A 112,863-nucleotide genomic window follows, 5' to 3' on the forward strand; every position below is an offset into this window, starting at 1 on the left:
ATTGCCGAAGATCTTGTTGCCACGCACCAGCGGGGTCGACTTGCCCTTGACCGACACACCGTAGAAGCCGTTGCGGAAGATCTCGTTGTTCTCGATCACACCGCGGCCACCGTCATGGACGTAGATCGCCGACTGCTGGCCATCGCGCAGGATGTTGTCATTGACCGTCGGGTTGGCATTGGTCTTGATCTCGATCCCGGCATAGGCGTTGCCGTAGATCTCGTTGTTGAAGATCCGGGCAATTGTGCCGTCGGAGGCCATGATGCCGCCCTGCTGACCGTCACGGATGGTGTTGCCCGTGATCAGCGGATCGTCCGCAGCCTTCACCTCGATCCCCGACAGCGAGTTGTTGAAGATCGTGTTGCCTTCGAACCGGCCCTTGCCACCTTCGTTGATGAAGATGCCCGAACCGCCGCCATCGCGGAAGGTGTTGCCCTTGACGACCGGGTCGGCGCCTTCTTTCAGTTCCAGGCCTGCCAGCGAGTTGCCGAAGATCGTGTTGCCCTCGATCGTCGCCTTGCCGGCCTCGAACATGAAGATACCGCCCTGTGCACCGTCGTGGATGGTGTTGCGACGCACCGTGGCATCCTTGTTGTCACGGATCGCCAGAACCGCCAGGCCCTTCGAGGTCATGTCGTTGTCCTCGATGATGACCGACCCCGCCGCGACGTGGAAGTTGAAGAACTTGCCGCCGTCCTGGTGGATCGAGAGACGTGCCACACGGCCCGACTCTGCGGTCCAGCGGATCGCGTTGTCATCGGCCACCCGCAGGATGATGTCCTGGACCGGACCGACCCCGACGATTTCCAGCGGCTTCGACACATCGATGCCCTGGGTGTAGACGCCGGGATAGACCTCGATGCGGGCGTTCGGCTCTGCCGCGCGGACAGCATCCGCCAGGCTGGAGTAGTCACCGCCACCCGAGGCCTTGACCGTCACCACGTTGGTGCTGACCGGATCCGGGTCACGGGTGACCTGGCCGGGGCCCTCGATGTTGCCGATGCGGATGACCTTTCCGGCATCGGGTTCGATGCGGAACGTGCCGGCGGTGTTGCCCGACAGGTCGTTGCGCTCGTAGGTGCCGCCGCCGCCTTCACGGATGCGGATCGCCTCGTAGATGTTGCCGAAGATCTTGTTGTCGCGGACCGTCGGGTTCGAGTCGCCCTTGACCGACACACCGTAGAAGCCGTTGCGGAAGATCTCGTTGTTCTCGATCACACCGCGGCCACCGTCGTGGACGTAGATCCCCGACTGCTGACCATCACGCACCTTGTTGTTGTAGACCTGCGGGTTCGCATCGGTCTTGATCTCGATCCCGGCATAGGCGTTGCCGTAGATCTCGTTGCCGGTGATGCGCGCCACGGCGCCGTCGGAGGCCATGATGCCGCCCTGCTGACCGTCACGGATGGTGTTGCCCGAGATCATCGGGTTGTCGGCGGCCTTCACCTCGATCCCCGACAGCGAGTTGTTGAAGATCGTGTTGCCTTCGAACCGGCCCTTGCCACCTTCGTTGATGAAGATGCCCGAACCGCCGCCATCGCGGAAGGTGTTGCCCTTGACGACCGGATCGGCGCCCTCCTTCAGCTCCAGGCCTGCCAGCGAGTTGCCGAAGATCGTGTTGCCTTCGAGCGTCGCCTTGCCGGCCTCGAACATGAAGATACCGCCCTGCGCACCGTCGCGGATGGTGTTGTTGCGGACAGTGGCACCATTGTTGGCACGGATCGCCAGAACCGCCAGGCCCTTCGAGGTCATGTCGTTGTTCTCGATGATGACAGACCCCGCCGCGACGTGGAAGTTGAAGAACTTGCCGCCGTCCTGGTGGATCGAGAGGTTCGAGACCAGGCCGGATTCCGCGGTCCAGCGGATCGCGTTGTCGTCGGCGACCTTCAGGACGATGTCACGCTTGTTGCCGACACCGACGATTTCCAGCGACTTCGAGACGTCGATGCCACGGGTGTAGGTGCCCGGGTAGACCTCGATGCGCGTGCCCGGCTCTGCCGCGGCAACCGCTGCGGACAGGTCGGAATAATCGCCACCCGAGGGACGGACCGTCAGGACCGGCCCACCGTGCTCGACGGGCTTCTTGGTGGTGTCGACCGTCCGGTCGGGGATGGAACACTCACGCTCGATGATGCGCTGCGCCATCGGGGCAAAGGTGTGATCGCCACATTCGGAGGCGTAGACCTCGTAGCCGGCACAGCCCAGGATCTTGGCCTCGGCCCACATGGCAGAACAGGCCTGCGCATGGTCGCGGCCCGGATCGATCCGCACGGTCTTGTCCGGATCGGGGTCGACGACAGTGCCACCGCCCGCAGTCGCCTTGAGCACGCGGCTCTGCGGCAGGATGCGGGTCATGGGGATCGCCATGTTGAAGCCGGTGCGGCTGTCGCCCGCGTGGTGCAGGCCGATCACGGCATGGTCGCTGAGACGGATGACAGGCGAGCCGGAGTTGCCGCCCAGCGTGTCACAGCTGTGCATAAGCTTGCCCTCGGCGGAGATCGCCGGGATCGCGGCGGCACAGCCTTCGCGGCTGATGTGCTGGGCCTGGCCCTGCGGGTGGCCGATGATCCAGAGGAATTCGCTGTCCTGCGGGTCGGCCTCGGCCAGTTTCAGCTTGCCGTACTTGGTCGACGGGTTTCCGAAGACGCGCAGCACCGTGTAGTCCAACTCGCGGTTGGTCTCGATGATCTGCGGGCTGACGGTATAGCGGTCCACCCCTTCCGAGCTTCCCGGCTTGATGAAACCGGCGACGAACTGCGCTGCCTGCACGCCGCTGTCACGGCCGGTGGGATCACCGTCCATGCCCGGAATGCAGTGGTGGTTGGTCAGGATGTGCTGATCGTCGACGATGAAGGCGGTGCAGAAGCCCGTCTTGCCGTTCTTGAACAACATGTCCAGGCGGCCGATCGGGCGGCCCAGCTTGATGATCGGGCTGTTCTCGCCGTACTTGATGATCGGCTCGTTCTGGTAGTCGCCGAAGGCCTGCTCGAAGACAAGCCCGTCTCCGCCCGCCGACTGACGCGGCTGGATGACGATCTTGCCAAAGTCTGCGGGATCGAATTCGGCGGGAGCCTGCTGCGCAACGGCTGGGCCGAATGCGGCCGCCGCCCCTGCACAAAGTGCGAGTGCTGACATGAGTTGACGCATGATAATGTCCCCGTTGGAAAGAATACTGTTTGAAACTACTTTGATCGCGACCCTGCCGCCAAGTAAAGAATTCCTTGCCTGACGTGGCGCCAGCGCCCTCTATCAGGGGGATTCGGGCAACGATCACTGTGTTTCAAAAGACGAAACAGCGGCGCATCGCGCCGCTGCAATCGTCCCGGTCACGCCTGCGTGATCACCCGCGCCCGGACGCCTTCTGAAGCCGCTCCAGCGCGCCGCGCGTGGTCGGGCCAAAGGCTCCGTCCACCTGCCCTGCCCCCAGGTAGCCGCGCCGCACCAGCTCTCGCTGGATCTCTCGCGTGGTGGCATTGGGCAGCTTGTGCAGCTGGGTGATCGGATGGGCATAGCCGTCGGCGATGGACTCGACCAGATAGCGCGCCGCCTGGACGTGGTCCGCACGCACCGCACGGCCAAGGCTGTAGTAAACCCCCAGCGAGAACTTGCCCTGCGGGAGGCCCGCCGCCGCGGTCTCGCGGTAGATGGCAAGCGCCCGGTCAAAGTCCTTCCGGACACCCAGCCCGCTGTTATAGGCCACCCCCAGCGAATAGCGCGCGGGCATGAAGCCGGACATGCGCGGGTTCTGCAGGATCGGAAGCGCCTCGCCATAGCGCTTCTTGGTGATCATCGCCCGGGCATAGCCGTAGTGCACCGCAGGATCGTCGCTGACCTTGCGCGCCGCGCTGCAGGCCAGTTCCGCCGCATCGGCGTCGAAATCCTCGCGCGACACGCCGGTGATCCCCTCGACCGCGAACACGGGCATGGAAACCTCCAGGCAGCGGACGACGATCGGCGGGCGGGCGGCGGCCTCTTCGGCCTCCAGCCGCAGTGCCGCGACACGGACCTCGGTCACGGCGAACTGTTCGCGGGCGTCCGCGAGATGCGCCTCGACCACCGAAAGCCAGTCGTCAGCCAGCCCTGCCGTGCTTTCGATACGCGCCAGCGCCTGGCGGACCTCAGTCTCGGTGCCGGCCTTGCGGATGGTCTCCAGCCCGCTGCCGATGGCGCGGCCAAATCGCTCCATGCCCTCGACGCGGGATTTCACCCGCAGCGTGTCACCGGCCAGCCCGCGCCCGAGGCTTTCCCAGGCATCGGCCGCCTCGGCATCGCCGGGACCGCCGGACCGGCGGGCGGTGGCGGCCTGCGTCTTGGCCCGGTTCACGAGGGCCTCGTAGACAGCCAGCAGTTCCTTGGCCTCTTCATGATCCACGGTCATCGCCCGGCGGGCATCGTTGGCCTTGATCAGCGCCTGGTCGATCGTGCGGCGCAGCGCGGCAGAGCGTTGATCCTGCACCGCGTCCTTCAGCATGGCCACGGCGCGCAACTCTCCATCCTTGAACAGGGTTTCAGCCTCGCTCTTGCGAGATGAGACAAAGGCCAGCCGCTCGCGGCTGGACTCTGCCAGGGTGGCGGTTCGTTTCAGGACGGACTCTATCTCGGCCTCGGTCGTGGCGCCGCGCAGCACGTCAAGTTCCCGGTCGATCGAGCTGAGCAGCGTCGGCATCACGCGGGCGCGTTCCTGCGCCTCGGTCAGCGGGGTGCGCAGGCGCTGCGTGATCCGGTCCCAAAGCGCCGACACCTCGGCGCTGCCCGGATCGAAGGAGGACTCGGCGTCACCGGCACGGGCGCGGGCCCGGTTCACCGTGCCTTCAAGGCTCAGCACCGCGCGTTCGGCGGCGCTGACCTCGCGCGATATCTCGGCCCGCTGCAATTCGGCGGTGCGCAGGGCCTCGTCGATGCGGGCCTTCAGGGCATCGGCCTTGTCTGTATCGACCGGGTCGGGGTCTGTTTCCTCGGCCAACTTGCAGGTCCGGTCTGCCAGCCCCTGCGCCAGCGGCGCAAGCGGGTGCTCCCCACACTGGGCCAGGAAGGTCTGGTAGCCGAGGCATCCATGCTGTTCCGCCGCTGTCCAGAGAACCTCGCAGGCACCCTGCCCCTTGGGCGGCTCCGGCGGACGGGCCGGAGCGGCGGCCTTGAGGATCGCACTTTCCTTGAGAATGCGGGTCATCGGAATGGCAAAGTTGAACCCGGTGCGGTTGTCGCCCGCGTGGTGCAGCGCCACCACCTGCCGGTCGGAAATCCGGAACACGGGAGAGCCCGAGTTGCCCCCCAGCGTGTCGCAGGTATGGACCACCTTGCCCTCGGTCGAGACCGGCGGATCGCCCGCGGCACAGCCCTCGCGGCTGATGTGCTGGGCCTGCCCCTGCGGGTGGCCGATGATCCATAGGAATTCCGACGGATCGGGATCGGCATCGGCCAGTTCGACGGTACCATAGCGCGCCGAGGGATCCCCGAAGACACGCAGGACCGAGTAATCCAGCGCGGCGCTGGTCTCAAGCGGCTCCAGCCCCACCTGGAATTTCTCGGCCGTGTCGGGCTTGGCGGCATCGACATAGCCCGCGACGAACTGCGCCGCTTGCACGCCCGTGCCGTCAATGCCCGGGATACAGTGATTGTTGGTCACAAGGTGCTGCGTGTCGACGATGAAGGCGGTGCAATAGCCGGTCTTGCCGTTCTTGTAGAGCACGTCGAGACGCCCCACAGGACGGCCTAGGCGGCGCGCGATGCTTTTCTCGCCGTAAGAGATGACAGGCTCGTTCTGGTAGTCGCCAAAGGCCTGTTCCAACACGAACCCCGTGCCCGCCGACTGGCGTTTTGCCACGACGATCTTGCCGAAATCCGCGGGATCGAATTCCACCGGCTGCGCGGCGAGCGGCGCGGCGAGCATGGCGGTCAGAAAGACACTCAGGACGGAATGGCGCATTTTGTGGCCTCGTCGGAAAAAGGGTGCGCAAAGGTTACGCTCCGTCACCCCCTGTCGCCAAGTCCGGAATCTCTGGCCTCAATCCGGGCGCGAAATGACCCGTCTCAGGGTCTTGTTGATCGTTCTGCTGCGTTCGCCCTTGCTCGTGCCTGTCTGGACCTGCCCGCCTCTTGAACTGATGACCCAGCCCAGACCCGGATCAAACCAATCGGTATAGCTTGCCTGCAGGTTGTCGGTTTCAAAAGTGTATTCGATTCCCCAGACCAACCGCCGCCCGGAGTTCGACGTGGCATAGATTTCGCAGCACCGCTGCACGACGGACATGCGATAGATAGCCTCTGGTTCAGGATCGGTGTCCCAGTCCCAGTTTTCGGTCCATGTCATGCGCTTGCCGTTGCGCATCGGGTAGAACGGACCGCCCGTCTCTTCCGTAGTTTCAACTTTCGAGGCGGCGCGGTCATTCAGGATGTCCGCCGCGGTTGCGCCCTTTCCCGGTTCCAAACCACTCGCGGAATAGTCGGCTGCGACGAACTTGAACCCATCGCGTTGCACAAAACCCTGGCATTTGCTGTTGCCCTCCTCGCACCACAAATAGGCCACATGCCCATCTGGTGCGGGCAGAAAGTGATAGGCGACATCCAGGGCGCTGGAGTCATCCAACTCGTCCTCGGTGAAAAACGTGGTGCGCTCGCGCATCACAAACTGCAACCCGGCCAGCGGGCCGGGATCGGGCTCGATCAGCGTGGCGGACAAGGCTTTCATCGCCGCTTCCCGCTGTTCTTTTGCTTCCGTCGCCAGCGGCGACAGCCGATCTCTCTCAGTCTTGTAAAGCTGGAGTTTCGCCAGCAAGTCCGCCGCCGCCTCGCGCGCGGCGGCCTCTGTGCCTTCGCGAATGACGGCAAGGTCGCCCCGCACCCGCGCCAGGATCCTCTTGTCCTCCAGGTCACGCGCCCCGTAGATCTCCTCGACCTTGGCATGGATCTCCAGGATCTTCGCCACATGGGGCGCGACGGCCGCGCGTGCGGGCGCAGCAAGGGGGTTTTCGTCCATCGCCTCGGCGAACATCTCGGTCAGGATTTTCGCGTTGATCGCATCGGCCCGGGCCCAGCCGGTATCGTCAAGCACGTCTTCGATCTCGCGTCCCGTCTTTCTGGCCCAGTCTTCCAACTCATCCCGAGACAGCGCGTCGAGGTCGACGATTTCCACCGCCGGGTCCACCGGCGCCGGCGCATCCGGGTCGGCAGGCGGTGCATCGTCGCGCGCAGTTTCTTCAATCGGCGGTTTGGCCGCCGCAGGGGCGCCGGGCGCCTTCTCTTCCGGTACGGCGGCAAGACGGCGCGCGTCCTCTGCCGCCTCCAGCTCGCAGACCCGATCCGCGTGACGCGACACCATTGCCGCCAGCGGATGGGCCTCGCAGGTTTCAAGAAAGGTCTCGTAGCCCGCGCATCCATAGTCCGGTGCGGCCTCCAGCATCGCTTCGCAACGGGCATCCACCTGCGGCGCCTTTGGAACGGGCGCCACCGGCACCGCCGCCTTCAGCACCGCGCTTTCGGCAAGGATACGCGCCATCGGGATGGCAAAATTGTAGCCCGTCCGATTGTCGCCCGCATGATGCAGCGCCACGACCTTGCGGTCGGTGATCCGAAAGACCGGCGAGCCGGAGTTGCCGCCCAGCGTGTCACAACTGTGCACCAGCTTGCCTTCTGGCGACACGGCCGGATCGTCGGCGGCACAGCCCTCGCGGCTGATATGCTGCGCCTGCCCCTGCGGATGGCCGATGATCCAGAGCAGCTCCGCGTCCTCGGGCGCCTCGACGGCCAGGTCGACCTTGCCAAAGCGGGCCGAGGGATCGCCAAAGACGCGCAGAACGGAATAGTCCAGCGGCACGCTGGTCTCGACCGGCCTGGTCGAGACCTGGAATTTTTCCGCCCCGCGCGCCTGTGCCCCGTCCACGAAACCGGCGACGAACTGCGCCGCCTCGACCCCAACGCCCCCGACGCCGGGGATGCAGTGGTTGTTGGTCAGGATATGTTGCGCATCCACGATGAAGGCGGTGCAGACACCGGTCTTGCCGTTGTCATACAGGACATCCAGCCGCCCCACGGGCCGGCCCAGGCGACGCGGCAGGCTGTTTTCGCCATAGGTCAGGATCGGCTCGTTCTGGTAGTCGCCAAAGGCCTGTTCAAAGGTCAGGCCGCCGCCACCGGCGGATTGCCTCGGCGCCAGGATGACCTTGCCGAAATCGGCAGGGTCGAATTCGACGGGCTGGGCCGCGAGGGGCGCGGCACAAAGTAGGGAAACAACAAGGGCACAGCGTCGGATCACGGGGACCTCGCTTAGATTGAGGTTTCCCCTAGGCTAGGCCGACACGGGTCAAAGACCAAGGGTGGGTTTTCCACCACCCCGTTGCATACCTAGGGCAGGCAGTCGTCGCCCGGCCCCGGCTGGCAGGTCCTTAGCTGATCCCGGGCGATCCGGGCAATCCGCGGGCTGGCCTCGATGATCCGCGCGATGGGCACCGCCACGGCGTCTCCCTCGGGCCCGTTCCCCGAACGGTGCAAGGCAGAAACCGCGATCGGGCCCGAAATATCGAAGAGCGGCGCGCCCGAGGTTCCCGGCAGGGTGTCGCAGCGATGGCCCAGCAGGCCGTCCTGGTTCATGGCTGGGTCGGTCGCCGCACATCCAAGGCGCGCGATCCGCAGCGGTCCTGCCACCGGATGGCCGATCATCCACATCGGCTGCGCGCCCAGAACCGGGCGCAACGCGAACCGGACAGCGCCAAAACGCAGCGACGGCGCGCCAAAAACGTGCAAGAGTGCGTAACCCGTCTCTCGGTCGATCTCGATCGGACGGTGATCGACAGTGTAGACCTGCGCCACGGAGGGCATCTCACCGTCATCAAAGCCCATCACCAGCGTCATGGCCACGATGCCTCCCTCGACGGGCAGGCAGAGGTCGGAGGTCAGCACAAACGCCTCGTCCACGATGACGGCGGTGCAGTGACGGACCTTGTTGCCATTGCTGGCGTAAAGGACATCCAGCCGCCCGACGGACCGGGCGGCCATGCGCATCGGGCTTGTGTCGGCAAAGGCCGACAGCGGCTCGTTCATGTCCCGCGTCCCCGCGGCACCGACCCTGACCGACCGCACCGGAACCGGCTGGACAATGCGGCCAAAGGCCAGGGGATCGCCTTCGAACGGCTGCGCCTGCGCCGCAGGCACCGGCAGACCAAGCATCAGGACCGCCAGGGCGAAAACAACTGCAACCGTTCTGAACATCATTGATCCGTACACATTGGCCAGGCAGATGTGCTGCGAGAAACACCATCCGTCAAGGACGACGTCACGCGCCCGGACAGCTCCAGCCCTCATAGCGCCAGCGCCACCCGGCCAGCGCCTTGTCCAGCGCGTCGGTATGGACATCGAAATCCTCGCCCGCCACGGTACGGTCCTCGGCAAAGGCAAAACCACCGCCCTCGGCTTCGGTGAGTTTGAATCCCTTGATGGCCAGGAAATCCTGAACCACCGTGGCGTTGATGTCGCCCGCCGGGCTGGGCGTGGCGCGATGCACCACGCGCCGCACCCCGGTTCCGTCATCGCCCCGCGCCGCAAGCTCTGCCCTCAATGCGTCGTTGCGCGCCTGGTTGGGAGCCTTTCGCTTGCGGAACAGGCCGAACATCAGTTGATGAGCTTGGGCTTTGCCATATGTGTCGCGGATTTCGGCATCACGCCCAGGCGGCGCGCCACCTCGGTATAGGCATCCGCGAGGTTGCCCAGGTCATGCCGGAACACGTCCTTGTCCAGCTTCTGGCCGGACTCGATGTCCCACAACCGGCAGCTGTCGGGCGAGATCTCGTCCGCCACGATCAGGCGCTGGTAATCGCCGTCATAGACCCGGCCGACCTCGATCTTGAAGTCCACCAGCCGGATGCCGACGCCATACATCAGGCCCGACAGGTAATCGTTCACGCGCAGCGCCAGCGCCACGATATCGTCCATGTCCTGCTGGCTGGCCCAGCCGAAGGCGGCGATATGTTCCTCTGTCACAAGCGGATCACCCAGCTTGTCGTCCTTGTAGCAGTATTCGACGATCGGACGCGGCAGGGCTGTGCCCTCCTCGATCCCGAGGCGCTTGGACATCGACCCGGCGGCATAGTTGCGCACGATGATTTCCAGCGGCACGATCTCGCAGGCGCGGACCAGTTGTTCGCGCATGTTCAGCCGCTTGATGAAATGGGTCGGGACACCGATGCCGTTCAGCCCGGTCATGAAGAACTCGGACAGGCGGTTGTTCAGCACCCCCTTGCCTTCGATCACGTCCTTCTTCTCGGCGTTGAAAGCGGTGGCGTCATCCTTGAAATATTGCACGATGGTGCCCGGTTCGGGGCCTTCATACAGGATCTTCGCCTTGCCTTCGTAGATTTTCTTGCGCCGTGCCATCGGGGCCCTTTCCAAACGGATAGACCGCGCAAGGAGAATCCGGGCGCGGTGGCGTTTTCCTTATTACAGAGCCCGTCATGCTGCAAGTCGGGCGCGGGCTGCGGCGCTTCTGCCCCTTGCACCGCGCGCCCCGGAGCGGCATATCCAAGGGAAAGTCACGTTGCCGAGGGAGCCGCGCTCATGACCACCTTCGACGATCGCGAAAACGCGTTCGAGAACAAGTATGCCCACGACGAGGAAATGAAGTTCAAGGCCGAGGCCCGCGCCAACAAGCTTCTGGGGCTCTGGGCGGCCGAACTGCTGGGCAAGACCGGCTCTGACGCCGATGCCTATGCCGTCGAGGTCATCAAGGCCGATTTCGAGGAAGCCGGCCACGAGGACGTGGTGCGCAAGGTCGCGGGCGACCTGGGCGACAAGGCCACCGCGGACGAGATCCGCTCCAAGCGCGCGGCGCTGCTGGTCATGGCCAAGGACCAGATCATGAAAGAGGCCTGAGGGTTTCTTGCAGGGACATTGCCGGGCCAGCCGCCACGCGGCTGGCCTTTTTTGTGGGCAAGCGTCGCCGCGCCCCACTCGTTCCAACCGTCCCGTTTTTAGCCGTCCCGGCCCGGTTCTTTCGGGTCGCTGGAGAACAGGGCAATCTTGTTGCCCTGAGGGTCGCGCAGGTAGCCCACATAGAAGTTCGGCCCATATGACGCCCGAAAGCCGGGCTGGCCTTCGTCGGTCCCGCCCGCGTCAAGCGCGGCGGCATGGAGGTCCCGCACCTGTTTTTGACTGCCCGCCTCGAAGGCGATCATGGATCCGTTTCCGGCCGTTGCCGGCCCCCCATCGAAGGTCGGCTTGACGTAGAAATCAGGCAGGGCGACAGGCTGGCCCGCCTGCACGGGCAGGCAATAGCTCAACCCTTCCGGCCCCTCGGCCAGGTCATAGCCCAGGGCGGGCAGGAAGGCGGAATAAAACCGTTTGGAACGCGCGATATTATCCGTCCCCACCGTGACATAGGCAATCATTACTGGCTCTTCTTTCCGGACATTTGGTCAGTCGCCGTCGCTGTCCGCCTTGTTGTAGGCCAGGGTCGGGGGCGGGACAATATACCCCGTTCCGTCCGCACCACCCCGCCGGTCTGGACATTTCCGCGCCGCTCTGCACAGATGCGCGGCAGATACGGAACGGGACCCCCCTCAATGCACGACACCTTGCGCGGCTGCCTCTGGATGACAGGGGCCATCGCCTCTTTCACCGTCATGGCCATCGCCGGGCGCGCGGTCAGCCTCGATCTCGATACCTTCGAGATCATGCTGTACCGGTCGCTCATCGGCATCGCGATCGTGCTGTCCGTGGCAGGTATGGCGGGCACCCTGTCCCACATCACGACCCGCAACATGCGCACCCACCTGCTGCGCAACCTCTTCCACTTTTCCGGCCAGAACCTCTGGTTCTTCTCGATCACCGCGATCCCCTTGGCGCAGGTCTTCGCGCTTGAATTCACCTCGCCCTTCTGGGTCATGCTGCTGAGCGCGCTGATCCTGGGCGAAAGGCTGACGCCGAACCGCGTGGGCGCTGCGATCCTCGGCTTCATCGGCATCCTGATCGTCACCCGCCCCTCGCCCGAGACAGCCGATATCGGCCAGCTCACCGCCGCGCTGGCGGCCATCGGCTTTGCCGGCTCTGCGGTCTTTACCCGGCTGCTGACCCGAACCGAGCGGATCACCTGCATCCTCTTCTGGCTGACCGTCATGCAGGCGGCTTTCGGTCTCGTCTGCGCGGGCATCGACGGCGACATCGCCCTGCCCGCCGCCGACAGCCTGCCCTGGGTGGTGCTGATCGCCTTTGCCGGGCTAGTTGCGCATTTCTGCCTGACCACGGCGCTCTCGCTGGCGCCTGCGACGGTGGTCATGCCCATCGACTTTGCCCGCCTGCCGGTGATCGCGCTGGTCGGGATGCTGGTCTACGCCGAGGCGCTGGACCCGCTGGTCCTGCTGGGCGCGCTGGTCATCTTCGGCGCCAACTACGCGAACATCTGGTTCGAAACGCGCAAGACCCGGTAAACAGGGCCTTTTCCGGGACCAACGCCGCCCCGCGCAAGGTGTTACAATTTCGTGACGTTGCGTTGCGGACACGGTTGCTGACGTTTCGTCACAGATTGACCGTTTCGTTAACCCCTCAATAGCTTATCCACAGGAGACTTCCCACACTCAGGGATAGAGGGACAAAATGATAAATCGACTTATAGGGGTGGGCGCGCTGGCGCTGGCACCGCTGGCGGCGCAAGCCGGCGGCATCGACCGTTCGGGCCAATCGATCGGGGTGATCTTCGAAAAAGGCACTTATGCCGAGTTCAGCTTTGGCTCGGTTTCGCCGAACGTGTCCGGCATGCAGGTCGTCACCTTTCCCCCGGCACTGGGCGGCTCGACGGCGGGCAGCAAGTCCGGCGACATGACGAACAGCTACCTGCAGTTCGGCGCCGCGCTGAAACACGACTACAACGACAAGTTCTCGGTCGCCCTGATCCTTGAACAGCCCTTCGGCGCCGACGTGGAATACGACACCGGCACCGGCTACTTCGCCTCTAGCGCCACCGCCAAGCTGCAGTCCGAAGGCCTGACCGCCGTCGCGCGGTACAAGTTCAACGAGAACTTCAGCGTGCATGGCGGCGTCCGCTACCAGCGCCTCACCGCCGAGGCCTTCATTCCCTACATCACGCTGCCCGTCGGACCGCTGGCCGGCACCCCCTATAGCGCGGATACCCAGCGCGACGCGGGGTGGGGCTACCTGCTGGGGGCCGCCTATGAACGGCCCGACATCGCGCTGCGCGTCGCGCTGACCTACAACTCGGGGATCCAGCACGATCTGCCGACGGTCGAAAGCTCGGCCATCGGCCTCGCCAACAGCTCGACCACCGGGATCAAGACGCCGCAATCGGTGAACCTGGAATTCCAGACCGGCATCGCCCCGGACACGCTGCTCTTCGGCTCTGTCCGCTGGGTCGACTGGAGCGAGTTCGAAATCCGCCCCACCGATTACGACGCCCTGACCGGCGCGCTGGCCGGCGGCCCGGGGGTTGCGCTTGTCTCCTACCAGGATGACACGATCACCTACAACCTCGGCGTCGGCCGCCGCTTCAACGAGAACTGGGCCGGTTCCGTCTCGGTCGGCTACGAGCCGGCAAACAGCAATTTCGCCTCGAACCTCGGACCGACCAACGGCAACTGGAGCGTCGGACTCGGCGCCGCCTATACCCAGGGCAAGTACGAGATTTCCGGCGGCGTGCGGTATGTCCGCATCGGCGAAGCGGAAACCGAGGTCGGCCCCTTCTCGCCCGCGACCTCCTTTGACGACAACCACGCCATCGGCGTGGGCATGAAGATCGCGGTCAACTTCTGATCCTGCACCTGACCGGACGGATTGACCCGGGGCTGTCAGCGGCCCCGGGTTTTTCGTCTGGCGCGGTCCAATGCGCAGGTTCCGGATCGCGCAGTGAGCCTCTCGGGATTACTCCGGAACCATGACACAGACCTCCCTTTCCCCCCGCGCCTGGGCTGAGCTGATCCTGCTGGGCCTGATCTGGGGCGGTTCCTTTCTTGCCATCCGCACCGCGCTGGACGAGATCGGACCGCTGACCTCCGTCCTCTTTCGCACCGGTATCGCGGCGCTTGTGCTCTGGCCGGTGATCCTCTGGCGCGGGATCGCCCTGCCACGTGGCTGGCGCACATGGCGCGGCCTGCTGGTCATGGGGGTGCTCAACAACGTGATCCCCTTCACCCTGATGGCCTGGGGCCAGTTGCACATCCCCTCGGGCCTGACCTCGATCCTCAATGCGACGACGGCGATCTTCGGGGTGCTGGTGGCCGCGGCGGTCTTTGCCGACGAGCGGCTGACCACGCGCAAGGCGCTGGGTGTCACCCTGGGGTTCGCGGGCGTGGTGACGGCGATCGGCCCGGCGGCGCTGCTGAGCCTCGACCTGACCTCGACCGCGCAGCTTGCGGTGATTGCCGGAACGTTCTCCTATGCCTGTGCGGGGGCCTGGGCGCGCGTCCACCTGCGCGGGCTGGCGCCCCTGGCCGCCGCCGCCGGAATGCTGACCTCCTCGACGCTGGTCATGGCGCCGCTGACCCTGATGACCGAGGGGTTGCCCAGCCTCGCGCTGTCCTCTGCCACCTGGATCGGCATTCTCTACTACGCGCTGATCGCCACCGCGCTGGCCTACCTGCTGTATTACCGCGTGCTTGCGATGGCGGGTGCGGGCAACCTGATGCTGGTCACGCTGCTGATCCCGCCCACGGCCATCGCACTTGGCGCCCTCGTCCGCGCCGAGGACCTGCACCCGGGCGCCTACGCGGGGCTGGCGCTGCTTGCTCTTGGCCTGTGCGTTCTGGATGGGCGGTTGTTCCGGACGGCGGTCAGGGTTTGACGCGGGCGCACGGCCCGCGTAATCCGGTCCAAACCGACTTAACGGGATGCGATCCGCGATGCTCTACCCCACTGCCCAGGCCTGGCGCGATGCGCCCCGCAAACGCGTTGTGCTTTATGCCATGTCGGGCCTCGGCAAGACCCATGTGTCGAACCTTCTGCGCGAGGAAGGCGGCTGGTTCCACTATTCCATCGATTACCGCATCGGCACCCGCTACATGGGTGAATACATCGCCGACAACGCCAAGCGCCACGCCATGCAGGTGCCCTTCCTGCGCAAGCTGCTGCTGACGGATTCGATCTACATCGGCTCCAACATCTCCTTCGACAACCTCACGCCCGTCTCGACCTACCTCGGCAAGCCCGGCAACCCGGAACTTGGCGGGTTGACGATGGACACCTACCGCCTGCGCCAGTCGCAATTCGAACGCGCCGAACGCCAGGCCCTGCTGGACACCGAGTATTTCATATGGCGGGCCGAGGATCTCTATGGCTACCCGCATTTCATCTGCGACACCGGCGGCAGCATCTGCGAATGGGTCGATCCTGCCGACCCCGAGGACGAGATCCTGACCGCGCTCAGCCAGCAGGCCCTGATGGTCTGGATCAAGGGCAGCGAGGCCCATACCGAAGAACTGATCCGCCGCTTCGACCGGGCGCCCAAGCCGATGGCCTACCAGCCCGCCTTCCTCGAAGATGCCTGGGCGCGCTACCTGGACGAATTCGGCCTGACCGAACAGCAGGTCGACCCCGACACCTTCATCCGCTGGACCTATGCCCAGGCGCTGGCCCACCGCCAGCCGCTCTACGAGGCGATGGCAGAAAAATGGGGCGTGACGGTCGAGGCCACGGACATGGCGCAGGTCCGCGACCAGGCCGATTTCATCGAGCTGATCGCCGCCGCCCTGCCGCAGGGCTGACGCCCGGTCCCCGAACGGTCGCCTGCACAAGAAATGGACGTCACCGGTATTATCTTTGCCCGATCCGCCCCGGGCTGTTGCTAGGCCTGGCCCCGACACATAGTGTCGGGCGCATATGCGAACATCGTGGTTCACATTCGGAAAGACCGGCGGGCAGACCGGGGCGCGGCCCCATCGTCGCGCCGGCGCCCGCAGGGGCGGACCCGAGATCCGGGCAGGGACGCATGCGGCCGGCACAGGGCCGCCCTGACGCGACCCTTCCCCCCCGCCTCATCCCCGATTTTCACCGCTGCCCCGGCTCCGCCCCGGCCAATTGGCCCGGAACCGTGCGGGTGGCCCGTTTCTCCTGCTTGCCCCATGACAGCCGATCCCCTATCTAGGCCTCCGCGCCGTGAAAGGACCCGACCGATGCCCATCAAGCTGCCCTCCGACCTGCCCGCCTTCGACGTGCTCACGCGTGAGGGTGTCATGGTCATGACCGAGGAACAGGCAGCCCGGCAGGACATCCGCCCGCTGCGCATCGGTCTGCTCAACCTGATGCCCAAGAAGATCCAGACGGAAAACCAGTTTGCCCGCCTGATCGGGGCCACGCCGCTGCAGATCGAGTTCAGCCTGATCCGCATGTCCGAGCACCAGACCAAGAACACCGCCGCCGAGCACATGGAGACCTTCTATCGCCCCTTCACCGAGGTGGCCGCCTCCGGCGAGAAGTTCGACGGGCTGATCATCACCGGCGCGCCGATCGAACACCTGCCCTTCGACGAGGTCACCTACTGGGACGAACTGCGCCAGGTCTTCGACTGGACCCAGACCCATGTGCATTCCACCTTCGGCGTCTGCTGGGGCGGGATGGCGATGATCAATCATTTCCACGGCGTGAAGAAACACATGCTCGAGGCCAAGGCCTTCGGCGCGGTGCGGCACCGCAACCTGGAACCGGCCTCGCCCTACTTGCGCGGGTTCTCCGACGACATGGTGATCCCGGTGTCGCGCTGGACGGAAATTCACCGTGACGAGGTGACGGCCGCCGGCCTGCCGATCCTGATCGACTCCGAGGAAACCGGTCCCTGCCTGGTCGAGGATCCGTGCCACCGGGCGCTCTATATCTTCAACCATCTCGAATACGACAGCGGCACTCTCAAGGAAGAATACGACCGCGATGTCGCGGCGGGGAACCCGATCAACGTGCCGGCCAACTACTACCCGGACGATGATCCGTCGAAACCGCCGCAGAACCGCTGGCGCAGCCATGCGCATCTTCTTTACGGAAACTGGATCAACCAGATCTACCAGTCGACGCCTTTCGACCTATCCTTGATCGGAAAGGCCCCTGTCCAAGCCTGACAGGGGTCCGGTCCGTCACGGAGTAAAAGGTGTTACGTATCCTGGGTGCCGTTCTTCTTCTTTCCCTGCTGGGCGGCTGCGCCGTCACGCAGATGCGTGCCGACCGCATGGAGCGCGAGGCAGAGACACGCTGGCCCCCCGTGGGCCGGTTCGTCGAGGTCGATGGCCTGCGGGTCCACTATGTCCAGAAAGGCCGCGGCCCGGACGTGGTGCTGCTGCATGGCGCCAGCGGCAACCTGCGCGATTTCACCTTTCAACTGGTCGACCGGCTGGCGCGCGACTATCGCGTGACCGCCTTCGACCGTCCCGGGCTGGGCTACACCACGCGCGAGGCGCGCTTTCAGGGCGCCTTCAATGCGCGCGCGGAAACCCCGCAGGACCAGGCTGCCGCGCTGGCGGCGGCGGCGGCTAAGCTGGGGATCAGGCGGCCCGTGGTGGTCGGCCATTCCTTTGGCGGGGCGGTGGCGATGGCCTGGGGGCTGGACCAGGATGCCGCCGCAGTCGTCAGCCTGGGCGGCGCGATCATGCCCTGGCCCGGATCGCTCGACAGCCAATACCAGGTGCTGGGCAACCCGCTGGGTGGCGCCGTCGTGCCGCAATTCGTGACCGCCTACTACTCCGAAGACCGCGCCCGGCAGGCGGTGGCGGGCATCTTTGCGCCCCAGGGTGTGCCAGAGGGCTACCTCGACCACATCGGCCCCGGCCTCAGCCTGCGGCGAGAGACGATCCGCGCCAATGGCCGCCAGGTCGCCGCCCTGCGCCCCGCCCTTGTCGAGATGTCCAGACGTTATCCGCAGATGACGATTCCCGTCGAGCTGGTGCATGGCACCGCCGACACCACCGTGGGCTATGAAATCCACAGCGTCGCCGCCGACAAGCTCTTGCCCGATGCCCGCGTCACCCCCTTGGAAGGTGTCGGCCACATGCCCCAGCACGCCCGCCCCGGCGCCGTGATCGAGGCCGTGCGCCGCGCCGCAGGCCGCGCCGGTCTGCGATAAGGGCTTGACGGCACGACCCATTCCGCGTGTCACTCAACTTGCGGGACGGGCAGAATGGCGATTGGATTACGCGAGAAACTGACGGGTTACGGCCTGTTTCTGGGTGCATTGTCCGCGATCCTGACGGCGGCAAAACTGTATGCCGTGGCCGCAGGGCTGGTTCTCTGGCTTTCGGCAACGCTGATTGCCGCTTTCTGGATCGAAGACGCGCGCCGCCGCCCGCAGTTAAAGCGCCTGTTTGCGCCCCGCCGCATCGGCGCGCTCTACCGAAGAATGACGATCCGCGTCGCCCGATGGCCGCGCGACTGGCAGCTTTATAGCAAAGCACTTTTGATCGCAGTGATCTATCCGATCGGGATTCCGCTTTTCCTTTGGGTCTATCGCGGCAAAGCGGCGTTCTTGGGAGGAGTCGAGGTGCTTCCACGACCCGAGACGGTCTGGCAACAATTAGTTGTCGGTGGATATCTGGGGCTATCAATTTTGGCATTGTTGATTTGCTCATCAGCCGTAAAAAAAGGTACTTTTGGCAGTTCTTGTTATGGCTGATTATTGCAGGCGCGCTCTTAGTTTTGGTTACAACTTCGTTCCCGATTGCCGGCACTGTCGCACTCACCGTCTTAGGCGGAATAACACTCTCTGTATTTCTGCTAGCCGTCATAACAGCTGACGAGTACGATTACAGACCCTCCTCCCCGCATTTCAGAAAATTAATTGTTGGCGACGGAATCGCAATGTCAGGTGCAATCGTGCTAACGGCCTCTGTCGCAACGGCGGCCGGAATCTCGAGCTCAGTCGGAACGGCCATAGCGCTCGGGATTGTAGTCGCCGCAGTTATATTTTCAATCCGTATCGGAGAATTCATCGAAAGGACAACTAGAATTGGCACTGGCAACGCGATCCATATCGCCCACACTTCGTCGATGTTTTTTATCTTGCTTGGCATCGTAGCGTTAAATTCTTGGGCTAAAACTGAAGATTGGAAACGTGTTGCATACTTGTTTCTCGGTCTGTTGCCATTGGTGAACGCCGTCTTCGACTACGTCTCCTATTCAGTCACACTTTCACTGCTGCGGGCTGGCGTACGAAAGCCGCGTATCGCCCTTCTGACCGGCTTTTGCGACCTCGCGGTCGCCACCCTCCTCTTTCTTGCGCTTGGCGCCACGCTGGTGGTGATGATTGCCAGCATCAATCAATGGGCCGACGTACCGCTCTATCCCCTGGTTCCGCTCTTCCACGGCATCCGGCTTGCCCCTGACGATTACCTTTGGCTCTACCTGATGATGTTCTCCACCATCCTGCCCACTGTCCTGCACGCGGCGGTTGCCACGTTCAGCCTCGGGTCATGGCTGACCATCCCTGCGCGCCGTGCCCTTTACGGAATGATCGACGACCCCGACGCCCTGCCCGCCGCCGCGGCCCCACTGCTGATCGGCCTCTACTGGACCGCCTGCCTTCTGGTCCCACTTATCCTCTGTTACGGTCTTTACTTGCTGGGCCAAACCTATGTCGACGCAGCGCTTGATGCCTACCTACGCGTTCTCGAAAGCATCGCCTGCCACATCGGACCCCCGTCCTGCCCTGCCTGAGCGAAACCTGTTTGACCTGGGACACGCAGCGAAACAGCACATTGGAAAGAGTTCCGAAGTCGCTGTCCGAACGGTTTGCGTTAATCCTCTTAACATCCCATAGTGCCGGTCACTTAGACGCGCGAGGCCCTCCATGACGCTCCCCTTCGACGGCGCCATTTCCAGCTACTTCGAGCATGACGCCCCCAAGCCCGTGCGCGAGGCGATCAGCCGCGCCGACAAGGACGACATCCTCGACACCGGCTATCCCTATTCCGAGGAGATGAAGCGCAAGGCCTACGACAAGGAGATGGAGCGCCTGCAGATCGAGCTGGTCAAGATGCAGGCCTGGGCCAAGGAAACCGGTGCCCGTCTTGCACTGGTCTTCGAAGGGCGCGATGCCGCCGGCAAGGGCGGCACGATCAAACGCTTCCGGATGAACCTCAACCCGCGCGGCGCCCGTGTCGTGGCGCTTGGCACGCCGTCCGACCGCGAACAGACCCAGTGGTATTTCCAGCGCTACATCGACCATCTTCCGGCGGCGGGCGAAATCGTCTTCTTCGACCGGTCCTGGTACAACCGGGGCGTGGTCGAACATGTCTTCGGCTTCTGCAACAACGCACAGCGCGAGCACTTCTTCACCCAGGTCCCCGCCTTCGAAAAGATGCTGGTGGACGAGGGCATCCATGTTTTCAAGTTCTGGCTGAACGTGGGCCGCGCCGAACAGCTGCGCCGCTTCATGAAACGCGAGAACGACCCCCTGAAACAGTGGAAGCTCAGCCGCATCGACGTCGAGGGGCTGGCCCGCTGGGACGCCTATTCCGCCGCCATCCAGGAAACCCTGACCCGCAGCCACACCGCCACCGCGCCCTGGACGGTGGTGCGCTCGGACGACAAGAAACGCGCCCGGCTGGCCGCGATCCGGCATGTGCTGACCCACCTGGACTATGCGCGCAAGGACGTGAAAGCCCTCGGCGCGACGGATTCCAGGATTCTCGGCGGGCCGGAGATCTGGGAGGCCTGACGGGCCGGACATGGTCAAGAAACGCGGATACCATCACGGCAACCTGCGCCAGGCGCTGGTCGAGGCCGCGCTGAAGCTGATCGAGGAGAAAGGCCCCTCGGGCTTCACGCTCTCGGAGGCGGCGAAACAGGCGGGTGTCACCCCGGCGGCGGTCTACCGGCATTTTTCCGGGCGCGAGGACCTGATCGCCGAGGCCGCGCGCCAGGGCTACGAGATCTTCGCCGATGTCATGCAATACGCCTATGACAAGGGGCAACCATCGGCGCTGGCCGCCTTCGAGGCAACGGGCCGCGCCTACCTGGCCTTCGCCCGCAAGTACCCCGGCCATTACATCGCGATGTTCGAATCCGGGGTGTCGGTCAACCACTCGCCGGAACTGGCGATGGCCTCGGCCCGGGCCCGCGCGGTGCTGGAAACCGCGGCCGAGAAACTGTCACAGCATATCCCGCCCGAAAAACGTCCGCCTCCGGCGATGTTTTCGGCCCATATCTGGGCGCTCAGCCACGGGGTGGTCGAGCTCTACGCCCGCAACTCGCCCGGCAGCCAGGCCCCTTTCCCGCCCGAGGACCTGCTGGAATCGGGCATTGGCGTCTACCTGCGCGGGCTGGGGTTATTGCCGCCGGACAGCTAGGGAATGGACAATTGTCTCTTCGAGACGGCTCAAAAGCGCCGCATTGTCGAACCTCTCCACTGCGGCCTGCCGGGCCGCCGCCGACATCGCCGCGCGGTTTTCCGGGGATTGCGACAGGGCCTGTGCCATAGCCGCGGCAAAACCCTCTTCATCGTGCTCGGGCACCAGATAGCCGGTGACACCCGGCGTCACGGCCTCGGGGATTCCCGCATGGTCGGTCGAGACCACAATACATCCGGCGGCCATGGCTTCCTGGATCGAGGTCGGCAGCCCCTCGGTGTTACCATCCCGTGCCGTCACCGAATGCTGCACATAGATTTCGGCATTTTCCAGATGCGCCCGCACCTGCTCATGCGGCATGGCGCCCGGCAGGGACACCTTGTCCTCCAGATTGAGATCCACCACCAAGTCTCTGGCTGTATTCAGCAAATCCCCATCGCCGATCATGGTCAACCGGGCCTCGGGCACTTCCACCGCCGCCTTGGCAAAAGCGCGGATCGTCAACAGGGGATGTTTCTTTTCCACAAAGCGCCCGATCCCAATCAGACTGCGCGGCCGCTTTTGCCCCGGCACAAAGCGGCGCACATCGACCCCCGAGGGGATCACATGCGCGTTGTCGTGGTGCACCCCGACCGAGGCCAGGTTATCCAGCAGGAACTGGCTCACGGCAAAGATCCCGTCCAGACGCGGCATCATCAATCGATAGGCCCGCTGGCCCTTTGCCGTCTGGATCGTGACCGAGGCATCCTTGCCCCGGAAGTAACAGAACACCGGAATGCCAAGTTCATTGGCAATCGGCGCGATCATAACGCCCTGCGTGCCGAATTCCGAAAGGATGACATCCGGCCTCTCGGCCCGCAAAAAATCCAACAGGGCGCGCCGCGTCCCTGCCACCGGAACCCGCCCGGTACCATAGCGCGCGCCGTTCCAGGCCACCAAAAATGGGCGCAGAACCGCATCCAGCGCCGACCGCCGCGTCCCAGCAATATCGAAGATGCCTTCGGTCCGGGGCCCCAGGTTGTTGGTCTTGGCGGCCACAACGCAGGTCTGCCCGCCGAATAACAGGTCAATGTGGCGGTTGACGAAGGTCTCGGAGGACTTGAAGTACTCTCCAACGACGATACAGGCTTTCATAGTCGGTTTCTCCGATGGATCTTTGAAACCACGCCCACCCCCGCGAAACGAGACATCACGAGCATTCTCGTACAAGGTCCCGCACCTGCGCCGCGATGCGTTCCGGGCGGGTCTGGTCCCGCATGCAGCGCATGCGGTCGCGGGCCTCACGCCATTCAGGTCCGCCAAAGCCGTCACGCGCACGGGCAAAGGCGGCTTCAACGCCGCCAGGGCCCTCGCTGTAATAGGGATAATCGGCGCCGAGGAAATGCTCTGCATCGGTGGTCGACCGCTGGGTCAGAATATTGGCACCCAGGGCCGCCGCGGTAAAGCCTTTGACAAACGGCTTGATCGAGCTGGAATGCCCCCCGCGGTCGGCCCGGTGATTGAAATGCAGGTTGAACCGCGAGACCCTGTCCAGCGCGGCATCGAACTCTGCCGTGGTCTTGACGCTTTCGACCGCAATTTCCGGCTGCAGTTGCGGCGGGATGGCCGAATTCACCGGATCGCCCAGATAGAGCGCGGCAAAACTGTCTTGCTGGGCAGGCGCCCGCCCTTCCAGCCGCAGATCGGTATTGTGCAGGATCAGCCGCGCCTGGCCGGTAAACTCCGGATCTTGGTTCAGTTGCCGGGACAACAGATCGTGCTGGTGCACCGAACAGCAGATATGCACATCGGCGCCGATCCGGTTGAGGCTCTCCATCGGCTCATCGACATGGTCATACCACAGCGAACGGGCACGCCTGCGCAGCAGCGCGGCCAAAGGCGGCGTCAGCCGTCGCAGAGCCGCCTTGCTGACAAAATAGATTGCGTCGCGCGGCCGGGTCGCCGCCCAAAGATGCCGGTGCCCTTTGTATTTGCGTCGGGGCAATGGCATCAGCCTGGCTTCGATCTCGTCGCCGCAAAATCTGTTGACAATCTCGGAAAGCTGAAACGCCCGCATCACGGTGCTGCCAACGGTGGCGGTGGGTTCCCAATAGACAAAATACAGTCTGGTGGGTTTCTTCATGTCATTGCCCTGCGGCCAAGAAAAAACACGGGCGAGTCGGCTCGCCCGTGTCCTGAGCAGACAGATATGTCTGTCGCGTCAGCGCTTCGAGAACTGGAACGAACGACGCGCCTTGCGCTTACCGAACTTCTTACGCTCGACGACACGGCTGTCGCGGGTCAGGAAGCCGGCCGCCTTGAGCGGGCCGCGCAGCGAGGGGTCGTAAAGCTGCAGCGCCTTCGAGACACCGTGCTTGACCGCGCCGGCCTGGCCGGTCAGGCCGCCGCCCTTGACGGTGGCATAGACGTCGAATTCGCCTTCGACACCGGCCACCTGGAACGGCTGGCGCAGGATCAGCTGCAGCACCGGACGGGCAAAGTACTTGTCCATTTCCTTGCCGTTGACGGTGACCTTGCCGGAGCCCGGCTTGATCCAGACGCGGGCAACCGCGTCCTTCCGCTTGCCGGTGGCATAGGAGCGGCCCAGTTCATCACGGACCGGCTCACGCGGGGCTTCCTCGGCGACGACGACGTCCTCGACGCCGGCTGCTGCGCCCAGCTCTTCCAGAGAGTTGATCTGATCAGCCATTATTTCGTCACCCGGGTGTTCTTGGAGTTCTTCGATTTCACGTCCAGAACCTCGGGGTTCTGGGCTTCGTGCGGATGCTCGGCGCCGGCGTAGATGCGCAGGTTGGTCAGCACCTTGCGCGACAGGCGGTTGCCCGGCAGCATGCGCTTGACGGCCTGGAAGACGACGCGCTCGGGGTGGGCGCCTTCAAGGATCTGCGCCTTGGTGCGCGACTTGATCCCGCCGGGGTGCCCGGTGTGCCAGTAGAAGTTCTCTTCGCGCTTCTTGCCGGTCAGCTGCACCTTGTCCGCGTTCACGATGATGACATTGTCACCACAGTCCATGTGCGGGGTGAAAGAAGGCTTGTGCTTGCCGCGCAGCCGCATGGCGACGATCGAGGCGAGACGGCCCAGAACGAGGCCTTCGGCGTCGATCACGATCCATTTCTTGTCGATGTCTGCCGGAGTTGCAGAGTAGGTTTTCATATGTATCGGTCCGTTTCGAGTGAGAAAGCCGAGGCAAAGCCCCGGCCCTGAATTCGATTGCGCCGTTATACGCAGGCGATTTTCCCAGTCAAGCGCACCGATGCAAAAATAAACAAGTAAAATCAATCCATTACAATTACGGTATCAAAATACCCCAAATTTCGACGCTACTCCAGCCCTGCACAAGGTCAGGGAAAACCGCCTTGCGATGCACCGGACCGCCATGCAGTCTGCGCCCGAACAACGACATGACCCCCGATGCAACCACTCTCCTTCCTCGGTCCACTCCTCTCCGGCCTCGCCCTGCTTGCGGTCTCGACCGCCGTCGGCGCCGGGGCCATGCGCAAGCTGGTCCACGTCTACGAGGCCAAGCACGAGCTGAAACAGGGATCGGCCGGCTTCCTGCGCACCATCGCGGGATGGTCCTGGATCGCGATCTGGGCAATGGCCACCTGGTTTTTCGCCACGATCATCGGTGACTGGGGCGCCTCGGGCGATCTCGACGGGGCCATCGCGCGGTCCTGGCTGCGTCTTGAAATCCTGCTGCATATCGCCAGCGCACTCTCGGACGCCGATTCATGAACATGATCGACACCGACCAGTCAGAACTGCGCTGCCCGAACTGCGGCGGCCAGTGTCTCTACGATCCCGCCGCGCAGGCGCTGGCCTGCACCAGTTGCGGCGACACCCGGACGCTGGAAACGCCCTGGGACGGGGCCGCCAGCGCCGAGACGGACTATCACGCGGACACGCCCGAAACCCTGCCGCCGGACCTGCCCGACAGCCGTGCGCATCGCTGCGAAACCTGCGGCGGCGAGGTGGTGTTCACCGGGGCCGCCCTGTCGGACCGCTGCCCCTATTGCGACGGCGCCGTGGTGCTGTCCTCGGCCGACACGGGCTATCGCACCACCGCGCTGATCCCCTTTCGGGTTCCGGAAAAGGATGCGCAGAAACATGCGCTGGACTGGGTGCGCGGGCGGCTCGCGGCCCCAAAAGGCCTGGCCGCAACCGTGGAAAAGGGCCGTGTCGCAGGGCTTTACGCCCGGTTCTGGACCTTCGACAGCACCGAGGCGGTCGACTACTGGGCCAGCTACACCACCGGCAGCGGCAAGAACCGCCGCACCCGGCGCACCAGCGGCAGCATGACGGTGGATTTCGACGATCTCCTGATGCCCGCCAGCCCGCATGTGACGCCGCTGATCCGTGACGGCATCCTGCATCATTTCGACCCGCGCCGCCTGCGCCCCTACCGCGCCGGATACCTCGCCGGGTTCGCCGCAGAACGCCACCACCAGAGCGTGGCCGAGGGTCTGTCCGCCAACGAGGCGGACAAGCGGCTGCTGATCCGCAACCGGATCAAGGGCCATATCAACAAGAGCCGGGTGTCCAATATCGGCTTCAACGCCGACACCTCGGGCATCCGCTATCGCCGCATCCTGCTGCCGGTCTGGATCCTGCACTACCGCTGGAACGACACGCCGATGAAGGTGGTCGTCTCCGGTCTCGACGGGCGCACCTTCGGCGAACGCCCCTTCTGCCGCTGGAAACTGACGGGATACGCCGCCCTGGCCAGCCTGACGGTGATCGCCTTCGGCCTGCTCTGGGGGATCGGCGCCGCGCCCTGACCGCTTTGCCCGGACCGCATGGCGGTTTTTCTCGCGCTTGCAGCAATTTTCTCTTGAACGACTCGGGGCAGGCTCTTAGGTGGGCCTCACTTTCGGACCCGATCCCAACCCGGACGCCCAGCCCTCGTGCTGGGCTCATGTGTCTTCGGGGGGCGCTAAGGGACCGACTGGAACGCACTGCTGGCTTGAAGGAGGCATGTCATGAAGGACATCAACCTCTTCCAACTGGGGTACGGTCTGGAGACAGGCGCCCAAGAGGAAGACACCACCCGGGGTCTGGCCCCCGCTAATCAATCCGTGTTGCCGCGCGACGTCTTTGACGAAACCCGCGACGATCACTTCATCCGCCGCGACGGCAGCGTCTTCGCGGGCACCCATCTCATCATCGAGGTGGTCGACGGCGAGGGCCTGGACGACGAGGCGCGCATCCAGCAGGCCTTTCGCGACTGCGTCGAGACCTGCGGCGCGACACTGCTGCACATCCACACGCACAAGTTTTCGCCCCAGGGCGTGAGCGGCGTGGCGGTGCTGGCCGAAAGCCATATCTCGGTCCACACCTGGCCGGAAATCGGCTACGGCGCCTTCGACGTCTTCATGTGCGGCGATGCCGAACCGTGGAAGGCCGTCGACGTTCTGGGCCGCGCCTTCTCGACCGCCGACGTGCGCGTCAAGGAGCTCAAGCGCGGCGAAGGCGTGGTGGCCGAGGCCGGTATCGCGGCCTGACGCGACCTGACCGCATGGCAAAGGGCGGCCCCGGCCGCCCTTTTTTCATGTCCCCCGTTGAGATGACACGCGGCGCGGCTATCCTGCCGCCCGCATGCCGCAAGGAGACCGACCCGATGACCGACAAGACCTGGATGCGCGAAGCGCTGCACGGCCACTACGCCCAGAGCTTTACCGTCGACGAGCTGCTGTACGACAGCGAAACCGACCACCAGCGCCTGCGCGTCTTTCAGAACGGCACCTTTGGCCGGATGCTGACGCTGGACGACGTGGTGCAGACGACCGAGGGCGACAATTTCATCTACCACGAGATGCTGACCCACGTCCCGATCCTGGCCCATGGCGCGGCGAAACGGGTCTGCATCGTCGGCGGCGGCGATGGCGGCATGGCGCGCGAGGTGCTGAAACACGCCGGCGTCGAACAGGTCACGATGGTCGAGATCGACGCAGGTGTGGTCGAATTCTCCAAGCAATACCTGCCGATGCTGTCCCAGGGCGCCTTCGAGGATGAAAGGCTGGACCTGGTGATCGCGGACGGGGCCGAGTTCATGAAGGTCACCCAGGGCGGCTATGACGTGATCATCGTCGACAGCACCGACCCCATCGGTCCCGGAGAAGTCCTTTTCACCGATACCTTCTACGGCCATGCGAAACGCGCACTGGCCCCGGGCGGAGTTCTTGTCACGCAGAATGGCGTACCCTTTCTGCAGGGCGAGGAACTCACCAACACCATGCGCGCCTTCCAGGCACTCTTTGCGGATGCCACCTGTTACATGGCGACGGTGCCCACCTACGCGGGCGGACCGATGGCCTTTGGCTGGGGCACCGATGGCGCGGCGCGCAGCGTGACGGTCAAGGACCTGACAGAGCGTTTCGCCAGCGCCGGCATCGCCTGCGACTACTACACGCCCGAAGTGCACAAGGCCGCCTTTGCCCTGCCCGGCTATGTGCTGAAGCTGATGCCCTGAGGGGAAACGATTTTTGAGAAAAATCGTTGGGGGGCGCTGCCCCCCGCGCCCTGCGGGCGACTCCCCCCGAGGTATTTGGAAAACCAAAGAAGCCGAAAGCGCCCCGTCACCGCGCTGGTGGAATCGAATAGGTCAGCGAGGCATGGGCCAGCGGCTTGGCCTCGCCCTCGCTGTAAAGCAGCACATCCGTCACCGACAGCGTGCGGCCCAGCTTCAGCACCCGCGCCTCTGCCAGAAGGTCGACCCCGGCGGCGGGTTTGCGCATGAAATCGATCGAGCAATGCGTGGTGACCGTCAGCGCCTGTTTGCCGATTCGCGCCAGCGTCGCCACATAGGCCGCCACATCCGCCAGGCTGAACATCGCCGGGCCCGACACCGTGCCGCCGGGCCGCAGGTGCCGCTCATCGTTGTAAAGCCGCATGACCAGCAGATCCTCGTCCAGCCTGTCGATCCCGAACATGCCATCCACCTGGGGAAAAACCTCTTCCAGGTACTCACTCACCTCTGCGGCATTCAGTTTCAGCGTCACCGTCTTTCCTCCCGATCTGGCGGCAGCTAATCTGGCCCAAACGAGGAGGACAAGATGCAAATCCTGGAACGTCGCGACACGGATGGCATCGCCCATCTGCACATGAACGCGCCCGAGCGGCTGAACGCGCTCTCGGACGAGATGCTGGCCGCGCTGCAGGACCAGATCGACGCCCTGGCCGAAGACCGCGAAACGCGCGTGGTCGTGATCTCAGGCGCGGGCAAGGCATTCTGCGCCGGGCATGACCTGAAGCAGATGCAGGCCGGCCGCCAGGCCGAGGACGGCGGCCGCGCCTATTTCGCCGATCTGTTCACCCGCTGCGCCAGCGTGATGAGCGGGCTGACCCGCCTGCCCCAGCCGGTGATTGCCCAGGCACATGGCATCGCCACCGCCGCCGGTTGCCAGCTGGTCGCCTCCTGCGACATGGCCGTTGCGGCCGAGGGCACGCGCTTTGGCGTGAACGGGGTGAACATCGGTCTTTTCTGTTCGACGCCGATGGTGGCGCTGACGCGCAACATCCACCGCAAGAAGGCCTTCGAGATGCTGACCACCGGTCGCTTCCTCTCGGCCGAAGAGGCCGAGGCCGCGGGCCTGGTCAACAAGGTCGTGCCCCATGACCAGCTCGAGGACGCGACGCGCGCCCTGGCCGAAACCGTGGCCGCCAAGCTGACGGCGGCAGTGAAGATCGGCAAGGGCACCTTCTACGAACAGATCACGATGGACCTGGACGCGGCCTATGCCCACGCCGGGCAGGTCATGGTCGAGAACATGCTGTGGCGCGATACCAACGAGGGGATCTCTGCCTTTTTGGAGAAACGCCCGCCCGACTGGCAAAAGGGTTAAGGCTTTCTGAGCGGTTTGTACAAAACGTCGGAAATGGCGTACGTTTCGTACAAAACGTACAAACCTCGGAGGGGTCTTGGCAGCGGCGCTGTCCTGGCCTAGATGCGCGCCATGACACAGGAATTGCATATCGTCGGCGGCGGAATGGCCGGATCCGAGGCGGCCTGGCAGGCCGCCAACATGGGCGTGAAAGTGGTGCTTCACGAAATGCGCCCCAAGGTGAAGACCTTCGCGCATCAGACTGGAAATCTTGGAGAAATGGTTTGCTCCAACTCTTTCCGGTCGGATGATCACGAACAGAATGCCGTGGGGTTGCTGCATTGGGAAATGCTGCAGGCCGGCGGGCTGATCATGGCCACCGCCTATGACCGGCGTCTGCCCGCGGGCGGAGCCCTGGCCGTGGACCGCGAAGGCTTTGCACAAAGCGTCACCGACGCATTGCAGGCCCACCCCAACATCCTGATTTCATACGAGGAAATCGACACACTCCCGGACGATGGACAGTGGATTTTTGCCACCGGCCCGCTGACCTCCCCCGCCCTGGGCGAGGCGATCCAGCGTGAGACCGGCTCTGACCGGCTGGCTTTTTTTGACGCGATCGCGCCGATTGTCTACGCGGAAAGCATAGATATGTCAGTGGCTTGGCGGCAATCTCGCTATGACAAGGGCGAGACAGAGGAAGAGCGCAAGGCCTATCTCAACTGCCCGATGACCAAGGAGCAGTACGAGGCTTTCATCAACGCCCTGCTGGCAGCGGACAAGACCGAATTTCACGAAGGTGAAACAGCAGGTTACTTCGACGGCTGCCTGCCGATCGAGGTCATGGCCGAGCGCGGACGCGAGACCCTGCGCCACGGCCCGATGAAACCCATCGGCCTGACCAATGCGCACAAGCCCGAGGAAAAAGCCTATGCCGTGGTGCAGTTGCGCCGCGACAACGCCCTGGGCACGCTCTACAATATCGTCGGCTTCCAGACCAAGATGAAGTACGGCGCGCAAGCCTCTGTTTTCAAGATGATTCCCGGGCTGGAGAATGCCAGTTTCGCGCGCCTTGGCGGCATCCATCGCAACACCTTCCTGAACAGCCCGACGCTTCTGGACGATCAAATGCGCCTGCGGTCCAAGCCGAATATTCGCTTCGCAGGTCAAGTCACAGGGGTCGAGGGCTACGTCGAGTCCGCGGCAATGGGGTTGATCTCCGGACGCATGGCCGCCTCGGAAATCCTTGGAAAGACAATGCCTTCCGTTCCGCAGGACAGCGCCCACGGCGCCCTGATCCACCACATCACCGGCGGCGCCGAAGCCAAGACCTTCCAGCCGATGAACGTCAACTTCGGCCTGTTCCGCCCGCTCGAAGGGCTGCGCGGTGGCCGCAAGGGACGCCGGGAACGCTACAAGGGCTACACCGACCGCGCCAAGGAGGTCTGGAGGACCTGGCTCGCCGAACAGGGGGTTGACGGCCAAGCCGCAGAGTAGAACCCTGCGAATATGAGCGATCCCTATTTCGACAAGGTCTACAAGGCCCGCACAGACGAAGAGACCCGCGATCTTTATGACGCCTGGGCAAAGACTTATGACGCAGCGGTCGAAGGCGAGGGCTATGCCACGCCACGCCGCTGCGCCGAAGCCTTGCATGCTTTCATGCCGGACACGACCGCGCCGATCCTCGATTTCGGCTGCGGCACGGGTTTGTCGGGGCTGGCTCTGCGCCTGGCTGGCTTCACGACCATCGACGGTGTCGATCTGTCGCCCGGCATGTTGGAGCTGGCGCGAGAGCGCCAGACATACCGTAACCTGTCCCGGATCGGCACGGATGACCCGTTGCCCGAGGGCTATGCCGCCATCGCGGCCATCGGTGTGATCGGCGCAGGGGCAGCCCCTTTGAATGCACTGGAACGGATCTTTGACGCGCTGGACGCAGGCGCGATTTGCGTCTTTTCCTTCAACGATCACACGCTGGAGGATCCGGAATTCGAAGCGCTAGTGGATCGCCGCATCGCAGACGGCAGCCTGACACGACTCTTCCAGGAACACGGTCCCCACCTTCCCGGAAAGGAAATCGGATCAACCGTTTATGTCGTTGAAAAAAAGTGACATTCACAACGCGCTTTGCGCCTTCTCCAACCGGACCTCTGCATCTGGGACATGCCTATTCGGCGCTGCTGGCGCATGACCTGGCGCGCGCTGCCTCAGGCCGTTTCCTGCTGCGGATCGAGGACATCGACCATACCCGGTCACGCCCCGAATGGGACCGTCAGATCCTCGAGGACCTGACGTGGCTCGGCGTCACCTGGGACGCCCCGCCAATGCGGCAGTCCGACCGCACGCAGGCCTACAGCGCGGCGCTTCAGGATCTGTGGTCACGTGGGCTGCTCTATGGGTGCAGTTGCACGCGCCGCGACATTGCCGCCGCTGTTTCCGCCCCGCAGGAGGGCGTGGAGGTGCCTCATGGTCCGGATGGGGTGATCTATCCGGGCACCTGCCGGCATCGCCATCCACGCGACACGGCCAAGCCACCCAAAGGAATGGCGCTGCGACTGGACATGGCCGCCGCGCTGTCGGCCTTGCCAGAACCGCTGGCCGGTTTCGCTGAATCCGGTCCGGACGGTCGCACAGCTGGCCGCAGGATCACCGTCTCTGGCGCCGACCTTACGATAGGGGTTGGCGATATCGTTCTGTCCCGGAAAGATTTTCTTGGATCATACCATCTTTCGGTCGTACTGGATGACGCCGCACAGGCCATCACCCACGTGATCCGCGGAGAAGATCTTTTCGATGCCACGCAGATCCACGTCCTTTTGCAGGCGCTCTTGGGACTGCAAACGCCTGTCTACCTGCATCACCGCCTGATCCGCGATGAAAACGGCCGACGCCTGGCCAAACGTGACGACGCCCGCGCAATAGCCACTTATCGCGCCGAAGGCCGCAGCCCACAGGACATCCGCGAGATGGTGGGCCTGACGACCTGAGCCGCTACTCCGTCATCGGCTTCATGAGTTCGACCTCGTCGCCATCGCGCAACGCTGTGTAGAAACAGCTGCGGCGGTTGGTGTGGCACGCCGGGCCGGTCTGGCGCACCAGCGCCAGCAGGCAATCCCGGTCACAATCCACCCGCAAGTCCACCAGTTCCTGAACGTGTCCGGAACTCTCTCCCTTGATCCAGAAGGACTGCCGCGACCGCGACCAATAGGTCACGCGGCCCGATTCCAGCGTCCTGGCCACGGCCTCGGGATTCATCCAGGCCATCATCAGCACCTCGCCCCCCTCGGCGTCCTGCGCGATGCAGGGGATCAGGCCGCGATCATCATACTTTAGTGTGGAGGTGTCGAAACCCATTGGAAAAACCTTTTGCATCGGGGACGGTGCCGCCTATGTATGGGAGACCTGCAGCAGGAGAAAGCCATGAGCGGCGAAACCGACCTGATCAACCTCTATTCCGGTCGCATCCTCGAACTGGCGGCGGATATTCCGCATAATGCCCGGCTCGAGGATCCGCAGGTCAGTGTCAAGAAACGCTCGCCTCTGTGCGGGTCGACCGTGACGGTGGACCTCACCATGAAGGACGGCAAGGTTGCCGACTTTGGCCAGGACGTGAAGGCCTGCGCCCTGGGCCAGGCAGCGGCGTCCGTCGTGGGCGGCGCCATCATCGGACGCACCCCCGAGGAAATTCAGGCCGCCCGCGATGCTCTGCGCGCCATGTTGAAAGAGGACGGCCCCACCCCGCCCGCCCCCTTCGACGGGCTTGAGGTCCTGCGCCCTGCCGCGGCCTACAAGAACCGCCATGCCTCGATCATGCTGGCGCTGGACGCGGCAAGTCAGGCGGTCGAGGAAGCGCGCGACTCGCAGTCCGCCTGAGCGGCTCACTCCCTTATCCCTGAACGAAAAAAGCCGCCGCACTCCGGGACAAGGAGGCGGCGGCAAGGAGCGTGTTGATCCATAGGAACCCGTGGTCGTGACCGGTTACAGGCAGGCGAACCGATCTGGGGACAGGCGGCACATCGGGACAGGAGATGTGCAAAAGACCAAGGCTACAGACACGCAGGCAGAAACTCAGAAAACGGACGGCAGGTGCAGCGCACCGATGAAGATCACCGCCAGCGCAACGGCGCCGAGGGCATCCTGCCAGAGCGTATCGTGCTGGCGGGTCAGGACGGTCTTGACGGTGTCGATCATGGCTCGGCTCCAATGTTCCGTTTGTTGACCCTTTGTTCTCACATTATTAACACCCTGTAAAGAACTTAATGAGAACATTTGAGAACAAATTGTGAGCAGCATGGGGAACACGACCTCCCCGGGCGTTTAACGTCAGCCGACACCGATCAGGCGGATGGCCTCGTCCTGCCGCATCAGCCAGAGAAGCAGGCGCGCCGCCTGCCCGCGCGGGCCGGTCAGGTCCGGGTCTTCCGCCAATAGCCTGCGGGCATCAGACTGGGCCACGGACATCAGCGCCGCCTGGCGTTCCAGGTCCGCCACCCGGAACCGTGGCAAGCCGGATTGCGCCACGCCGATCACATCACCGGCGCCGCGCATCTCAAGGTCGACCTCCGCGATGCGAAACCCGTCTTCGGTTTCGCGCAGGGTCGTCAGGCGTTTCATGCCGGTCTCGGACAGCGGGGGCTGGTACATCAGCAGGCAGGTCGAGGCCGCCTCACCCCGTCCGACACGACCGCGCAGCTGGTGCAACTGCGCCAGCCCGAAACTTTCGGCCCGTTCGATCACCATGATCGAGGCATTGGGCACGTTCACCCCCACCTCGATCACCGTGGTCGCCACCAGGACGGCGGTCTCTCCGGCCACGAAACGCGCCATCGCCGCGTCCTTTTCCGCAGGCGGCAACTGGCCGTGCACAAGGCCCACACCCCCTTCACCAAGCGCCGCCCGCAGGTGCTGAAACCGCGCCTCGGCGGCCACGAGGTCCGAGCTTTCGCTTTCCTCGACCAGCGGGCAGACCCAATAGGCCTGCCGCCCCTCGGCGATGGCGCGGCGCAGGTGGTCGACAACCTCGTCCATGCGTTCGTTGGAAATCAGCGCCGTCTTGACCGGTTTTCGGCCCGGCGGTTTCTCGTCGAGAACCGATACATCCATGTCGCCGTACTGCGCCAGCGCAAGGCTGCGCGGGATCGGCGTGGCGGTCATGACCAGCACATCGGCGCCCACGCCTTTCTTGCCCAGTTCCATCCGCTGCCGCACGCCGAACCGATGCTGTTCATCGATGATGGCCAGCCGCAGGTCGTGAAACGCGACATCGGCCTGGAACACCGCATGGGTGCCAACAAGGATCTGGATGTCTCCCCGCGCCAGAGCGGCCAGCTTCGCCTTGCGTTCCGCGCCCTTGTCGCGGCCCGTCAGCAGCTCCAGCACCACGCCCGCGCTTTCGGCCAGCGGCTGCAACCCCTCAAGGTGCTGCCGGGCGAGGATTTCGGTCGGGGCCATCATGACGCCCTGCCCGCCGGCTTCGACCGCGGTCAGCAGCGCCATGAAGGCGACCAGCGTCTTGCCCGAGCCCACATCCCCCTGCAACAGGCGGTTCATGCGCTGGGGCTTGGACATGTCCTCGGCGATTTCGCGGATCGCAAGCGACTGCGCCCCGGTCGGGCTATAGGGCAGCGCGACCAGGACCCGGTCGCGCAGATGCCCATCCCCCTCGCTGACGATCCCCGGAGCGCGCCGCCGTTTCGCCCGCGCCAAGGCCAGAGTTAGCTGGTGCGCCATCAACTCGTCATAGGCCAGGCGGGCGCGTGCCGGCGCGGTCGGGGCAAGGTCCTTCTGCCCCTCGGGCGCATGGGCCGCCCGCAGCGCCGCATCCCAATCGGGCCAGCCCTCGGAGGATTTCTGTACGGTGTCGATCCACTCTGGCAGGTCCGGCAGGCGGGTGAGCGCATCGGTCATCGCCCGGGTCATCAGCTTTTGCGTGATGTTCCCCGTCAATGGGTAGACCGGCTCGAACCCCGGCAGTTGATCCGCCTCCTCGGGGCGCAGCATGTGTTCCGGATGGACCATTTGCGGCACGCCGTCGAACAGTTCGACCCGGCCCGAAAGGATGCGCCGCTGCCCGGTGGGCAACATGCGTTTGATATACTCGCCGCCGCCGTGGAAAAAGACCACCTGAAAGCGCGTGCGGGCATCGTCAGCCTCGACCCGGTAGGCGCCACCGCGCCGGGCTGCGGGACGGTGATTTCCGATCATGGCCTCGACGGTCGCGACGCCGGGCAGTTCGGCGGCGATCACGCTGTCCCTCAGGTGCCGGTCGATTCCGGAATAGGGCAAGGTGAACAGCAGGTCGCGCGGGGTTTCGATCCCCGCCGCTTCGAGGGCCTGCGCTGATTTCGGCCCGATCCCGTCCAACCCGGTGAGATCGGCGAAAAGGGGCCAGAGCGGCTCGGGCCGTCCACTCATGCGCCGATCAGCTCCAGCCAGCTGTCCTCGTCCAGAACCGTCAGGCCCAGCTCTCGCGCCTTTTTCTCCTTGCTGCCGGCGCCCGGACCCGCGACCACGATATCCGTCTTTTTCGAGACCGAGCCCGAGACCTTGGCCCCCAGCGCCTCTGCCCTCGCCTTGGCCTCGGCCCTCGTCATCCGTTCGAGCGAACCGGTAAAGACCACGGTTTTCCCCGCGACGGCAGAGCCCTCGGTATCGGGCCGTTCGGCTTCCTGGATGTCCAGATGGGCGGTCAGCCGGTCGATCGAGGCACGCTCGGCCTCCTGCGCAAAGCTGGTCACGAGCGCGACGGCGACCGTGGCGCCGATGCCGTCGATGCCGGTGATCTCGTCCCAGGCGGCGCGCGCCTCGGCGGGCACATCGGCCCAGGCGGCGTCCCGGCTTTCCTTGATCCGCGCGCGGCGCCCCTCTGTTGCAGCTGCACGGCGTTCGGCCTCTTCGGCGGCGTCGGCTTCGCGGTGCGCCTTGGCCGCAGGACCAGCCGCATCAATGGCCGCCACCAGGACCTGCCAGGTGCCGAAATGCCGGGCCAGGTCGCTGGCCGCCACCTCTCCAACGTGGCGAATGCCCAGGCCAAACAGCAGGCGCGCCAGCGGGATCGTTCGGCGCTCCTCGATGGCGGCAAAGAGATTGGTGGCGGATTTCTCACCCCAGCCTTCGCGATTCTTGAGCTGCTGCATCCCGCTGCCATAGCGGGCCTCAAGCGTGAAGATATCCGCCGGTTCGGCGATCCAGCCGTCGGCGTGGAATTGTTCGACCTGTTTCGCCCCCAGCCCCTCGATGTCGAAGGCCGCGCGAGACACGAAATGTTTCATCTTTTCGACGGCCTGCGCCGGGCAGACCAGGCCGCCGGTGCAACGGCGCACGGCATCGCCTTCTTCCCGGATCGCGTCAGATCCACACTGCGGACAGGTGGTCGGGAACTGGTAGGGTTCGGCGCCTTCGGGCCGTTTGGACAGATCCACATCCGCCACCTTGGGGATCACGTCGCCGGCGCGATAGACCTGAACCCAGTCCCCTATGCGGATGTCCTTGCCATCGCGGATCAAATTGCCACTGCTGTCCCGCCCGGCGATGTAGTCCTCGTTGTGCAGGGTGGCATTCGATACGACGACACCTCCGACCGTCACCGGCGTCAACCGCGCCACCGGGCTGAGCGCGCCTGTGCGACCGACCTGGATGTCGATCGCTTCCAGCCGTGTCCAGGCCAGTTCGGCGGGGAATTTATGCGCGATGGCCCAGCGGGGCGTTGTCGACCGGAACCCAAGCCGTGCCTGCAGGTCGAGGTCGTTGACCTTGTAGACAACACCGTCGATGTCGTAACCCAGCGTGGCGCGCTGTGCCTCGATCCACGCGTAGTGTTTCAGCATGTCTTCCGGCCCCTCGCAAAGGCGGGTCAACGGGTTGGTCTGAAACCCGAGCTGCGTAAAGCGCTCGATGGCTGCCATCTGCGTTTCCGCCAGGGGCTCGGAGAGCTCTCCCCAGGAGTAGGCGAAGAACCGCAGCGGCCGGCTGCGGGTGATTTCAGAATCCAGTTGCCGCAGAGATCCGGCGGCGGCGTTGCGCGGGTTGGCAAAGGTCTTGCCGCCCCGTTCCGCCTGCCGGATGTTCAGCGCCTCGAAATCGGCATGGCTCATGTAGACTTCGCCGCGCACTTCCAAGACCTCAGGCGCGCCGGTCAAGGTTTCGGGAATGTCACCGATGGTGCGGGCATTGGCGGTGACGTTTTCCCCCTCGTTCCCGTCGCCGCGGGTGGCGGCCTGAACGAGCTTCCCCCCCTCATAGCGCAGCGACAGCGACAGGCCGTCGATCTTGGGCTCGGCGGTGTAGTGCAGCGGCGCCTCCGCGCCCAGGCCCAGGTAACGCCGGATCGATGCGTCGAAATCCGTGATGTCCGTATCCTCGAAGGCATTGGACAGAGACATCATGCGGATCGCGTGCCGAACTTTCGAGAACCCGTCGGCCGGGGCCGCGCCAACCTGTTCGCTAGGGCTGTCGGGGCGTTTCAGGTCCGGAAACCGCGCCTCGATCTCGGCGTTCCGCCGTTTCAGCGCGTCATACTCGGCGTCGGAAATCTCCGGCGCGTCCTCGGCGTGGTAGGCCCGGTTCGCCTCACCCAGAATATGCGAAAGAGACGCGAGCTCCTCTCGCGCCTCTGTCTCGGTCAGATCCTTGACCGTCTTTTCACTGAAGGCTGTCCTGGCCATCTCTGCCCCCCGCGTCTCACCTGCCCGAAGTGATAGGCGGGGTCAGGGGCAAGGTCCAGCCGTCACCCGTTCGCGGCGATCGCCTTGGGTTCATCCTGGCTGGGTTCGGGATCGCGCAGGACGTAACCACGGCCCCAGACGGTCTCGATGTAGTTGTCGTCGCCGGTGGCCTCGGACAGCTTCTTGCGCAACTTGCAGATGAACACGTCGATGATTTTCAGTTCCGGTTCATCCATGCCCCCGTAGAGATGGTTGAGGAACATTTCCTTGGTCAGGGTCGTCCCCTTGCGCAGGGAAAGCAGTTCCAGCATCTGGTATTCTTTGCCGGTCAGATGCACGGGCTTGCCCGCGACCTCGACCGTCTTGGCGTCCAGGTTGACCGAGATCTTGCCGGTGCGGATGATCGACTGCGAATGCCCCTTGGAGCGACGGATGATCGCGTGGATACGCGCCACCAGTTCGTCCCGGTGAAAGGGTTTTGTCATATAGTCGTCAGCGCCGAACCCGAACCCCTTGATCTTGGACTGGGTATCGTCCTCGCCGGTCAGGATCAGGATCGGCGTGTCGATCCGGGCTACGCGCAACTGGCGCAGGACCTCATGCCCGTTCATGTCCGGCAGGTTGAGGTCCAGCAGGATCAGGTCGTAATCGTAGAGCTTTGCCAGGTCGATCCCCTCTTCGCCCATGTCGGTCGAATAGACGTTGAGATTGGCATGGCTCAGCATCAGTTCGATACTTTTCGAGGTGGTGGGATCGTCTTCAACCAGCAAGATACGCATTTGGGTCTCCGGGCAATGTCTTCAGGTTGTACCCATGTTTCGACTAAAAAGGTTAACGCCCTGTTACCATAACCGGAAGGACCAGGATTACAACTCAAGGTTGACGATATTTCTGGACCCGTGTGACTTTCAGGGCGTCTTCGCCATGTTCGGTCGCAGCCTTCACCCACTCCAGCAATTCCTCGTCGCTGAGATTGTAATGGTCCTTGGCCTGCTCATGGCTGATCAAGCCGAAGGTCACCGCCTTGACCACCGCGGCCTTGCGCGAGGCAACCCAGCGGCGGGTTTCCTGGGGCGGCAGGTCCGCCCGGGTCATCGTACTGCCATCGGGAAGCTTCACCGCGCGCGGACCGTCGATCTTTTTAAGGTACATGTTGCCTGCTCCAACATTTCGTTGGCGGTCATAAAGCCACGCGGCACTTAACGACGACTGAAACGCCCCCTTGAGAATAGGTCGGATTTTCCTATATTTCCCGCCATTCCAAGGAGAGACGTCATGCCCCTCGACACGCGCCCGCTGAACTCGCTGGGCCTGCCCAAACCGCCTTCCGAAACCCGGGTGGTCGTCGCCATGTCCGGCGGCGTCGACAGTTCCGTCGTGGCCGCCATGCTCAAGGAAGAAGGCTATGACGTGGTCGGCGTCACGCTGCAGCTGTACGATCACGGCGCAGCCCTGGCCAAGAAAGGCGCCTGCTGCGCCGGCATCGACATCCACGACGCGCGCCGTGTCGCCGAATCGATGGGCTTTCCGCACTATGTCCTCGACTACGAGAACATCTTTCGCGAAGCGGTGATCGACGAATTCGCCGACAGCTACCTGGGCGGCGCCACGCCGGTGCCCTGCATTCGCTGCAATGAACGGGTGAAGTTCAAGGACCTGCTGGAGACCGCCAAGGACCTGGATGCCGACTGCATGGCGACGGGCCACTACATCCAGCGCAAGATGGGCGAAAGCGGCGCGGAACTGCATTCCGCCGCCGATGCCTCGCGCGATCAGAGCTATTTCCTGTTCTCGACCACGCCCGAGCAGTTGGATTACCTGCGCTTTCCCCTGGGCCACCTGCCGTCGAAGGACGAGACCCGGGCGCTGGCCGCGAAATACGGGCTGAGCGTGGCGATGAAGCCGGACAGCCAGGACATCTGCTTCGTTCCCGACGGCAATTATGCCGCCGTGATCGAGAAACTGCGCCCGGGCGCCGCCGAGCCAGGCCAGATCGTGCATGTGGATGGCCGTGTCCTGGGAGACCATGAAGGGGTGATCCACTATACCATCGGCCAGCGCCGGGGCCTGGGCATCGGCGGGTTGTCGGAACCGCTCTACGTTGTGAAACTGGACGTGGAGGCACGCCAGGTGATCGTCGGCCCCAAGGAGATGCTGGCCACCCGCAAGGTCCCGGTGCGCGAGATCAACTGGCTGGGCGATGAGCCCTTCACCAGCCGCGAGGAATGGCATCTCATGGTCAAGGTCCGCTCGACCCGCCCGCCACGCGAGGCGGTGGTGCGCCCGATCTCGGAGACCGAGGCCGAGGTGGAACTTGTGGTGGCCGAGGAAGGCGTCAGCCCGGGCCAGGCCTGCGTCTTCTATGCGCCCGAAGGCTCGCGCATCTTTGGTGGCGGCTGGATCTGGCGCGGGTACTGAGCGCCGTGCGGGCCCTTGGGACAAGAGCGAGGGGCCAGCCCCTCGCGCTCCCCGGAGGTATTTTCAGCCCAAAGAAACACAGGTCAATAATGTGAGGGCCGCACCCCGATCGAGGGTGCGGCCCTTTGTTCAGGAGCGGGCGGCTATCAGGCGCGCTCGGGGTCCAGCGTCACGGACCAGAGCTCGGTATCCGCGCGGTCCATCAGGCGCACGGTCAGCTGCTCTGTCGCGCCGTCGATGTCGACGAGGCCGAAGAACTGAAGACCGGCGGAGGGCGGCAGGTTCACCTGGCCGTCTTCCGGCGCCTTAACGTAGCGAACCTCGGGACCGAAGGTCATGTCCAGGTCGTTCGGGCCGAAGGTGCCTGCGTGCAGCGGGCCGGAGACGAACTCCCAGAAAGGGGCGAAGTCCTGGAACTGCGCGCGGTCGGGCGAGTAATGGTGTGCGGCGGTATAGTGCACATCGGCGGTCAACCAGACCGTGTTGCGGATCTCGGCGGCCTTGATGAAGCGCAGGAGGCCCGCGATTTCCAGCTCACGCCCCTTGGCCTCGCCGTTGTCACCGTTGGCGATGGCTTCCTGCCCGCCACCGACCACGAGGCCGATCGGCATGTCCGAGGCGATCACCTTCCAGGTCGCCTTGGATTGCGTCAGTTCGCGCTTGAGCCATTCGACCTGCTCCCGGCCCAGGATGCGGCTCTCGTCCGTCAGTTCATCCTGCAGGTTCTCCGTGTTCGGCCCGCGATAGCTGCGCAGATCGAGGAAGAAGATGTCGAGCATCGGACCGTAGGAGATCTTGCGGTAGACGCGGCCCGGCTCTGCCGGGGTGTAGCGGATCGGCGCCATCTCGTGGAAAGCCCGACCGGCACGCGCGGCCAGAACATGCACCGATTTCTCGGTGTAGCGGTCGTCTTCCATCAGGCTGCGCGAGGAGGACCAGTTGTTGACCACCTCGTGATCGTCCCACTGGAAGAAGGTTGGCACGGCCGCGTTCATCGCCAGAACGTGTTCGTCCATCATGTTGTACTTCCACTGGCCGCGGAACTCGTCCAGCGTCTCGGCGACCTTGCGTTTCTCGTCGGTCAGGACGGTGTTCTTCCAGATCACTTCGCCATCCTTCTCGACCTCATCCTGCATCGGGCCATCGGCATAGATGGTGTCCCCGGAATGCAGGAAGAAATCGGGCTGGTGCCGGGTCATCGTGGCATAGGTGCGCATGCCCTCGTCATCGATGCCCCAGCCTTGGCCGGCAGTGTCGCCCGACCAGGCGAAGCGCACGGAGCGGCGCGCGCCCGGCGCGGTACGGAAACGACCGACAATCGGTTCGGACACCGCGTTGATGTCGCTCAGGTCGGCGGCGGTGAAGCGGTAAAAGACGTCCTGGTCCGAGGCCAGCTCGGTCAGCAGCCGTTTGACCGCGAAATCGCTTTCGGGCAGCGCGTCCAGAGGCGCCAGGCGGCGGGCATCGGCAAAGCTCTCAGTGGTCGAGACCTCCATCATCACCCGGGCCGGACGGTCAGTGCGGGTCCAGATCATGCCCGAGGACATGTCGACGTCGCCGGACTGGACACCGTGGGTAAAGACCGGGCGCGCCGAGGCACGGCTGATCGCCGGCATGGCCAGCGATGCGGCAAAGGCGGTCGACCCGGCCAGGAAGGCACGGCGGTTGGGACGGGGCAACAGGAGGTTGGCTTTGGACATGGCGTGTCACCTTGAAGCTGTTGGAAAGATGTCCGTTCTTTGGACTAACGGACCTTTCCCCCGCCAAGACGACAGGGCGATGGCACTCTTGCAAAGGTTTCGATACGGGTTTGTGACAGGACCGCCTCCCCTGCCCTCCGGATCGACATGTCAGCCCGCAACAGCTCGCAACAGTTTCTTGCGCGCCGGCGGGATAGAGGCGATTTCCACCCCGGTGAAGACATGGAGCGTGTTCATCTGGGCATCCACGACCGCGTGATCGGACACCCAGCCCCCCATCATGAGGTAGGTCCGCAGCAGCGGCGGCATCCGCAACATGGCCTTTTTCGCATCGGGCTTGCGCCGCAGCCGCGCGGCAAAGCGGAAGACATCCGGCGCCTTGACCCGGGGCAGCCAGCGGCGCGGCGCCAGGTGACGGGCCTTGAGCATGGCAAAGGCATCGTAGTAGGCGCGCGCATCCGTGCCCGAGAAACTGGCGCAGCCGAAGAGCAGTTCGACACCCTGCGTGTCAACGTAGGCGGTCATCGCGCCCCAGGCGACACGCAGAATATCGGGGTCCTGCAGGTCGGGGTCGATGCAGAACCGACCCAACTCGACCATGCGGCCCTCGAAACTCTCCAGCGCCGAAAGCTCGTAGTACTGGGCTGAATAGCTGCGTCCGATCTCGCCGCCACTGGCCAGCGGCAGAAAGCGGAAACAGCAGACCAGCGCGCCGCTGCGGCTGTCCTCGACCAGAACATGATCGCAGACCGGGTCGAAGCCGTCCGCGTCCATGCCGCCGCCGTGAAACGCCTTGCCGCGCAGGCGCTGCGCTGCCTCGATGTCTGCCGCGCCTTCGGCCATCCGGGCCCTGTAGCGCCCACGGCTCAGCTTGATCATCTCGCTCTCTCCTGCCCGGGCGCACGATTCGAACGCCCGTCTCCGGCAGGGGATGCCAAAACCGCGTGACAATCAAATGACGCTTTCACGGCGCCGCCCGGGCGGGCGTTCAGCCGCCGAGCAGGTTGCTTGCCGAGATTCCGCCGATGTTGCCAAAGAGCTTGCGGATAAAGCTGATGTCGCCGTCTGTGGTCTGTGTCACGCGACGGTTGATCGCCACGACACGGCCATCCTCCAGCCCGTAGGTGGTGATGTTGCTGACCACGTCCGCCTCGTCGAAAGTGATGGCGACGATGGTGCGTTCGACCACCTTGGGCTTCTGGTAGGCGAAATGGCGCACTTCGGTCTCGATATAGTAGTATCCCGAACCGTTCAGAACGCCGGCGGCGTTGGGCACCCCGATCAGGTCCTCGACCGAGGCCTTGGTATCGACACCGGGCACGATCTGTTGCAGGTCGGCCTCGGAGGGAAGATACCCGTGGGTGCGGTACTGCGCGGCACAGGCCGACAGCCCGACGATCATCAGCATGGCAATCGCAGCCTTTAGCTTGCCTGCAAATCCGTTCATCTCACGCCCCTCTTGTCACGGGCCTTTTCGCCACCTATCCCGCTTACAGAAGGAACGCCCGCCATTCAAGCGCAGGAAAACCCGACACAATGACCACCGACAGACCCGATGGATCCCCGACACCGGCGCGCTTGCGCGTCTCCGCCCTGCGTCAGACAGGTCCGACCCACTTCCGCGTGGAACCGGGACCAGAGGCACGCGCCGCCCATGCCGCCGAACTGGGCGCGCAAAGCCTGAGAAAAATGAGATTCACCGGGCAGTTGACCCCGCTCGGCAAGTACGGCTGGCGTCTCGAAGGCGACTTGGGCGCGACGGCGGTCCAGTCCTGCATCGTCACGCTGGAACCGGTGACGACCCGGATCGATACACAGGTCGTGCGCGAATTCTTGCCGCCCGAGCGCATTGCCCAACCGGAAGCCGGGACCGAGACGGAGATGCCCGAAGACGACAGCGTCGAGGAACTCGGGGATGAGATCGACCTCGAGGCGGTGATGCTCGAGGCGCTTTCACTGGCCCTGCCGACCTACCCTCGCAAGGAGGGCGTGGAACTGGGCGAGGCGCAGTTTGCAGCCGAAGGTGTGGCCCCGATGACCGACGAGGACAGCAAACCGTTTGCAGGGCTGGCAGGTCTGCGCGAAAAAATGCAGAACAAGGGCGAGGACGATTGAGAATCCGCTTGCCAAATCTTCGGCACTGCGTATTTTCGCGCGCTCATGAGTACGTCTGGCGCATGTCGCCGCGGGCACCTTGACGGGGCAGCGCGGCATGGCCCATCCGAAACTTCCGGGAGGCCCCGCCCCCGACGACAAAACGAGGTTGAGACATGGCTGTCCAACAGAACAAGGTTTCCAAGTCGCGCCGCAACAACCGCCGCGCTCACGATGCGCTGACCGCCGCGAACCCGAACGAGTGCGACAACTGCGGCGAGCTGAAGCGCCCGCACCATGTCTGCCCGTCCTGCGGTCACTACGCGGAACGTGAAATCGTCGCGATGACCGACGACATCGACCTGGACGAAGACGCGGCCTGATAGCCCAACCGGGACATTGCCTGCATGACCTCGCTGAAGGACAACAAGGACGCAGGCCCGTCCCGAGTGGTGATATCGGTCGACGCGATGGGCGGCGACAGTGGACCGGCGACAGTGGTCGCCGGTATCTACAAATCTGCCCGCAAGAATCCCGAGATCCATTTTATCCTGCACGGCCCGGTCGATGAGCTGGAAAAGCTGGTCGCGCGCCGTCGCGGGTTGTCGGACCGGTGCGAGATCCGCGATGCCCAAGGCGTCGTCAGCATGGAGGATAAGCCCAGCCAGGTGATGCGTCACGGCAAGGGCACCTCGATGTGGTCGGCGCTGGATTCGGTGCGCGCGGGCGAGGCGACCGTGGCGGTCAGTTGCGGCAACACCGGCGCGCTCATGGCGCTGTCGATGATCCGACTGCGCAAGCTGCCGGGCGTCAACCGCCCGGCCATCGCGATTCTCTGGCCATCGCGCAATCCCCAGGGCTTCAACGTCATGCTGGACGTGGGTGCGGACATCCGTGCCGACGCTGAAGACCTGCTGCAATACGCACTGATGGGCGCCGCCTATGCGCGCAACGGCCTGTCCCTGACACGGCCCCGCATCGGTCTGCTGAACGTCGGCACCGAGGAACACAAGGGGCGCGCCGAACTGAAAGAGGCGCATGACCGCATCGCCGCGCATGAATCCGAGGGCAACTATACCTTCGTGGGGTTCGTCGAGGGCGGCGACATCCCGGGCGATTCCTGTGACGTGATCGTCACCGATGGCTTCACCGGCAATGTCGCGCTCAAGACTGGCGAAGGCACAGCCAAGCTGATCGGGGACCTGCTGCGCGAGGCCTTTGCCTATTCGCCCCTGTCCCGCATTGCTTCTCTACTGGCGCTGACCTCGCTCAAGCGCCTGCAAAAGCGGATCGACCCACGGCGCGTGAACGGCGGTGTCTTCCTCGGGCTCAACGGGACCGTCGTGAAATCGCACGGTTCCGCCGATGCGACCGGGGTTTCGGCCGCCGTGAAACTGGCCTTCGAACTTGCGCGCGCGGGCTTTGCCGACCGTCTGGCGGCACGGGTTGCCTCTGCCGCCGAGGCGGCGCAGGATGGCGCCGCAGAAGAGGACCGCAAAAGATCATGACCACACGCGCCGTCGTCACCGGTGTCGGGCATTACCTGCCCGACCGAGTCGTCGAAAATGCCGAATTCGAAGCAACCCTGGAGACGTCGGACGCCTGGATTCGGTCCCGTTCAGGCATCGAAAGACGGCATTTCGCGGCCGAAGGACAAACCACTTCCGATCTGGCCACCCGCGCCGCGCGCGCCGCGTTGCAGGATGCGGGGCTGGAACCGGACGACGTTGACGCGATCATCGTCGCGACCTCGACAGCGGACCTGACCTTTCCCTCGGCGGCGACGATGGTGCAGTCAGAACTCAATATGATGCACGGGTTTGCGTTCGACGTGCAGGCCGTCTGCGCCGGGTTCATCTATGCCCTGACCACGGCAAACTCTATGATCATCTCGGGCCAGGCCAAGCGTATCATCGTCATCGGGGCCGAGACCTTTTCGCGCATCATGGACTGGACCGACCGGGCGACATGCGTCCTCTTCGGCGACGGCGCCGGTGCGTTGATCCTCGAAGCGCAGGAAGGCGACGGCACCGGCACGGATCGGGGGATACTTGCCACCGACCTGAACAGCGACGGGCGTTACCGCGACATTCTCTATGTCGATGGCGGCGTCAGCACGCAAAGCACGGGCTTCCTCCGGATGCAGGGCAAGGAAGTGTTCCGCCACGCGGTCGAAAAGCTGGCCTCGACGGCCACGACGGCGCTCTCCAAGGCAGGGCTGAGCGCAGATCAGATCGACTGGGTCGTGCCACATCAGGCCAACATCCGCATCATTGCCGGAACCGCCAAGAAACTGGGCCTGTCGATGGACCGGGTCGTCGTGACCGTTCAGGATCACGGCAACACCTCGGCCGCATCGATTCCCCTTGCCCTGTCGGTTGGCAAGGCACGCGGACAGATCAAACCCGGCGACCTTGTCGTGACCGAGGCGATCGGCGGCGGCCTTGCCTGGGGCGCGGTGGTCCTGCGCTGGTAAGGACCTGTGTCCGGACTGCCTGCGCCTGTTGCATAGCCGTCTTTCACCTCTGGATAAATTGCTTGCCGCAAGTCGTTGATATTGACTTGTGATTTTTGACGTCGATAATCCCGATAAAACACCGGGAGGGACGAACATGGGTGACAAGACCCTGACGCGCATGGATCTTAGCGAAGCTGTATTTCGCGAGGTAGGCCTGTCACGCAACGAAAGCGCCGAACTTGTCGAGGCAGTGCTGCAGCACATGTCCGATGCATTGGTCGACGGCGAACAGGTCAAGATCTCGTCCTTCGGGACGTTTTCGGTGCGCGAAAAGGCGGCCCGCGTCGGGCGCAATCCCAAGACCGGCGAAGAGGTGCCGATCCAGCCACGCCGGGTCCTGACGTTCCGCCCTTCGCACCTGATGAAAGACCGCGTCGCCGCGGGCAACAAGCGCTGAGGCACGTTTCATGCCCAAGTCTCGCGATGCGTTCCGCACCATCTCGGAAGTTGCGGAATGGCTGGATACGCCAGCCCATGTCCTGCGTTTCTGGGAAAGCAAGTTCAGCCAGGTAAAGCCGGTCAAACGCGCCGGCGGGCGCCGTTACTATCGGCCTGCCGACATGGAATTGCTGGGCGGAATCAAACGGCTGCTGCATGATGACGGGATGACCATCAAGGGCGTCCAGAAGGTGCTGCGTGAACAGGGTGTCCGCCATGTCGCCGCCCTCGCCTCGCAACCTGTCGACGAGGATGAGGCAATCGACGACGGCACTTTGATCGAAGATGCGCCCTATGCCGAGGTCCCGCTCGAAGAGGTGACGGATTCGGTCGTCGCCTTCCCCGGCGAGCACCTGCAACAGCAGGCCAGCGGCATGGCGCCCTCCGAAGCGGAGCCGCAGGAGGCCCCTGAGAGCCCCCTCGACGAACAGGAGTCCATGCCGGACGTCGCCCATGATGTAGCGGACGAACCTGCCCAGCAGGAAGCCGACGAAATCCAGACGGCCGCGGCCGATACGCCGCCCGCCGAGGACACCACGGACGAAGACACCGAATCCGCGGCGGCTGCCCCAATGGAGCCTGGGGATTCGCCGATCGAAACAATCGACGCCGAGGATGCAACGGTCGAAGAGGTGGCGCCTGCCACTGACGAGATCGAGGACGCGACAGTGGCGCCCCAAGCAAGTGAAGAGACGCCGGACACCTTGACTGCCACGTCCACCGATACTGCACCGACCCTGGACCTCTGGGGCGACAACGATACACCGGAACTGCCTTTCGACCTGGCACCGCCAGCGTGGAAACCTCCGCTGCCCGACGATCTGGTTGCGGCCCTGCACCCAGACACAGCCGAGGTCCTGGAAAGCCTGGACCCGGAGTCAACCCACACCTTCCCGCCGGAAACCGCTGTCACGCCGGCTGGTCTCGACCTGCCCGATTTCGGTGCCGACCCCGAGGCGCAACCTGTGCCCTCGGCCCCTGCCCCGGCCATCGGTCCCCTTGGGCAACTGGCGCGAATCCGCAGTCTGACGCCGGATCAGAAGGCCGCGCTTGCCACGCAACTCCCCGTGCTGAAGGCGCTGCACGACCGGCTATCGGCGCCTCTGTCCTGAAGCGCAAAAATTCGTCAATCGGGGGGTTGCTCTTGCCGAAAAATAGCGTAAGACACCCCGACAAGTCGGGCTATGGCGCAGCCTGGTAGCGCGTCCGTCTGGGGGACGGAAGGTCGCAGGTTCGAGTCCTGCTAGCCCGACCAAATCAAACCACCCCACAAAAATCCTACGATGACAGGTAGTTACCTCCCCCTCGGGGGCACGTGACCCACCTCTTTTTCCCGGCGATTGGTGCGCAGCGGTAAACCGCCTGTCCACCAACAGGCGCACCGCCGCGCCACGTCCGCGAATTGACCTGGTGCAGCCACCTTCTATGCTTTGCGCGTCAGCCCTGCGGCCCAAGGGGCGCATGGCCCGGGCCAGCTTCAGGGACGGCAAGAATGCCCCAATCCATCTCTCAGTACATCTTTGGCAATTCACTGGTGAACTACACTGACGCCGGCGATGTCTATGCCAATGTCCCGATCTGGATGGATCTTTTCGCGGACACCGCGGGGTTCGGCTATGCCGTGTCGGGCAGCTACGGGTTTCTTCGGAATTTCGCCGATTGGCCAGAGCCCTACGATCAATGGGGCTTTCCCGGAGTCGCGGGAGCCTGGAACTCTGACTTGGTCGGGTTCGCCGATGCGGTCTTCGATTCGATCCTGATCACGCCGGCCAACTTCATCCAGGACGTTTCCCCGGACACGCACTATAGCGGCGACAGCCGGTCCCCCTTTGACGCGGTGATCGACATTGTCGACGACCTGCTGGCGGATCATCCTGCCGCACTATTGCTGGTCTACGAGGGGTGGGCGGACATGGCTCCCTACGTCCCGGAGTTTCCGATCTCGACCGAAGCATTTGCGCAATATCACGCCTACAACATGGGCGCCTACCACGACTGGTTCCTCGACCTCGTGGACATGGTGAATATTGCTCGGCCCACAGCCGATCTCGCGCTCTTGCCTGTGGCCTCGATCCTGTCGGAACTCATGACAGGTGTTCTGTCTTCCGTACCCGCGGAAGCGTTCTACATCGACAACGCGCCACACGGGACGGCAACCACCTATTTCCTTGCGGCCATGGTCACATATCAGGCCAGCTATGGCCAACTGCCGCAGTTGCCCGCGTCGCTGCCCGCCGAGATTCACCCCGATGTCCTGGCCAATTTCGACACCATCAACGTGGAGATCGAAACAGCGTTGGAGGCGGCAGGCTTCACCATCCTTGCCCCCGCCCCGGACTCGCCCGGGTTCTACGACGCCGAATACTTCGTACTGGACGAGGGTATCGCCGACCTCGACGAGGTGCCGTTCAACACCCCAGACGCCCTGGCAACATGGGTCATGATCGACTTTCTTGACGAGGCAGGCGCGATCTGGCCCGAGGGGCCAGAGGATCACATGGCCGCGCGTTATACACGTACCGTCGAAAGCCCCGAGGGCGGTGTCTATGGCCTGCGCTTGACCGCCGATGACGCCGCCCGTGTCTATGTAGATGGGGCGCTGATTCTGGACAGCGCCGATGCCGAACGCAACGACCCCATCATTGCCGAGGTCAACCTGAGCCCTGGCACGCATATGGTCGAGATTCGCTATATGGACATCGCGCAAGAAGCCTCGCTTCAGGTCGAATGGGACTATCGCCGCCCCTTGCCCGACCAGACGAGCACTACGCACCCGCAAGAGCCGATCCCGCGGGACCGGGACAGCCTTGAGCCCGGATTGATCGATCCCGACCTGCCCCCCTCGCCCGGCGGCGGTACGCCCTACCTCGTCGCGCAAAGCTTTGTCCCGCCCGAACCGGAACCCGAACCGTTGTCGGTCGACAGCTTCGTCTTTGATCTGGCATATTGAGCAGCCACGCGGCAATTTGCTCTCCCCCTTCGTCAACCTGCTTGATAAGACAGCCGAAACGAGGGGGAAGCGATGACCGGCGTCCTGGCAAGCCAGCAGATCGAAAAGCTGATCGCAAACGGTGCGATCCGGGCAGAGACCCCCTTTGTCGCTGGCCAGGTCCAGCCCGCCAGTCTTGACCTGCGGCTGGGCAACGTCGCCTACAGGGTTCGTGCGTCCTTTCTGGCCGGCGAAGGGCGCAGCGTCGCTGCCCGCATCGACGAGTTCGAGATGCACAGCATCGACCTTGCACAGGGCGCGGTCCTGGAAAAGGGCTGTGTCTACCTGGTTCCGCTGATGGAAAGCGTGACCCTGCCGGAAGGTGTCCAGGCCATCGCCAACGCCAAGAGCTCGACCGGGCGGCTGGACCTGCTGACCCGCGTCATCACCGACGGCGGGGTCGAGTTCGACCGCATCGCCACGGGCTATGACGGTCCGCTCTACGCCGAGATCTGCCCGCGCTCCTTTTCCGTTCTCGTGCGGCCCGGAATGCGGCTGAACCAGATCCGGTTCCGACGCGGGCGCTCCGTCTTGACAGATGCGGAACTACAGGAGTTGCACGCCGAACAGACCCTCGTCGGCGGCGGCCCGGCAGTGATCTCCGAGGGTCTTGGCTTTTCGGTGGACCTTCAACCGGGCGAAAGTGGGCTGGTGGGCTATCGCGCGCGCCCCCATACCGGGGTGATCGACCTGGACCGGATCGGTGCCTACGACCCGATGGAGTTCTGGGACGAGTTGCACAGCGACCGTGAGCAACTGATCCTCGATCCAGGGGCCTTCTACATCCTGGTCAGCCGCGAGGCGGTGCATATCCCGCCCGGCTATGCCGCTGAAATGGCGCCTTACCTGGCAATGGTGGGCGAGTTTCGCGTGCACTACGCGGGATTCTTCGATCCCGGGTTCGGCCACGCGGCCGCCGGCGGCGCAGGCGCACGCGGCGTTCTGGAGGTGCGTTGTCACGAGGCGCCTTTTGTCCTCGAACACGGGCAGATCGTTGGACGGCTGGTCTATGAGCGCATGTCAGAGGTGCCCGGACAGCTTTACGGCGCGGGCATCGCCTCCAATTACCAGGGCCAGGGGCTGAAACTCAGCAAGCATTTCCGGGCGTGACGAAGGCCGCCTAGAACCGCCGGGCCATGCGTGCCGCGCGGCGGGCCTGGCGCGTGGCACGTTTCGCCTGCTGCCCCTGACGGCCACCCCCGGCGGCGCGGTCGATCCCCGCGTCGATCCCCTTGTTCACCAGCTTCCGCAACACGGTGCGAAAGATCATGTTGATCAGTTGGTGCGCGTTCATGTCCTGCTCCTGTCGAAATTTTCCCAGCCATAGCCCGGAAATGTGCCGATTTTCGGGCGGTTCAGTCCTCGAACAACTCGCTCTGACCTTCGTCCAGACCTTCATCGGCATCGACATCGCCTTCACCCGCCTGCGGCGCACCCAAGGGCGAGGGGCGGCTTTCCAGCAGGCCGGCGGCGCGTAGATCGGCCAGTCCCGGCAGATCACGGGCGGATTCCAGCCCGAAATGATCCAGGAACTCCTGCGTCACCACAAACGTCACCGGGCGCCCCGGAGTCATTCGCCTGCGGCCGAACCTGATCCACTCCATCTCGAGCAACTGGTCCACGGTGCCCCGGCTGACGGAAACACCGCGGATTTCCTCGATCTCGGCCCGCGTGACGGGCTGGTGATAGGCGATGATGGCCAGCGTCTCGATCGCGGCACGGCTGAGCTTGCGGGTCTCGACCGTCTCGCGCTGCATCAGAAAACCCAGGTCGGGCGCGGTCCGGATCGCCCAGGCATCGCCCACGCGCACCACGTGTACCCCGCGCCCCTCGTAGCGTTTGCGCAGATGGGCCAGGGCCTCGGCCGCGTCGCAGCCATGCGGCATCCGGTCGTTCAGTTCCTTGACGGTGACGGGTTCGGCGCTGGCAAAGAGGATCGCCTCGACCATGCGTTCCTGTTCGCCCATGACCGGGGCCTCGAACAGGCTTTCGCGCGGGGCGCCCTCGTCCTCGGGCGTGATCTCTGTCGTGTCACTCATCACGCGACTCCTTGCGGCGCAACAGGATGGGCTCGAATGTTCCGGACTGTTTCAATTCTGCCTTGCCTTCTTTGACAAGCTCCAGTGAGGCAGCAAAGGTCGCCGCCGTGGCCGACCGCCAGCGCACTGGGTCCTCGGCCCAGCCGTCCGGCAGGTAGCTTTGAATGTCGGTCCACTGACCGGCAAAGCCGATCATCCCGCGCATCCGGTCCAGCGCCTGTTCCATCGTAAAGACCTTGTCGCGGTCCATGACGAAGGGGCGGAACTCGTCGCGCGTGCGGATGCGTGCATAGCCCTGCATCAGGTCCAGAAGCGTGGCGGTGTATTTCACCTGCCGCACCTGTTCCATCTTCTCGGGAAATCCCCGGGCAAAGAAATCCCGTCCAAGCTGATCACGCGCCATCAGCCGCGCGGCGGAATCCCGCATCGCCTGCAGGCGTTCCAGCTGAAAGGCAAGGTGCGCGGCCAGGTCCTCGCCCGAGGGGCCCTCTTCCGTCGGGTCCGGCGGCAGCAGCAGGCGTGATTTCAGAAAGGCCAGCCAGGCGGCCATGACAAGGTAGTCTGCCGCCAGTTCGATCCGGAGCGCCTTGGCCTTTTCGACAAAGGACAGGTACTGCTGCGCCAGTTGCAAGATCGAGATCCTGCGCAGGTCCACCTTCTGCGTCCGCGCCATGTTCAAAAGCAGGTCAAGCGGCCCCTCGAACCCGTCGACGTCGACAACCAGCGCCTCGGCGGCAAGACGTTCCGAGACGGAAAGCTGGATGAGATCGGGCGTGTCGGGATCGCTCATGCGGGATCGGGGCGCAGGTCCTGGACAAAGAAGGCGTCAGCCTCGGCGCGCAGCCCGTCGATGTCAACCGGCCGGGGAGCCGTGCGCGCCGCCAGTGCCCGTTCTGCGCGCCTTTGCGCCGCTGTATCCATCACACCCACGGTCTCGCACAATTCACGCATCTCTGACAGATCGCCATTGCAATGCAGGATCACGTCACAGCCCGCGTCCTGTGCGGCGCGACCCCGCTCAGCCACACTGCCAGACAGGGCCTGCATAGAAATATCATCGGTCATCAGCAAACCGTCAAAGCCGATTTCGTCCCGGATCAGCCGGATCATGACCGGCGAGAGCGTGGCCGGGCGCGGGTCGATGTCCTCGAAGACCAGATGCGCCGACATGCCCAGCGGCAGGTCGGCGAAGGCTGCGAACGTGGCAAAGTCCTCGTTCGACAGGACGGATTTCGGCGTGGATACGCGCGGCAGGTCCAGATGGCTGTCCAGCGTCCCGCGCCCGTGACCGGGCATGTGTTTCATCACCGGAAGCACGCCACCGTCGCGACAGCCTGCCACCAAAGCGCGCCCGTTGCGGATCACGCTGTCACGGTCGGCTCCATAGCAGCGGTTCTGCAAGACGGGATGCGTATCGGGGCGGGCAATATCCAGTGTCGGAACACAATTCCCGTCGATCCCGAGCGCCCGCAATTCATGGGCGATCAGGCGCCCCCGAACATAGAACCGGCGCTCTGCATCCTCGGAACCGGCATCCTCCAGCGGCGGCGCCCATGAGCGTGCCAGCGGCGGGCGCAGGCGTTGCACACGCCCGCCCTCCTGGTCGATGAAGATCGGTGCGTCATGTCCTGCGGCCGCGCGCAATTCGTCACAGAGCGCCCGGATCTGGTCGGCGTTCCGCAGGTTCCGGTCAAAGAGGATAAAGCCGAAGGGTCGTGTCCCCGAGAAGAGAGAAATTTCCTCATCCGAGAGAACCGGACCGGCGCAGCCCAGGATGACCGCGCCGAAGTCGCTCATCTCGTGACCACCGGGATGCAGTCCACCTTCTGCGCGACGAAGGCGGCGCAGAAACGGCGGGCATCCGAGAGGTCCTCGAACCCGTGCGCGCGCAACCGGTAGAAGGTGCGCCCGCCGGACGAGGCTTTCTGGATCACGCGATCCTTGCCAGCCAGATAGTCGCCAAAACGACCGTCCAGCCGCTCCCATTCGCCACGCGCGGCCTCGGGGCTGTCGAATGCACCGATCTGCACCAGCCGCGTCCCGGCAGAGAGCGTGTCAGGGTCGACTTCGTTGACCGGCTTGGAGCTATCCCATTCGATGGCGGCGCCGGGGGCCGCAGGCGCCCGCGCCGTTGCGGACAGCCCCGCAGGCCGCAGACGCGGACGCAGGGACCGGGCAAGGCCAGGCCCGGTATACAGTTCCGGCTTGGCCTGATCCGGCAATGCGCTTGCAAGGGCCGTCACGACTTCGGCTTCGGTGCCCTCGGGCAGCGGGCTGAGCGGCTTCGACTTTGCTGCGATCTCATCCGCAAGGGCGGCAAAGGGACCGGTGTCCTTGGGATCCGGGCTTTCGGGTATCGGCGCGCCCTCGGGCTTCAGCGCGATCACCTCGGCGTTGCGCGCCATCGCCGGTTTCGGCTCGACGGGCTTGTCCGGTGTCAACACGCCAAGGGCCACGTCGTCGGCCTGCAGTCCCGCCGGACGCGGCGCCAGTGTCAGCCGATCCGCCGGGTCGGCTGCGGCACCGCTGCCCGCAACGGCGTTGACCGCCAGCCCCTGGTGATCGGCCAGCAGACCGCCCGGATCCTTGGGCGCCTCGCGCATCGGGCCAGAGAGGGCCTGAACGATGGGCACGCCCGACACATCGCGCGCAACCACCCGATAGCCCCAGACCGCGATCCCGGCGATCAGCGCAAGCGACACCGCCGCCCCGGCCCAATTCGCGACCGAGGCCATCTTTACCGTAGCCGGGGCCGCGGGGGCCCCATCATATGTGAAATCCGCCATCTCTGCCTCTTGTCCCCGGGCGGTGCAGCGCCGCCCGAATGCCTTGACTGCTCGAACAGACCCGGCAGAGGCGCATTTTGTCAGCGCATTTCTTCTACCGGGGTCACACCCAAGATACCAAGACCGGCGGAAATCACAACCGCGGTCGCCCGTGCCAGCGCGATTTTCGACTGTGTTGCAGCCGCGTCATCCTGGAGGAACCGCAGTTCGGGCGCGTCGTTGCCCCGGTTCCAAAGGCCGTGCAGGTCGGCGGCCAGTTCGCCAAGGTAGGTGGCGATCCGGTGCGGTTCCTGCGTCCGTGCCGCGATCTCGACCAGCCGCGGCCATTCCGCCAGCTTAGTCGACAGCCCCAGTTCCGACGCATGGGTCATGCCCGACAGGTCGGCGCCCGCCAGGGCCGCATCACTGACATCCACGCCGTCCTCCGTCGCCTTGCGCAGCACCGAACAGATCCGCGCATGGGCATACTGGACGTAGAAGACCGGGTTTTCCTTGGACTGTTCGACCACCTTATCGAAATCGAAATCCAGCGCCTGGTCGCTCTTGCGGGTCAGCATGTGGAACCGCGCCACGTCGGGACCCACCATTTCCACCAGGTCGCGCAGGGTGATGAAAGTCCCTGCCCGCTTCGACATCTTGAAGGGCTCGCCGTTCTTGAACAGCTTGACCAGCTGGATCAGCTTGATCTCCAGCGGCACCTTGCCGTCGGACAGCGCTGAAACGGCGGCCTTCATCCGCTTGACGTAGCCACCGTGATCGGCGCCGAAGATGTCGATCAGCAGGTCGAAGCCCCGGCTGACCTTGTCATAGTGATAGGCGATGTCGGGCGCGAAATAGGTCCAGCTGCCGTCCGATTTCATGATTGGCCGGTCCACGTCGTCGCCGTGGTCCGTGGACTTGAACAGGGTCTGTTCGCGCGGCTCCCAATCCTCGGGTTTCTTGCCCTTGGGCGGCTCCAGAACGCCGCGATAGATCAGACCCTTGTCCCGCAAACTGTCGATGGCCGCCTCGATCTTGCCCGTGCCATAGAGCGACTTCTCGGAAAAGAAGTGGTCCATCTGGACGCCAAGCATGCCCAGATCGGCCCGGATCACTTGCATCATGGCATCGGTAGCGAACTCGCGCACCTCGGCCAGCCAGACCTCTTCGGGTTGGTCGATATAGGCATCGCCCACCTTGGATTTCAGTGCCTCTCCCACCTCGACAAGGTAGTCGCCGGGATAGGTGCCATCGGGAAATTCGACCTCGTGGCCATGCGCCTCGAGGTAGCGCAGATAGACAGACCGCGCGAGCACGTCGACCTGCGCGCCGCCGTCGTTGATGTAGTATTCGCGCGTCACGTCATAGCCCGCATAGGCCAGCAGAGAGGCCAGCGCATCACCCACGATGGCGCCGCGCGCGTGACCGACGTGCATCGGACCGGTGGGGTTGGCCGAGACATATTCCACGTTCACCTTCTTGCCCTGCCCGAAATCGGACCGGCCATAGGCGGTGCCTTCTTTCAGGATGCGGCCCGGCAGCGCCTGCCAGACAGAGGGCGCCAGCCGCAGGTTCAGGAACCCCGGCCCGGCCACCTCGGCGCTGGCGATCCGGTCGTCGATGCGCAGTTTCGCGGCCAGCGCCTCGGCGATGTCGCGCGGCTTGGCCTTGGCGGGCTTGGCCAGGACCATCGCGGCATTGGTCGCCATGTCACCGTGCAGCGGATCGCGCGGCGGTTCGGTGGTCACGGGATCGGTGTTCAGGCCCTCGGGCAGCGCGCCTTCGGCCTGGCAGGCAGCGATGGCATCCAGCACGAGGCTGCGAATATCGGAAAACAGGTTCATGTCAGCGGCTCCAGTGTTGGCCGGTCTCTATCACTTTGGAGGGTGGCGTCAAATGTCCTCGCCGGCGGCCTCGGGCGCCTTGCGTTCCGCGCGTTTCGGCAGGCGCGCCAGGAGCTGCGTGCCGGGCGTCCCGCGCAACTCGTCCTCGGGACCCAGGAGGCGCAGTGAGCCCCCCGGCCCCAGCTCTGCGATGGGCACCGCCTCGGTCTGGGTCGCGCGCCAATCTTCCGCGGTGAACTCTTCGGTCAGCTTGGTGACGCGGAACTCGCACCCACCCGCGATGGCGGCATTGGCCTCGAAATAGGTTTCGTTGGCGCCGAACGCCTGTCCACCCAGCGTGGCCGGCAGGGAATGACGGCTGGAGGTTTCACGCACGCGTTTGACCTGAAAGACATTCTCACGTCCGAACTCCGGCGCCAGGTCGGTCGCGACCAGCGTGTTGTAGGCGTCGTTGTCACTGGCGCAGATCAGTTTCTCATAGGCCACCAGGTCAACCCGCTCTTCCGCCGCCTCTGACAGGATGTCGCCATAGAAGGTATCCAGCCCGGCCTCACGCGCGCTGCGCAGATGGGCGTTGTTGGGATCGGCGATGATGACGGGCAGGTCCATCTTTTTCAGCGCGGCGCCCAGATCCACCGCCCATTTCGAGCCTCCCATGATCAGCACCCCCGGCAGCCGCGATGCCGTCAGCCCCAGCAGACGCGCCATCGGTGCCAGCGTGAAGCCGTGCAGGACCACCGTCGCGGCCACAAGCGCAAAGGCCAGCGGCGCGATCCGGTCCGCATCCGGCAGGCCGAGGTCCGCCAGCCTCTCGCCGAACAGCCCAGCCACCGCCACCAGCACCACGCCGCGCGGCCCGGTGAAGGCGACAAGCAACCGCTCGCGCCAGGGCACGTTGGTAAAGGCCAGCGCCGCCAGCACCGGCAGGGGCCGCGCCAACAGGATCACCGCCAGAACGAAGGCGCCCGCGCGCCAGTCCAGCACGGCGAGGCGGTCAAAGCTCATCCCCGCTGCCAGCAGGATGAAGACCCCCGACACCAGCAGGACGGTGGCATGTTCCTTGAACCGGTAGATCTCGGTGAAACTCGGCAGTTTCGCATTGGCGATCCACAGCCCCATGATCGTCACCGCCAGAAGGCCGGATTCATGCAGGACATGATCGGCCAGCGCAAAGACCCCCAGCAGCACCACGAAAAGCACCGGCACCTTCATGTATTCGGGCACCCAGGCCTGCCGAAAGGCCTTAACCACGCCCCAGCCCGCAGCCAGCCCCAGCACCGTGGCAATGGCAACGCCCATGCCGATCTCGATCACCGCGTGACCCGCGCTGGTCGCCGTACGCAGCACCATGACGACCTCGAAGGCCAGCACGGCAGCCAGCGCACCGACGGGATCGTTGACGATGGCCTCCCATTGCATCAGCGCAGCGGGCCTGCGTTGCAGACGCGCCTGCCGCAGCAGCGGCGCGATCACGGTCGGCCCGGTAACGATCATGATGCCGCCAAAGACGGCCGAGGATTCCCAGCTGAGCCCGGCCACGAAATGCAGCGCCGAGGCCGAGGCAATCCAGCCCAGCGGCGCGCCGATCAGCACCAGTCGCCGCACGCCCTTGGCCGCGTCCGAAAGCCGGTGCAGGTCCAACGTCAAACCGCCCTCGAACAGGATAATCGCCACGGCCACCGCGATCATCGGTTGCAGCATGTCACCGAACTGCGCCGCTGGGTCCAGAACGCCCGTCACCGGACCAATGATCAGCCCGGCGACCAGCATCAGAACGATGGCGGGCAACCGCAAGCGCCAGGCCAGCCACTGGCTGCCGACCCCAAGCGCCCCAACCAGCCCGAAGGCCAGGACGGGATCCAACCCGCCCGTTTCCGCAACTGCCATGAAACGCTCCCTGCCCGGCTGATACCCGGGGCAACCTAGCAGGCGCCCGCGCCGCCGCAACCGCGCTTGCCACGGCAACAAGGGATGCGCGACGTCAGCTTACCCCGTCGCCGGGCCACATGCCCTTGAGAACGTCGCGCCCGGTCAGCCGCGCGTGTTGCTGCAGCGCGAAACGGTCGGTCATCCCGGCGATGTAATCCGCCACCAGTCGCGCCAGGGGTGTCTCTCCCTCGGCGCCGGCCACGTCGCCCTGCCAGCGCTGCGGCAGCAGCGTCGGGTCATCCATGTAGATGGGAAACAGCTCGTTGACCGCCAGCGTCACCCGGGCGCGCTGTTCCATGACCTTCGGTGCGCGGTACATGTTGGCGAACAGAAAGGCTCGGATCTGCTTGAGGTCGGTCCACATCGCGTCGGAAAAGGCGATCACCGGGCGGCCGAGATCCCGGATCTCTTGCGCGGATTGCGCGCCCGAGCCGATCAGTTTCGCCCGCGAGGTGTCGATCAGGTCCGAAACCATCGCGCCAAAGACCCGCCGCAGCGCCTCGTGCCGGCGGCGATAGGCGTCCGTGGTGGGATACTTGCGGTCGACCTCGGCATAGGCGTCACCCACGATGGGCAGTTCCGCGATCTCTTCTTCCGTGAACAACCCGGCCCGCAATCCGTCGTGCAGGTCATGATTGTTGTAGGCCACGTCGTCCGACAGCGCGGCCACCTGCGCCTCGGCGCTGGCATGGGTGTACAGTTCCAGGTCGTCCTCGGCGTTGTATTCGGCCAGAGCGTGCGGGATCTCTCCGACCAGCGTGCCATCCGGGCCAAGGGGGGCCACCGGGCCGTTGTGCTTGGCGATGCCTTCCAGCGTGTCCCAGGTCAGGTTCAACCCGTCGAACTCGGCATAATGACGTTCCAGCCGGGTGACGATGCGCAAGGTCTGGGCGTTGTGGTCGAACCCGCCATAGGGCGCCATCAGCGCGTGCAGCGCATCTTCGCCGGTGTGGCCAAAGGGCGTGTGGCCAAGGTCATGCGCCAGTGCCACCGCCTCTGTCAGGTCGGTGTTCAGGTCCAGCGCGTTGGCGATGGTGCGTGCCACCTGCGCCACCTCGATCGAATGGGTCAGCCGGGTACGATAGAAATCGCCCTCATGTTCGACGAAGACCTGCGTCTTGTGTTTCAGCCGACGGAAGGCGGAACAGTGGATGATCCGGTCGCGGTCGCGCTGGAAACAGGACCTGTGGGCGCTTTCCTCTTCCGGAAAGCGGCGCCCCCGCGCACTGTCATGTGTCGAGGCAAAGCTGGCGCGCATGTGATACAGTCCCAATTTGCTTGTCCCGAGGCTCTCTTATCCGGCTGGTCCTTCAAAAACAACGACTTGCGACATTCCGCCCGGATGGCGCCCGCGTTGCCGCCAATATCGGCGCCCCGTCGCGGGCAAACACCAGATGTTGCGTGGCGGTTTTTGTCCCCTGTCATGCGCCGCTGGCCGGGATTCGCAACCGGGGCCTTGAAAGTCAGCCGAAATGGCCGATTGAGCCTTTTCAGGCACTTGGCGATTTACACCTTCTCCAAAACGTCCGGGGTTCCTTACTTTGCCGGGTTCCGGCGAAAAGATAGACTGGGGCCAAGTATTTTAAGCGTTCAACCCTTGGAGAAAGCCATGTTCAGCCCCCTGCGCAGCGTCGCGTTCTGCTGCATCACCCTCGCCCTGCCGGCGCCCGCGCTGGCCGATCTTGTCCTCGACAAGGACAGTGACCCGAAGAAGCGGATCAACGAAACCCTTGTCCTGGACCCGACGGCCAAACCGGACAAGGACGACGGCACGATCACCATCCGGTCCAAGAACCCCACAGCGATCAACCCGGGCGCACCGCCCGCGAAGGCCCCCAACCCCTCGACGCGGCCGCCGCGGGCAACGCCGCCGGATGGCCAGAACGTGACCTTGCCGATCCGGAACCCCGGCGCCACTCCGCCGCCGGGACCCAGCCCGGTCGAGCCGCAACAGGCACGCAGCCCGCTGCCCAAGCCCGTGCCGCCCGCAGGCAGTCCGCCGCCACAAAATGCCGGTGCGCCAATCGACCCGACCCCCACCGTCGACGTCAAACCGCTTGAGGAAATGCCCTACATCTCCTTCGCGGCGCCCGCCTACAGCGACGGCTACGAGGTCTCGGTCATCAACAACATGCGCGGCACGGGCCGCATCCGCGTGACCACGGATTACGGCCCGGTCTACTGCTCGGGGTTCGTTTTCGGCCCCTCGGTGGTGGCGACCTCCTATGCCTGCGTGCCCGGCATCCTGGAAGACCCCCGGGTCGGCGCCACCAAGATCGAGGAAATCCGCATCGTCTTTGACCATGTCTTTCCCGACCAGCGGCTGTGGACCGCGCAAGGCTATGTCCTGACCCTGGACAGCGAATTGTCGAGCCGGGAAACCGGGCTGGCGATCCTGCACATCGCCGATCCCGACACCAATTTCGCCGCCGACCGCATCCAGCGCGTGGGCCAGGCCACCCCCGATCCACGCGCGCCGCTCTATATGCTCGGCTTTCCGCGTGGCGGATCCATGCAGATGCAGCATTGCAGCGCTCTGCCGACCGATCCCGCCTACCTGCCCGCCAAGGCATTTGAGCACAACTGCCTGAGCGACTACGGCGATTTGGGCGCCCCGATCTTCGATGCCGGGACCGGCGCAGTCGTCGGGTTGCACCTGAGCCACGAGCTGTCGACCGGCCGCCGCTTTGCACAGCACATGATCGACCTGGCGAACTGGATCGGCGATCAGCAATAGGCGCCCGCGCCCATCGGATGCTCCCTGCACCGCCCCTTCCGGAACCGGGAGGGGCGGCTTGCTTGAAGGGGGCCATGTGATGCATATATTGAGGTCGAACAGGTTGAGAGGACACCATGCAACTGCCGCCCAAAGTGACCGACCGTGCCTTTGCCCGCCTCGCCGAGATCGGCGCGGGTGCCGATGGCAAGGCCCTGCGCGTGGCCGTCGAGGGTGGCGGCTGTTCGGGGTTTCAGTATGACATCAAGCTGGACGACCCCGCCGCCGACGACATGATCATCGCCGAGGGCGAAGAGCGCGTGATCGTCGATCCCGTCTCCCTGCCCTTCCTGTCCGGTGCGGTCATCGACTTCACGGACGAGCTTATCGGCGCGCGGTTCACCATCGAGAACCCCAACGCGACCAGTTCCTGTGGCTGCGGTACGTCATTCTCGATGTAGTCCGGGCCGGTTTGCGAACATTAAAAAGGGCGCCTCTCCGGGCGCCCTTTCTGTTTCAGACAAACCGCAGGGTCATTCGGCCGGGATGACGCGGGGCCGCGAAAGGTGTTCCTCAAGCACCAGCCAGAAACCCGATCCGACCACCAGCATCACGCCCGCCCAGGTGCCCAACGTCGGCACCTCGCCAAAAACCAGAAACCCGATCACGACCATCCAGACGAATTGCAGGTTCATCAGCGGCGTGGCGACATAGGCCGGCAGCAGGCGCAGCGCCTCGGCAACAATGTAGCGGGCGGCAAACAGGGCGGCGGCATAGGCACCGACCCACCCCAGGTCCGTCAGGCTCATCGGTTTCCAGACGAAGGGCAGCGCCAGCGCCATGACGACCATCAGCGCCGCGTTGGGCCAGAAGACCTGTGCCAGCGGCGCGCGTTCCACCTTGGCAATGGCCCGGGCGGCCAACATCGAGCCACAGCCGGAAACTGCGGCCAACAAGGCCCAGGCATGTCCGGCCTGCGCACCGGACAGGCCGCCCGGCATCAGGAAGAGGATGCCGCCGACACCCAGTGCCAGCGCCGCCCAGGCCGCAGGACGCGGCGTCTCGCCCAGAACCGGGCCGGACAGGGCGGCGGCGATCAGCGGGATCAGCCCGATGAACAGGAACACATCCGCGAAAGGCAGCAGGCGAAAGGCCTGGAAGAAGGCCAGCGATGCGATCACCGTCAGCACGGCGCGGATCGTCATAGCCTTTTTCGACCGAACCCGCAGGCCGGGGCCCTTTGCGTCGGCCCGCGCCCCCGCCAGGGAGAACAACAGGACCAAAGCCGAGGACAGGACAAACAGCTGCGGCGCGGCATATCCCCCCGCGATGAACTTGGTGATCCCGTCCGCCGCGGCCATCATGCCGGTGTAGACAAGGATGAGCGCCGCCCCCAGCGTCGCCCCGGAAAGCGCCAGCCGGGTCATGCGCGGCCTGCCCGGGCAAAGCCCTCGAAATAGGCATCGAACAACTCGCTGGACTGAGAGGCGACGCTGAGCAGATCACGCGCCTCGGGCGACAGGGACGGCTCCATCCGTGGGCGCATCCTGTCCCAGTCACCCGACCGGTGGTCCAGCCCGTAGATCGCTTGGCTCAGCTCACGCAGCACGGTCTGGGCGCGGGCGCCACGTTCGAACCGCAGGCGTTCGTCGCGGACCGGCTTGCGGAACACTGGCGCGCCGGTGACGGCCTGGTGCCAGTTGCACACGAGGTATTCGTGATAGTCGTCATTGATCGAGGCATGCGCATCCGCGACGACACCATAGGCCCCCGTCTCTTGTTCCAGCCAGGCGGTCCAGACAGCGGGCGGCATCTGACCCGCATGACGCAGGGCAATGCAGATTTCCGCCAGCAGGTCGGCGTTCTGGTCCAAGAAGGCCGTCAGACCGGCGAAATGCAGGCTCTGGATGGCCTCTTCGGGCAGGTCGGGATCGCGCCGGCCATATTCGGAGAGGTAGTAAACGATGTGCGTCAGTTCGTAGGCGGCCTTCTTGTTGGGCAGCGCAAAGGTCTTTGTACGCGAACAGAAGGCGCGCAGCCGGTCGTTCAAGCCGGGATCGCGGATCGGATCGACGCCGCGCCGTGTCATCAGGCGCCGCGCCTCGGCGCGCTGCAGGTCCGAAAGCTCGGCCTCTGCCAGCCCTTCTCGGGCGGCGAAATCCACCATCTTCTGCGCTTCGTGCCCTGGCATCCCGAGATCCTCGAGATCCAGCGCCAGCGAAAGGATGAAACGATAATACTGCGGAAAGAATTCCAGCCGGTGCACGGCCTGGGCATAGAACCCGGCATGGCGCGCCAGTGCCTCTGGGGCGACGGCCTGGCCGGTGCATTCGAGGATGTTCAGCAGTTCCGCGTTTTCCTTCAGCCAGAACACGTCGTCGCCGTGGCGGCGATGATCGGCGAAGGCTCCCAGAAGCGCGGTGATCCGCGCTTCCAGGGGGGCTATCCGGGTCGGGACGGTCAGTTGGACGACATTATTCATCGCTTGGCTCTCCTCTGTCTTGGCAGAGCGTTCGCGCCCCGCCCGGGTATCAGTGACATCGATCAGGCGCGGGCCGGACCGGACCAGGAGGTGAAGGCCTCGACGTTGTCGCCTGCTTCACGGTCGCCGGCTGCGGGACCCGACCAGCTGGTAAAGGCCTGCACGTTGTCGCCGCTCTCGATGTCGCCCGCCGCCGGACCGGACCATGATGTGAACGCCTCGACGTTGTCGCCTGCGTCGCGGTCGCCGGCTGCGGGACCGGACCAGCTGGTGAAGGCCTGAACGTTGTCACCGCTTTCGATGTCGCCAGCCGCCGGACCGGACCATGAGGTGAAGGCTTCGACATTGTCGCCTGCGTCGCGGTCGCCGGCTGCGGGACCGGACCAGCTGGTGAAGGCCTGCACGTTGTCGCCCGACTCGATGTCGCCTGCCGCCGGGCCGGACCACGAGGTGAAGGCTTCGACGTTGTCGCCTGCGTCGCGGCTGCCACGCGCCGGGCCGGACCAGCTGGTGAAGGCCTGCACGTTGTCGCCGTTGTCCATGTCACCCGCGGCCGGACCCGACCAGGAGGTAAAAGCTTCGACTGCATCGCCGGATTCGCGCGTACCGGTCGCCGGACCGGACCAGGATGTGTAGGCTTCGACAGAGGCACCCGCGAACAGGTCGCCATCGGCCGGGCCCGACCACGAGGTGAACGCCTCGACAGCGTCGCCGGCAAAGGCGCTCGTTTCCGATTTGGAAACGGTTTCTTTAGGGGTGTGCAGCTTGATGAGGGCAGTCATGGGATCGCTCCTTTTTCAGGTTGAGCAGCTATGCCCTTGAAATCTGCACGCAAAAATAGTTTGCAAAAAAGTTAATTCTTGTTAAGGTTGTTTAAAGAAAAGTTTATCCACAGATGCGATTCGCGCAGGCGTTTCGGATCGCGAGACAATACGAGTTATCCCCAGGAACAAATTTCCTGTGGATAATTTCGGACTTTGCAGTGCAACGGCACTTTGCAAACCGGCAAACCTCCGAATCATCCCCGAATCAAGCGAGTTCCAGTGGGTGCTTTGTGCCAGGCGTTACGCTGATAGGTTGCAGAATGGTTACAAAGCACAACCAAACTGATACAAAACAAGACTTTTCCTGACGCGCTTGACCGTCAGCCCCGCGCCTGCGATCCATGAGCCCCGAACCGGCAGGAGAAACGCGCCATGAAGATCGCCACCTTCAACATCAACGGCATCAAGGCCCGCCTGCCCGCCGTTCTCGATTGGCTGGACGAGGCGCAGCCGGACGTCGTGCTCTGCCAGGAGATCAAGTCGGTCGACGAGAATTTCCCGCGCGAGCCCTTCGAGGACCGCGGCTACAACGTCGAGACACACGGTCAGAAAAGCTTCAACGGCGTGGCGATCCTGTCCAAGCGCCCGCTCGAGGATGTCCGGCGCGGCCTGCCCGGCGACGACGAGGACGAACAGGCACGCTGGATCGAGGCGACCGTCATGGGAGACGACCAGGCCGTGCGTGTCTGCGGGTTGTACCTGCCCAACGGCAACCCGGCACCCGGTCCGAAATACGACTACAAGCTGACCTGGATGGAACGCCTCGAAGCCCGCGCCCGCGAGCTGCTGGCCGAGGAGATGCCGGCGCTGATGGCCGGCGACTACAACGTGATCCCCCAGGCCGAGGATGCCGCGCGCCCCGAGACGTGGACCGAAGATGCGCTGTACCTGCCGCAGACCCGCGCGGCCTTTCGCCGAATCCTGAACCTCGGCTACACGGAGGCGTTTCGCGCACGGACCCAGGCGCCCGGGCACTACAGTTTCTGGGATTACCAGGCCGGCGCCTGGCAGCGGAACAACGGCATCCGCATCGACCACCTGCTGCTGACACCCGCCGCCGCGGATCTGATGACCGACTGCCAGATCGACTCTGCCATTCGCGGTCGCGAAAAGCCCTCTGACCATGTTCCGGTGTGGATCGACCTCGCCGCCTGACCACCGCCGCCCCTGCCCTGCTTGACGCGCGTGCCTTGCACGCCGCCCGCCACCGCACTAATTTTGTAACAGACACCAGACGCGTGGAGACGCCTTATATGCCGATGTATGCCCAGGAAATCGAGGATCTGTTGCGCCAGTCCTTTCCAGACGCCAAGATCACCGTCGATGGAGAAGACGGCGTGCACATGTCGGCGATGGTCATCGACGAAAGCTTTCGCGGCAAGAACCGGGTTCAGCAACAACGCGCCGTCTATGCGGCGCTCAAAGGCAAGATGGACGGTCCCAGCGGCGCGCTTCACGCCCTCGCTCTCACAACAAAGGCCCCAGACTGATCCGATATGCCCCTAGGCGTCATCGTCCCCCTGCTGCTCCTGCCCTTTCTTGCCATTTTCGTCTACGCGGCATGGCATGAATACCGACGTTTCAGGAAAGAAGGCAGGTCGACCTACGGTTTGACGTATGACCCGGAATCGAACACCACCTTCGTGGGAACGATCCCGGACAGCGGGGACAGCTACGACCCAGAGGACTACGACCCCGAGAATTCCGGATCGGACGCGGGACAGGACGGCACCCCGGCCGATGACACGGACACAAACCACAACGAACAGGACAACCGCAAATGACCGACGTAAAGACCCGTATCGACGACACCGTCAAATCCAATGACGTCGTGCTCTTCATGAAGGGCAACAAGACCATGCCGCAATGCGGTTTCTCCAGCCGCGTGGCCGGCGTGCTCAACTACATGGGCGTCGACTACCAGGACGTGAACGTGCTCGAGGATGACGGGTTGCGCCAGGGGATCAAGGATTTCTCCGACTGGCCGACCATCCCGCAGCTTTACGTCAAGGGTGAGTTCGTCGGAGGCTGCGACATCATCACCGAGATGACCCTCTCGGGCGAGCTGGACCAGCTGTTCGACGACAAGGGCGTGACCTACAACAAGGAAGCCGCAGACAAGATCCGCGAAGCCAACGCCTGAGCCATGCGCCTGGCACGAGACAACGAACGGGCGGGGATTTCCCTGCCCGTTTTTCTTTGATCCCTTGCATTTCAGAAAAGGAGTTTCACCGTGGAGATTTTCGTTGCTGCCGTCCTGATCCTGGCCTCATTCGCCGGAACCGGCCTGATCGCCTATGCCATTCGCCACGGCCAAAAGCGCCGCGAGGCGCTGAAGGCCATGTCCGCGGAACGGGGATGGACCTTTGACTATCAGCCGCAAAGCGGCGGGCGTGGCAGCCGAACGGTGATTTCCGATCCGTCCGAGGGCTGGGAGCTTGTGCTCTATTACCGGTCCAATTCCTCTACCGGCGGCACGAGCAGCCATTGGACGGAATTCACCCAGCCCCGGCTGGCCTTGCCGGACGGTATGGCGCTGCTTGGACCCGACATTCCCGAAAAGACCGCCGCGATGGCCGACATGATGCTGGACAAGATGGGCGGGGGCGGCTTTGGCCAGATGGTGCTGAACAAGGTGACCGGCGGACTCGCCGCCGAAGCGGCGGACCTGCGCTCGGTGCCCGGTGACGGGTCCGGCACACTTTTCGCGACCCCGGGGCGCGAAACGGCCCTGGACGCCGTCCGCGAGGCCCCGGAACTGCTCGAGGCCCGCAGCGGGCGGAACGAGGCGCAACAGCCCATCGTCGCGCTGAGCCGTCACGGCTTGCGGCTGAGGCTGCGCCATATCCTGCGCCGCCCCGAGGACATCGACGGTTTTGTCGATCTGGGCCGTGCTGTGACACGGCGGCTCGACGGGTGACGCACCCGGGACGAAAGGCCGTTACTCGGCCTTTGCCTCGTCGAAACTGTTGGCAAGCGCCTCGGCGCGGGCGGCGATCTCGGCTAGGGCGTCCGTCACGTCCTCCGGGATCACGGGAACCTCGACCTTTTCCGGCGAAGGTCCGGGCTTGCTCTTCAGGTCCGCCAGGTCGGCCTCGACCGACTTCAGCTTGTCCTGCGCCTCACGCAGGCGCTCTTCGAGGCCCGCGGTCTTGTCAGCCAGCATCAACCCCGCCATCAGCAGCATCCGCGCTTCGGGCATCCGCCCGATCTGCGTCACCAGGACCTGCGCCTCGGTGTCCAGAAGCTGTGCAGCGGACAGCAGGTATTGTTCCTCGCCCTGCTGGCAGGCCACTTCAAAGCTGCGGCCACCGATCTTGATCTCGACTTCCATCTGGCTCATCCCTGTGCCTCCCCGTCTGCGGCCTCGGCCAGGAGCGGGCCGAGAGCCTCGATCACGGCGCCCGTCTCTGCCGCATCCGCCGCCCGCATGGTGCGCATCGCATCAAGTTCGGCCTGCAGACCGCGGTTGATCAGCTCCGGATCGCCCACGCCTTGCGCATTCGCCTCGCGCAGCGCGGTATTGGTGGCAATCAACTCTTCATTGGAAGCACGCAGGTCCTGCAGTTGGTCATCCAGCGCGGCCAGGGCCCCGGGCGAAGGTGCGGCGGGGGCCTCGGCCTCCGGGGCCTCGGTGGCCTGCGCCTCGAGCTCTGCCAGCCGGGCACGCAAGACGCGCAGCCGCTCCTCAAGCTGGGCATTGGCCATCTTCTCGTCTTCCAGTGCCTCTTCCAGCTCCGTGACATCCGGGGCCCCGGCCACCTCGGCCTGCGGCGCGGCCTCGTCTTCGACGGCTTCTTCCGGCTCCGGCACCGGGCCGGACTCTGCCCTGGCCTCGGCCAGGGCGCGTTCCAGCTGGGCTGCGGCCTCTGCCTTGACGGCGGAAATCGCCGCGTCCCGATCGGCCTCTGCCTGTTCGCGGGCCGCCGCCACGGCGGCCTCGCGGGCTTCTTCGGCCTGCGCCAGGGCGTTGGCGACAGCCATGTCACGCTCTGCCTCGGCGGCGTCACGCGCTGTCGCAAGCGCGGTATCACGGTCCACCTCGGCCTGCTCACGCGTGGCGGCCAGCGCTTCCTGCGCCTCTGCCAATGCCTGTTCCGCCGCTTCCGCGCGGCTGCGCAATGCTTCGTAATCCGCGGGTTCGGCGGCGCTGCGGTCCAGCCCGTCGATCCCCTGTCCGATACGATCCAGCGCGCGCGTGATGCGCGCCTGCAAGTCCTCGATCTGGCTCATCTGCCCTGCTTCGTCCTCTTGCCCGGCCTGGCGGCCTCAATCCCGCGCGGCCCATCGCGATACGGAACGAATCGTCCCGCATCCGGTCAATGAAAGTTTAACAAGCGGAAAAGGAAAATGCGCCCCCTTATCTTCCAAGGCCTTAGACGGCGCCCTTCATGCACTGCCCCGCGCTTGGCTTGCACTTCGGCGCGGGACTGCTATTCACGCCGCAAACCCCCAGCCAGAGGATCGAAACCCGGTGGATATCCAAGAGCTTCGCACCCGCAACCCTGATCATTGGATGCGCGCCACGGCGATCCGTGCGCTTGCGCTCGACGCCGTCGCCGCGGCCAATTCCGGCCATTCGGGCATGCCCATCGGCATGGCGGACGTGGCCACCGTGCTCTACTCCAAGCACCTGAAATTCGACGCGTCCCGCCCGGATTGGGCCGACCGCGACCGGTTCATCCTTTCGGCGGGCCACGGCTCGATGCTGCTCTACGCGCTGCTCTACCTTTGTGGCGACCCGGAAATCACCCTCGACGAGGTCAAGAATTTCCGCCAGCTGGGCGCCAAGACCGCCGGCCACCCGGAGAACTTCCTGGCCAAGGCGATCGAGACCACGACCGGCCCGCTGGGCCAGGGCATCGCCAACTCGGTCGGTTTCGCCATCGCCGAAGAGTCCCTGCGCGCCCGCTTCGGCAAGAAGCTGATCGATCACAACACCTATGTCATCGCCGGTGACGGCTGCCTGATGGAAGGTGTCAGCCAGGAGGCCCTGGGCCTTGCCGGTCGCTATGAGCTGGGTCACCTGATCGTCTTCTGGGACAACAACGACATCACCATCGACGGCAAGGTTTCCCTCTCCGACCGCACCGATCAGGTGGCGCGTTTCAAGGCGTCGGGCTGGCACGTGCAGGAAATCGACGGCCACGACCCCGAGGCCATCGACGCCGCCATCGTCGAGGCCAAGAAGACCTCGCAGCCCTCGATGATCGCCTGCAAAACCCATATCGCCCTGGGCCACGCGGCGCAGGACACGTCCAAGGGTCACGGCGCGCTGACCAACGCCGATCAGAACGACGCGGCCAAGGCCGCCTGGGGCTGGACCTCCGGTGCCTTCGACATTCCCGCCGAGATCAAGACCTGGTGGGAAGAGGTCGGCGCGCGCGGTGCCGCCGAGCGCGAGGCCTGGGAAACCCGGTTCGCCGAGACCAGCGCGGCACGGCAAAAGGAATTCACCCGGGTCATGGACGGCGAGGCGCCGAAAAAGCTCTCTGCCGTGGTCAAGGCGCTGAAAAAGCAGGTCTCGGAAACCGCGCCCAAGGTCGCGACCCGCAAGGCCAGCGAGATGGCGCTTGAGGTCATCAACCCGATCATGCCTGAAACCATCGGCGGTTCCGCCGACCTGACCGGATCGAACAACACGCTGACCGGCGATCTGGGCGTCTTCGACACCGACAACCGCAAGGGCCGTTACATCTACTTCGGCATCCGTGAACACGGCATGGCCTCGGCGATGAACGGCATGGGCCTGCATGGCGGCGTGCGCCCCTACGGCGGCACCTTCATGGCCTTCACCGACTATGCCCGCCCGGCCATGCGCCTGGCCGCGCTGATGAAGACGCCCACCGTCTTTGTCATGACCCATGACTCCATCGGCCTGGGCGAAGACGGCCCGACCCACCAGCCGGTCGAACATGTCGCGATCAGCCGCGCCACGCCGAACACGCTGGTGTTCCGTCCCGCCGACGCGGTGGAAACCGCCGAGGCCTGGGAAATCGCGCTGCGCCAGACGGCCACGCCGTCGGTCCTGTCGCTGACCCGCCAGGGCCTGCCGACAGTGCGGCTGGAACACAAGAACGCCAACCTGGTCGAGAAAGGCGCCTATGTGCTGGCCGAGGCCGAGGGCAAGCGCCAGGCGATCCTGATGGCGACCGGGTCGGAAGTGGCCATTGCGCTGGCCGCGCGCGACCTGCTGCAGGCCGAAGGCATCGGCACGCGCGTCGTGTCCATGCCCTGCTGGGAACTGTTCGAGGCGCAGGACGAAAGCTATCGCCGCCGGGTGCTGCCGCCCGCGGGTCCGGTGCGCGTCGCGGTCGAGGCCGGTGTGCGCATGGGCTGGGACCGTTGGCTGTGCGGCGAGCGCGGCAGCGCCAAGAAAAGCGGTTTCGTCGGCATGGAGAGCTTTGGCGCCTCGGCCCCGGCAGAGGTGCTCTACGACCACTTTGGCATCACCGCCGAGGCCGTGGCCGAGAAGGTCAAATCGCTGCTCTGAGCGCGTCATCGACAACAAGAGAAAGGGCCGGAAACGCAGGTTTCCGGCCCTTTTTATGGCAAAGCCTCGGGAGTCAGTTCAACGTCTTGCCGTCATGTAGGCGGTCCAGAACCGCGCGCGCGGCCCGCAGGCCGGGCCGTTCCCCACCCCGGCCAAGGCGCTCCATTGTCAGATCCATCGCCTCGATCTGCGCCCCGGGGGCCTCCAGGACCTTCCCGACCGCCTCGGCAATCGGGCCAGGCTGGCATTTCGCACCGATGAATTCCGGCACGGTCCGGCTTTCCGCCACCAGGTTGACCAGCGTCACGCTGTCGACGCGCAGCATCCGCCCGATGATCTGGCGGCTGAGCCAACTCATGTCGTAGGCGATGACCATCGGTGTGCCCGCCGCCGCCAGTTCCAGCGAGACCGTCCCCGAAGCCGCCAGCGCCACGTCGGCGGCCTTGAAGGCCGCGCGCTTCTGCATGCCTCCCGGATCGTCCGCGGGGGCGATCACCAGCGGATCGCCGGGCCAGTCGGAAACCGCCTCGCGCACGGCCCCGGCCACCGGACCCGCCGCCGGGATCACCAGCCGCAGACCCGGACGCGCCGCCAACAGCGCGCGCGCCGCCTGGGCAAAGACCGGCATGAGCCGCCCCACCTCGGACCGGCGCGAACCGGGTAGAACCAGCGCCATTTCGCCCTTGATACCGTGCCTTTCTCGAAAGGCCGCGGCCTCCGCCTCGCTGGCCTGCGGTTCCATCACCACCGGATGGCCAACGAAATCGCAGGCGATCCCGGCGGCCTCCATGTAGGGCGGCTCAAACGGCAAGAGCGCCAGCACCTGGTCCACATGCGCTGCCATCTTCTGCGCGCGCTTGGGCCGCCAGGCCCAGACTGTCGGCGCCACGTAATGCACGACCCGCACATCGGACACAGCCTTGACCAGCCGCGCCACGCGCAGGGAAAACTCCGGCAGGTCCACCGTGATCAGAACGTCAGGCTGTTCCGCCACGACCGCATCGGCGGTCTGGCGGATACGCCCCTTGAGCGCGCGGTATTCGCGCAGGATCTCGGTGATGCCCATGATGCTGATCTCATCCATCGGGAACAGGCTGTCGAGGCCCTGCGCCTGCATCAACGGCCCCCCGATCCCGCGAAAGCTCACATCCGGCACCAGTTCCTTGAGCCCCGCCATGAGCGCGGCGCCCAACCGGTCGCCGGACGGCTCTCCTGCCGTGATGAACACCCGCATCATGTTTCCCTTTCACGCACCCAGAGGAACAGGCCAGCGGCCTCCAACCGTTCCAGCACCTGCGGCAGGTCCAGCACCATGACACCATCGGCTTCGATCACGATCCCGGACAGCCCTGCCGCCACGGCGCCATCGGCCGTCTGCAGGCCGATCACGGGCAAATCGGCGCGCCGCTCCTGCCCCGGTTTCTGCGCCTTGTAGAGAACGCCCCCCCGCGCCTCGGGGCCAAGCCCCTGCAACATGGCATCGGTGCCGCTATCATCCTCACGGGCGATGACGGCGCCCTCCTTGACGACGCAAGCCTGCCCAAGGTCGCGCCGCGCCTGATCCACCGAGATCCGGTCCCCCAGTCGCGCCGCCACATCGGCCGCGTCACCCGGTTGAACGGTTGTGGGAACACCGGACGGCGGCAACAGGGACGGCGCCAGTTCATGCGCGGCCAGCACCCTGAATCCGGCACTTTCAAGGATGTCGATGGCAATGCGCAGCGCCCCGTCATCACCCCGCCGCAAGGCCCGCAGGACCCTCGGCAACAGAGGCAGGGTCCGCAACCCGATCCGTGACACAGCCACATCGGGCCGGTCCACGGAACCGCACATGCAGACCCGCGACACGCCGCGCCGCTTGAGCCAGGCCAGAAAATCCCCCAACCGTTCGATGGCAAAGAGATGTTCCGCCGCTACCTGGTCCGGCGGACAATGCGCCAGGCCGCAGATCACGACCTGTTCGCCGGCGGCGCCGGCCACGGCGGCGGGCAAGGCCCCGCGCCCGGCAATCAGCGCCAGCATGGCCCGCTCAGCCCGGTGTCAGGAAGCTGCGATCGCTGTCGCCGAGAACGAAGGCGACGATCTCGCGGACATATTCGCTCTGGGTCTCGTCCCCCAAGCGGCGGGCGCGATCCTGAAAGGCGCCCTCGCCCTGCGCCAGCATCTGAAACGCCGCCCGCAACGCGGTGATGTCCGAACGCTTGACCCCGCGCCGTTTCAGCCCGACCAGGTTCAGACCGTCAAGCTTGCCGCGCGGCCCCTGCACGAGGCCATAGGGGATCACGTCGTTGGTCACCATCGTCACGGCGCCGATGATGGCGCCACGCCCGATGCGCACCCATTGATGCACGCCGGACAAGCCACCGATGATCACATCGTCTTCGATCACGCAATGACCGGCCAGCGCGGCGTTGTTGACCAGGATCACCCGGTCACCCACTTGCGCGTCATGGGCCACGTGACAGCCGGCCATGAACAGCCCGTCATCGCCCACCCGGGTCACACCGCCACCACCCTCGGTGCCGGTGTTCATGGTGACATGTTCGCGAATGCGGTTGCGGGCGCCGATCACCAGCCGGGTCTTTTCGCCCCGGAACTTGAGATCCTGCGGGATCTCGCCGATCACGGAAAAGGGAAAGACCAGGGTCTCTTCGCCGATCTCGGTCGCGCCGGTCGCAACCACGTGGCTTTTCAGTTCGACCCGGTCATGCAGGATCACCTCGGAGCCGACATGACAGAACGGTCCGATCCGGCACCCCTGCCCGATCACCGCGCCCTCTTCGACCACGGCGGAGGGATGGATCATGGTTTCGGTCAAGACGGCAGGTCCATCATCGCGGTGAATTCTGCCTCAGCGGCCATCTCCCCCTCGACCTCGGCCACGCCGCCGAATTTCCAGACCTTGCCGCCGGGCTTGCCGCGCAGGGTGGTCAGGCGCATCTTGAGCTGGTCGCCCGGCACCACCTTGCGGCGGAACTTGCACTTGTCGATGGACATGAAATAAACCTTCATCTCCTTGTCGGCCATGTCCAGCGCAGTGCCCACCATGACGGCGGCGGTCTGGGCCATCGCCTCGACGATGGTGACGCCCGGCATGATCGGCAGACCGGGGAAATGGCCCTGGAAATGCGGCTCATTCATGGTGACGTTCTTGATCCCCAGGGCCGACTGCGTGCCGTCGATCTCCTCGACCCGGTCAACCAGAAGAAAGGGGTAACGGTGCGGCAGGATACGCTGGATCAGCTGGATATCCGCGCTCAGAAGCGTGTCGGTCATGACTGGCGGCCTTTCTTGTTTTGGCGCACCCCTAGCAACGGCGGCGGTCGGGGGCAAGCACGCCGTCAATCCTGCCCCGAGGGCGGCTCTGGCATTTCCGGGTCCGGCGCGGAATCCGGGGCGGGATCAGGGACAGGCACGGGGTCGGGAACCGCGGGTGTGCCATCCCCGATCTGAACGTCGATCAGGGCAATGGCCCGATCGGTCACGTCGATGGCATCGGCGGCGACAAAAACCGTGCGGCGTTCAAGGATCAGCATCGCCCCAGCCTCGCGCAGCAACCCTTCGAGCACCGGCTGGGCGACGGTCAGGAACCGGCGCCGCGCCTCCTCGGTGCGGGTGCCAAGCGCCCGCGCCTTGGCATCCTGCTCGTCCCGCAGGCGCTGGACTTTTTCGTCGAAGGCATCAGCCAGAGCGCGAAATTCATCCGGCGCTAGAGTGGGACGCAGGTCGGTCAGCTCGCGCTCTTCTTCGATCAGCTCGGCTTCGATCTTGCGGTTTTCCGCGGCAATCGTCCGGCCCTGCTGTTCGATCTCTTCATTTACCCGGCGGCCAAAGGCGCTTTCGGCAAAGACCCGTTCAAAGTCGATCACCAGGATCGGGGTCTGGGGCATCCCGGACACGAAGGGACTGCCCTGCCCCTGTGCGCCTGCCGCGACACCCCAGAGCGCCAGCAGCAAGACGACAAGACGGACGGCCGGACGCACGCCTGCCTCAGAACTGAGTCGAGATCGTCAGGTTGAAGTTCTGCGGCTCGTCCCACTTGGACTTCTGCAGCGCCTCGGTGAAGTTCAGGCGCAGCGGGCCGATCGCGCTCTTCCAGAAGATCGAGAAGCCGACCACGTGCCGCGCGTCAAACCCTGTGGAGACGACGGTATTGCCCGCGCCGACCTTGCTCTTGGTCGCATCACTAAGCCCCCAGACAGAGCCGATGTCGTAGAAGAGACCACCGGTGATGCCATATTCCTCGGGCAGGCCCAGCGGGAATTCCGCCTCGAAGCGGGCCACGGCGTAGAAGTTGCCACCCAGGGAGTCGTCGACCCCGTTCGGACCGATTTCGCGCGGACCGATTCCGCCAGAGCTGAACCCGCGCATGATGTCCGGTCCCAACAGGAAACGGTCGGTCACACGACTGTCGCCCTTGGTATAGTTCAGCGCCCCGCCTTCCAGCGTCGCCCGCAGGGTGACTTCCTCGTTCCAGACCATCGTCTGTGCGATCGCCTTGGCGCTGGTCTTGACGAAGGTCGTGTCGCCGCCCAGCCCGGCAAAATCCTGTCCGAACTCGAACCGGTAGCGGGTGTTCGGATCAAGGCCCTTGCGCTGGGTGTCGAAGATGTAGGTGTAGCCCAGTGAGCTATCGAAACGCTCACCCTCTTTTGCTTCCTCAAGAATTACGCCACCTAAGTCCGAGGGAGGCTTGACCAAATCGATTCCCTTGATTTCGCCATAGTCCAGCGAATAGCGCAGCTGCAGGCGCGCCTGTTCCGCCACGGGGAACTCCAGGAATGGCTGGAACACGCCGGTTGTCGTGTCGAACACCGCGTTGTCGTTGTCGGTCTCGGTGTAGGCAAAGGTGAAGCCCAGCGAGAGGTCGCGGCCAAAGAGCCCCGGCTCGACGAACCGCAGGCCGTATTGCTGTGTGTCCGCAGCGGTGTTGATCCGGAAGCTGAACGACTGGCCGCGGCCAAGGAAGTTCCGCTCGGAGAAGCTGAAGGCCGCGCCAAAACCATTCTGGGTGGAATAGGACCCGCCGAAACTGATCGAGCCGGTGGGTTTTTCCTCGACATCGACATCGACGACCACCTGCTGCGGGCTGGAGCCTTCGCGGGCCTCGACATCGGCCTTGTTGAAGAAACCGAGTGCACGGATGCGTTCCGCGCTTTCGCGGATTGCACGCGGGTTGAACGGATCGCCCTCGACCACCTCGAACTGGCGGCGGATCACACGATCCAGCGTCGTCGTGTTGCCCTCGATGTCGATGCGTTCGATGAAGATGCGTTCGCCGCGCACCAGGCGGAAATCGACATCCAGCGACAGGTCGCGATCGTTGCGGGTGACCCGCGGCTCGACCCGGACGAAGTTGAGACCGAGGTTCACCGCCAGCTTTTCAAGCCGCGCGATCTCGTTCTCGACCAGGGACGGCGAATAGACCTTGCCCTTGCGCAGGCGCACCTTGCTGCTGAACAGCTCGGCATCGACGTCGGACAGGTCCGATGTGACAGTCACTTCGCCGAACTTGAACTGCTGGCCTTCCTCGACGTTGATCGTCACGAAATAGGCATCGCGTTCCTGGCTCAGCTCGGCGTTCACGCCGGTGATACGGAAATCGACGTAGCCGCGCGACGCGTAGAAGTCTCGCAGCAGCTGCTGGTCGAATTCCAGGCGGTCCTCGATGAAGGTGTCCTTGCGGATCACGGCTCGCAGCAGGCCGGCCTGCTTGGTCTCGAGCACGCGGCGCAGGCGACGGTCGGAGTACTTTCCGTTGCCCACGAACCCGATGCGCTCAACCTCGGCGACACCGCCCTCGAAGACCTCGAATACCAGGTCGACACGGTTGTCGCTGCGGCGGATGACCTTGGGCGTGACACGGGCGGCAAGGCGGCCCTGCACCTCGTAGGCGCGGCTGACCGCAAGGGCGTCGGCCTCTGCCACGCGGGGGCTGAAGACGCGGCGCGACTGCGACTGGATCGCCTGTGCCAGGTCCTCGTCCTTGATGCGGCGGTTGCCCTCGAACGTGATGCGGTTGATCGTGGGATATTCGACAACGCGGATGGTCAGGCGCGATCCCTGAGGGACGATCTCGACGGTCTCGAACAGACCGGAGCCGAGGATGCGCTGATAGGCGTCGTTGAGTTCGGCGGCGGAAACCCGCTGGCCGCGTGCGATTCCGGCGTAGGAAAGGATCGTGCCGGGTTCGACCCGGCGGTTGCCCTCGATGTTGACCGAGTTGAAAACATAGCTCTGGGCGTAGGCGACCTGGGGGATCGTGGCGACCCCGGCCCCCATTGCCACGGCGAAACTCAGGCACACAGCCCGAGTCGCGTTGGCAACCTGATAACCCCTAGCAAAACCCGGCGCTTTACGCGCGGAAATGACCTTTGCCATTTTCGCAATCCACTTTGACATCCCGGAGTCGTGAGTATCGGGAATGCCCGTACTTGTCAAAAGCTCGGGGTCGCGAATTTGAGGAACTGTCGCCTGTCAGCGACTAGTGCAGGACGGACCCCAGCCAGCCCCCGAAAAACAAGGCGAAGACGATGGTGCAGATATACAGCAAGCGGTCCCAGTTTATGGTGACCAGCAGGCTCATGCTTCTGTATCCGGCTTGGATCGCGGTCATGGAATCGGTCCTCGGTTGCGTGTGCAGGCACAGCACTACCGGGTGATTCAGGCAGGAGTTGGGCAGACGCCTGCCAAGATTGTGTCAGGCCCGCGCCGTCAGGGGCAGAACAGGTCGTTCGACAGGGCAAAGACCATCAGGCCCAGCACCAGCGTCAGGCCGATCGACATCAGCACCTTGAGCGCGCGGTCGCTGGGCGGACGCCCCGTGACGGCCTCGTAGGCGAAGAACACCAGGTGACCGCCGTCCAGCACCGGCACCGGGAAGAGGTTCAGCAGGCCCACGGCGGTGCTGAGTACGGCGATGAACCAGATAAAGTTCGTTGTGCCCTGGCTTGCCATGTCGCCGCTGGTCTCGGCGATGCCGATGGGGCCCGACAGGTTACAGGTGCTGATCGCGCCAGTGGCCATGTGCCAAAGCCCCGAGAGCGACCCTTCGATGATCCGGCCGACCTGTGCCACGCCACCCGTCAGCGCGCTGCCGAAACCTGCCGATTCAGTCGCCGGTTCAAAGGCGACGCCGCCCACGATCCCGATACGGAAAAATGTCTGGAATCCGCCGTCAGGCTGCGGTTCGTCCACCCGGCGCGGGGTCATCTCCTTGTCCAGGATCTCGCCATCCCGCCAGACCGTCAGCTGCAGCGTCGCCCCGTCAGAGCCTTCGACCCGTTCTTTCAGCTCGGCAAAGGCGTAGATCGGCGTGCCATCGACCTCGGTGATCACGTCCCCTGCCCGAAGGCCCGCATCGCTGGCGGCAGACCGCGGCGCGATCTGGGTAGCCAGCGGCGGATAGGTATAGGGGCCGCTGACGATCATCTCGCGCCCGTCGCGGCGCACGGTGTATTCCAGCTGTTCTTCCTGCGGCAGCGCGTCGAAATAGGCGCTCATCGTGCCATCGGCGGCATCGGGCAGAGGTGCCCCCGCGATGGCAAGGATCGTGTCGCCGGGCTGCAGTTCCTGCTGGGCAGGCAGCGGCCGCAGTTCGCCCACGGTCAGCGGTTCCATGACCTCGCCACGGAACATCAGGACCCCGGCGAAGATCGCGATGGAGAGGACAAAGTTGAAAACCGGACCGGCGGCCACCGTGGCTGCCCGCGCCCAGAGCGGTGCGCCGGACATGGTGCTACGCATCTCGGCCTCGTCCAGCCCCTCGATCGCCTCGGCATCGACCCCGCCCGAGGCGTTGGCATCGCCCCGGAACTTGACGTAGCCACCAAAGGGAATCGCCGCCAGTTGCCACTTGGTGCCATCCCGGTCGACCCGCGACCAGAGCACCGGGCCGAAGCCCAGGCTGAAGACCTCCGGAAAGATGCCCGTCTTCTTGCCGACGATGAAATGGCCGTATTCATGTACCGCGATGATCACCGACAGCGCGACCACGAAAAAGATCACGGTCCACAACGCGCCGCCAAATTGCGGGATCAGGGTCGTCAGGTCCAAACTGCCACTCCACTCAATGTCTAGTCTTGCCAAGTTTCGTCTTGCATGACCGCAAGTGCCTCTGCCCGTGCGAGATGGTCTGCCTCGCTGACCTTATCAAGAGTAATACCGGCAGCATTGTGACCCGCCTGGGACGAAAGCCGGGTGAGCACCTCTTCGACAACGCCCGCCATGCGGGTGAAGGGTATGCGCCCCTCTATGAACCCGTCCAGCGCGGTTTCCTTGGCCGCGTTGAAGACCGCGCCCATGAGCCCCCCCGCCTGCATTACCTCGCGCGCCAGCCGCAGCGCGGGCCAGCGCGTCTCGCAAGGCGCGCGGAAAGTCAGTTGCCCCAGCTTGACCAGGTCCAGCCGCTCCACGGGCAGCGTCTTACGCGCCGGATGGTTGAGCGCAAAGCCGATGGCATGACGCATGTCCGGCGGTCCGACATGGGCCATCAGCGCCCCGTCGTTGAACCCGACAAGTGCGTGGATCATGGATTCCGGGTGCACGACGGTTTCGATCTTCTCGGGATCGAGACCGAAAAACTCCCGCGTTTCAATCAGTTCCAACGCCTTGTTGAACATCGAGGCGCTGTCGATGGTGATCCGTTGCCCCATCGCCCAGTTGGGATGCATGGCCGCCTGCTGCGGCGTGGCCTTCTCCAGGTCTTCGAGCGGCCAGTCGCGAAACGCACCGCCCGAGGCGGTTATGATGACCCGTTCGACCGCGCTCAGGTCCTCGCCGATCAGGGCCTGGAAAACCGCGGAATGTTCGCTGTCCACCGGCAGCAGCTGCGCTCCGTTTTCCTGCGCCGCGCGCAGCATCAACGGCCCGGCGCAGACCATGCTTTCCTTGTTGGCCAGCGCCAGCGTCGCCCCCTGTTCCAGCGCCCGCAGCCCCGGTTCCAGCCCGGCAGCGCCGACGATGGCGGACATGACCCAGTCGGCGGGCCGCGTGGCCGCCTCGATCAGGGCAGACCGTCCTGCCGCCGCTTGGACATCGGACCCCGCAAGCGCCGCGCGCAGGTCCTCCAGCCGGTCCTCATGGGCGGTCACGGCGACCTGCGCCCCCAGCATCCGCGCATCGCTCGCCAGTTGCGCGACATTGGCCCCGCCGGTCAGGGCGACCACCTCATAGTTTCCCCGGTCGCGCGCGATCAGGTCGATGGTGTTCTGCCCGATCGACCCGGTCGCGCCAAAGATCGAAACCCTGCGCCTGTCGCCCACGGTCATAGTGCCCCCGGAAACCCTGTGACCTGCGCCGCGATCACGATGAAGACCGCCGCGCCCAGCATCCCGTCGAAACGGTCCAGCAATCCGCCGTGTCCGGGCAGCAGGTTCGAGCTGTCCTTGACGCCCGCGCGCCGCTTGATCGCGCTTTCGGCGATGTCCCCGATCTGCGACGCCATGCTGACCGCGATGGACACGCCGATCAGCCCCATGCCCGCCTTTGTCAGCCCGGCAAAGACCAGACCGACCACCGCCGCGCCGATCCAGCCCGCAACCGTGCCGGACCATGTCTTGGATGGGCTGACACGCGGCCAGAACTTGGGCCCGCCAAAGGTGCGGCCCGCGAAATAGCCCGCAACATCCGTCACCACAACGACGACCATCAGCCAGAGCATCCAGACCAGGCCGAATGCGTCGCGCAGATCCATCATGGCATAGCCCGCCAGCAGGATCAGCGCGGTAAAGACCGCGTAGGTGACGCCGCCCTGCTCCATCCGCGAAAAGCCCAGCATCGAGGGCAGCATCAGCAGAGGCAACGCAAAGGCAGGCGGCAGTTCGATGGCCACAAGGGCAACCACAAACGCGGCGGCGGCCAGGATATTCCGGCTGCGCACCCGCCCGCGATCACAGAGATGCACCAGTTCCCAGACCATGCCGCCGCAGATCACCGCGATCAGCAGGTGGAACCAGATGCCGCCCAGCCAGACCGCCGTGGCGCCGATGGCAATCATCGCCACGGCAGAGATCAGCCGCGGCGCCAGATCATCCCAACGCGGCTTGCTCATGCCTTCACGGCACCGTACCGACGATCGCGCCCGCCAAAGGCGGCGCAGAGACGGCCCAGTTCCTCGGGCGTGAAGTCCGGCCAGAGCGTGTCGATGAATTCATACTCGGCATAAGCCGACTGCCAGAGAAGGAAGTTGGAAATACGCGCCTCGCCGCTGGTTCGGATCACAAGGTCGGGGTCGGGCAGAACATGGGTGTCGAGGTAACGCGGCAGGGTTTCCACGTCGATCTCGGCCGGGTCCAGCTTGCCCTCCTTGACGTCCATTGCCAGGCGCTGCGCGGCGCGCGCGACCTCGTCTCGGCCGCCATAGTTCAGTGCGATGGTCAGGTTCACGCCGGTGCAATGCTTGGTGAAATCCTCGGCCTCGTCCATCAGGGCGCGCAGCTTGGCGTCCAGCCGGGGCCGATCACCGATGAAGCGCACGCGGACGTTTTCCTTCACGAAGGCCTGCATCTCTTTCATGATGTAGCGGCGGAAAAGGCTCATCAGGCCCGCGACCTCGACCTGGGTGCGTTTCCAGTTCTCGGTCGAGAAGGCAAAGATGGTCAGGTATTTCACACCGTAATCCGGGCAGGCCTCGACCACCTCGCGCACGCGGCGGGCGCCGGCATGGTGGCCGAACAGGCGCGGACGGCCCCGCATGGTCGCCCACCGGCCATTGCCATCCATGATGATGGCCACATGCCTGGGTCCCAGGGTCTCGAGCATCGGTCTGGCCATCAAATTCCCTTCCAAGGCGAAATGCGCGGTCCTATTCATAGATCATCCCGGCGGCCGATCCAAAGCAAAGATATCGGCGGCTGACTAATCCAGTTCTGCGCGATGGAAAAGGCACCACTGTGGCAACAGCGGGCCACAGGCAAGACGATGCCGCCGAAATTCGGTAGTACGCGCGGACGCGTCAACCCGGGCACCCGGCCCCGCGAGGTGCGGCGGTCTTTCCGGGGCTCCGCCCTTTGACCGCCCGAAACCTCCACTGGAGGTTTCGCCTCGCTGCGCGAGGTGCGGCGGTCAAACCTGCATGATTTCTTCTTGCTTGGTCTCCAGCGCCTCGTCGACCTTCTTGATGTAGGTATCGGTCAGATCCTGCACCTCGGCCTCCCAGAGCTTCTGGTCATCCTCGGACATGCCGTCGGCCTTGGCCTTCTTGATCTTGTCCATGCCGTCGCGGCGCACGTTGCGGATCGCGACACGGGCATGTTCTGCATATTGCGCGGCCACCTTGGTCAGTTCCTTGCGGCGCTCCTCGTTCAGCTCGGGGATCGGCAGCATGATGATGGTGCCGTTCAGCTGCGGGTTGATGCCAAGGCCCGACTCGCGGATCGCCTTTTCCACCTTGCCCACAAGCCCCTTGTCCCAGACGTTGATCGTCACCATCCGCGGCTCGGGAACGTTGACGGTGCCGACCTGGTTGATCGGCGTCATCTGGCCATAGGCCTCAACCTGCACCGGCTCCAGCATCGACGCCGATGCGCGCCCGGTCCGCAACGAGGCGAATTCGGTGCGCAGGTTGGACATGCTGCCGTCCATGCGGCGCGTGAGATCGTCGGTATCGAGTTCGAAGTCTTCGGACATTCGGAGGCCCCTCGTTGATGCAGCTGTGCTCGGGAAACACTGGTTAGCCTGACCTTTAGCGCAGATCAATCGGCCTTGACCAGAGAGCGTGCAACCGTTGCCCTGACCAGGGTCCGGCACCGATGGCCACGGCAAGGCCCCCATCATACACGCGCGGTCCGTTTTCGTGCAGGAAATGCCCCGAGGGATGCGGGCAGGCAAACCCTTCCTTAACCCGGCACATGGCAGAAACCGGGGCACAGCCCTACGGAACACGCGACATGCACGTCTGTCTCATCCTTTTTCCCGGTTTCCCGATGCTGGCCCTGTCGCTGGTGCGCGAAGTGCTGCGCCTTGCCAATGCGCAGGCCGAACAGCGCCTGTTCACTCTGACGGTCCGGACGGTCAACGGCGCGGCGGTGACCGATCGTGACGGGACACAGGTGACCGGCGCGCTGCCGGACTGGCACGGGGCGCAGGGGTTCGACCTTGTGCTGCTCTGCGCAGGTGAGGCGCCCCTGACCGCGCTACCGATGGGATTGCGCGCCTTCCTTATAAGGGCGGATGCCGCCGGGGCGACCCTGGGCGGATTGGACACGGGCGGCACGATCCTTGCCCGCCTGGGGTTCCTCGATGGTCGAGAGGCCGTCCTGCCCGACAGCGCCCCTGCCGAATTGCCAGAGAACGTCAAACGTATCGCGCTCAGCCGGGCACCTTTTGCCCTTGACCGACAGCGCCTGACGACGGCGGGCGGATTGGCGGTGGCGGATGCGTTGACGGCCTGGATCGCGCGGGCGCAGGGACCTGCGCTCGCAGCCGACACGGCAGAGGCGCTGGCTCATGGGCGTATGCGCGACGCGGGCCGCTGTCAGCGCATGGCGATCACCGCCGATCCATTGCTGGAACGGATGCAATCCATCATGGCCGCCCGGATCGAGGCGCCGATCGCCGTCGAGAAGGTCGCCACCGAACTGGGGCTCAGCCCCAAGCAATTGCGCCTGCGCTGCCGCAAGGGCCTGAACCGGACCCCGGCGCAGATCTACCTGGACCTGCGGCTGGCGCGGGCGGAACAGCTTGTCTCGGAAACCACGCTACCCGTCTCGGAAATCGCCAGGGCCGCCGGTTTCGCCTCTCCGTCGGCCTTCACCCGCAGCTACCACGCAAGATTTGGCGCACCGCCTCGCAGGCCCCGACACAGCGGCGTGGCGCGCACTGAAAGCGAACAGGCCGCGACGCGCCATTGAGACCCTGTTGCGCCTTCAGGCCGGAGACGGACCCGGGATGTCCGGGCGGGCCGAGGGTTTCTCGACCACCCGGGTGCAGGTCCCCTGCCCGGCCAGGATGCCGCGAAAGCCGCCCGGCTCATCCAGCGAAAAGACGATGATCGGCATGTTGTTGTCCCGTGCCAGCGCGATGGCCGAGGCATCCATGACCTTGAGGTTCTTCGACAGGACCTCGTCAAAGGTCACCTCGTCATAGCGCTTGGCCTCGGGGTGCTGGCGCGGGTCCATGTCATAGACACCGTCGGTGCCGTTCTTGCCCATGATGATCGCCTCGCAGGCCATTTCATTGGCCCGCAGCGCAGCGGCGGTATCGGTGGTGAAATAGGGGTTGCCCGTGCCGGCGGCAAAGATGCAGACCCGCTTCTTCTCCAGGTGGCGCACTGCGCGGCGACGGATGTAAGGTTCCGCCACCTCGTCCATGCGGATGGCGCTGATGACCCGTGTGAAGACGCCCAAGCCCTCCAGCGCCGACTGCATCGCCAGCGCGTTCATCACCGTGGCCAGCATGCCCATGTAATCGGCGGTGGTGCGCTCCATCCCCTGCGCGCTGCCTGCCAGCCCGCGAAAGATGTTGCCGCCCCCGATCACCATGCAGATCTCGACCCCCAGTTCCTGGACCGCCTTCACTTCCTTGGCGATGCGCTGAACGGTCGGCGGGTGCAGGCCAAAGCCCTGGTCCCCCATGAGCGCCTCCCCCGAAATCTTGAGCATCACGCGTTTGAAAGTGGTTTGCGGGGTGCCGGCTTCGGTCATGTTGCGCTCCGTCGTGGCGGGGATATGATCGCGCGCATATGTGGCGGAAAACCGCTCGGGCTGCAATGGCCCAGCGGCACTGCCGGGCAGGACCGGGACAGGCAACCCAATGCGTGACAAATCGGCAATCGAGGCATGCCTCGCGGCCTGCGTGCCGGATCGCCCTGTGCTGATCGCCGGTCCGACCGCCAGCGGAAAGTCAGCGCTGGCCCTGGCCATTGCCGAACGTCAGGGCGGAATCATCGTCAATGCCGACGCGATCCAGGTGTTTTCGGACTGGCGGGTACTGACCGCGCGCCCCTCGGCCGAGGACGAGGCCCGCGCGCCGCACGCTCTCTATGGTCATGTCCCGGGGGATCATGCGTATAGCGTCGGCGAATGGCTGCGCGAGGCGACGAGATTTCTGAACGGGCCTGAACGGCCGATCTTCACCGGCGGCACTGGGCTGTACCTGACCGCGCTCACCGAAGGGCTGGCAGAGATCCCGCCGACCCCGCCGCAGGTCAGGGCCGAAGGTGAGGCCATGCTGGCGGACCGGGGCCTGCAGGCCATGATCGCGGATCTGGACGAGCGAACCGCCGCGCGGATCGACCTCCACAATCCCGCGCGCGTGGCCCGCGCCTGGGAGGTGCTGCGCGCCACCGGACGCGGTTTGGCCGACTGGCAGGCAGAAACGCCGCCGCCCCTGCTGCCGCTCGACCAGGCCAATGCCTTCGTCGTGGAGGCCCCGAAGGACTGGCTGACACCGCGCATCGCGCTCCGCTTTGACCAGATGATCGACGCAGGAGCGCTGGACGAGGCGCGCGCCAACCGCCCCGGGTGGAGCCCCGACCGCCCCTCGGCCAAGGCCATCGGCGCGGCGGAACTCATGGCGTATCTCGACGGGGACATGACGCTGGCAGCGGCCAGGGAACGCGCCACCATCCTCACCCGGCAATTCGCCAAGCGCCAACGAACATGGTTTCGCGCTCGCATGGGACACTGGCACAGCCTGTCGGCAAGGGACCTGGCCTGATGTCGCGGCCCGGCTTCCTGAACAAGCCCATGCCACCCGCGCCGCCGCGGTCCAAGGGCGAAGTGCGCAGCGGGTCCTACGCGCTGGAGGTGCAGGGCGCGCCCTGGAAATTTACGCTCTTGCACGACCGGCCAGAGGATATGCTGCTCTGGGTGACACGCGGACAGGGACGGGTCATCGTCAACGGCATCCTGCGCGGCATCTCGACCAACAACGCGTTGTTCTTGCCCGCTGGCACGCTGTTTTCCATAGAGATGCAGCAAGGGACTCAGGCACTGTTCGTCCAGAGTCCGGCGGGACTCAGCCCCTACATGCCGCATGCCCCCCTGCTGCTGCGGGTACGCGACAGCCTCTCACAGGCGGAACTGACCGGCACCATCGACGCAATGAACCGGGAAAACAGCCAGAAGCGCCCGATGCTGCAAGAGGCGCTGGCCGCGCATGTCGGGCTGATCGCCGTCTGGCTGCATCGACAGGTGCAGGCCGGCGCCACGGACATACCACCCGAAAGCGCCGCGCAGCGGCTGGTCCGGCGCTATGCCCAGTCCGTGACGCGCGAGTTCCGCGACCCCAAGGTCATGGGCCAGTACGCCGAGGCACTGGACGTCACGCCGACCCATCTCAGCCGGGTCTGCCGGGGGTGCTGCGGCAAGACCGCCGCCGACATCCTGACCGAGCGCAAGCTGCACGCCGCGCGCCTGGCCCTGGAAAGCCCGACTCCCGCGGTCAAGGAGGTGGCGCGGTCCCTTGGCTTTGCCTCGCCGGCCTATTTCACCCGCTTCATCCAGAGCCATACGGGCCACACGCCCTCGGCCCTGCGGGCCGCAACCCGGCGTCCCGCGGTCCGGGCCTGAGCGGGCGGCTTTCGACTCGGGGTCCCGGGGTCGTGACTTGCACTGAGGGCCGTGTCGCTTTTGAATAAGCCTCATGTCGGTTTTCGACTCCAAAAGGACGATAGCGGGCGTTGACTAGGCAAGCCTTCTCGTGCGCAATGACGTGCAGCGTGGGGCCAGGACGCCGGGGAACACGGGACTTCCCCCAACGACAAAGGCCGACCAACCGGACCCCCGGCTGAACATAGAAAAGTCACAGGGAGAAAAATATGACATCGATGGACAACCTGCAGCGGGTACACCCGGCTGCGAAGATGTACGCCAAGGAGCTCAAGCAGGGCCTTCTGGACCGCCGCGAGTTCATGGCGCGCACCACCGCGCTGGGCCTGACCTCTGCGGCTGCCTACGCATTGGGCGGGCTGCAGCAGCCCGCGCAGGCAGCGGCCCATGCGCAGCAGGGTGGCACGATCCGCTACCAGATGGAGGTCCGCGCGCTCAAGGATCCGCGCACCTACGACTGGACCCAGATCGCGACTTTCACCTCGGGCTGGCTGGAGTATCTCGTCGAGTACAACAATGACGGTTCGTTCGAACCCATGCTGCTGGCAAGCTGGGAAGCCAACGAGGACGCGACCGAATACACCCTGAACGTCCGCCAGGGCGTGAAGTGGAACAACGGGGACGATTTCACCGCCGAGGACGTGGCCCGCAACATCGCGATGTGGTGCGAAAGCGAGGTCGAAGGTAACTCGATGGCCGCGCGCATGGGCTCGCTGATCGACCCCGAGACCAAGAAGGCCGCCGATGGCGCCATCGAGGTGGTCGACAGCCACACAGTCAAGCTGCGCTGCTCGGCGCCCGACATCACCATCATCCCCGGCTTTGCCGACTACCCGGCGGCGATCGTGCATTCGAGCCATGATGCCAACAACATGCTGGCCAACCCGATCGGCACCGGCTTCATGCTGCCGGAAAGCCATGAGGTCGGCGTCAAGGGCGTGCTGGTGCGCAACGAGGATCACGACTGGTGGGGTTACGCCGCCGGCAAGGGCGGCTATATCGACCGGATCGAGTTCATCGACTACGGTCAGGACCCGGCGGCCTTCATCGCCGCCTTCGAGGCCGAAGAGATCGACATGAACTGGGAGTCTGTCGGCGAATTCGTCGACATCTTCGACAGCATCGGCCTGACCCGCTCGGAAATCCCCTCGGGCTTTACCATCTGCATCCGTCCGAACCAGCTGGCCGAGGATGCAGACGGCAACAAGATCTACGGCGACAAGCGCGTGCGCCAGGCCCTGGCGATGGCGGTCGACAACAACGTCTGCCTGGAACTGGGCATGGCAGGGTATGGCATCCACGCCGACAACTGCCACGTCGGACCGATGCACCCAGAGCACGATGCCTCCGTCACCCGCATTCCGCATGATCCGGCGCGCGCGCTGGAGCTCATCAAGGAAGCGGGCATGGAGGACTTCGAGCACGAAGTGCAGTCCATCGACGACGACTGGCGCCGCAACACCACGGCCGCCGTGGTTGCCCAGCTCAACGATGCCGGCATCAAGGCCCGCCATACGGTCCTGCCCGGGTCGACCTTCTGGAACGACTGGACGAAATACCCGTTCTCGTCGACCAACTGGAACCACCGCCCGCTGGGCACGCAGGTTCTGGCCCTGGCCTATACCTCGGGCGCGGCCTGGAACGAGAGCGGCTTTGCCAACGCCGAATTCGACGCCCTGTTGGCCGAGGCGAACTCGATCGCCGATGCCGACAAGCGCCGCGAGGTGATGAGCAAGCTGCAGGCGATCATGATCGAAGAAGGCGTGACCATCCAGCCCTACTGGCGGACCGCGATGCGCCACCACCGGGACAACCTGGTGGGCGTGGACAAGCACATCGCCGACCTGCCGCAACTTTACAAGTTCGGCATTACGGCCTGACGGCTGACGCCCAGGCGGGCCGCGCGAGAGGATCGCGCGGCCCATTTTCGTCCCGGTCCGCGCGACACCAGCGGATCCAGCAGCCAAAAGAGGCCGGAGAACTACCGGTCCAAAGCCACCAACGGGGGCACCAATGGGTCTTTTCATCCTCAGGCGCGTGGGGGTCATGCTAATGACCGCTTTTTGCCTGACGTTCATCGTCTTCGTGATGACGAACCTCTATCCAAACTTGGAAAAACTCGCGAAATCCGAAGGCAACTTCCGGATGACCGACATCGAGGTCGCCACCTGGCTGTCCAACAATGGCTATCGGTCGCCGCTGGACGACCAGTTGCTGGCCGATCTGAACGCGGGCCGCATCACCCAGGCGGAAGCCTCGGAACAGGTCAACACCGGCTTTGATCCCCGCATCTTCCGCAACTACGCGGAATGGCTAGGTGTTTACCCGGGGTGGACGCGGGTCGACCGGGACGGGAACCAGCGTGGACGCTGCATCCTGCCAGGCAGCGATCCGGCAGAGGCTCCGACCTTCTGCGGCGTCCTGCAGGGGCATTGGGGATGGTCCACGGTGTCCAAGGCCCCGGTGACCGAGGCGCTGGGCACGCGGATGGGGAACACCGGGTTCCTGATGCTCTGCGTGATGCTGCTGATGATCCCGTCGGCCCTGATCGTCGGCGTGCTGGCCGGGATGCGCGAGGGATCGGCCCTGGACCGTACGCTTTCGACCTTTTCGATCACCACCACGGCGACGCCGGAATACGTCTCGGGCGTCCTGTTCATCGCGATCTTCACCTCTTCGGCAGTGGGTCTGAAGTGGTTCAAGGGCACGGCCACCAGCGCGATGGAAAACCCGAACTTCGAGAACTTCTTTCTGCCGGTGCTGACCATCGCGCTTTACGGGATGGGCTACATTGCAAGGATGACCCGCGCCTCGATGGCAGAGGTCATGACCGCGCAATACATCCGCACCGCGCGCCTCAAGGGCGTGAGTTTCGGCAACATCGTGATGAAACACGCCCTGCGCAACGCGCTGATCGCGCCTTTTACCGTGATCATGCTGCAGTTCCCCTGGCTGTTGAACGGCGTCGTGATCGTCGAGACCCTGTTCCAGTACAAGGGCGTCGGCTGGGAGCTGGTCCGCGCGGCGGGCAACAACGACATCGAGATGCTGCTGGCGATCTCGGTGGTTTCGGTCTTCGTGGTCCTGGTGACGCAGCTGATCTCCGACATCGGCTATGTCTACCTGAACCCGCGGATCAGCGTGACCTGAGGAGGCAAGAATGGATCCCTTGACATGGACCGGCGGCCTCGGGCCCGTCCTTAACCCGATCTTGACCATCCTGGTGCCCGTTTTCGCGGTCGCCCTCGTGGCCAAGATCATCCTGTCCTTCTTCGAGCCGGACACCGGCATCCAGACCAACCCGGACGGCACGATCATCGCCACCGGCGGTATCTGGGGCCTGTCCGCGAAGCTGGTGACCTGGCTGGGGCTGGCGCTTTTGCTGGTGGTGCTGGCCTATATCGTGGCAGGCGCCGCGATGGGCACAGGCGCCGGGATCATCGGCGGCATCAGCCGACAATTCGTTCCCGTCTGGATCGCCCTGGTGCTGACCTTCGTCGTCTCGATCCAGTTCAAGCGCAGCCTTGGCCTCTATGGCAAGCTCTTCGACTCGATGATCGGGATGATCGGCTTTGGCCTGGTGATGTTCTGGGTCTACACAGCATTCTTCTACGGCGCCTTCGACATGATCGCCACGCATGACCCGCTGAGCCAGGTCTCCGGCATGAAGAACAAGGTGCCCGGCACCCCCCTGCGCGGCGCCGAGGATGGCGATTTCCAGTGGTACCTCTTTGGCGGCGACAACCTTGCGCGCGACATCTTCAGTCGCGTCGTGGCCGGGTCGACCATCGTGATCGCCATTGCACCGCTGGCCACGCTCTTTGCCTTCATGGTTGGGATCACGCTGGGCCTGCCCGCCGGTTACTACGGCGGTCGCCTGGACACGGCGCTGAGCTTTTTCGCCAACCTGATCCTCGCCTTCCCGGTCATCCTGCTGTTCTACCTGCTGGTGACACCGGAAATCGTGGCGACGGGCCTGCCGCAGTTCATGGCGGTGGTGCTGTTCCTCTTTCCGCTGATCTTTGCGGGCGTGCTGATCCACTCGCGCTACCGCACCCAGCCGCAAAAGGATTACATCTGGCTGGCAATCATCCTGGTCCCGATGTTCCTGGTCTACATGTCCGTGATCAACAACCCGGACCCCACCGCCTCGCGGATCACCTTCTGGCCGCTCGATTTCTTCGACGTGCCCGGCGGTGTGCTGGTGGTCTTCGTCTCGGTGGTCTTCGTCAACTCTCCCACGGTGTTCCGCATCGTGCGGGGCCTGACGATGGACATCAAGACGCGCGACTATGTCGCCGCGGCGCAGACCCGGGGCGAACGTCCCTGGTACATCATGCTGTGGGAGATCCTGCCCAACGCGCGCGGGCCGCTGATCGTCGATTTCTGCCTGCGCATCGGCTACACGACGATCCTGCTGGGAACACTGGGTTTCTTCGGACTGGGCCTGCCGCCGGAAAGCCCGGACTGGGGCTCGACGATCAACGAGGGGCACAAGCTGCTCTCGATCTACCTGCACCCGGCCCTGCCGCCGGCGCTGGCGCTGCTGAGCCTGGTTCTGGGATTGAACCTGCTGGCAGACGGGCTGCGCGAGGAATCCCTGCGGGATTAATGGAAGGAAAGGCTGGGGGCTCCGCCCCCAGACCCCCGGGTGTATTTGGACCAAGAAGAAACCAAGGAGGTTTCTCGGTCCCTCCGACAGGGAGAGTGACATGACAGACGATTACGACGGGCCGATCCTAGAGATCGACGACCTTTCGATTTCCTTCTTCACCCGGCTGCGCGAGATTCCGGCGGTGATGGATTTCTCGGTCCGGGTCAGGCCGGGCGAGGCGGTGGGCCTCGTGGGCGAATCCGGCTGCGGCAAGTCTACCGTGGCGCTGGGGGTGATGCAGGACCTTGGCAAGAACGGCCGCATCGTCGGCGGTTCGATCAAGTTCAAGGGCCGCAACCTGAACGAGATGAGCCAGGAAGAGCTGCGCCACATCCGCGGCTCGGAGATCGCGATGATCTACCAGGAGCCGATGGCCAGCCTGAACCCGGCGATGAAGATCGCCAAGCAGCTCATGGAAGTGCCCATGATCCACAAGGGAGTCAGCAAGGAAGAGGCCTACGAGCGCGCCCTGCAGGTGGTCACGGACGTCAAGCTGCCCGACCCCAAGCGCATCCTCGACAGCTATCCGCACCAGTTGTCGGGCGGACAGCAGCAGCGGATCGTGATCGCGCTGGCCCTGATGGCGGAGCCGGCACTCCTGATCCTGGACGAGCCGACCACGGCGCTGGACGTGACCGTCGAGGCCGCGGTTGTGCAGCTGGTCAAGGAACTGGGCGAGAAATACGGTACTTCGATGCTGTTCATCTCGCACAACCTTGGCCTGGTGCTGGAGACCTGCGACCGCATCTGCGTGATGTATTCCGGCGAAGCGGTCGAGACCGGCAGCATCGAGGACGTGTTCGACAAGATGCAGCACCCCTACACGCAGGCGCTGTTCCGCTCGATCCCCCTGCCCGGCGCGGACAAGAACGCGCGCCCGCTGGTGGCCATTCCCGGCAACTTTCCCCTGCCCCATGAACGCCCGCCGGGCTGCAACTTTGGTCCCCGCTGCGATTACTTCGAGGCCGGGCGCTGCGACGCGATGGACCGGATTCCGATGGAGGACGTCCCCGGGGATGACCGGCACCGTTCACGCTGCCTGAAGTTCCAGGAGATCGACTGGAACGCTCCGCTGGTCAGCACATCGACCAACGAGAAGGCGGAACCGGGCAAGGTCGTGCTCAAGATGGACAACCTCAAGAAATACTACGAGGTGGCCGCCAACGCGCTGTTCGGCAGTTCCGGCGAAAAGAAGGTGGTCAAGGCCAACGAGACCCTGAGTTTCGAGGCGCGCGAATCCGAGACGCTGGCCATCGTCGGCGAATCCGGCTGCGGCAAGTCGACCTTTGCCAAGGTGCTGATGGGGCTGGAAACGGCCACGGACGGACAGATCCTTCTGGACAACCGCAACATCGAAAGCACGCCCATCGAACGGCGCGACACGCAGACCGTGGCGGACGTGCAGATGGTGTTCCAGAACCCCTTCGATACGCTCAACCCCTCGATGACGGTGGGCCGGCAGATCATGCGGGCGCTGGAGATCTTCGAACACGGTAATTCCGACGAGGACCGCAGGCAGGAGATGCTGCGTCTGCTGGACCTGGTGAAGCTGCCGCGCGCCTTTGCCGAGCGGATGCCGCGCCAGCTCTCGGGCGGGCAAAAACAGCGGGTCGGGATCGCGCGGGCCTTTGCCGGCGGTGCGCGGATCGTCGTGGCGGACGAGCCCGTCTCGGCGCTGGACGTGTCGGTTCAGGCAGCGGTCACGGACCTGCTGATGGAGATCCAGCGCGAGCAGAAGACGACGCTTCTGTTCATCAGCCACGACCTGTCGATCGTCCGCTATCTCAGCGACCGGGTCATGGTGATGTACCTTGGTCATGTGGTCGAGCTGGGCACGACGGACCAGGTCTTTTCGCCGCCTTATCACCCCTACACCGAGGCGCTGCTGTCGGCGGTGCCGATCGCCGACACGCATGTGGAAAAGACCCATATCGTGCTGGAAGGCGACATTCCCTCGGCGATGAACCCGCCCCCTGGCTGTCCGTTCCAGACGCGCTGCCGCTGGAAGGACAAGGTCCCCGGCGGGCTGTGCGACAAGGAAGTGCCGCCGGTGCGCGTGATGGCCGATGGTCACCAGATCAAGTGCCACCTCGCGGACAGCGAGTTTGACGCGATGGAACCGGTCATCAAGATCGCGGCGGAATGATCCTGCCCTGCGCCGGGCCAGGTGGCCCGGCGCAGGCTCCTTGCCAGGCCGCGCGACCAGGGTAGTCAGAGTACCCTAGCCGACCAGGCGTCTTGCCTCGCGTTCTCCACCATCGCGCGCCTTGCGGACATGGTAGGGAGAGATCGACGAGTGTTCGAGCAGATCGCGCTGCTGTTTCAGCGTGATCGGGCGCAGGAACAGAAAATCGGTATAGAGCTCGTGTATGCCACTGCCTTGCACCTGCAATTCCTCGCCCTCGATCCGGAGCCTGACCGGCCCCGAACCGCGCAACTGGGGCAGGACGGCGTCAAAGGCCTTGGCGCTGAGCGGATGAAAGCGGCACCCGCCCTTGCCCAGGGTGATCACCAGCCCCTCGACCAGTTTGCCCCCCACCTCGAGGTCGGCGGCGATGCGACAGGCCTTGCGGTTGTAAAGCAACGCCATGATCCAGCGATACCCGGTGTCGATCAGCACCAGCAAGGAAATGAACCCGACCATCAGGACGACGACCGCACCGGCGGCAAACAGCTTTTCCTCCTGCGCGCGACGCTCGATCTCGGACCAGGCGCCGCTGGCCTTGGAAAAGACACCGCCGTCGCGCCCGCTTTGCATGCGCTGAAAGATCGACGTCCCGGATGTCACACAGGCCAGCGTGGTCTGCTGGTCAAGGTCGCGCAACAGGGCCGACAGGCGGGCCGGATTGTATTGGCCCCCATTTGCGAGCCGCTCGGCCTCTGCCAGGACGTTGATGGCAACGGGGGTGACACTGTCCATCCCGCTGTCGGTCAGGGCATCGAGGATTCGCGCCTCTGACAGGCTGTCCAGCTGTGCCCCCAACCGGGCCGTCATGGCCGGCGGCAGATCGGAGCGATCCGCAGGCAGAACCGCAAGCGTGCGGGCGACGCCCATCAACTCTCCGGGCACCTGGCACCCCTGGGCCACGACCGCAGAGGCACTGGCCAGCAAAGACAGGACAAGACATATCAGCGCAGCGCCCCGGCGCCCCGCGTTCAAGATCCACCACAAGTGATGATTCCCCATTCCACCGTTCCCGCGATCAGAGCGACGACGGAATGCAGTCTGGCAGCAAAGGCATAACCAAGGTTTAAGCCGCGCCGGCTTCGGCCCGGTTTGAGCCCGCGTCAGCCTCCGAGAATGATTTTGACGTAGTTGCGGGTCTCTCGATACGGCGGCACACCCTTGTGCTTGGTCACGGCACCGGGACCGGCATTGTAGGCCGCAAGCGCCAGGCGCCAGCTGCCGAACTTCTGGAACTGCTGCTTGAGGTAGCGCGCCCCGCCTTCGAGGTTCTGCGCCGGGTCATGCGGATCGACCCCCAGGCGCCGCGCGGTGTCCGGCATCAGCTGGGCCAGCCCGATTGCGCCCTTGTGCGACTTTGCCTTGGGATTGAACCGGGATTCCTGGTTCACAAGCCGCAGGAACAGGTCTTCGGGGATGCCGTGCTTGCGCGCGGCCACGCGCGCCATCTGGGCATATTCCCCGTTGTAGCGCCCGCGGTAGACGGGCAAATCGCCATCGGTATCCGGACCCCACTTGGTGGGCGTGACCACCTTTGGCGGCTGCAGCCGGATAGAGCTTTTGTACTGCTGCGCCGCCCGGTTATCGAGCACCTTGGTCTGACTGGAAAAGATGTGAGATCGGTTCTTGGTCGACAGGACGTCGGCCCATGCGCCTCCTGCCATAACCCCCAGGGCCAGCCCCAATCCGGCCGTGCGAAAACCCGCGCGCAACATGCCACTATCCCCCTAAATCAAAACTTACGGTTGCGACTATACGCATTTTCGGCGATTTCGCCAGTGCCGCCGGGGCGCACCTTTCGCGTGGTTCCATGATGGGTGTAGTCTCGGCGGATCAGCGCCGATGAGATTCGAAGGGGAGATACATGGCCGGTTCCGTGAACAAGGTGATCCTGGTGGGCAACCTCGGGAGAGATCCCGAGACGCGCACCTTCCAGAACGGCGGCAAGGTCTGCAACCTGCGCATCGCCACCTCGGAAAACTGGAAGGATCGCAACACCGGCGAGCGCCGCGAGCGGACCGAATGGCACTCGGTTGCCATCTTTTCGGAACCTCTCGCCCGCATCGCCGAGCAATACCTGCGCAAAGGGTCCAAGGTCTATATCGAGGGCCAGCTGGAAACCCGTAAATGGCAGGACCAGAACGGTCAGGACCGCTATTCGACAGAGATCGTGCTGCGCCCCTACCGCGGTGAACTGACCCTTCTCGACAGCCGCAGCGAAGGCGGCGGCGGTGGTGGCTTTGGCGGCGGATCGGGTGGCGGCTACGGTGGTGGTGGCGGTGGCTACGACGACCGCGGCGGCTACGACGATCCGGGTTACGGCGGTGGGTCGGGTGGCGGCTCTGGCGGCGGTTCGGGTCCGTCCCGGGCGCCCGCGCGCGACATCGACGACGAAATCCCGTTCTGATGTGCATGGTCGGCCGGTCGGTCGGCCTTGCCAGACCTGGCCGGACATTCGAACGGCGCCTGCCCCAGCGGCAGGCGCCGTTTCGTTTTGGGCTTGACGTTGCGCACGGTAGCGCCCCACCGGATCAGGTCTTATCTCTGGCGCAACAAACTGTCCGACAGGAGACGACATGACCTGGACCTTCCGCCTTGGCCACCTTCTCGGGTCCGAACTGCGCGTGCACGCGACCTTTTTCCTGCTGCTGGCATGGGTGGCCGCCGCCGCCTGGGCGGAAAGCGGCACAGCGGCGGCGCTGGACAACACGCTGTTCATTCTGGCGCTGTTCGGCTGTGTCGTGGCGCATGAATACGGCCACGCGCTGATGGCACGGCGCTATGGCATCAAGACACCGGACATCACGCTGTTGCCCATCGGCGGCATGGCCCGGATGGAAAGGATGCCCGAGAATCCGGCACATGAGATCGCGGTGGCCCTGGCCGGTCCGGCGGTAAACGTGGTCATCTGGGGCCTGTTGATCGTCTTTGGTGCCTCGACAGAGATGGAAGCCCTGGCCGATCCGACGAACCCGCAGGATTTCCTGGGCCGGCTGGCGGCGGTGAACCTCTTCCTGGCGGTCTTCAACCTGATCCCGGCCTTCCCGATGGATGGAGGGCGCGTGCTGCGGGCGGCCCTATCGATGAGCATGGACCGGGTGCGCGCCACGCGCGTCGCCGCGACTGCAGGACAAATCGCGGCCTTTCTCTTCGGCTTCCTCGGGCTGACCTCGGGCAACCTGATCCTGCTGTTGATCGCGCTCTTCATCTTTGTCGCCGCCCAGGCCGAGGCGCGGGACGTCGAAAGCCGCGACCTGGCCGAGGGCCTGCACCTGCGCGACGCGGTCATCACCAGCTTCGAAAGCCTGTCGCCCTCGGACCCGATGCATGTCGCCGCCCAGACCCTGATCCGCACCACGCAGCATGAGTTTCCCGTCCTGCATGCCGATGGGCGGCTGGCCGGGTTCCTGACCCGGCAGGCCCTGTTTCGCGCGATGGCCGAGGGACACAACACCCATCCCGTCGGCGAAGAAATGGAAGAGGTCCCGGCCCTGCCCCTGTCGGCCCCGCTGGCCAAGGCGATGGACGCGCTGCAACAGGCACCCGCCGTCGCGGCAACAGACGCCGGCGGGCACGTCGTGGGCTATGTCACCTCGGAGAACCTGGGCGAACTGATGGTGCTGCGCAGCCGGAAGTGACCGGGATCAGCGGTCGGAGAGCTGTTCTGCCAGCAAGGTGCGAACCATGTCGCGCGGCACATCGGAGGTCACGAAGGCCTCGCCGATGCCGCGTGCCAGGATGAACCGCAGCTGGCCATCCACCACCTTCTTGTCCTGCCCCATCAGTTCCAGCAGCGCCTCCGCATCCGGCAGGTCGCCCGGGATATCGGCCAGGTCGCAGCGCATTCCGCTGTCCTTCAGCAGCGCCCGGACCCGGCTGGGATCCTCCTGCGAACAGAGGCCAAGCCGCGCCGACAGCTCAAAAGCCAGCGCACAGCCAATCGCCACGCCCTCGCCGTGCAACAGGCGGTCGGAATAGCCCGTTGCCGCCTCCAGCGCGTGACAGAAGGTATGGCCAAGGTTCAACAGCGCCCGGTCGCCCTGTTCCGTCTCGTCGCGCAAGACGATCTCGGCCTTCATCTCGACCGAGCGTTGCACCGCATAGGCCCGCGCGTCACGATCACCCCCGGCGACCTTGGCGCCGTTGGTCTCCAGCCAGTCAAAGAACGCCGCATCGCCCAGCAGCCCGTATTTCACCACTTCGCCATATCCGGCCAGGAAATCGCGCGGTGTCAGGGTTTCGAGGACGCCGATGTCCGCCAGAACCAGCGCGGGCTGGTGAAAGGCCCCGATCAGGTTCTTGCCCTGTGGCGCATTGATGCCGGTCTTGCCGCCCACCGAACTGTCGACCTGCGCCAGTAGACTGGTCGGGATCTGCACGAAACGGACACCCCGGCGGAGAACCGCGGCGGCAAATCCCACGAGGTCACCGATCACGCCACCGCCCAGGGCCACCACGATGTCGCGCCGTTCGACCTTCTGTTCCAACAGCCATTCGACGGTGCGGGTGAACTGCGGCCAGCCTTTCGTCGACTCGCCCGGCGGCAGGGTCAGGGCCACGCTTTCTATACCTCCGGCGGCAAGCGCCGCCTCCAGCGTGGCCAGATGCGACGCGGCGACATTTTCGTCGCTGACAATGGCCACGCGCGGGCGTTTCAGCAGCGGCGCGATCTCTGCCCCGGCCCGCGACAGCAGACCGGCGCCGATGCGCACCTCGTATTCGCGTCCCGGCAGCGGGACATTCACCGTTTCGATCATTCCACCTTCTCCAGCACGTCCGGCCGGTTGTCCAACAGCGCGGCCTTGACCCGCTTTGCCATCTGGTCCAGCGACAAGCCCGGTGCCGAAGGCACCGCCACATCAGCCTGCGCATAGACCGGCACCCTTGCCTCGTAGAGCTGCCGCAACGTGCCCTTGGGATCTGGCGTGCGCAGCAGCGGTCGGGTGTCCTTGTGGCGCACCCGTTCCCACAACAGATCCAGGTCCGCATCCAACCAGACAGAGACCCCCATGCGCGAGATCATCTGGCGGTTGTCTGCGGACAAGAAGGCCCCTCCGCCGGTCGACAGGACGCCGGGCTTGCCTTCCAGCAGGCGCTCGATCACCTGGCTTTCCTTGCGTCGAAAAAAGGGTTCGCCAACGCGGGCGAATATCTCTGCGATGGTCATGTTGGCGGCTTCCTCGATCTCGTGATCCGAATCGCGGAACATGACGCCAAGCTGTGCCGCCAGCGTCCGGCCCACCGCCGTCTTGCCTGCCCCCATCATGCCCACGAAGACAATTGTCTTGTGCAGGATCAAACCCTTGTGAACCGTGCCTTCGGCCATCCCTCGCCCATCGCTTAACCTGTTGCGTGAATGACGTGATCGCGACAAAAAGGCTAGGTATAAGTTGAAAAAAGACGAGGCAGGGGGCGCGACCTAATGGGGCGGTTGATCAAATGGCTATTCTATCTGCTGGTCCTGGGGGCGCTGGCGCTTGTCGCCTATGCCTATGTCGGACCCTTCTTCGGAGCGGATTTCAGCCCGCCCCAGTCCGAGCGCCGGTTGCCGGTGCAACTCGATGACGGTTGAACCGGGCCACAGCCTGCCGCTGGCGTTTTGCGCCGCGCTCTTTCTGGCCGGAACGGTGGCGGCCCAGGATGCCCCGGTCGCACAAAGTGCCAATCCGCCCCGGGTCGACGAAGCCCCGCTTTCGGCGCCCAATCCCGGCGCCGCGGGGCTGTTGTCACCGCGCCTGACCGGTCTGACCACGGATATGTGGCGCGGGTCGGATCCGGCAACGCTCGAAGGGTTGATCCGCGCGCTGGACTTGCCGGTTCCCGCGCTGCGGGCGCACATGCGGGTGATGATGCTGGCCGAAGCCGATCCGCCGGCGGACGATCGCGACCTGGCCCATCTGACCGCGCGCCTCACCTGGCTCGAAGACCAGGGCCTTGTCGAAGAGGCGCTGGCATTGCTCGACATCACCGGGGTGCAGGACCCGCATCTCTTCTCGATCTGGTCCGACCTGGCGTTGCTGCTGGGGGAATCCGCGCCGGTCTGCCGGGCGCTCTCGGCGCAGCCAAGACTGAGTGACGACCTGTCCCTGCGGATTTTCTGCACCGCCCGCGACGGCGATTGGCGCCGTGCGGCGCTGGTCCTGCAAAGCGCGCAGACCCTGGGCGACATCCGCGGACGCCGGGCCGAGCTGCTGACCCGGTTCCTGGATCCCGAACTGGCCAGTGATGCACCGCTCCTCCCACCCGTGCGCCCGACCCCCTTGGAATTCCGACTGTTCGAAGCGCTGGGAGAGCCGCTGCCCACCGCGCCCCTGCCGCTGCCCTTCGCGGTCCTCGACCTGGGTGGAGACAATGGCTGGCGCGCCCAGATCCAGGCCGCCGAACGGCTCGCACGGGCCGGCAGCCTGCCCGCCAACCGGCTGCTCGGCATCTACACCCTGCGCCAGCCCGCTGCCTCGGGCGGCGTCTGGGACCGGGTCGATGCCTTGCAGGATTTCGAACGGGCCCTGAACCGGGGGACGCCCGGCGCGATCGCGCAGGAACTGGAACGGGTCTGGCCGCAAATGGCGTCGGGCCGGCTTCTGGTGCCTTTTGCAGAGCTTTACGGCGAACGCCTGTCGGAAATCTCGATGGACGGACGTGCCGCCGGTCTTGCTCGCCGCGCGGGTTTCCTGTCGCCCGCCTACGAGGCGCTGGCGCTGGAATTGACCGACGGCAGCCGCGAGACCCGTTTCCTGACCGCCATTGCCCGGGGCCTGGCCCCGGCGGAAATGGCCGACCTGCCCCATGCACAGGCCGTGGCCGCGGGATTCTCCGGCGCGGCCATGCCCCGTGCGCTCCGATCGCAGCTGGCCGAAGGTCGCCTGGGTGAGGTCATCCTGCGCGCGATGGTGCTTTTTGCCTCCGGCGCGGCGGGCAACGGACAGGATCTGACCGATGCCATTGCTGCCTTCCGCAGCCTGGGGCTGGAGGAACTCGCCCGGCGCTCGGCGCTGGAACTGATGATCCTCGATGCCGAACGGGCCCGCCGATGACACCGGCGCGCTGGGTGCCACTGTTCCTAGAGGCGCTGGCCGCCGAACGCGGGGCGGCCGCCAATACCCTTGCCGCCTATGACCACGACCTGGCGCATGTCCAGGACTGGCTGACGGACGCGGGCAAGGATTTCGCCAGCGCGTCAGAGGACGACATCACGGCATACCTCGTGCATTGCGACGCTCAGGGCCTGTCCAAAGCCACCCGCGCGCGCCGTCTGTCCGCAGTGAAACAGCTTTACCGTTTCGCCTTCGAGGAAGGGATGCGCCAGGACAACCCGGCGCTGCAGATCGCCGGCCCGGGCCGCGACAAGCGCCTGCCCAAGACGCTCTCGGTCGACGAGGTCGACCGCCTGCTGGAGGCCGCGCAGGCACATGGACGCAGTGCCGCCGACCGCAGCCGGAACGCCTGCCTGATGCAGGTTCTCTATGCGACGGGCATGCGGGTCAGCGAGCTTGTCTCCTTGCCGCTGGCCGCGGCGCGGGGCGATCCGAGGATGTTGCTGATCCGCGGCAAGGGCGGCAAGGAACGCATGGTTCCGCTCTCTCCCCCGGCCCGGACGTCGCTGGCCGACTGGCTCGCCACCCGCGAAGCGCAGGAGGACAGCGCGAAGGCCCGGGGCAAACCCGCCTCAAGCTTTCTCTTTCCATCCAGGGGCAAGGCGGGTCACCTGACCCGACACGCCTTCTACATGTTGATCAAGGATTTCGCGGTCGAGGCCGGCGTCTCGCCGGATAAAGTCACGCCCCATACCCTGCGCCATGCCTTCGCCACGCATCTCCTGGCCAATGGCGCCGACCTGCGCGCCATCCAGACCCTGCTGGGCCACGCCGACGTGGCCACGACCGAAATCTACACACATGTGCTCGAAGAACGCCTGCGCGATCTGGTGCTGGATCACCATCCGCTTGCAAAAGACGACTGATACCGCGCCCGGCGACAACGGGGCGCCGGCCGGACAGATCGCACTCACGGCGAACCGGCGCGCAGCCTGTTCCCCGGAGCCCTCCATCGCTTGAGGCCGATCAGAGCCGGGGCGCGGGGCTTTGCAAGGGGCCGCAGGCCCGCGCCCCGCGCGGCTTGCCCTTGCAAAGCCCCGTGCGCTGGCTCAGGCCCTCAAAAAGCGAGGGAGGGTGCAGGGTAACAGGCGATGCCTGTTCCCTGGTGACTCCGGAAGCAACAAACAGGCACAGCCTGTCCAGATGGGTCGGCGGGCGGGCGTCTTTGCGGCAAGGCCGCAAACAGTCCCGTCCCGCCGCCCCCTTGATCCCGTCCTGCCGCGCCCCCATAACCGGATCAAACCCAAAGGACCGCTTACATGGACGCATCGACCGGCTCTTTCGACGCCGCTTTCTGGATCTCCTCTGCCGCGATTTTGGCCCTCATCATGCTGTCGGCCTTCTTTTCCGGCTCCGAAACCGCCCTCACCGCCGCTTCGCGGGGCAAGCTGCGCGCAGCCGCCGACAAGGGCAATTCCGGGGCCCTGCGCGCGCTCGGCATCACTGAGGACAACGAAAGGCTGATCGGCTCGGTCCTGTTGGGCAACAACCTGGTCAACATCCTGGCCACGGCGCTGGCCACCAGCATTTTCACCCAGGCCTTCGGCGAGGGCGGCGTCGTCTACGCCACGCTGGTCATGACCCTCCTGGTGCTGATTTTCGCCGAGGTCCTGCCCAAGACCTATGCCATCACCAACCCCGAAACCGCCGCCTCGCGCGTGTCGGCCCCCATCGCGCTGGTTGTGCGGCTGTTTGCGCCCGTGGTGTCGGCCGTGCGCGTGCTGGTGCGGGCATTGCTGCGCATCGTCGGCGTGCGCACCGATCCAGACAGCCACATCCTCGCCGTGCGCGAGGAAATCGCCGGTGCCCTGCAACTGGGCCATTCCGAAGGCGTGGTCGAAAAGGAAGACCGCGACCGCATCCTGGGCGCGCTGGACCTCAGCGATCGCACGGTCGAGGAGATCATGCTGCACCGTTCCAAGATCGAGATGATCGACGCCAACGCGCGACCGCAGGAAATCCTGGAACAATGCCTGGAAAGCAGCCACACCCGCCTGCCGGTCTTCCGCGACGACCCCGAGAACATCATCGGCGTCATCCACGCCAAGGATCTCTTGCGCGCCATGTACAAACTGGTGGACGAGGACCAGACGATGGCAGGCGCCATCGCGGGTTTCAACATCACCGACATCGCGATGAAGCCCTATTTCGTCCCCGACACCACCTCGCTCGACGACCAGATGCGCCAGTTCCTGCGCCGCCGCACGCATTTCGCGCTGGTGGTCGACGAATACGGCAGCCTGCAGGGGTTGATCACGCTCGAGGACATCCTCGAGGAAATCGTCGGCGAGATCACCGATGAATTCGACCCCGACGCCGAACACCCGATCCGCCGCGCCGAGGATGGCCACTATTGGATCGACGGCGCCATGACGATCCGCGATTTCAACCGCGCCACCGACTGGTCGCTGCCCGACGACGAGGCCAACACCGTCGCAGGCCTCGTGATCCACGAGGCGCAGATGATCCCCACCGTGGGCCAGGTCTTCAGCTTTCACGGCTTCCGCTTCGAGGTCATGGCGCGGGAAAACAACCGGATCACCAAGCTCAAGGTCCGTCCGCTGGTCTCCGGGACCGCCTAGACAGCCGCAGGGGCGATCTTGATTTGGCTCAAGGCCCGCGCTGTCCTGCCTGATACCCTGTCCTCATGGCCAGCGTGCGCGGGGTGTCCAGCCCTCGCCGGGCCGGGAGGACGCCGCGATGAAAAAGCTTCGCCCGCAGTACCTGGCAGCATGGCTTGCCCTTGCCGCAACAGTCGGCTGGGCAGAGCCCGATACCCCAGAGACGCTGCGCCTTGCGCAGGGGCTGGATATCAACACCCTTCTCAAGGACGGCCCCGCCTCACCCGCGCCGGAGAGCAACCGCCCGGCAGACCTGACGGATCTGTTGCGCGGCACGCCCGCACCGGGCCCCGAGGCGATGGAGGTGCCCTCGCCCCTTCCCGCCGCACGCGCCGTCAGCGCCTTCCCCCATACAGCCCTCGCAGGCAAATGGACGGGCCAGGGAACAGGGTGCAGCGGCGTTTCCATCACCTTTACGATAGGCGACGCCAACTTTGACGGACACAGCCTGTGGACCGACCCGGACAGTGGCAGCACCCTCACCACCCGTGTGACCGCCCGGGCAGACCGCACCCGCGCAGGCAAGACCCTTCCGGGACAGCCTGACGCCTACCTGTCCTTCGTCCGGCAATACGCGGCCCGGATCACGCGAACAGATGCCTCTGGCCGGGTCGCGAACATGCTCGACGATTACCCCGTGACCCTTCTGGTCGCCCACGATCCGGATGCCGGGGGACTGGTCCTGCGCTTTGTCGAACCGGTGACGCCCTGCGCTTTCACGCGGTCGAACCAATGACGGAGCGTCACGGATGAAACGGCACAGCCCGATACTCCTGTTGATCCTGGCCCTGGTCACTTTTCTGGCCGCCACCCCGCCGCGCGCAGACACCGACGCCCAGATCGAGGCCACCATCGCCCAGTTGCGCCAGCAGGTCGGCCAGATCATTACCCGCAGCGGCAAGGTTGAAAGCGAGCTGACAGCAATCCGAGCCTTCAAATGGCGCATTTGGAAAGCGTGGATCCAACCTTGGCAAGCCAATGACACCGCAATCCGCAACCTGACGGCAGAGATCGAAGCGCTCAAGCGGATGCGCGCCTTCAACCAGAACTCGCGCGATCTGAACAACAAGATGCGAGCCCTGCTGGCCGAACGCACCGCGCTGGAGCGGTTGCGGAATGGCACGGTCGACGACTGCGACCCGCCCTGTTCCGACATTCACCAGTTGTTCCAACAATACAACATCCGCGTTCAGCGCGAAAAAGAACTGGTCGCCGAACAGGCCGATTTGAATCGGGACTCCCTGCGGCTGGATGAGCGGATCAAGGCACAAAAGGACAAGCTGGCCGACAACAAGGCGGCGCGAGACAAGCTTCTGGCCGTCGAAAGGGACAAGCTGACGGCAGAGCGCAGCCGTTACGGCGAGATGCTCAAGAACCCGGAGCACTTCATCCTGCCATCCCTGACACCCGGCGGGCCACCCCGCATCCTGACCAAGGATGATCTGACAGTGGAAATCACGCTGATCCTCTTCGAGGTCGGCACCACCAATGACATCGCCAGCCCCGAGTTCCGGGACGAGATCGCGGCCTTGGTGCACAGGCTTCAGCAAAGCTCGGCGCTGATGCGGCAACGGATCGGGGCCAAGATCGATTTTCTGAATGACCAGATCGCCGCCCTGGACCGGCGGCTGTCCGCCACGGCGGGCACGGTCGCCCCCCAGCCGGACGGCGCCAATTGCCCGGCCCGCAACCCCGACCTGACAGGACAGGTTCTGACCCACCGCATCCCGCCAGGCGATGAGCGGGATTATCTCTCGTGCAGCTATTTCGCCAGTCCCAACGGCGGACAGGCCGCCGGTCCGATCAAGTCACAGGTCCGCTACGCGGCTGGCAAGGAAAGCGGGGTCTCTGCCTATTTCACACAGGACGGCGGACATCACCTCGACCAGATCCACGATATCCACGGCCCGAGGCAAAGCGGCTCTGACTGTGGCTATCATTCCGCCAGCGCCATTGCCAAATACCGCCTGCAAGGCGACGACGGCAGCGCAATGGTCGTTTTCTGCGAGCCGGACGGCACCTTGGGAAAATGCGATTACTTCACCCATGATGGGCGCGCGCGCCGGTGCAGCGGGGATTGCACCGACAAATGCGCAGCCCTGCGGACCAGCATCGGCTGGCCCGCGATGCAATAGGGTCAGGCGCGCAGGCGCTCTCCGGAAGGGTCGAACGGCGGCTCTGCCAGGATTTCCGCCCCGTGCGGGCGGCCCAGCACCATGACCTCGACCCTGTCACCCGGCGCCGCCGTGCCCGCCTTGACGTAGCCAAGCGCCAGGCTGCGCCCCACCGAGTAGCCATAGCCGCCAGAGGTCACGCGCCCGATGCCCTGCCCGTCGCGAAAGATTGGCTCTCCGCCCGTGGCATCGGCGTTGGAGGCCGTTACCGCCTCCTCGTCCAGCGCAAGGATCACCAGTTCCTCGCGCGCCGGCTTGTCGATCACCTCCACCAGGGCCTGCTTGTTCAGGAACGCCTTGTCCAGCTTGCACAGCCGCGCCAGCCCCACTTCCTGCGGCCAATACTCGGGCGAATACTCGCGGCCCCACGAGCCATAGCCCTTTTCGATCCTGAGGCTCATCAGCGCACGGCTGCCGACCGGGCCGATCCCCAGGTTTTCGCCTTCCTTCAGAAGTGCCTCATAGAGCTGCGCCTGGTCGTCCTCGGCACAATGGAGTTCCCAGCCAAGATCACCGGTAAAGGAGACCCGCAGCGCCAGCACCCGCACACCGGCCAACTCGATCCATTGCGAGGCCATGAAGGGCCAGTCCTCGGTGGCGAGCGAGGCGTTGGTCAACCGCCCCAGCATCTCGCGCGAGCGCGGCCCGGCCACGTTGAAGCCGCACATGGCATTGGTCATCGAGGTCGAGGTCGTCCCCTCGGGCAAGGGCACATCCGCGAAGAAACGCTGGTGGTAACGCTCGGCCATGCCCGAGCCGATCACCCAGAATTCCTCTTCGCCCAGGCGGGTGACGGTGAAATCCCCGGCAATCCCGCCGCGCTTGCCGATCAGCGGCGTCAGGCAGGAGCGCCCCACCCTGCGCGGCATCCGGTTGGCAAACAGCGCGTTCAGCCAGTCCTCGGCGCCCGTACCGCTGACGCGGTACTTGGCAAAGTTCGAGATGTCGATGATGCCGCCGGTGTCACGCAGCATCCGCGCCTCGCGACCCACGCTTTCCCACCATCCCTGCCGGGTGAAGCCGGGCGTATCGGGTTGGTCGGCGTCGAAATATGCGGCATGCTCCCAGCCGTAGTTGAGCCCGAACCTGGCCCCCATCGCGTTTTGCATCTCGTAGACCGGACGTACACGCACCGGACGCCCGGCATCGCGTTCCTCGCCCGGGAAGTGGATGGCAAAGCGGTGCGCGTACTGGTTCATGACCCGCGCCTTGATGAATGTCTCATCCGCCCAATCACCAAAACGTGCGATGTCCCAGGCGAACATGTCGTACTGCATCTCGCCTTCGACGATCCATTGCGCCGCCATCAGCCCCATGCCGCCGGACTGCGAGAATCCGGGGATGATGCCATTGCAGCAGAAATAGCCCTTCAGTTCCGGCACCGGCCCCATCAGCACGTTGGAATCCGGCGACCAGATCATCGGCCCGTTGATGACCCTCTTGATCCCCGCCGTGCCCACCGCCGGCACGCGGTCGATGGCGCGCATCATGTTGTCTTCGATGCGTTCCAGATCATCCGGGAAGAGATCATGCGCAAAGTCCAGCGGCGTGCCGTCCTCGGCCCAAAGCCGCACGTCGCGTTCATAGGCGCCGATCAGCAGGCCCTTGCCTTCCTGGCGCAGGTAATACTCGCCGTCCCGGTCCGCGACCGAGGGCAGGCGCCGGTCCATCCCGTCGATCTCGGCGATGGTCTCGGTCACGAAATACTGATGCTCGGTCGGTTGCAGCGGCAGCTTCACCCCCGCCAGCGCCGCCACCTCGCGCCCCCAGAGCCCGGCGGCGTTCACCACCCAGGGGGTTACGATGTCGCCCTTGGGCGTCCGCACGATCCACGACCCGTCCGGCTGCTGTTCCGTCGCCATGACAGGCGTGAACCGATGGATTTCCGCCCCCCGTTGCCGCGCCCCCGCCGCGTATGCCGCCGTCACGCCGGACGGGTCCACGTTGCCGCCATCGGGTTCATACATGATGCAGCGGATGCCGGTGAAATCGACCAGCGGGTGCAGGCGCTCAGCCTCGTCCCGGGTGATCTCGTAGAAGTTCATGCCGTAGAGCTTGGCCTTGGCCGCCTGCAGGCGCAGCTGGTGCTCCCGCTCGACCGTCTGCGCAAGGTACAGGCTGCCGGGCTGGAAGACACCGCAGCTCTGGCCGGTTTCCGCCTCCAGGTCCTTGTAAAGGGTCATGGTATAGTGCTGCAGGCGGCTGATGTTGGTGCTGTCGTGCAGCCCGTGGATATTGGCCGCCGCGTGCCAGGTGGAACCCGACGTCAACTCGTCGCGTTCGAGCAGGACAACATCCCGCCATCCGAGTTTTGTCAGGTGGTAAAGGATCGAACATCCGATCACGCCGCCTCCGATGACGACGGCTTGGGCTTCGCTGCGCATGGGTCACTCCGCAAATCTGCCCGTCACCCTGCCCGGCAAACACGTACAAAAAATGCCCGTTTGCGACAGATTTCGTCGCCCGTTCACAACGCCTCGCGCTTCTTCTTTCGTCAAATACGCCTGACAGGTGGCCGCTTCGGCGGCCCGTATCGAATGGAGGCACATCATGAAAACCACAACCCGAGTCGTCGTGATCGGAGGCGGAGTCGTCGGCTGTTCCGTGCTCTACCACCTGACCAAGCTGGGCTGGTCGGACGTGATGCTGCTGGAACGATCCGACCTGACCAGCGGCAGCACATGGCACGCGGCGGGCGGTTTTCACACGCTGAACGGCGATACCAACATGGCCGCGCTGCAGGGGTACACCATCCGCCTCTACAAGGAACTCGAAGAGCTGACGGGCATGTCCTGCGGGCTGCACCACGTCGGCGGCATCACCCTAGCCGACAACCGCGACCGTTTTGACATGCTGCTCGCGGAACGCGCCAAGCATCGTTACATGGGCCTGGAAACCGAGATCGTCGGGCCGGAAGAGATCGCGAAACTCGCCCCCATCGTGAACCTCGACGGCGTGATCGGGGCGCTCTACGATCCGTTGGACGGGCACCTCGATCCCTCCGGCACGACCCATGCCTATGCCAGGGCCGCGCGCATGGGTGGGGCCGAAATCCATCTTCATACCAAGGTGTTGGAGACCAATCCTCGTGCGGATGGCACTTGGGATGTTGTCACTGACAAAGGCACCATTCATACCGAACATGTCGTCAACGCCGCCGGTCTCTGGGCACGCGAGGTGGGCGCAATGGCCGGTGTCTACCTGCCGCTGCACCCGATGGAACACCAATACCTCGTGACCGAGGAAACGCCCGAGATCTACGAACGCGACGCGGAACACCCCCACGTCATGGACCCGGCGGGCGAAAGCTACCTGCGGCAGGAAGGGCGCGGGCTGTGCATCGGTTTCTACGAACAGCCCTGCCGCCCCTGGGCAGTGGACGGCACCCCCTGGGAATTCGGTCACGAACTCTTGCCGGATGACTTTGACAAGATCGAGCAAAGCATTGAATTCGCGTACAAACGCTTTCCCGTCCTGGAGCGCGCCGGGGTAAAATCCGTGATCCACGGGCCCTTTACCTTTGCGCCCGACGGCAACCCGCTGGTGGGGCCGATCCCCGGGCTGCGCGGCTATTGGTCAGCCTGCGGCGTGATGGCAGGCTTCAGCCAGGGCGGCGGCGTGGGGCTGATGCTGGCGCAATGGATGGTGCATGGCGAATGCGAACGCGACACCGGCGCGATGGACGTGGCGCGCTTTGGCGACTGGATCTCACCCGGCTACACCCTGCCGAAAGTCATTGAAAACTATCAGAAACGCTTTTCGGTCAGCTATCCAAACGAGGAGCTGCCCGCTGCGCGGCCCAACCGCACGACGCCGATGTATGACATCTTCGATCGCATGGGCGCCGTCTGGGGCGCACAATACGGGCTGGAGGTGGTCAACTACTTCGCCGCAGAGGGGGAACCGCGCTATGAAACGCCGTCATTCCGCCGTTCAAACGCCTGGGACGCCACCGCGCGCGAAGTGCGCGCGGTGCGCGAGGCGGCGGGCATCAACGAGGTCCAGAACTTCGGCAAGTACCGCGTGACCGGGCCCAATGCCCGCGCCTGGCTGGACCGGATCATTGCGGGCCGCATCCCTTCGCCGGGCCGCATGTCCCTGACGCCCATGCTGTCGCCCGCCGGTCGGATCATCGGCGATTTCACCGTCGCCTGCCTGTCCGAAACCGAGTTCCGCCTGACCGCCTCCTATGGCGCGCAGGCCTATCACATGCGTTGGTTCCTGCAACATCAGGAAGACGGCGTAAGCATCGAGAACATCAGTGACAAATCCACCGGATTCCAGGTGGCCGGGCCGCTTGCACGCGAGATCCTTCAGGCCTGCACCCGTACCGACATCAGCGACATGCGTTTCATGGACGTTCGACACATGATCGTGGGCATGACAGACTGCCTCGTGCAGCGCGTCTCTTATACCGGCGACCTGGGCTTTGAGATCTACTGCGATCCGATGGCACAACGACAACTGTGGGCCACGCTCTGGGCCGACGGCGCGCCGATGGGCATGAAACCCTTTGGCATGCGCGCGATGATGAGCCTGCGCCTGGACAAGTTCTTTGGCTCCTGGGGACGCGAGTTCTCACCCGACTACACCTGCGCGGAAACCGGCCTGGATCGGTTCATCCAGTGGTCCAAGGGAGATTTCATCGGTCGCGCTGCCGCCGAAGCCGAGCGCGCCGCACCGCCGCATCGGGTCCTTGCGGTCTTTGAGATCGACGCCCTGGATACGGATGTGAACGCTTACGAACCGGTCTGGATCGACGGCGAAGTACAGGGGTTCTGCTCCTCCGGCGGCTATTCGCATTTCGCGCGAAAGTCGATCTCTATGGCTTTGATCCCCCGAGAGAAAGTCCGCGCCGGCTTGACCGCGGAAATCGAGATCTTGGGCGAGATGCGCCCGGCGCGGCTGATCACGCAGCCGCTCTTCGATCCGGAAGGTCAGCACATGCGGGGATGATGCGGCACATGCATTGCCGCAACGCAGCATATAGCGGGCGTCAGATCGCACGACACAAAAAGTTGCGCACTTGTCACAAGACGCGCCACATTCTTGCTCAACCTGTGTTAGTGTCTGCCCCATGCTGAATATTTCGATTCTCATCCCCGCCGCGGGCGCATCTTCACGGATGCGTGGCCGCGACAAGTTGACCGAAACAGTAGATGGTCTTCCGCTGCTGCGCCGTCAGGCGCTGCGCGCGATCGACACGGGCGCACATGTGGCCGTGACCCTTCCCGATCCCGACCACCCACGCGCCGCGGCCCTGCAGGGGCTGCCCGTGCAGGTGATCGAGGTTCCGGATTCCGATCTTGGCATGTCCGCCTCGATCCGCCGGGGCGTGGGTCTGATCCCACGCGGCATCAAGGCGATGATCATCCTGCCTGCCGACATGCCGGAGATCGAAACCGAAGATATTCAAAAGCTTATCTCCAGCTTTCAATCCGTCCCCTTCCCGATGCTGCAACAGGCCACGGCTGCCGATGGCACGCCGGGCCATCCGGTGCTTTTCCCGCAGGATTGCTTCATGGCCCTGCAGACTCTCACAGGCGACCAAGGCGCACGAGACGTCCTGAAGGCGAATGCTCACAGGCTCCGGCAGATACCACTGCCAGACCGTCGTGCTCTGACTGATCTGGACACGCCAGAGGCTTGGCGCGCTTGGCGCGCCTCCCAGGGGGACGCCTGCCTCACAGGCTAGGCCGCCCGTAAAATCAAAACTCTAACGGGCGTTCTTCATCTCAGAGCGCCCGTTTTCCTTGCGCATCGCACCCGTGCCTTCCGACCTATGACAAAACAGAAACGGGACGGCCAAGGCCGCCCCGTTTCCATGATGTCCGTTCCGGGCGCGAGGGTCGTCGTGCGCCGGAACGGGCTGCATATTCCGTTCCGGCAACACCCTTACTGCGTGAGCAGCGCCGCCTCGTGCTTTTTCAGCGAGCGGCGCGCCGAGGCATAGGCCTTGAGGCCTTCCGCATGTTCCAGTTCGGGGAACAGTTCCAGGATTTCCTGGCGCTGCGCGTTGCCGATGCCCTTGAGGCTGTAGTCGCCGGGCTGGAAGCTTTCGGTCCAAGCCCCGTTCGAGAGGATGACCTCGTGGCTGTCGAACATTACGTGGATGTAGGCCACGCCGTTGGCCTCGACCTCGTCCACGCCGTCCAGACCGGTCAGGTGCTTGGCCGCGACAAGGACCTCACGCTCTTCGAAGTAAAGCGCGGTCTTGTCATTGGCCACCAGCACCCGGTGGTTCGGCGAGACCAGCATGTCATGCTCGGGCAGATTGTTGCCCAAGGCCCCCTGCTGGATCAGGATCGGCTTGAAGTGCGGTTTGCGTGCCAGGTCAAAGCCGGTCAGGTCCTTGCGGCCCACCCACTTGATTTCCTGGATGCCGTTGTCGCGGGTGATGACCCGGTCACCGACCATCAGTTCCTCGACCAGGCGTTCGCCCTGCGGCGTGGCGATCAGCGTACCCGGGGTAAAGCAGGGCACGATTTCCTCGATCTCGAAGAAGTCCATCGTGCCGGTCACGTCGCCCGCGGCGTTCAGGAACTCGATCGTCCCGTCCAGGCCGTTGCCGTTGCTGTCCACCACAGTGTTGACGATCCGCCAGTCGACGTCCTGCGCGCCGACGCCCGACATGTCCAGGATGTCGTAGTCCTGGTTCGGCGGATCCTCGGGGTTGACCTGATCGACGAAACCGCCCGAACCACCATCGACCGTGTCGCCGATGCCGTCAGCCGCGCTGTCGACCACGATCACGTCGCGATCACTGCCCCCCATGATGCTGTCATCGCCCGACCCGCCGTTCAGCGTGTCGTTGCCCTGACCGCCCATTAGGGTGTCATCGTCGTTGCCGCCCATCAGAAGGTCGTCGTCGATGCCGCCGTCCAGCGTATCCATGCCGGAGCCGCCCATCAGCGTGTCGTCGTCGTCCCCGCCGATCAACGAGTCGTTGCCAAGGAAACCCTGCAGCAGGTCACGGTCATTCTCGGTGTTGGGGTCGATGTCGTCGGTCAGTTCCAGCGCCGCGATATTCGAGCCGTCCAGCGTGTCGTTGCCCTGGCCGCCGTCCAGCGTATCCGACCCGTGGCCACCGATCAGCGAGTCGTCGCCCTGGCCGCCCATGATCAGGTCGTCGTCGATGCCGCCGTCCAGCGTGTCGTTCTCACCGCCGCCGTCGATCGTGTCGCGGTCATCGCCGGTGGCGATGTAGTCGTTGCCCCGGTTGCCTTCGACATAGTCGCGACCGTCTTCCTGGTTCGGGTCCGAGGTGAAACCTAGGTCGTTCAGCGGCGTCCCCGGGAAGAAGGCGGGATCGTCGCCCTCGTAATCCGAGAAGGTGTCGGTGCCCGCGATGATGGTATCGTCACCGGCCCGGCCATAGATCGTGTCCGCACCCTGCACGTCAAAGAGCGAGTCGTTGCCGCCCCCCAGATCGACAAGGTCGTCGTCGATGCCCGGATTCACGGTGTCGTCGCCACCGCCCGCCGAGATCGTGTCGGCGTCGTCGCCTGTCTGGATCAGTTCGGCAGAACCGTCGCCCACGATATTGTCGAGGTCGTCAGAGGGATCGGGATCCTGGTCCAGGCCATCCAGCG

107 protein-coding genes and 1 tRNA gene (2 of these 108 cut by a window edge) are annotated in these 112,863 nt (G+C 64.7%); 55 read left to right on the plus strand and 53 right to left on the minus strand.

All coding sequences use genetic code 11. From position 1 onward, the window contains the following. The 6 genes from G9Q80_RS08535 to purC all read right to left on the minus strand — a co-directional run. On the minus strand, nt 1–3,135 hold the 5' portion of the coding sequence (locus G9Q80_RS08535) for a right-handed parallel beta-helix repeat-containing protein (protein WP_167646217.1). Its footprint begins 135 nt before the window's first position; 3,135 of the gene's 3,270 nt are visible here — the first part of the coding sequence; its start codon is at nt 3,133–3,135; its stop codon lies beyond the left edge, outside the window. A 205-nt stretch (nt 3,136–3,340) separates the two neighbouring features. Next, a complete protein-coding gene (locus tag G9Q80_RS08540; protein WP_088714851.1) occupies nt 3,341–5,926 on the minus strand; it encodes a trypsin-like peptidase domain-containing protein in 2,586 nt (861 codons plus the stop codon). 78 nt (nt 5,927–6,004) lie between these two features. Beyond that, a complete protein-coding gene (locus G9Q80_RS08545) occupies nt 6,005–8,251 on the minus strand; it encodes a trypsin-like serine peptidase (protein ID WP_088714852.1) in 2,247 nt (748 codons plus the stop codon). A gap of 89 nt (nt 8,252–8,340) precedes the next feature. After that, nucleotides 8,341–9,207 carry a trypsin-like serine peptidase gene (locus G9Q80_RS08550; protein WP_133066387.1) on the minus strand — a complete coding sequence of 289 codons (867 nt, stop codon included), beginning with the start codon at nt 9,205–9,207 and terminating at the stop codon, nt 8,341–8,343. 61 nt (nt 9,208–9,268) lie between these two features. After that, nucleotides 9,269–9,604 carry a hypothetical protein gene (locus tag G9Q80_RS08555; RefSeq protein WP_088669149.1) on the minus strand — a complete coding sequence of 112 codons (336 nt, stop codon included), beginning with the start codon at nt 9,602–9,604 and terminating at the stop codon, nt 9,269–9,271. Further along, nucleotides 9,604–10,365, minus strand: coding sequence for a phosphoribosylaminoimidazolesuccinocarboxamide synthase (gene purC / locus G9Q80_RS08560; RefSeq protein ID WP_043139061.1), 762 nt, complete (start codon nt 10,363–10,365; stop codon nt 9,604–9,606). The genes G9Q80_RS08555 and purC overlap by 1 nt, the downstream gene beginning before the upstream one ends. Before the next feature lie 180 nt (nt 10,366–10,545). Between purC and G9Q80_RS08565 the strand changes: the two genes are divergently transcribed. Then, entirely contained in the window at nt 10,546–10,860 is a 315-nt protein-coding gene (locus tag G9Q80_RS08565) for a DUF1476 domain-containing protein (protein WP_043139064.1), read from the plus strand. Nucleotides 10,861–10,958: 98 nt separating this feature from the next. On the opposite strand, the gene G9Q80_RS08570 is transcribed toward G9Q80_RS08565, so the two are convergent. After that, the gene (locus G9Q80_RS08570; protein ID WP_088714854.1) at nt 10,959–11,375 is read right to left on the minus strand and encodes a VOC family protein; all 417 of its coding nucleotides are present in this window, start codon (nt 11,373–11,375) and stop codon (nt 10,959–10,961) included. Nucleotides 11,376–11,549: 174 nt separating this feature from the next. Between G9Q80_RS08570 and G9Q80_RS08575 the strand changes: the two genes are divergently transcribed. The 10 genes from G9Q80_RS08575 (at nt 11,550) to G9Q80_RS08620 (ending at nt 21,257) form a co-directional block, all read left to right on the plus strand. After that, nucleotides 11,550–12,413 (plus strand): DMT family transporter, encoded by an 864-nt coding sequence (locus tag G9Q80_RS08575; RefSeq protein WP_088714855.1) that lies wholly within the window; start codon nt 11,550–11,552, stop codon nt 12,411–12,413. Between the two features lie 166 nt (nt 12,414–12,579). Continuing rightward, nucleotides 12,580–13,749: an OmpP1/FadL family transporter gene (locus G9Q80_RS08580; RefSeq protein WP_043139071.1), complete on the plus strand. Its 1,170-nt coding sequence runs from the start codon at nt 12,580–12,582 to the stop codon at nt 13,747–13,749. Nucleotides 13,750–13,870: 121 nt separating this feature from the next. Then, nucleotides 13,871–14,776 carry a DMT family transporter gene (locus G9Q80_RS08585; RefSeq protein ID WP_043139074.1) on the plus strand — a complete coding sequence of 302 codons (906 nt, stop codon included), beginning with the start codon at nt 13,871–13,873 and terminating at the stop codon, nt 14,774–14,776. A 58-nt stretch (nt 14,777–14,834) separates the two neighbouring features. Continuing rightward, nucleotides 14,835–15,695, plus strand: coding sequence for a hypothetical protein (locus G9Q80_RS08590; protein WP_043139076.1), 861 nt, complete (start codon nt 14,835–14,837; stop codon nt 15,693–15,695). Nucleotides 15,696–16,103: 408 nt separating this feature from the next. Beyond that, on the plus strand, nt 16,104–17,039 hold the full coding sequence (locus tag G9Q80_RS08595) for a homoserine O-succinyltransferase (protein ID WP_069208365.1): 936 nt from the start codon (nt 16,104–16,106) through the stop codon (nt 17,037–17,039). Between the two features lie 29 nt (nt 17,040–17,068). Then, a complete protein-coding gene (locus G9Q80_RS08600; RefSeq protein WP_232788186.1) occupies nt 17,069–18,037 on the plus strand; it encodes an alpha/beta fold hydrolase in 969 nt (322 codons plus the stop codon). A 54-nt stretch (nt 18,038–18,091) separates the two neighbouring features. Beyond that, on the plus strand, nt 18,092–18,583 hold the full coding sequence (locus G9Q80_RS08605) for a hypothetical protein (protein WP_088714856.1): 492 nt from the start codon (nt 18,092–18,094) through the stop codon (nt 18,581–18,583). Between the two features lie 449 nt (nt 18,584–19,032). Then, nucleotides 19,033–19,623 (plus strand): hypothetical protein, encoded by a 591-nt coding sequence (locus G9Q80_RS08610; RefSeq protein WP_133066388.1) that lies wholly within the window; start codon nt 19,033–19,035, stop codon nt 19,621–19,623. 133 nt (nt 19,624–19,756) lie between these two features. Further along, nucleotides 19,757–20,626 (plus strand): polyphosphate kinase 2, encoded by an 870-nt coding sequence (gene ppk2, locus G9Q80_RS08615; RefSeq protein WP_043139087.1) that lies wholly within the window; start codon nt 19,757–19,759, stop codon nt 20,624–20,626. Between the two features lie 10 nt (nt 20,627–20,636). Beyond that, nucleotides 20,637–21,257 (plus strand): TetR/AcrR family transcriptional regulator, encoded by a 621-nt coding sequence (locus G9Q80_RS08620; RefSeq protein ID WP_088714858.1) that lies wholly within the window; start codon nt 20,637–20,639, stop codon nt 21,255–21,257. On the opposite strand, the gene G9Q80_RS08625 is transcribed toward G9Q80_RS08620, so the two are convergent. From G9Q80_RS08625 to rplM, 4 genes are all read right to left on the minus strand, one after another. Beyond that, nucleotides 21,237–22,466: a glycosyltransferase gene (locus G9Q80_RS08625; RefSeq protein ID WP_332835990.1), complete on the minus strand. Its 1,230-nt coding sequence runs from the start codon at nt 22,464–22,466 to the stop codon at nt 21,237–21,239. The two genes, G9Q80_RS08620 and G9Q80_RS08625, sit on opposite strands and share 21 nt — an antisense overlap. Then, nucleotides 22,447–23,379, minus strand: a complete 933-nt coding sequence (locus G9Q80_RS08630; protein WP_088714860.1) for a hypothetical protein — start codon at nt 23,377–23,379, stop codon at nt 22,447–22,449. Before G9Q80_RS08630 ends, G9Q80_RS08625 begins: the two co-directional genes overlap by 20 nt. Nucleotides 23,380–23,457: 78 nt before the next feature. Further along, the gene (rpsI, locus tag G9Q80_RS08635) at nt 23,458–23,946 is read right to left on the minus strand and encodes a 30S ribosomal protein S9 (RefSeq protein WP_043139093.1); all 489 of its coding nucleotides are present in this window, start codon (nt 23,944–23,946) and stop codon (nt 23,458–23,460) included. Continuing rightward, complete coding sequence (gene rplM / locus G9Q80_RS08640; protein WP_043139095.1) at nt 23,946–24,410, minus strand: 50S ribosomal protein L13; 465 nt, start codon at nt 24,408–24,410, stop codon at nt 23,946–23,948. Before rplM ends, rpsI begins: the two co-directional genes overlap by 1 nt. Nucleotides 24,411–24,668: 258 nt before the next feature. On the opposite strand from rplM, the gene G9Q80_RS08645 reads away from it, so the two are divergent. The 4 genes from G9Q80_RS08645 (at nt 24,669) to speE (ending at nt 27,726) form a co-directional block, all read left to right on the plus strand. Next, the gene (locus G9Q80_RS08645) at nt 24,669–24,992 is read left to right on the plus strand and encodes a hypothetical protein (protein WP_043139097.1); all 324 of its coding nucleotides are present in this window, start codon (nt 24,669–24,671) and stop codon (nt 24,990–24,992) included. Further along, entirely contained in the window at nt 24,989–26,035 is a 1,047-nt protein-coding gene (locus G9Q80_RS08650; protein WP_133066389.1) for a TFIIB-type zinc ribbon-containing protein, read from the plus strand. Before G9Q80_RS08645 ends, G9Q80_RS08650 begins: the two co-directional genes overlap by 4 nt. A gap of 201 nt (nt 26,036–26,236) precedes the next feature. Beyond that, nucleotides 26,237–26,758 (plus strand): adenosylmethionine decarboxylase, encoded by a 522-nt coding sequence (speD, locus tag G9Q80_RS08655; RefSeq protein ID WP_088714862.1) that lies wholly within the window; start codon nt 26,237–26,239, stop codon nt 26,756–26,758. A gap of 116 nt (nt 26,759–26,874) precedes the next feature. Beyond that, the gene (gene speE / locus G9Q80_RS08660; protein WP_074620515.1) at nt 26,875–27,726 is read left to right on the plus strand and encodes a polyamine aminopropyltransferase; all 852 of its coding nucleotides are present in this window, start codon (nt 26,875–26,877) and stop codon (nt 27,724–27,726) included. 106 nt (nt 27,727–27,832) lie between these two features. Here the strand turns inward: speE and G9Q80_RS08665 are convergent, their stop codons facing one another. Next, nucleotides 27,833–28,186 carry a PaaI family thioesterase gene (locus tag G9Q80_RS08665; RefSeq protein WP_246870502.1) on the minus strand — a complete coding sequence of 118 codons (354 nt, stop codon included), beginning with the start codon at nt 28,184–28,186 and terminating at the stop codon, nt 27,833–27,835. A 123-nt stretch (nt 28,187–28,309) separates the two neighbouring features. Here G9Q80_RS08665 and G9Q80_RS08670 point away from each other — a divergent pair, with 123 nt between their 5' ends. The 4 genes from G9Q80_RS08670 to gluQRS all read left to right on the plus strand — a co-directional run bounded on the left by G9Q80_RS08670 (nt 28,310) and on the right by gluQRS (nt 32,067). Further along, nucleotides 28,310–29,098, plus strand: coding sequence for an enoyl-CoA hydratase (locus G9Q80_RS08670; RefSeq protein ID WP_069208373.1), 789 nt, complete (start codon nt 28,310–28,312; stop codon nt 29,096–29,098). 111 nt (nt 29,099–29,209) lie between these two features. Further along, entirely contained in the window at nt 29,210–30,574 is a 1,365-nt protein-coding gene (trmFO, locus tag G9Q80_RS08675) for a methylenetetrahydrofolate--tRNA-(uracil(54)-C(5))-methyltransferase (FADH(2)-oxidizing) TrmFO (protein WP_088715087.1), read from the plus strand. 12 nt (nt 30,575–30,586) lie between these two features. Continuing rightward, on the plus strand, nt 30,587–31,192 hold the full coding sequence (locus G9Q80_RS08680) for a class I SAM-dependent DNA methyltransferase (protein WP_088714864.1): 606 nt from the start codon (nt 30,587–30,589) through the stop codon (nt 31,190–31,192). Then, nucleotides 31,189–32,067: a tRNA glutamyl-Q(34) synthetase GluQRS gene (gluQRS, locus tag G9Q80_RS08685; RefSeq protein WP_088714865.1), complete on the plus strand. Its 879-nt coding sequence runs from the start codon at nt 31,189–31,191 to the stop codon at nt 32,065–32,067. Before G9Q80_RS08680 ends, gluQRS begins: the two co-directional genes overlap by 4 nt. Before the next feature lie 4 nt (nt 32,068–32,071). On the opposite strand, the gene hisI is transcribed toward gluQRS, so the two are convergent. Further along, complete coding sequence (hisI, locus tag G9Q80_RS08690; protein ID WP_088714866.1) at nt 32,072–32,452, minus strand: phosphoribosyl-AMP cyclohydrolase; 381 nt, start codon at nt 32,450–32,452, stop codon at nt 32,072–32,074. 48 nt (nt 32,453–32,500) lie between these two features. Here hisI and G9Q80_RS08695 point away from each other — a divergent pair, with 48 nt between their 5' ends. Beyond that, a complete protein-coding gene (locus tag G9Q80_RS08695) occupies nt 32,501–32,953 on the plus strand; it encodes an iron-sulfur cluster assembly scaffold protein (protein WP_088714867.1) in 453 nt (150 codons plus the stop codon). Between the two features lie 195 nt (nt 32,954–33,148). Here G9Q80_RS08695 and G9Q80_RS28410 read toward each other — a convergent pair whose 3' ends face one another. The 5 genes from G9Q80_RS28410 to sciP form a co-directional block, all read right to left on the minus strand. Continuing rightward, nucleotides 33,149–33,271 carry a hypothetical protein gene (locus tag G9Q80_RS28410; RefSeq protein WP_261394632.1) on the minus strand — a complete coding sequence of 41 codons (123 nt, stop codon included), beginning with the start codon at nt 33,269–33,271 and terminating at the stop codon, nt 33,149–33,151. Nucleotides 33,272–33,403: 132 nt separating this feature from the next. Beyond that, the gene (recG, locus tag G9Q80_RS08700; protein WP_088714868.1) at nt 33,404–35,494 is read right to left on the minus strand and encodes an ATP-dependent DNA helicase RecG; all 2,091 of its coding nucleotides are present in this window, start codon (nt 35,492–35,494) and stop codon (nt 33,404–33,406) included. Next, on the minus strand, nt 35,491–37,743 hold the full coding sequence (ligA, locus tag G9Q80_RS08705) for an NAD-dependent DNA ligase LigA (RefSeq protein ID WP_088714869.1): 2,253 nt from the start codon (nt 37,741–37,743) through the stop codon (nt 35,491–35,493). The genes recG and ligA overlap by 4 nt, the downstream gene beginning before the upstream one ends. A gap of 62 nt (nt 37,744–37,805) precedes the next feature. After that, a complete protein-coding gene (ctrA, locus tag G9Q80_RS08710) occupies nt 37,806–38,522 on the minus strand; it encodes a response regulator transcription factor CtrA (RefSeq protein ID WP_043139223.1) in 717 nt (238 codons plus the stop codon). Nucleotides 38,523–38,616: 94 nt separating this feature from the next. Beyond that, a complete protein-coding gene (sciP, locus tag G9Q80_RS08715) occupies nt 38,617–38,895 on the minus strand; it encodes a CtrA inhibitor SciP (RefSeq protein ID WP_043139226.1) in 279 nt (92 codons plus the stop codon). A 123-nt stretch (nt 38,896–39,018) separates the two neighbouring features. Here sciP and mnmA point away from each other — a divergent pair, with 123 nt between their 5' ends. Further along, nucleotides 39,019–40,161, plus strand: coding sequence for a tRNA 2-thiouridine(34) synthase MnmA (gene mnmA / locus G9Q80_RS08720; RefSeq protein ID WP_043139229.1), 1,143 nt, complete (start codon nt 39,019–39,021; stop codon nt 40,159–40,161). Between the two features lie 146 nt (nt 40,162–40,307). On the opposite strand, the gene G9Q80_RS08725 is transcribed toward mnmA, so the two are convergent. The 3 genes from G9Q80_RS08725 to G9Q80_RS08735 form a co-directional block, all read right to left on the minus strand. Then, entirely contained in the window at nt 40,308–41,861 is a 1,554-nt protein-coding gene (locus G9Q80_RS08725; protein WP_043139233.1) for an alkaline phosphatase D family protein, read from the minus strand. A 150-nt stretch (nt 41,862–42,011) separates the two neighbouring features. Further along, on the minus strand, nt 42,012–42,740 hold the full coding sequence (locus tag G9Q80_RS08730; RefSeq protein WP_052244343.1) for a GNAT family N-acetyltransferase: 729 nt from the start codon (nt 42,738–42,740) through the stop codon (nt 42,012–42,014). Between the two features lie 109 nt (nt 42,741–42,849). After that, on the minus strand, nt 42,850–43,308 hold the full coding sequence (locus G9Q80_RS08735; protein ID WP_043139235.1) for an outer membrane protein assembly factor BamE: 459 nt from the start codon (nt 43,306–43,308) through the stop codon (nt 42,850–42,852). An 89-nt stretch (nt 43,309–43,397) separates the two neighbouring features. Between G9Q80_RS08735 and G9Q80_RS08740 the strand changes: the two genes are divergently transcribed. The 9 genes from G9Q80_RS08740 (at nt 43,398) to G9Q80_RS08780 (ending at nt 51,010) form a co-directional block, all read left to right on the plus strand. Further along, entirely contained in the window at nt 43,398–43,976 is a 579-nt protein-coding gene (locus G9Q80_RS08740) for a YceD family protein (RefSeq protein WP_088714870.1), read from the plus strand. A gap of 155 nt (nt 43,977–44,131) precedes the next feature. Further along, on the plus strand, nt 44,132–44,338 hold the full coding sequence (rpmF, locus tag G9Q80_RS08745) for a 50S ribosomal protein L32 (protein ID WP_043139238.1): 207 nt from the start codon (nt 44,132–44,134) through the stop codon (nt 44,336–44,338). A 24-nt stretch (nt 44,339–44,362) separates the two neighbouring features. After that, nucleotides 44,363–45,463, plus strand: coding sequence for a phosphate acyltransferase PlsX (gene plsX / locus G9Q80_RS08750; protein ID WP_052244345.1), 1,101 nt, complete (start codon nt 44,363–44,365; stop codon nt 45,461–45,463). Then, nucleotides 45,460–46,431, plus strand: a complete 972-nt coding sequence (locus tag G9Q80_RS08755) for a beta-ketoacyl-ACP synthase III (protein ID WP_043139241.1) — start codon at nt 45,460–45,462, stop codon at nt 46,429–46,431. Before plsX ends, G9Q80_RS08755 begins: the two co-directional genes overlap by 4 nt. Nucleotides 46,432–46,567: 136 nt before the next feature. Further along, on the plus strand, nt 46,568–46,870 hold the full coding sequence (gene ihfA / locus G9Q80_RS08760; RefSeq protein ID WP_043139242.1) for an integration host factor subunit alpha: 303 nt from the start codon (nt 46,568–46,570) through the stop codon (nt 46,868–46,870). 10 nt (nt 46,871–46,880) lie between these two features. Further along, nucleotides 46,881–48,023, plus strand: a complete 1,143-nt coding sequence (locus G9Q80_RS08765; protein ID WP_088714871.1) for a MerR family transcriptional regulator — start codon at nt 46,881–46,883, stop codon at nt 48,021–48,023. Nucleotides 48,024–48,089: 66 nt separating this feature from the next. Continuing rightward, nucleotides 48,090–48,166, plus strand: a tRNA-Pro gene (locus G9Q80_RS08770). 237 nt (nt 48,167–48,403) lie between these two features. Further along, a complete protein-coding gene (locus G9Q80_RS08775) occupies nt 48,404–49,861 on the plus strand; it encodes a PA14 domain-containing protein (RefSeq protein ID WP_088714872.1) in 1,458 nt (485 codons plus the stop codon). Nucleotides 49,862–49,933: 72 nt separating this feature from the next. Beyond that, the gene (locus tag G9Q80_RS08780; protein WP_088714873.1) at nt 49,934–51,010 is read left to right on the plus strand and encodes a 2'-deoxycytidine 5'-triphosphate deaminase; all 1,077 of its coding nucleotides are present in this window, start codon (nt 49,934–49,936) and stop codon (nt 51,008–51,010) included. Between the two features lie 10 nt (nt 51,011–51,020). Here G9Q80_RS08780 and G9Q80_RS08785 read toward each other — a convergent pair whose 3' ends face one another. From G9Q80_RS08785 to G9Q80_RS08820, 8 genes are all read right to left on the minus strand, one after another. Continuing rightward, nucleotides 51,021–51,194, minus strand: coding sequence for a hypothetical protein (locus G9Q80_RS08785; protein ID WP_162846262.1), 174 nt, complete (start codon nt 51,192–51,194; stop codon nt 51,021–51,023). 61 nt (nt 51,195–51,255) lie between these two features. Then, nucleotides 51,256–51,939, minus strand: coding sequence for an SMC-Scp complex subunit ScpB (gene scpB / locus G9Q80_RS08790; RefSeq protein WP_088714874.1), 684 nt, complete (start codon nt 51,937–51,939; stop codon nt 51,256–51,258). Next, nucleotides 51,932–52,729: a segregation and condensation protein A gene (locus G9Q80_RS08795; protein WP_043139249.1), complete on the minus strand. Its 798-nt coding sequence runs from the start codon at nt 52,727–52,729 to the stop codon at nt 51,932–51,934. Before G9Q80_RS08795 ends, scpB begins: the two co-directional genes overlap by 8 nt. Continuing rightward, on the minus strand, nt 52,726–53,736 hold the full coding sequence (locus tag G9Q80_RS08800) for a glycoside hydrolase family 3 N-terminal domain-containing protein (RefSeq protein WP_088714875.1): 1,011 nt from the start codon (nt 53,734–53,736) through the stop codon (nt 52,726–52,728). The genes G9Q80_RS08795 and G9Q80_RS08800 overlap by 4 nt, the downstream gene beginning before the upstream one ends. Next, nucleotides 53,733–54,725, minus strand: a complete 993-nt coding sequence (locus G9Q80_RS08805) for an SPOR domain-containing protein (protein ID WP_088714876.1) — start codon at nt 54,723–54,725, stop codon at nt 53,733–53,735. Before G9Q80_RS08805 ends, G9Q80_RS08800 begins: the two co-directional genes overlap by 4 nt. A gap of 80 nt (nt 54,726–54,805) precedes the next feature. Then, nucleotides 54,806–56,548: an arginine--tRNA ligase gene (gene argS, locus G9Q80_RS08810; protein ID WP_088714877.1), complete on the minus strand. Its 1,743-nt coding sequence runs from the start codon at nt 56,546–56,548 to the stop codon at nt 54,806–54,808. A gap of 48 nt (nt 56,549–56,596) precedes the next feature. Further along, the gene (locus tag G9Q80_RS08815) at nt 56,597–58,435 is read right to left on the minus strand and encodes a cation:proton antiporter (protein ID WP_088714878.1); all 1,839 of its coding nucleotides are present in this window, start codon (nt 58,433–58,435) and stop codon (nt 56,597–56,599) included. Between the two features lie 94 nt (nt 58,436–58,529). Next, on the minus strand, nt 58,530–59,735 hold the full coding sequence (locus G9Q80_RS08820) for a deoxyguanosinetriphosphate triphosphohydrolase (RefSeq protein ID WP_088714879.1): 1,206 nt from the start codon (nt 59,733–59,735) through the stop codon (nt 58,530–58,532). Nucleotides 59,736–60,086: 351 nt separating this feature from the next. Here G9Q80_RS08820 and G9Q80_RS08825 point away from each other — a divergent pair, with 351 nt between their 5' ends. Both G9Q80_RS08825 and G9Q80_RS08830 read left to right on the plus strand, forming a co-directional pair. Continuing rightward, entirely contained in the window at nt 60,087–61,214 is a 1,128-nt protein-coding gene (locus G9Q80_RS08825) for a trypsin-like serine peptidase (protein WP_133066390.1), read from the plus strand. A 116-nt stretch (nt 61,215–61,330) separates the two neighbouring features. Next, nucleotides 61,331–61,654: a HesB/IscA family protein gene (locus tag G9Q80_RS08830; protein WP_043139264.1), complete on the plus strand. Its 324-nt coding sequence runs from the start codon at nt 61,331–61,333 to the stop codon at nt 61,652–61,654. A gap of 72 nt (nt 61,655–61,726) precedes the next feature. Here G9Q80_RS08830 and G9Q80_RS08835 read toward each other — a convergent pair whose 3' ends face one another. The 3 genes from G9Q80_RS08835 to G9Q80_RS08845 form a co-directional block, all read right to left on the minus strand. Next, nucleotides 61,727–62,620, minus strand: a complete 894-nt coding sequence (locus tag G9Q80_RS08835; RefSeq protein WP_069211378.1) for a DMT family transporter — start codon at nt 62,618–62,620, stop codon at nt 61,727–61,729. After that, complete coding sequence (locus G9Q80_RS08840; protein WP_069211379.1) at nt 62,617–63,675, minus strand: DUF6902 family protein; 1,059 nt, start codon at nt 63,673–63,675, stop codon at nt 62,617–62,619. The genes G9Q80_RS08835 and G9Q80_RS08840 overlap by 4 nt, the downstream gene beginning before the upstream one ends. 62 nt (nt 63,676–63,737) lie before the next feature. Then, entirely contained in the window at nt 63,738–64,457 is a 720-nt protein-coding gene (locus tag G9Q80_RS08845) for a DUF6749 family protein (protein ID WP_088714881.1), read from the minus strand. Between the two features lie 414 nt (nt 64,458–64,871). Here G9Q80_RS08845 and xth point away from each other — a divergent pair, with 414 nt between their 5' ends. From xth to G9Q80_RS08870, 5 genes are all read left to right on the plus strand, one after another. Beyond that, nucleotides 64,872–65,654 (plus strand): exodeoxyribonuclease III, encoded by a 783-nt coding sequence (xth, locus tag G9Q80_RS08850; protein ID WP_088714882.1) that lies wholly within the window; start codon nt 64,872–64,874, stop codon nt 65,652–65,654. Between the two features lie 98 nt (nt 65,655–65,752). Further along, complete coding sequence (locus G9Q80_RS08855; RefSeq protein ID WP_043139274.1) at nt 65,753–65,989, plus strand: BolA/IbaG family iron-sulfur metabolism protein; 237 nt, start codon at nt 65,753–65,755, stop codon at nt 65,987–65,989. A gap of 6 nt (nt 65,990–65,995) precedes the next feature. After that, a complete protein-coding gene (locus G9Q80_RS08860; protein WP_043139277.1) occupies nt 65,996–66,283 on the plus strand; it encodes a hypothetical protein in 288 nt (95 codons plus the stop codon). Further along, a complete protein-coding gene (gene grxD / locus G9Q80_RS08865; RefSeq protein WP_043139279.1) occupies nt 66,280–66,642 on the plus strand; it encodes a Grx4 family monothiol glutaredoxin in 363 nt (120 codons plus the stop codon). Before G9Q80_RS08860 ends, grxD begins: the two co-directional genes overlap by 4 nt. A 90-nt stretch (nt 66,643–66,732) precedes the next feature. Continuing rightward, the gene (locus G9Q80_RS08870) at nt 66,733–67,419 is read left to right on the plus strand and encodes a hypothetical protein (RefSeq protein WP_088714883.1); all 687 of its coding nucleotides are present in this window, start codon (nt 66,733–66,735) and stop codon (nt 67,417–67,419) included. Nucleotides 67,420–67,440: 21 nt separating this feature from the next. On the opposite strand, the gene G9Q80_RS08875 is transcribed toward G9Q80_RS08870, so the two are convergent. Both G9Q80_RS08875 and G9Q80_RS08880 read right to left on the minus strand, forming a co-directional pair. After that, nucleotides 67,441–67,842 carry a cell division protein ZapA gene (locus G9Q80_RS08875; protein ID WP_082024573.1) on the minus strand — a complete coding sequence of 134 codons (402 nt, stop codon included), beginning with the start codon at nt 67,840–67,842 and terminating at the stop codon, nt 67,441–67,443. Next, nucleotides 67,839–68,732, minus strand: coding sequence for a coiled-coil domain-containing protein (locus G9Q80_RS08880; RefSeq protein WP_088714884.1), 894 nt, complete (start codon nt 68,730–68,732; stop codon nt 67,839–67,841). Before G9Q80_RS08880 ends, G9Q80_RS08875 begins: the two co-directional genes overlap by 4 nt. Nucleotides 68,733–68,973: 241 nt before the next feature. On the opposite strand from G9Q80_RS08880, the gene tkt reads away from it, so the two are divergent. Further along, nucleotides 68,974–70,992: a transketolase gene (gene tkt, locus G9Q80_RS08885; RefSeq protein WP_088714885.1), complete on the plus strand. Its 2,019-nt coding sequence runs from the start codon at nt 68,974–68,976 to the stop codon at nt 70,990–70,992. Nucleotides 70,993–71,065: 73 nt separating this feature from the next. Here tkt and lpxB read toward each other — a convergent pair whose 3' ends face one another. The 12 genes from lpxB to frr all read right to left on the minus strand — a co-directional run bounded on the left by lpxB (nt 71,066) and on the right by frr (nt 82,620). Then, on the minus strand, nt 71,066–72,226 hold the full coding sequence (gene lpxB / locus G9Q80_RS08890; protein WP_088714886.1) for a lipid-A-disaccharide synthase: 1,161 nt from the start codon (nt 72,224–72,226) through the stop codon (nt 71,066–71,068). After that, complete coding sequence (locus G9Q80_RS08895) at nt 72,226–73,014, minus strand: LpxI family protein (RefSeq protein WP_043139291.1); 789 nt, start codon at nt 73,012–73,014, stop codon at nt 72,226–72,228. Before G9Q80_RS08895 ends, lpxB begins: the two co-directional genes overlap by 1 nt. Nucleotides 73,015–73,021: 7 nt before the next feature. Then, nucleotides 73,022–73,798, minus strand: coding sequence for an acyl-ACP--UDP-N-acetylglucosamine O-acyltransferase (gene lpxA, locus G9Q80_RS08900; RefSeq protein ID WP_069211517.1), 777 nt, complete (start codon nt 73,796–73,798; stop codon nt 73,022–73,024). 8 nt (nt 73,799–73,806) lie between these two features. Continuing rightward, nucleotides 73,807–74,268 (minus strand): 3-hydroxyacyl-ACP dehydratase FabZ, encoded by a 462-nt coding sequence (fabZ, locus tag G9Q80_RS08905; RefSeq protein ID WP_043139294.1) that lies wholly within the window; start codon nt 74,266–74,268, stop codon nt 73,807–73,809. Between the two features lie 65 nt (nt 74,269–74,333). Continuing rightward, entirely contained in the window at nt 74,334–74,975 is a 642-nt protein-coding gene (locus G9Q80_RS08910; RefSeq protein WP_088714887.1) for an OmpH/Skp family outer membrane protein, read from the minus strand. A 7-nt stretch (nt 74,976–74,982) separates the two neighbouring features. Beyond that, entirely contained in the window at nt 74,983–77,373 is a 2,391-nt protein-coding gene (bamA, locus tag G9Q80_RS08915) for an outer membrane protein assembly factor BamA (RefSeq protein WP_088714888.1), read from the minus strand. A 103-nt stretch (nt 77,374–77,476) separates the two neighbouring features. Then, on the minus strand, nt 77,477–77,608 hold the full coding sequence (locus tag G9Q80_RS28415; protein WP_255564378.1) for a hypothetical protein: 132 nt from the start codon (nt 77,606–77,608) through the stop codon (nt 77,477–77,479). Between the two features lie 98 nt (nt 77,609–77,706). Then, nucleotides 77,707–79,047 carry an RIP metalloprotease RseP gene (rseP, locus tag G9Q80_RS08920; RefSeq protein WP_088714889.1) on the minus strand — a complete coding sequence of 447 codons (1,341 nt, stop codon included), beginning with the start codon at nt 79,045–79,047 and terminating at the stop codon, nt 77,707–77,709. Between the two features lie 20 nt (nt 79,048–79,067). Next, the gene (dxr, locus tag G9Q80_RS08925; protein ID WP_088714890.1) at nt 79,068–80,261 is read right to left on the minus strand and encodes a 1-deoxy-D-xylulose-5-phosphate reductoisomerase; all 1,194 of its coding nucleotides are present in this window, start codon (nt 80,259–80,261) and stop codon (nt 79,068–79,070) included. Further along, nucleotides 80,258–81,043, minus strand: a complete 786-nt coding sequence (locus G9Q80_RS08930; protein WP_088714891.1) for a phosphatidate cytidylyltransferase — start codon at nt 81,041–81,043, stop codon at nt 80,258–80,260. The genes dxr and G9Q80_RS08930 overlap by 4 nt, the downstream gene beginning before the upstream one ends. Then, nucleotides 81,040–81,753 carry a polyprenyl diphosphate synthase gene (gene uppS / locus G9Q80_RS08935; protein WP_229754825.1) on the minus strand — a complete coding sequence of 238 codons (714 nt, stop codon included), beginning with the start codon at nt 81,751–81,753 and terminating at the stop codon, nt 81,040–81,042. Before uppS ends, G9Q80_RS08930 begins: the two co-directional genes overlap by 4 nt. 303 nt (nt 81,754–82,056) lie before the next feature. After that, nucleotides 82,057–82,620 (minus strand): ribosome recycling factor, encoded by a 564-nt coding sequence (frr, locus tag G9Q80_RS08940; protein ID WP_043139310.1) that lies wholly within the window; start codon nt 82,618–82,620, stop codon nt 82,057–82,059. 221 nt (nt 82,621–82,841) lie between these two features. Here frr and G9Q80_RS08945 point away from each other — a divergent pair, with 221 nt between their 5' ends. After that, nucleotides 82,842–83,843, plus strand: a complete 1,002-nt coding sequence (locus tag G9Q80_RS08945; protein WP_157903810.1) for a GlxA family transcriptional regulator — start codon at nt 82,842–82,844, stop codon at nt 83,841–83,843. A gap of 15 nt (nt 83,844–83,858) precedes the next feature. On the opposite strand, the gene pyrH is transcribed toward G9Q80_RS08945, so the two are convergent. Next, nucleotides 83,859–84,635, minus strand: a complete 777-nt coding sequence (gene pyrH / locus G9Q80_RS08950) for a UMP kinase (protein ID WP_088714893.1) — start codon at nt 84,633–84,635, stop codon at nt 83,859–83,861. A 109-nt stretch (nt 84,636–84,744) separates the two neighbouring features. On the opposite strand from pyrH, the gene miaA reads away from it, so the two are divergent. The 6 genes from miaA (at nt 84,745) to G9Q80_RS08980 (ending at nt 93,343) form a co-directional block, all read left to right on the plus strand. Then, nucleotides 84,745–85,650, plus strand: coding sequence for a tRNA (adenosine(37)-N6)-dimethylallyltransferase MiaA (miaA, locus tag G9Q80_RS08955; RefSeq protein ID WP_088714894.1), 906 nt, complete (start codon nt 84,745–84,747; stop codon nt 85,648–85,650). Continuing rightward, a complete protein-coding gene (locus tag G9Q80_RS08960) occupies nt 85,650–86,504 on the plus strand; it encodes an AraC family transcriptional regulator (protein ID WP_082024575.1) in 855 nt (284 codons plus the stop codon). Before miaA ends, G9Q80_RS08960 begins: the two co-directional genes overlap by 1 nt. Before the next feature lie 248 nt (nt 86,505–86,752). Beyond that, complete coding sequence (locus tag G9Q80_RS08965; protein WP_043139313.1) at nt 86,753–88,423, plus strand: ABC transporter substrate-binding protein; 1,671 nt, start codon at nt 86,753–86,755, stop codon at nt 88,421–88,423. 133 nt (nt 88,424–88,556) lie between these two features. Then, on the plus strand, nt 88,557–89,693 hold the full coding sequence (locus G9Q80_RS08970; protein WP_069211392.1) for an ABC transporter permease: 1,137 nt from the start codon (nt 88,557–88,559) through the stop codon (nt 89,691–89,693). Between the two features lie 10 nt (nt 89,694–89,703). Continuing rightward, nucleotides 89,704–91,155, plus strand: coding sequence for an ABC transporter permease (locus G9Q80_RS08975; protein WP_168246445.1), 1,452 nt, complete (start codon nt 89,704–89,706; stop codon nt 91,153–91,155). 100 nt (nt 91,156–91,255) lie between these two features. Beyond that, nucleotides 91,256–93,343: a dipeptide ABC transporter ATP-binding protein gene (locus G9Q80_RS08980; RefSeq protein ID WP_074620479.1), complete on the plus strand. Its 2,088-nt coding sequence runs from the start codon at nt 91,256–91,258 to the stop codon at nt 93,341–93,343. Nucleotides 93,344–93,418: 75 nt separating this feature from the next. Here G9Q80_RS08980 and G9Q80_RS08985 read toward each other — a convergent pair whose 3' ends face one another. Continuing rightward, a complete protein-coding gene (locus tag G9Q80_RS08985) occupies nt 93,419–94,384 on the minus strand; it encodes a hypothetical protein (protein WP_157903811.1) in 966 nt (321 codons plus the stop codon). A gap of 101 nt (nt 94,385–94,485) precedes the next feature. Further along, a complete protein-coding gene (locus G9Q80_RS08990) occupies nt 94,486–95,046 on the minus strand; it encodes a lytic transglycosylase domain-containing protein (RefSeq protein WP_043139433.1) in 561 nt (186 codons plus the stop codon). Between the two features lie 200 nt (nt 95,047–95,246). On the opposite strand from G9Q80_RS08990, the gene ssb reads away from it, so the two are divergent. Both ssb and G9Q80_RS09000 read left to right on the plus strand, forming a co-directional pair. After that, the gene (ssb, locus tag G9Q80_RS08995) at nt 95,247–95,789 is read left to right on the plus strand and encodes a single-stranded DNA-binding protein (RefSeq protein ID WP_088714896.1); all 543 of its coding nucleotides are present in this window, start codon (nt 95,247–95,249) and stop codon (nt 95,787–95,789) included. A 169-nt stretch (nt 95,790–95,958) separates the two neighbouring features. Then, nucleotides 95,959–97,020: a site-2 protease family protein gene (locus G9Q80_RS09000; protein ID WP_088714897.1), complete on the plus strand. Its 1,062-nt coding sequence runs from the start codon at nt 95,959–95,961 to the stop codon at nt 97,018–97,020. A 6-nt stretch (nt 97,021–97,026) separates the two neighbouring features. Here the strand turns inward: G9Q80_RS09000 and aroB are convergent, their stop codons facing one another. Further along, entirely contained in the window at nt 97,027–98,139 is a 1,113-nt protein-coding gene (gene aroB, locus G9Q80_RS09005) for a 3-dehydroquinate synthase (protein WP_088714898.1), read from the minus strand. Beyond that, nucleotides 98,136–98,708 (minus strand): shikimate kinase, encoded by a 573-nt coding sequence (locus G9Q80_RS09010; protein ID WP_168246446.1) that lies wholly within the window; start codon nt 98,706–98,708, stop codon nt 98,136–98,138. The genes aroB and G9Q80_RS09010 overlap by 4 nt, the downstream gene beginning before the upstream one ends. A 96-nt stretch (nt 98,709–98,804) precedes the next feature. Between G9Q80_RS09010 and G9Q80_RS09015 the strand changes: the two genes are divergently transcribed. The 6 genes from G9Q80_RS09015 to G9Q80_RS09040 all read left to right on the plus strand — a co-directional run bounded on the left by G9Q80_RS09015 (nt 98,805) and on the right by G9Q80_RS09040 (nt 105,232). Continuing rightward, nucleotides 98,805–98,954, plus strand: a complete 150-nt coding sequence (locus G9Q80_RS09015; protein ID WP_162846261.1) for a hypothetical protein — start codon at nt 98,805–98,807, stop codon at nt 98,952–98,954. Beyond that, nucleotides 98,944–100,416: a hypothetical protein gene (locus G9Q80_RS09020; RefSeq protein WP_088714899.1), complete on the plus strand. Its 1,473-nt coding sequence runs from the start codon at nt 98,944–98,946 to the stop codon at nt 100,414–100,416. Before G9Q80_RS09015 ends, G9Q80_RS09020 begins: the two co-directional genes overlap by 11 nt. Beyond that, nucleotides 100,413–101,342, plus strand: coding sequence for a site-specific tyrosine recombinase XerD (locus G9Q80_RS09025; RefSeq protein WP_088714900.1), 930 nt, complete (start codon nt 100,413–100,415; stop codon nt 101,340–101,342). Before G9Q80_RS09020 ends, G9Q80_RS09025 begins: the two co-directional genes overlap by 4 nt. A 393-nt stretch (nt 101,343–101,735) precedes the next feature. Next, nucleotides 101,736–103,058 (plus strand): HlyC/CorC family transporter, encoded by a 1,323-nt coding sequence (locus G9Q80_RS09030; protein ID WP_043139339.1) that lies wholly within the window; start codon nt 101,736–101,738, stop codon nt 103,056–103,058. Nucleotides 103,059–103,176: 118 nt separating this feature from the next. Then, a complete protein-coding gene (locus G9Q80_RS09035) occupies nt 103,177–103,833 on the plus strand; it encodes a hypothetical protein (RefSeq protein ID WP_088714901.1) in 657 nt (218 codons plus the stop codon). Nucleotides 103,834–103,846: 13 nt separating this feature from the next. Further along, on the plus strand, nt 103,847–105,232 hold the full coding sequence (locus G9Q80_RS09040) for a hypothetical protein (RefSeq protein ID WP_088714902.1): 1,386 nt from the start codon (nt 103,847–103,849) through the stop codon (nt 105,230–105,232). 2 nt (nt 105,233–105,234) lie between these two features. Here the strand turns inward: G9Q80_RS09040 and G9Q80_RS09045 are convergent, their stop codons facing one another. After that, a complete protein-coding gene (locus G9Q80_RS09045; protein ID WP_088714903.1) occupies nt 105,235–107,655 on the minus strand; it encodes a GcvT family protein in 2,421 nt (806 codons plus the stop codon). Nucleotides 107,656–107,821: 166 nt separating this feature from the next. Between G9Q80_RS09045 and G9Q80_RS09050 the strand changes: the two genes are divergently transcribed. Then, nucleotides 107,822–110,227: a GcvT family protein gene (locus tag G9Q80_RS09050; protein ID WP_088714904.1), complete on the plus strand. Its 2,406-nt coding sequence runs from the start codon at nt 107,822–107,824 to the stop codon at nt 110,225–110,227. Nucleotides 110,228–110,348: 121 nt separating this feature from the next. Further along, nucleotides 110,349–110,966, plus strand: a complete 618-nt coding sequence (locus G9Q80_RS09055) for a nucleotidyltransferase family protein (protein ID WP_088714905.1) — start codon at nt 110,349–110,351, stop codon at nt 110,964–110,966. A gap of 200 nt (nt 110,967–111,166) precedes the next feature. On the opposite strand, the gene G9Q80_RS09060 is transcribed toward G9Q80_RS09055, so the two are convergent. Then, nucleotides 111,167–112,863, minus strand: partial view of a Hint domain-containing protein gene (locus G9Q80_RS09060; protein ID WP_069211403.1) — the 3' portion only. Its footprint extends 1,264 nt past the window's final position; the window shows 1,697 of its 2,961 coding nt (coding positions 1,265–2,961); its start codon lies off the right edge, out of view; the stop codon is at nt 111,167–111,169.

Origin of the sequence: Mameliella sp. LZ-28 (assembly GCF_012274245.1) — a bacterium.
GTDB lineage: Bacteria > Pseudomonadota > Alphaproteobacteria > Rhodobacterales > Rhodobacteraceae > Antarctobacter > Antarctobacter albus.

Excerpts from the sequence above, each read along its gene's own strand:
- G9Q80_RS08990 (WP_043139433.1), bottom strand. The coding sequence starts at position 95,046 with ATGGCAGGAGGCGCATGGGCCGACGTCCTGTCGACCAAGAACCGATCT.
- lpxB (WP_088714886.1), bottom strand. The coding sequence starts at position 72,226 with ATGCGGGTGTTCATCACGGCAGGAGAGCCGTCCGGCGACCGGTTGGGC.
- fabZ (WP_043139294.1), bottom strand. The coding sequence starts at position 74,268 with ATGACCGACACGCTTCTGAGCGCGGATATCCAGCTGATCCAGCGTATC.
- G9Q80_RS09025 (WP_088714900.1), top strand. The coding sequence starts at position 100,413 with ATGACACCGGCGCGCTGGGTGCCACTGTTCCTAGAGGCGCTGGCCGCC.
- G9Q80_RS08680 (WP_088714864.1), top strand. The coding sequence starts at position 30,587 with ATGAGCGATCCCTATTTCGACAAGGTCTACAAGGCCCGCACAGACGAA.
- G9Q80_RS08820 (WP_088714879.1), bottom strand. The coding sequence starts at position 59,735 with ATGCGCGCCAGCTTTGCCTCGACACATGACAGTGCGCGGGGGCGCCGC.
- G9Q80_RS08620 (WP_088714858.1), top strand. The coding sequence starts at position 20,637 with ATGGTCAAGAAACGCGGATACCATCACGGCAACCTGCGCCAGGCGCTG.
- plsX (WP_052244345.1), top strand. The coding sequence starts at position 44,363 with ATGACCTCGCTGAAGGACAACAAGGACGCAGGCCCGTCCCGAGTGGTG.
- G9Q80_RS09020 (WP_088714899.1), top strand. The coding sequence starts at position 98,944 with ATGACGGTTGAACCGGGCCACAGCCTGCCGCTGGCGTTTTGCGCCGCG.
- G9Q80_RS08740 (WP_088714870.1), top strand. The coding sequence starts at position 43,398 with ATGACCACCGACAGACCCGATGGATCCCCGACACCGGCGCGCTTGCGC.
- G9Q80_RS08840 (WP_069211379.1), bottom strand. The coding sequence starts at position 63,675 with ATGAATAATGTCGTCCAACTGACCGTCCCGACCCGGATAGCCCCCCTG.
- rpsI (WP_043139093.1), bottom strand. The coding sequence starts at position 23,946 with ATGGCTGATCAGATCAACTCTCTGGAAGAGCTGGGCGCAGCAGCCGGC.
- G9Q80_RS09045 (WP_088714903.1), bottom strand. The coding sequence starts at position 107,655 with ATGCGCAGCGAAGCCCAAGCCGTCGTCATCGGAGGCGGCGTGATCGGA.
- ctrA (WP_043139223.1), bottom strand. The coding sequence starts at position 38,522 with ATGCGTATCTTGCTGGTTGAAGACGATCCCACCACCTCGAAAAGTATC.
- ssb (WP_088714896.1), top strand. The coding sequence starts at position 95,247 with ATGGCCGGTTCCGTGAACAAGGTGATCCTGGTGGGCAACCTCGGGAGA.
- G9Q80_RS08645 (WP_043139097.1), top strand. The coding sequence starts at position 24,669 with ATGCAACCACTCTCCTTCCTCGGTCCACTCCTCTCCGGCCTCGCCCTG.
- G9Q80_RS08980 (WP_074620479.1), top strand. The coding sequence starts at position 91,256 with ATGACAGACGATTACGACGGGCCGATCCTAGAGATCGACGACCTTTCG.
- G9Q80_RS08565 (WP_043139064.1), top strand. The coding sequence starts at position 10,546 with ATGACCACCTTCGACGATCGCGAAAACGCGTTCGAGAACAAGTATGCC.
- G9Q80_RS08825 (WP_133066390.1), top strand. The coding sequence starts at position 60,087 with ATGTTCAGCCCCCTGCGCAGCGTCGCGTTCTGCTGCATCACCCTCGCC.
- G9Q80_RS08960 (WP_082024575.1), top strand. The coding sequence starts at position 85,650 with ATGTCGCGGCCCGGCTTCCTGAACAAGCCCATGCCACCCGCGCCGCCG.
- G9Q80_RS08630 (WP_088714860.1), bottom strand. The coding sequence starts at position 23,379 with ATGAAGAAACCCACCAGACTGTATTTTGTCTATTGGGAACCCACCGCC.
- G9Q80_RS08570 (WP_088714854.1), bottom strand. The coding sequence starts at position 11,375 with ATGATTGCCTATGTCACGGTGGGGACGGATAATATCGCGCGTTCCAAA.
- G9Q80_RS08735 (WP_043139235.1), bottom strand. The coding sequence starts at position 43,308 with ATGAACGGATTTGCAGGCAAGCTAAAGGCTGCGATTGCCATGCTGATG.
- G9Q80_RS08575 (WP_088714855.1), top strand. The coding sequence starts at position 11,550 with ATGCACGACACCTTGCGCGGCTGCCTCTGGATGACAGGGGCCATCGCC.
- G9Q80_RS08605 (WP_088714856.1), top strand. The coding sequence starts at position 18,092 with ATGGCGATTGGATTACGCGAGAAACTGACGGGTTACGGCCTGTTTCTG.
- G9Q80_RS09055 (WP_088714905.1), top strand. The coding sequence starts at position 110,349 with ATGCTGAATATTTCGATTCTCATCCCCGCCGCGGGCGCATCTTCACGG.
- G9Q80_RS09035 (WP_088714901.1), top strand. The coding sequence starts at position 103,177 with ATGAAAAAGCTTCGCCCGCAGTACCTGGCAGCATGGCTTGCCCTTGCC.
- G9Q80_RS08880 (WP_088714884.1), bottom strand. The coding sequence starts at position 68,732 with ATGAGCCAGATCGAGGACTTGCAGGCGCGCATCACGCGCGCGCTGGAT.
- G9Q80_RS09000 (WP_088714897.1), top strand. The coding sequence starts at position 95,959 with ATGACCTGGACCTTCCGCCTTGGCCACCTTCTCGGGTCCGAACTGCGC.
- G9Q80_RS08930 (WP_088714891.1), bottom strand. The coding sequence starts at position 81,043 with ATGAGCAAGCCGCGTTGGGATGATCTGGCGCCGCGGCTGATCTCTGCC.
- G9Q80_RS08835 (WP_069211378.1), bottom strand. The coding sequence starts at position 62,620 with ATGACCCGGCTGGCGCTTTCCGGGGCGACGCTGGGGGCGGCGCTCATC.
- G9Q80_RS09015 (WP_162846261.1), top strand. The coding sequence starts at position 98,805 with ATGGGGCGGTTGATCAAATGGCTATTCTATCTGCTGGTCCTGGGGGCG.
- G9Q80_RS08550 (WP_133066387.1), bottom strand. The coding sequence starts at position 9,207 with ATGATGTTCAGAACGGTTGCAGTTGTTTTCGCCCTGGCGGTCCTGATG.
- grxD (WP_043139279.1), top strand. The coding sequence starts at position 66,280 with ATGACCGACGTAAAGACCCGTATCGACGACACCGTCAAATCCAATGAC.
- hisI (WP_088714866.1), bottom strand. The coding sequence starts at position 32,452 with ATGCAAAAGGTTTTTCCAATGGGTTTCGACACCTCCACACTAAAGTAT.
- ppk2 (WP_043139087.1), top strand. The coding sequence starts at position 19,757 with ATGACGCTCCCCTTCGACGGCGCCATTTCCAGCTACTTCGAGCATGAC.
- G9Q80_RS28415 (WP_255564378.1), bottom strand. The coding sequence starts at position 77,608 with ATGACCGCGATCCAAGCCGGATACAGAAGCATGAGCCTGCTGGTCACC.
- G9Q80_RS08555 (WP_088669149.1), bottom strand. The coding sequence starts at position 9,604 with ATGTTCGGCCTGTTCCGCAAGCGAAAGGCTCCCAACCAGGCGCGCAAC.
- G9Q80_RS08970 (WP_069211392.1), top strand. The coding sequence starts at position 88,557 with ATGGGTCTTTTCATCCTCAGGCGCGTGGGGGTCATGCTAATGACCGCT.
- speE (WP_074620515.1), top strand. The coding sequence starts at position 26,875 with ATGACCGACAAGACCTGGATGCGCGAAGCGCTGCACGGCCACTACGCC.
- G9Q80_RS08670 (WP_069208373.1), top strand. The coding sequence starts at position 28,310 with ATGCAAATCCTGGAACGTCGCGACACGGATGGCATCGCCCATCTGCAC.
- G9Q80_RS08595 (WP_069208365.1), top strand. The coding sequence starts at position 16,104 with ATGCCCATCAAGCTGCCCTCCGACCTGCCCGCCTTCGACGTGCTCACG.
- xth (WP_088714882.1), top strand. The coding sequence starts at position 64,872 with ATGAAGATCGCCACCTTCAACATCAACGGCATCAAGGCCCGCCTGCCC.
- G9Q80_RS08800 (WP_088714875.1), bottom strand. The coding sequence starts at position 53,736 with ATGAGCGACTTCGGCGCGGTCATCCTGGGCTGCGCCGGTCCGGTTCTC.
- G9Q80_RS08650 (WP_133066389.1), top strand. The coding sequence starts at position 24,989 with ATGAACATGATCGACACCGACCAGTCAGAACTGCGCTGCCCGAACTGC.
- recG (WP_088714868.1), bottom strand. The coding sequence starts at position 35,494 with ATGAGTGGACGGCCCGAGCCGCTCTGGCCCCTTTTCGCCGATCTCACC.
- G9Q80_RS08580 (WP_043139071.1), top strand. The coding sequence starts at position 12,580 with ATGATAAATCGACTTATAGGGGTGGGCGCGCTGGCGCTGGCACCGCTG.
- argS (WP_088714877.1), bottom strand. The coding sequence starts at position 56,548 with ATGAACCTGTTTTCCGATATTCGCAGCCTCGTGCTGGATGCCATCGCT.
- G9Q80_RS28410 (WP_261394632.1), bottom strand. The coding sequence starts at position 33,271 with ATGATCGACACCGTCAAGACCGTCCTGACCCGCCAGCACGATACGCTC.
- G9Q80_RS08830 (WP_043139264.1), top strand. The coding sequence starts at position 61,331 with ATGCAACTGCCGCCCAAAGTGACCGACCGTGCCTTTGCCCGCCTCGCC.
- trmFO (WP_088715087.1), top strand. The coding sequence starts at position 29,210 with ATGACACAGGAATTGCATATCGTCGGCGGCGGAATGGCCGGATCCGAG.
- lpxA (WP_069211517.1), bottom strand. The coding sequence starts at position 73,798 with ATGATCCATCCCTCCGCCGTGGTCGAAGAGGGCGCGGTGATCGGGCAG.
- G9Q80_RS08805 (WP_088714876.1), bottom strand. The coding sequence starts at position 54,725 with ATGGCGGATTTCACATATGATGGGGCCCCCGCGGCCCCGGCTACGGTA.
- G9Q80_RS08895 (WP_043139291.1), bottom strand. The coding sequence starts at position 73,014 with ATGCTGGCGCTGATTGCCGGGCGCGGGGCCTTGCCCGCCGCCGTGGCC.
- G9Q80_RS08945 (WP_157903810.1), top strand. The coding sequence starts at position 82,842 with ATGGCAGAAACCGGGGCACAGCCCTACGGAACACGCGACATGCACGTC.
- ligA (WP_088714869.1), bottom strand. The coding sequence starts at position 37,743 with ATGGCCAGGACAGCCTTCAGTGAAAAGACGGTCAAGGATCTGACCGAG.
- G9Q80_RS08985 (WP_157903811.1), bottom strand. The coding sequence starts at position 94,384 with ATGGGGAATCATCACTTGTGGTGGATCTTGAACGCGGGGCGCCGGGGC.
- G9Q80_RS08855 (WP_043139274.1), top strand. The coding sequence starts at position 65,753 with ATGCCGATGTATGCCCAGGAAATCGAGGATCTGTTGCGCCAGTCCTTT.
- bamA (WP_088714888.1), bottom strand. The coding sequence starts at position 77,373 with ATGGCAAAGGTCATTTCCGCGCGTAAAGCGCCGGGTTTTGCTAGGGGT.
- G9Q80_RS08965 (WP_043139313.1), top strand. The coding sequence starts at position 86,753 with ATGACATCGATGGACAACCTGCAGCGGGTACACCCGGCTGCGAAGATG.
- speD (WP_088714862.1), top strand. The coding sequence starts at position 26,237 with ATGAAGGACATCAACCTCTTCCAACTGGGGTACGGTCTGGAGACAGGC.
- ihfA (WP_043139242.1), top strand. The coding sequence starts at position 46,568 with ATGGGTGACAAGACCCTGACGCGCATGGATCTTAGCGAAGCTGTATTT.
- G9Q80_RS09030 (WP_043139339.1), top strand. The coding sequence starts at position 101,736 with ATGGACGCATCGACCGGCTCTTTCGACGCCGCTTTCTGGATCTCCTCT.
- rplM (WP_043139095.1), bottom strand. The coding sequence starts at position 24,410 with ATGAAAACCTACTCTGCAACTCCGGCAGACATCGACAAGAAATGGATC.
- rpmF (WP_043139238.1), top strand. The coding sequence starts at position 44,132 with ATGGCTGTCCAACAGAACAAGGTTTCCAAGTCGCGCCGCAACAACCGC.
- G9Q80_RS08815 (WP_088714878.1), bottom strand. The coding sequence starts at position 58,435 with ATGGCAGTTGCGGAAACGGGCGGGTTGGATCCCGTCCTGGCCTTCGGG.
- G9Q80_RS08585 (WP_043139074.1), top strand. The coding sequence starts at position 13,871 with ATGACACAGACCTCCCTTTCCCCCCGCGCCTGGGCTGAGCTGATCCTG.
- mnmA (WP_043139229.1), top strand. The coding sequence starts at position 39,019 with ATGCCCCTCGACACGCGCCCGCTGAACTCGCTGGGCCTGCCCAAACCG.
- G9Q80_RS08785 (WP_162846262.1), bottom strand. The coding sequence starts at position 51,194 with ATGAACGCGCACCAACTGATCAACATGATCTTTCGCACCGTGTTGCGG.
- sciP (WP_043139226.1), bottom strand. The coding sequence starts at position 38,895 with ATGTACCTTAAAAAGATCGACGGTCCGCGCGCGGTGAAGCTTCCCGAT.
- scpB (WP_088714874.1), bottom strand. The coding sequence starts at position 51,939 with ATGAGTGACACGACAGAGATCACGCCCGAGGACGAGGGCGCCCCGCGC.
- G9Q80_RS08765 (WP_088714871.1), top strand. The coding sequence starts at position 46,881 with ATGCCCAAGTCTCGCGATGCGTTCCGCACCATCTCGGAAGTTGCGGAA.
- G9Q80_RS09040 (WP_088714902.1), top strand. The coding sequence starts at position 103,847 with ATGAAACGGCACAGCCCGATACTCCTGTTGATCCTGGCCCTGGTCACT.
- uppS (WP_229754825.1), bottom strand. The coding sequence starts at position 81,753 with ATGCTCGAGACCCTGGGACCCAGGCATGTGGCCATCATCATGGATGGC.
- G9Q80_RS09050 (WP_088714904.1), top strand. The coding sequence starts at position 107,822 with ATGAAAACCACAACCCGAGTCGTCGTGATCGGAGGCGGAGTCGTCGGC.
- dxr (WP_088714890.1), bottom strand. The coding sequence starts at position 80,261 with ATGACCGTGGGCGACAGGCGCAGGGTTTCGATCTTTGGCGCGACCGGG.
- G9Q80_RS08725 (WP_043139233.1), bottom strand. The coding sequence starts at position 41,861 with ATGTCCAAAGCCAACCTCCTGTTGCCCCGTCCCAACCGCCGTGCCTTC.
- G9Q80_RS08755 (WP_043139241.1), top strand. The coding sequence starts at position 45,460 with ATGACCACACGCGCCGTCGTCACCGGTGTCGGGCATTACCTGCCCGAC.
- miaA (WP_088714894.1), top strand. The coding sequence starts at position 84,745 with ATGCGTGACAAATCGGCAATCGAGGCATGCCTCGCGGCCTGCGTGCCG.
- G9Q80_RS08875 (WP_082024573.1), bottom strand. The coding sequence starts at position 67,842 with ATGAGCCAGATGGAAGTCGAGATCAAGATCGGTGGCCGCAGCTTTGAA.
- G9Q80_RS08860 (WP_043139277.1), top strand. The coding sequence starts at position 65,996 with ATGCCCCTAGGCGTCATCGTCCCCCTGCTGCTCCTGCCCTTTCTTGCC.
- G9Q80_RS08730 (WP_052244343.1), bottom strand. The coding sequence starts at position 42,740 with ATGATCAAGCTGAGCCGTGGGCGCTACAGGGCCCGGATGGCCGAAGGC.
- pyrH (WP_088714893.1), bottom strand. The coding sequence starts at position 84,635 with ATGACCGAAGCCGGCACCCCGCAAACCACTTTCAAACGCGTGATGCTC.
- G9Q80_RS08795 (WP_043139249.1), bottom strand. The coding sequence starts at position 52,729 with ATGAGCGATCCCGACACGCCCGATCTCATCCAGCTTTCCGTCTCGGAA.
- G9Q80_RS08695 (WP_088714867.1), top strand. The coding sequence starts at position 32,501 with ATGAGCGGCGAAACCGACCTGATCAACCTCTATTCCGGTCGCATCCTC.
- G9Q80_RS08845 (WP_088714881.1), bottom strand. The coding sequence starts at position 64,457 with ATGACTGCCCTCATCAAGCTGCACACCCCTAAAGAAACCGTTTCCAAA.
- G9Q80_RS08540 (WP_088714851.1), bottom strand. The coding sequence starts at position 5,926 with ATGCGCCATTCCGTCCTGAGTGTCTTTCTGACCGCCATGCTCGCCGCG.
- G9Q80_RS08780 (WP_088714873.1), top strand. The coding sequence starts at position 49,934 with ATGACCGGCGTCCTGGCAAGCCAGCAGATCGAAAAGCTGATCGCAAAC.
- frr (WP_043139310.1), bottom strand. The coding sequence starts at position 82,620 with ATGTCCGAAGACTTCGAACTCGATACCGACGATCTCACGCGCCGCATG.
- G9Q80_RS08590 (WP_043139076.1), top strand. The coding sequence starts at position 14,835 with ATGCTCTACCCCACTGCCCAGGCCTGGCGCGATGCGCCCCGCAAACGC.
- purC (WP_043139061.1), bottom strand. The coding sequence starts at position 10,365 with ATGGCACGGCGCAAGAAAATCTACGAAGGCAAGGCGAAGATCCTGTAT.
- G9Q80_RS08665 (WP_246870502.1), bottom strand. The coding sequence starts at position 28,186 with ATGTTCGGGATCGACAGGCTGGACGAGGATCTGCTGGTCATGCGGCTT.
- G9Q80_RS08975 (WP_168246445.1), top strand. The coding sequence starts at position 89,704 with ATGGATCCCTTGACATGGACCGGCGGCCTCGGGCCCGTCCTTAACCCG.
- G9Q80_RS09010 (WP_168246446.1), bottom strand. The coding sequence starts at position 98,708 with ATGGCCGAAGGCACGGTTCACAAGGGTTTGATCCTGCACAAGACAATT.
- G9Q80_RS08775 (WP_088714872.1), top strand. The coding sequence starts at position 48,404 with ATGCCCCAATCCATCTCTCAGTACATCTTTGGCAATTCACTGGTGAAC.
- aroB (WP_088714898.1), bottom strand. The coding sequence starts at position 98,139 with ATGATCGAAACGGTGAATGTCCCGCTGCCGGGACGCGAATACGAGGTG.